General features: G+C 34.9%; 82 protein-coding genes and 1 pseudogene (1 of these 83 only partly in view). 35 read left to right on the top strand and 48 right to left on the bottom strand.

Translation table 11 applies throughout. From position 1 onward, the window contains the following. A protein-coding gene (locus KAOT1_RS11220) for a carboxypeptidase-like regulatory domain-containing protein (protein WP_007094927.1) crosses the window boundary here: on the top strand, positions 1 to 91 show its 3' portion. It extends 2,618 nt beyond the left edge of the window; the window shows 91 of its 2,709 coding nt (coding positions 2,619-2,709); the start codon falls outside the window, past its left edge; it ends in the stop codon at positions 89 to 91. Positions 92 to 267: 176 nt separating this feature from the next. On the opposite strand, the gene KAOT1_RS11210 is transcribed toward KAOT1_RS11220, so the two are convergent. The 7 genes from KAOT1_RS11210 to ffh form a co-directional block, all read right to left on the bottom strand. Beyond that, a complete protein-coding gene (locus KAOT1_RS11210) occupies positions 268 to 1,386 on the bottom strand; it encodes a DUF2914 domain-containing protein (protein WP_007094926.1) in 1,119 nt (372 codons plus the stop codon). An 88-nt stretch (positions 1,387 to 1,474) separates the two neighbouring features. Beyond that, entirely contained in the window at positions 1,475 to 2,326 is an 852-nt protein-coding gene (locus KAOT1_RS11205) for a hypothetical protein (RefSeq protein WP_007094925.1), read from the bottom strand. Then, positions 2,326 to 2,763, bottom strand: coding sequence for an SRPBCC family protein (locus KAOT1_RS11200; RefSeq protein ID WP_007094924.1), 438 nt, complete (start codon positions 2,761 to 2,763; stop codon positions 2,326 to 2,328). The genes KAOT1_RS11205 and KAOT1_RS11200 overlap by 1 nt, the downstream gene beginning before the upstream one ends. A 135-nt stretch (positions 2,764 to 2,898) precedes the next feature. Beyond that, positions 2,899 to 3,465 (bottom strand): hypothetical protein, encoded by a 567-nt coding sequence (locus KAOT1_RS11195; protein WP_007094923.1) that lies wholly within the window; start codon positions 3,463 to 3,465, stop codon positions 2,899 to 2,901. Positions 3,466 to 3,670: 205 nt separating this feature from the next. Beyond that, on the bottom strand, positions 3,671 to 4,549 hold the full coding sequence (locus KAOT1_RS11190) for a bifunctional 5,10-methylenetetrahydrofolate dehydrogenase/5,10-methenyltetrahydrofolate cyclohydrolase (protein ID WP_007094922.1): 879 nt from the start codon (positions 4,547 to 4,549) through the stop codon (positions 3,671 to 3,673). A gap of 57 nt (positions 4,550 to 4,606) precedes the next feature. Next, a complete protein-coding gene (locus KAOT1_RS11185) occupies positions 4,607 to 4,975 on the bottom strand; it encodes a four helix bundle protein (RefSeq protein ID WP_007094921.1) in 369 nt (122 codons plus the stop codon). Between the two features lie 79 nt (positions 4,976 to 5,054). Further along, complete coding sequence (gene ffh / locus KAOT1_RS11180) at positions 5,055 to 6,386, bottom strand: signal recognition particle protein (protein ID WP_007094920.1); 1,332 nt, start codon at positions 6,384 to 6,386, stop codon at positions 5,055 to 5,057. A gap of 473 nt (positions 6,387 to 6,859) precedes the next feature. Here ffh and KAOT1_RS11175 point away from each other — a divergent pair, with 473 nt between their 5' ends. From KAOT1_RS11175 to KAOT1_RS11145, 6 genes are all read left to right on the top strand, one after another. Beyond that, positions 6,860 to 11,872, top strand: coding sequence for a translocation/assembly module TamB domain-containing protein (locus tag KAOT1_RS11175; protein WP_007094919.1), 5,013 nt, complete (start codon positions 6,860 to 6,862; stop codon positions 11,870 to 11,872). Continuing rightward, entirely contained in the window at positions 11,869 to 14,124 is a 2,256-nt protein-coding gene (tamL, locus tag KAOT1_RS11170; RefSeq protein ID WP_007094918.1) for a translocation and assembly module lipoprotein TamL, read from the top strand. Before KAOT1_RS11175 ends, tamL begins: the two co-directional genes overlap by 4 nt. 246 nt (positions 14,125 to 14,370) lie before the next feature. Further along, entirely contained in the window at positions 14,371 to 17,259 is a 2,889-nt protein-coding gene (locus KAOT1_RS11165; protein ID WP_007094917.1) for a sensor histidine kinase, read from the top strand. Position 17,260: 1 nt separating this feature from the next. Then, on the top strand, positions 17,261 to 18,013 hold the full coding sequence (locus KAOT1_RS11160; RefSeq protein WP_007094916.1) for a LytR/AlgR family response regulator transcription factor: 753 nt from the start codon (positions 17,261 to 17,263) through the stop codon (positions 18,011 to 18,013). A 103-nt stretch (positions 18,014 to 18,116) separates the two neighbouring features. After that, entirely contained in the window at positions 18,117 to 20,894 is a 2,778-nt protein-coding gene (locus tag KAOT1_RS11155; protein WP_007094915.1) for a T9SS type A sorting domain-containing protein, read from the top strand. Between the two features lie 728 nt (positions 20,895 to 21,622). Next, on the top strand, positions 21,623 to 22,288 hold the full coding sequence (locus KAOT1_RS11145; RefSeq protein ID WP_007094913.1) for a hypothetical protein: 666 nt from the start codon (positions 21,623 to 21,625) through the stop codon (positions 22,286 to 22,288). A gap of 194 nt (positions 22,289 to 22,482) precedes the next feature. On the opposite strand, the gene KAOT1_RS11140 is transcribed toward KAOT1_RS11145, so the two are convergent. Further along, entirely contained in the window at positions 22,483 to 24,474 is a 1,992-nt protein-coding gene (locus tag KAOT1_RS11140; RefSeq protein WP_007094912.1) for a LamG domain-containing protein, read from the bottom strand. A 146-nt stretch (positions 24,475 to 24,620) separates the two neighbouring features. Between KAOT1_RS11140 and KAOT1_RS11135 the strand changes: the two genes are divergently transcribed. From KAOT1_RS11135 to KAOT1_RS11125, 3 genes are all read left to right on the top strand, one after another. Then, complete coding sequence (locus KAOT1_RS11135; RefSeq protein WP_007094911.1) at positions 24,621 to 25,136, top strand: RNA polymerase sigma factor; 516 nt, start codon at positions 24,621 to 24,623, stop codon at positions 25,134 to 25,136. Positions 25,137 to 25,439: 303 nt separating this feature from the next. Further along, positions 25,440 to 26,336, top strand: a complete 897-nt coding sequence (locus KAOT1_RS11130) for a FecR family protein (RefSeq protein ID WP_007094910.1) — start codon at positions 25,440 to 25,442, stop codon at positions 26,334 to 26,336. Positions 26,337 to 26,493: 157 nt separating this feature from the next. Beyond that, positions 26,494 to 28,635, top strand: a complete 2,142-nt coding sequence (locus KAOT1_RS11125; protein WP_238528699.1) for a TonB-dependent receptor plug domain-containing protein — start codon at positions 26,494 to 26,496, stop codon at positions 28,633 to 28,635. A gap of 88 nt (positions 28,636 to 28,723) precedes the next feature. Here the strand turns inward: KAOT1_RS11125 and KAOT1_RS11120 are convergent, their stop codons facing one another. From KAOT1_RS11120 to KAOT1_RS10990, 27 genes are all read right to left on the bottom strand, one after another. After that, positions 28,724 to 30,505 (bottom strand): FAD/NAD(P)-binding protein, encoded by a 1,782-nt coding sequence (locus tag KAOT1_RS11120; RefSeq protein ID WP_007094908.1) that lies wholly within the window; start codon positions 30,503 to 30,505, stop codon positions 28,724 to 28,726. 167 nt (positions 30,506 to 30,672) lie between these two features. Then, positions 30,673 to 31,251, bottom strand: coding sequence for a PhnA domain-containing protein (locus KAOT1_RS11115; RefSeq protein WP_007094907.1), 579 nt, complete (start codon positions 31,249 to 31,251; stop codon positions 30,673 to 30,675). Between the two features lie 66 nt (positions 31,252 to 31,317). Continuing rightward, positions 31,318 to 32,199: a hypothetical protein gene (locus KAOT1_RS11110; protein WP_157560112.1), complete on the bottom strand. Its 882-nt coding sequence runs from the start codon at positions 32,197 to 32,199 to the stop codon at positions 31,318 to 31,320. 9 nt (positions 32,200 to 32,208) lie between these two features. Next, positions 32,209 to 32,811: a short chain dehydrogenase gene (locus KAOT1_RS11105; protein WP_007094905.1), complete on the bottom strand. Its 603-nt coding sequence runs from the start codon at positions 32,809 to 32,811 to the stop codon at positions 32,209 to 32,211. Positions 32,812 to 32,835: 24 nt separating this feature from the next. Continuing rightward, on the bottom strand, positions 32,836 to 33,120 hold the full coding sequence (locus tag KAOT1_RS11100) for a DUF1456 family protein (protein WP_007094904.1): 285 nt from the start codon (positions 33,118 to 33,120) through the stop codon (positions 32,836 to 32,838). Positions 33,121 to 33,298: 178 nt separating this feature from the next. Next, positions 33,299 to 33,490: a cold-shock protein gene (locus KAOT1_RS11095; protein WP_007094903.1), complete on the bottom strand. Its 192-nt coding sequence runs from the start codon at positions 33,488 to 33,490 to the stop codon at positions 33,299 to 33,301. A 95-nt stretch (positions 33,491 to 33,585) separates the two neighbouring features. After that, positions 33,586 to 34,218, bottom strand: a complete 633-nt coding sequence (locus tag KAOT1_RS11090) for an ATP-binding cassette domain-containing protein (RefSeq protein ID WP_238528698.1) — start codon at positions 34,216 to 34,218, stop codon at positions 33,586 to 33,588. A 41-nt stretch (positions 34,219 to 34,259) separates the two neighbouring features. After that, positions 34,260 to 35,183, bottom strand: coding sequence for a hypothetical protein (locus tag KAOT1_RS11085; protein WP_050765249.1), 924 nt, complete (start codon positions 35,181 to 35,183; stop codon positions 34,260 to 34,262). 405 nt (positions 35,184 to 35,588) lie between these two features. Then, complete coding sequence (gene uvrB, locus KAOT1_RS11080) at positions 35,589 to 37,577, bottom strand: excinuclease ABC subunit UvrB (RefSeq protein ID WP_007094900.1); 1,989 nt, start codon at positions 37,575 to 37,577, stop codon at positions 35,589 to 35,591. A gap of 173 nt (positions 37,578 to 37,750) precedes the next feature. After that, positions 37,751 to 39,241 carry an Hsp70 family protein gene (locus KAOT1_RS11075; protein ID WP_007094899.1) on the bottom strand — a complete coding sequence of 497 codons (1,491 nt, stop codon included), beginning with the start codon at positions 39,239 to 39,241 and terminating at the stop codon, positions 37,751 to 37,753. Between the two features lie 84 nt (positions 39,242 to 39,325). Continuing rightward, positions 39,326 to 39,661, bottom strand: a complete 336-nt coding sequence (locus KAOT1_RS11070) for a hypothetical protein (protein WP_157560110.1) — start codon at positions 39,659 to 39,661, stop codon at positions 39,326 to 39,328. 11 nt (positions 39,662 to 39,672) lie between these two features. Next, complete coding sequence (locus tag KAOT1_RS11065; protein WP_007094897.1) at positions 39,673 to 40,260, bottom strand: hypothetical protein; 588 nt, start codon at positions 40,258 to 40,260, stop codon at positions 39,673 to 39,675. Between the two features lie 48 nt (positions 40,261 to 40,308). Next, positions 40,309 to 40,905: a hypothetical protein gene (locus KAOT1_RS11060; RefSeq protein WP_007094896.1), complete on the bottom strand. Its 597-nt coding sequence runs from the start codon at positions 40,903 to 40,905 to the stop codon at positions 40,309 to 40,311. A gap of 11 nt (positions 40,906 to 40,916) precedes the next feature. Continuing rightward, entirely contained in the window at positions 40,917 to 41,465 is a 549-nt protein-coding gene (locus KAOT1_RS11055) for a hypothetical protein (RefSeq protein WP_007094895.1), read from the bottom strand. A gap of 7 nt (positions 41,466 to 41,472) precedes the next feature. Next, positions 41,473 to 46,302 carry a T9SS type B sorting domain-containing protein gene (locus KAOT1_RS11050; RefSeq protein WP_007094894.1) on the bottom strand — a complete coding sequence of 1,610 codons (4,830 nt, stop codon included), beginning with the start codon at positions 46,300 to 46,302 and terminating at the stop codon, positions 41,473 to 41,475. 212 nt (positions 46,303 to 46,514) lie between these two features. Then, the gene (locus tag KAOT1_RS11045) at positions 46,515 to 48,611 is read right to left on the bottom strand and encodes a T9SS type B sorting domain-containing protein (RefSeq protein ID WP_007094893.1); all 2,097 of its coding nucleotides are present in this window, start codon (positions 48,609 to 48,611) and stop codon (positions 46,515 to 46,517) included. A gap of 100 nt (positions 48,612 to 48,711) precedes the next feature. Then, positions 48,712 to 55,041, bottom strand: coding sequence for a lectin-like domain-containing protein (locus tag KAOT1_RS11040; RefSeq protein ID WP_007094892.1), 6,330 nt, complete (start codon positions 55,039 to 55,041; stop codon positions 48,712 to 48,714). A 120-nt stretch (positions 55,042 to 55,161) separates the two neighbouring features. After that, complete coding sequence (locus KAOT1_RS11035; RefSeq protein ID WP_007094891.1) at positions 55,162 to 61,866, bottom strand: T9SS type B sorting domain-containing protein; 6,705 nt, start codon at positions 61,864 to 61,866, stop codon at positions 55,162 to 55,164. Positions 61,867 to 62,173: 307 nt separating this feature from the next. Beyond that, the gene (locus tag KAOT1_RS11030; RefSeq protein WP_040559495.1) at positions 62,174 to 63,004 is read right to left on the bottom strand and encodes an ABC transporter permease; all 831 of its coding nucleotides are present in this window, start codon (positions 63,002 to 63,004) and stop codon (positions 62,174 to 62,176) included. Positions 63,005 to 63,022: 18 nt separating this feature from the next. After that, positions 63,023 to 63,925: an ABC transporter ATP-binding protein gene (locus tag KAOT1_RS11025; protein ID WP_007094889.1), complete on the bottom strand. Its 903-nt coding sequence runs from the start codon at positions 63,923 to 63,925 to the stop codon at positions 63,023 to 63,025. 196 nt (positions 63,926 to 64,121) lie between these two features. Further along, positions 64,122 to 65,180, bottom strand: coding sequence for a nucleoid-associated protein (locus KAOT1_RS11020; protein WP_007094888.1), 1,059 nt, complete (start codon positions 65,178 to 65,180; stop codon positions 64,122 to 64,124). Between the two features lie 361 nt (positions 65,181 to 65,541). After that, positions 65,542 to 66,054: an IS1096 element passenger TnpR family protein gene (locus KAOT1_RS11015; RefSeq protein WP_007094887.1), complete on the bottom strand. Its 513-nt coding sequence runs from the start codon at positions 66,052 to 66,054 to the stop codon at positions 65,542 to 65,544. Positions 66,055 to 66,081: 27 nt separating this feature from the next. Further along, positions 66,082 to 67,116 (bottom strand): COX15/CtaA family protein, encoded by a 1,035-nt coding sequence (locus KAOT1_RS11010; protein WP_007094886.1) that lies wholly within the window; start codon positions 67,114 to 67,116, stop codon positions 66,082 to 66,084. Continuing rightward, positions 67,113 to 68,537 (bottom strand): CCA tRNA nucleotidyltransferase, encoded by a 1,425-nt coding sequence (locus tag KAOT1_RS11005; protein WP_007094885.1) that lies wholly within the window; start codon positions 68,535 to 68,537, stop codon positions 67,113 to 67,115. The genes KAOT1_RS11010 and KAOT1_RS11005 overlap by 4 nt, the downstream gene beginning before the upstream one ends. A gap of 521 nt (positions 68,538 to 69,058) precedes the next feature. After that, the gene (locus KAOT1_RS11000; protein WP_007094884.1) at positions 69,059 to 69,433 is read right to left on the bottom strand and encodes a GxxExxY protein; all 375 of its coding nucleotides are present in this window, start codon (positions 69,431 to 69,433) and stop codon (positions 69,059 to 69,061) included. Between the two features lie 419 nt (positions 69,434 to 69,852). Next, positions 69,853 to 70,413, bottom strand: coding sequence for an L-threonylcarbamoyladenylate synthase (locus KAOT1_RS10995; RefSeq protein WP_007094883.1), 561 nt, complete (start codon positions 70,411 to 70,413; stop codon positions 69,853 to 69,855). Next, on the bottom strand, positions 70,410 to 71,318 hold the full coding sequence (locus tag KAOT1_RS10990) for a glycosyltransferase family 2 protein (protein ID WP_007094882.1): 909 nt from the start codon (positions 71,316 to 71,318) through the stop codon (positions 70,410 to 70,412). Before KAOT1_RS10990 ends, KAOT1_RS10995 begins: the two co-directional genes overlap by 4 nt. A 74-nt stretch (positions 71,319 to 71,392) precedes the next feature. Between KAOT1_RS10990 and KAOT1_RS10985 the strand changes: the two genes are divergently transcribed. Together KAOT1_RS10985 and KAOT1_RS21995 are read left to right on the top strand one after the other, a co-directional pair. Next, positions 71,393 to 71,989: a class I SAM-dependent methyltransferase gene (locus KAOT1_RS10985; protein ID WP_007094881.1), complete on the top strand. Its 597-nt coding sequence runs from the start codon at positions 71,393 to 71,395 to the stop codon at positions 71,987 to 71,989. Between the two features lie 6 nt (positions 71,990 to 71,995). After that, positions 71,996 to 72,946, top strand: coding sequence for a hypothetical protein (locus KAOT1_RS21995; protein ID WP_007094880.1), 951 nt, complete (start codon positions 71,996 to 71,998; stop codon positions 72,944 to 72,946). 16 nt (positions 72,947 to 72,962) lie between these two features. On the opposite strand, the gene KAOT1_RS10975 is transcribed toward KAOT1_RS21995, so the two are convergent. The 3 genes from KAOT1_RS10975 to KAOT1_RS10965 form a co-directional block, all read right to left on the bottom strand. Further along, complete coding sequence (locus KAOT1_RS10975; RefSeq protein ID WP_007094879.1) at positions 72,963 to 73,349, bottom strand: hypothetical protein; 387 nt, start codon at positions 73,347 to 73,349, stop codon at positions 72,963 to 72,965. A 186-nt stretch (positions 73,350 to 73,535) separates the two neighbouring features. Next, on the bottom strand, positions 73,536 to 74,609 hold the full coding sequence (locus KAOT1_RS10970) for a glycosyltransferase family 4 protein (protein WP_007094878.1): 1,074 nt from the start codon (positions 74,607 to 74,609) through the stop codon (positions 73,536 to 73,538). 3 nt (positions 74,610 to 74,612) lie between these two features. Beyond that, entirely contained in the window at positions 74,613 to 75,368 is a 756-nt protein-coding gene (locus tag KAOT1_RS10965; protein WP_007094877.1) for a glycosyltransferase family 2 protein, read from the bottom strand. A gap of 132 nt (positions 75,369 to 75,500) precedes the next feature. Between KAOT1_RS10965 and KAOT1_RS10960 the strand changes: the two genes are divergently transcribed. Beyond that, a complete protein-coding gene (locus tag KAOT1_RS10960; RefSeq protein ID WP_007094876.1) occupies positions 75,501 to 76,250 on the top strand; it encodes a polysaccharide deacetylase family protein in 750 nt (249 codons plus the stop codon). Beyond that, positions 76,247 to 76,972: an acetolactate decarboxylase gene (locus tag KAOT1_RS10955; protein WP_007094875.1), complete on the top strand. Its 726-nt coding sequence runs from the start codon at positions 76,247 to 76,249 to the stop codon at positions 76,970 to 76,972. Before KAOT1_RS10960 ends, KAOT1_RS10955 begins: the two co-directional genes overlap by 4 nt. A 186-nt stretch (positions 76,973 to 77,158) precedes the next feature. Here KAOT1_RS10955 and KAOT1_RS10950 read toward each other — a convergent pair whose 3' ends face one another. Beyond that, positions 77,159 to 77,896 carry a glycosyltransferase family 2 protein gene (locus tag KAOT1_RS10950; RefSeq protein ID WP_007094874.1) on the bottom strand — a complete coding sequence of 246 codons (738 nt, stop codon included), beginning with the start codon at positions 77,894 to 77,896 and terminating at the stop codon, positions 77,159 to 77,161. Positions 77,897 to 77,946: 50 nt separating this feature from the next. Between KAOT1_RS10950 and KAOT1_RS10945 the strand changes: the two genes are divergently transcribed. Further along, the gene (locus KAOT1_RS10945) at positions 77,947 to 78,768 is read left to right on the top strand and encodes a glycosyltransferase family 2 protein (protein WP_007094873.1); all 822 of its coding nucleotides are present in this window, start codon (positions 77,947 to 77,949) and stop codon (positions 78,766 to 78,768) included. Between the two features lie 50 nt (positions 78,769 to 78,818). Here the strand turns inward: KAOT1_RS10945 and KAOT1_RS10940 are convergent, their stop codons facing one another. Further along, the gene (locus KAOT1_RS10940) at positions 78,819 to 79,523 is read right to left on the bottom strand and encodes a class I SAM-dependent methyltransferase (RefSeq protein WP_007094872.1); all 705 of its coding nucleotides are present in this window, start codon (positions 79,521 to 79,523) and stop codon (positions 78,819 to 78,821) included. Between the two features lie 296 nt (positions 79,524 to 79,819). On the opposite strand from KAOT1_RS10940, the gene KAOT1_RS10935 reads away from it, so the two are divergent. The 4 genes from KAOT1_RS10935 (at position 79,820) to KAOT1_RS10920 (ending at position 83,381) form a co-directional block, all read left to right on the top strand. Next, a complete protein-coding gene (locus KAOT1_RS10935; protein WP_007094871.1) occupies positions 79,820 to 80,326 on the top strand; it encodes a YkgJ family cysteine cluster protein in 507 nt (168 codons plus the stop codon). A 65-nt stretch (positions 80,327 to 80,391) separates the two neighbouring features. Then, positions 80,392 to 81,243, top strand: a complete 852-nt coding sequence (locus tag KAOT1_RS10930; RefSeq protein ID WP_007094870.1) for a sterol desaturase family protein — start codon at positions 80,392 to 80,394, stop codon at positions 81,241 to 81,243. Positions 81,244 to 81,300: 57 nt separating this feature from the next. After that, positions 81,301 to 82,134 (top strand): glycerophosphodiester phosphodiesterase family protein, encoded by an 834-nt coding sequence (locus tag KAOT1_RS10925; protein ID WP_007094869.1) that lies wholly within the window; start codon positions 81,301 to 81,303, stop codon positions 82,132 to 82,134. Next, complete coding sequence (locus KAOT1_RS10920; protein WP_007094868.1) at positions 82,134 to 83,381, top strand: glycosyltransferase; 1,248 nt, start codon at positions 82,134 to 82,136, stop codon at positions 83,379 to 83,381. The genes KAOT1_RS10925 and KAOT1_RS10920 overlap by 1 nt, the downstream gene beginning before the upstream one ends. Positions 83,382 to 83,434: 53 nt before the next feature. On the opposite strand, the gene KAOT1_RS10915 is transcribed toward KAOT1_RS10920, so the two are convergent. Beyond that, the gene (locus tag KAOT1_RS10915) at positions 83,435 to 84,709 is read right to left on the bottom strand and encodes an exo-beta-N-acetylmuramidase NamZ family protein (RefSeq protein ID WP_007094867.1); all 1,275 of its coding nucleotides are present in this window, start codon (positions 84,707 to 84,709) and stop codon (positions 83,435 to 83,437) included. An 8-nt stretch (positions 84,710 to 84,717) separates the two neighbouring features. Here KAOT1_RS10915 and KAOT1_RS10910 point away from each other — a divergent pair, with 8 nt between their 5' ends. After that, the gene (locus KAOT1_RS10910) at positions 84,718 to 85,959 is read left to right on the top strand and encodes an ABC transporter permease (protein ID WP_040560020.1); all 1,242 of its coding nucleotides are present in this window, start codon (positions 84,718 to 84,720) and stop codon (positions 85,957 to 85,959) included. A 229-nt stretch (positions 85,960 to 86,188) separates the two neighbouring features. Next, positions 86,189 to 87,550, top strand: coding sequence for a pyridoxal-phosphate dependent enzyme (locus KAOT1_RS10905; protein ID WP_007094865.1), 1,362 nt, complete (start codon positions 86,189 to 86,191; stop codon positions 87,548 to 87,550). Positions 87,551 to 87,626: 76 nt separating this feature from the next. Here the strand turns inward: KAOT1_RS10905 and KAOT1_RS10900 are convergent, their stop codons facing one another. Beyond that, positions 87,627 to 87,956: a hypothetical protein gene (locus KAOT1_RS10900; protein WP_007094864.1), complete on the bottom strand. Its 330-nt coding sequence runs from the start codon at positions 87,954 to 87,956 to the stop codon at positions 87,627 to 87,629. A gap of 619 nt (positions 87,957 to 88,575) precedes the next feature. On the opposite strand from KAOT1_RS10900, the gene KAOT1_RS10895 reads away from it, so the two are divergent. Together KAOT1_RS10895 and KAOT1_RS10890 are read left to right on the top strand one after the other, a co-directional pair. Continuing rightward, the gene (locus KAOT1_RS10895; protein ID WP_007094863.1) at positions 88,576 to 88,890 is read left to right on the top strand and encodes a peptidyl-tRNA hydrolase; all 315 of its coding nucleotides are present in this window, start codon (positions 88,576 to 88,578) and stop codon (positions 88,888 to 88,890) included. Positions 88,891 to 89,168: 278 nt separating this feature from the next. After that, entirely contained in the window at positions 89,169 to 90,305 is a 1,137-nt protein-coding gene (locus tag KAOT1_RS10890) for a M57 family metalloprotease (protein WP_007094862.1), read from the top strand. Positions 90,306 to 90,412: 107 nt separating this feature from the next. On the opposite strand, the gene KAOT1_RS22930 is transcribed toward KAOT1_RS10890, so the two are convergent. Both KAOT1_RS22930 and KAOT1_RS10885 read right to left on the bottom strand, forming a co-directional pair. Further along, positions 90,413 to 90,568 carry a hypothetical protein gene (locus tag KAOT1_RS22930; RefSeq protein ID WP_007094861.1) on the bottom strand — a complete coding sequence of 52 codons (156 nt, stop codon included), beginning with the start codon at positions 90,566 to 90,568 and terminating at the stop codon, positions 90,413 to 90,415. Positions 90,569 to 90,822: 254 nt separating this feature from the next. Further along, complete coding sequence (locus tag KAOT1_RS10885) at positions 90,823 to 91,020, bottom strand: hypothetical protein (protein WP_007094860.1); 198 nt, start codon at positions 91,018 to 91,020, stop codon at positions 90,823 to 90,825. A gap of 783 nt (positions 91,021 to 91,803) precedes the next feature. Here KAOT1_RS10885 and KAOT1_RS10875 point away from each other — a divergent pair. The 4 genes from KAOT1_RS10875 (at position 91,804) to KAOT1_RS10860 (ending at position 96,726) form a co-directional block, all read left to right on the top strand. Beyond that, on the top strand, positions 91,804 to 92,565 hold the full coding sequence (locus tag KAOT1_RS10875; protein WP_157560104.1) for a DUF6261 family protein: 762 nt from the start codon (positions 91,804 to 91,806) through the stop codon (positions 92,563 to 92,565). Positions 92,566 to 92,940: 375 nt separating this feature from the next. After that, positions 92,941 to 93,252 (top strand): GIY-YIG nuclease family protein, encoded by a 312-nt coding sequence (locus KAOT1_RS10870; protein WP_007094857.1) that lies wholly within the window; start codon positions 92,941 to 92,943, stop codon positions 93,250 to 93,252. Between the two features lie 737 nt (positions 93,253 to 93,989). Continuing rightward, positions 93,990 to 95,537 carry a reverse transcriptase domain-containing protein gene (locus KAOT1_RS10865; RefSeq protein ID WP_007094856.1) on the top strand — a complete coding sequence of 516 codons (1,548 nt, stop codon included), beginning with the start codon at positions 93,990 to 93,992 and terminating at the stop codon, positions 95,535 to 95,537. Positions 95,538 to 95,631: 94 nt separating this feature from the next. Further along, positions 95,632 to 96,726, top strand: a complete 1,095-nt coding sequence (locus KAOT1_RS10860) for a putative phage abortive infection protein (protein ID WP_007094855.1) — start codon at positions 95,632 to 95,634, stop codon at positions 96,724 to 96,726. A 17-nt stretch (positions 96,727 to 96,743) separates the two neighbouring features. Here the strand turns inward: KAOT1_RS10860 and KAOT1_RS10855 are convergent, their stop codons facing one another. Then, a complete protein-coding gene (locus KAOT1_RS10855; protein WP_007094854.1) occupies positions 96,744 to 97,364 on the bottom strand; it encodes a JAB domain-containing protein in 621 nt (206 codons plus the stop codon). A gap of 418 nt (positions 97,365 to 97,782) precedes the next feature. On the opposite strand from KAOT1_RS10855, the gene KAOT1_RS10850 reads away from it, so the two are divergent. The 5 genes from KAOT1_RS10850 (at position 97,783) to pdeM (ending at position 104,469) form a co-directional block, all read left to right on the top strand. Continuing rightward, on the top strand, positions 97,783 to 98,802 hold the full coding sequence (locus KAOT1_RS10850) for a ligase-associated DNA damage response exonuclease (protein ID WP_007094853.1): 1,020 nt from the start codon (positions 97,783 to 97,785) through the stop codon (positions 98,800 to 98,802). A 4-nt stretch (positions 98,803 to 98,806) separates the two neighbouring features. Then, positions 98,807 to 100,396 (top strand): ATP-dependent DNA ligase, encoded by a 1,590-nt coding sequence (locus KAOT1_RS10845; RefSeq protein WP_007094852.1) that lies wholly within the window; start codon positions 98,807 to 98,809, stop codon positions 100,394 to 100,396. A 570-nt stretch (positions 100,397 to 100,966) separates the two neighbouring features. After that, entirely contained in the window at positions 100,967 to 103,426 is a 2,460-nt protein-coding gene (locus KAOT1_RS10840) for a ligase-associated DNA damage response DEXH box helicase (RefSeq protein WP_007094851.1), read from the top strand. A gap of 133 nt (positions 103,427 to 103,559) precedes the next feature. Further along, positions 103,560 to 103,757, top strand: coding sequence for a hypothetical protein (locus tag KAOT1_RS10835; RefSeq protein ID WP_007094850.1), 198 nt, complete (start codon positions 103,560 to 103,562; stop codon positions 103,755 to 103,757). A gap of 64 nt (positions 103,758 to 103,821) precedes the next feature. Beyond that, on the top strand, positions 103,822 to 104,469 hold the full coding sequence (gene pdeM / locus KAOT1_RS10830) for a ligase-associated DNA damage response endonuclease PdeM (RefSeq protein WP_007094849.1): 648 nt from the start codon (positions 103,822 to 103,824) through the stop codon (positions 104,467 to 104,469). A gap of 359 nt (positions 104,470 to 104,828) precedes the next feature. On the opposite strand, the pseudogene KAOT1_RS10825 reads toward pdeM, so the two are convergent. The 3 genes and pseudogenes from KAOT1_RS10825 to KAOT1_RS22925 form a co-directional block, all read right to left on the bottom strand. Beyond that, positions 104,829 to 107,033: pseudogene (locus KAOT1_RS10825) on the bottom strand (glycoside hydrolase family 3 C-terminal domain-containing protein). 187 nt (positions 107,034 to 107,220) lie between these two features. Continuing rightward, complete coding sequence (locus tag KAOT1_RS10820) at positions 107,221 to 108,390, bottom strand: MFS transporter (RefSeq protein WP_007094845.1); 1,170 nt, start codon at positions 108,388 to 108,390, stop codon at positions 107,221 to 107,223. 223 nt (positions 108,391 to 108,613) lie between these two features. Next, positions 108,614 to 108,751, bottom strand: coding sequence for a hypothetical protein (locus KAOT1_RS22925; RefSeq protein WP_007094844.1), 138 nt, complete (start codon positions 108,749 to 108,751; stop codon positions 108,614 to 108,616). A 509-nt stretch (positions 108,752 to 109,260) separates the two neighbouring features. Here KAOT1_RS22925 and KAOT1_RS10815 point away from each other — a divergent pair. The 3 genes from KAOT1_RS10815 (at position 109,261) to KAOT1_RS10805 (ending at position 115,317) form a co-directional block, all read left to right on the top strand. Continuing rightward, on the top strand, positions 109,261 to 109,773 hold the full coding sequence (locus KAOT1_RS10815) for a UpxY family transcription antiterminator (RefSeq protein WP_007094843.1): 513 nt from the start codon (positions 109,261 to 109,263) through the stop codon (positions 109,771 to 109,773). 219 nt (positions 109,774 to 109,992) lie between these two features. Beyond that, positions 109,993 to 112,446 (top strand): ABC transporter permease, encoded by a 2,454-nt coding sequence (locus tag KAOT1_RS10810; RefSeq protein WP_007094842.1) that lies wholly within the window; start codon positions 109,993 to 109,995, stop codon positions 112,444 to 112,446. A 108-nt stretch (positions 112,447 to 112,554) separates the two neighbouring features. After that, the gene (locus KAOT1_RS10805; RefSeq protein ID WP_007094841.1) at positions 112,555 to 115,317 is read left to right on the top strand and encodes a condensation domain-containing protein; all 2,763 of its coding nucleotides are present in this window, start codon (positions 112,555 to 112,557) and stop codon (positions 115,315 to 115,317) included. The last annotated feature ends 26 nt before the right edge of the window (positions 115,318 to 115,343 follow it).

Raw genomic sequence — 115,343 nt, 5'->3', positions numbered from 1 at the left:
ACGAAACAGCGCCAATAACATTTCGGTGTTTAGTCAGGAAACGTTTATTCAACCACGATTTATTACTTTTAGATTTGTGTATACATTATAAAATTGATATAAACTTTAATTATAAAAGCCGAATAATAATCGAGAGAATATTGTTCGGCTTTTTTATTGTGTTTACTTCTTTTGAGTATTATGGAAGTTGTTTCTACTGTATTGATAAATTTTTCTAAGAAACTGGGTTTCATTCCTCTAATTTCAAAAATTAAAATAATATAAAATCTAGAATTTCTTAGTGACAAGTTTTGGTGGTTTTTTAGGAGCTTCAGAAATGATTTCAAATTCAATGACTCCAAGTAATAGTGATTCTTCTTTGGTAACGACATCAACTCTCCACTTTCCACTAATGATATTTTCTTTGTAGGTAAATCCGCGGTAACCTTCGTCACGTCCGCCAGTGATTTCATAACTCATTTCGTCTGTTACTTCCCAAATTTCTTCTTCAGGATTGTAATAACTCCAACGGTGCGAAACTTCTTTGTTTAAATCCGTTGGTGCAAATATGGAAGAATATACATATACTTTTTCGTTTACGTGATGGTAGAATTTTACTTTGTGCGTTCGCCAAAAAATATACCAAGCATCAGCTTCGTAAGTAACTATATAATTGCTATTTTGTTTGGTAATATTGTGGGCTACCATTCCTTCTGCCAACGCAAGCGGTACAGGCGGAATCATTCTGAAATAGTATAAAGTATTGATACAGATGTAAATTGCAGCAATAATACCAAATAGTTTTCCTAGTTGAACTTCGGCTCTTGTGGTTGGACTTGAAATATAAATCGTTAAGATTAGCGTTAGCGTTAGCACCGTACTTACAATTCCTGAAGCTATAAAGATAGAAGTATCCATTTCCTTGATAATCACGGGAATCATAAAGACAAAGAATATAAAACTGATAAAGTAATATGTTCCGAATTGTAGGTTTTTATTGGAAATTCTTTTCTTTAGAAATTCATTAGCAAGCAAAAGCAAGACCAGAATTATAAAAAAAGCAGCTGTTTTGGAAAGCGAAACACTTCTTGAAAAATAAATAACATAGGCGCTGGAAAGTCCGCCAAAAAAGAACTGAATTACGAGTGGAAAGTATTCTTCGTATCTTTCTAAAAAGGTGTTTTTCCATTTGCCATCATCTGCCAGATTAAAAAGATAAAGCGTGATTGTTAGTAAGGTCATGTGTGAAGTGAGTACGACTAAATCGTACATTCTGTCAATTCTGCCTAACGTTAAAGAATCAAAAATAAAACCACCGATAAAAAATAAAATCGGTGCATATTTTTCATGTCTTCTGATGAATCTTCTGAATTTACTATTTCGAAATTTGACTAGCGTTCTTTTCATATGAATTGATAGAGTTCAAAGATAGGATTTCAAAAAACTTCGATTCCTCTAAGTCAAAAATAGATTAAATCTAAAGAAAATCACCATATTATTTTTTGTTTTTGGTGTATCTAATTCTATACGTTCTTAAGATATTTTCTAACATTTGTGTATCTACATTTAGCTCGTTAATTTCTATTTTCTCATAAAAATAATCGTGTTCATTACCATGATGATAGCAATATCCTAAAAAGGATTTAGAAGTATTTCCATAACCTTCTTGCAGCACTTCTTCTTCTGAGATCACTGACCAGTCTTTAAAAGCTACATTTTTTGTTTGAATTCCATTAGCATCTATGATAATATGTGGTTTTGTATTGGAAACTTTTATCAAATACTTTACCAAACTGTACAAACCAAAAGCAAATAATGCGCCGCCATAAAAGGGACTATTTTCAGCGCTACCAAATAATAAAAAACTACCAACACCAATTAATAGAAGTGATACACTTAGTTCTACATAATTATGTGTTTTGGAATAGTAAATTTCTGTTTTGGGAGGCAAATTGTGATCTTCACGATATACATCTTCTTTTTCAAATTTCCTTTCAAGCTTTTTTAACTTTTGTTTGTCTTCCCAGTTTCTAATTTCAGTTTTTTCAAACATGCTTCCATCTTCCCAAATTAGTTTTTCTTGAACAGCTCTTTTCTTTAATTCATGTACATTTCGAACATTTTCAAATGCCCAAATTCTCCATTTGGTAATCATGTAACTCCAAATTAACCAAGCAACTAAGAATCCAATGACGAAACCAACAGCAATTCCCCAACTAGGAATTAAGTTTTGTTTGGAAAGGTAAAATGCAAGTGCAGGACAGCCAATAAGTGTAATCGTCACGGGAACATTTACCATTAAATGTCCTCTTTTAATTGCTTTATTTACAGATATTTCTTGTCTCATTACAAATTATTTAAAAACTCGAACAGTTGTTGTTTGATAAAATAATTCCAGCCAGCAACACAACTTTCTCGCTTAAACTCTGGAATTTCATCAGAAAAGTCTTCAATAACTTTTGTGGTTAATGTAAGTTGTGTTTCTCCATTTTGTGGAAGGAGTTGAAACGTAACAAATGAATCACCTACGTAATTTTCATATTTCCAGTTGAAAACAATTTTTTGTTGCGGAATGACTTCTGTGATTTCCCACAAATGCATAAAATCTCGTGAAGGCGCTTTGACATTAAACTGCGTCTGAAAACCAACTTCAGCTTTAAAATCGGGAATAGTATCAAAAAACCATTGGCGCATTTGTGAAACTTCTGTGATAGCATTCCATACCGTTTCAACAGATTGTGTAAAATTTTGTGAAACGATTACTGGTGGTTCAGAGGTTTTCATTTTTGGTGTTTTGTGTTGGGTGTTAGATTTTAGGTGTTTGGTAAAAGTAGTAAAATTATGTCTCATAAAAACGTAAACAAAAAAAGCTGAAAATCTACCGTAGATTTTCAGCTTTTAGAATTTGATTTTAGTCATTTATTTCTCGATTCCTGCCGTTGCTTGTAGTGTTTCTGTTTTTTCACATTTACCATCGGCTGCGTGGCAAGCTGTACAATATCCTGTACCATCAACAGCTCGTTTTGGATTACATCCTGTAGCACAACCTTTACAACTTACAGTAGTCGCTGTTGCGGAAACATCATATCCATTTGCTCTACGCTTCAATAAATAAGCAGTTTTTTCCGTTTTGTCTTTGCTTGATATAATGAGTTGCACAACTTCAATCTTTTCATTATCTGTAGCTTTGCTGACATCAATTTTCAAGGAACTCATATCCATTCTGGAAACTTGGTCAGCCGTCATTTTCTTTTCTAACATTGAGACAACTTCCTTTTTGTTTGTTAATACAATTTTGCCTTTATCCATCTTTGCGACAATCATTTCTTGTTCCTTTTTTGCACTTTTTTTAGTGTCCATTTCGGTGTCAGTTGATGATTCCGTTTTCGCTTTGTTGTCAGATTGCTTATTTTCTTTATTTTCACATGAATATAAAAATAAGAGACACAAGACGAGTAGTAAGCTAGCTTTTTTTGTTGTTTTCATTTGTAAAGTTTTTTGGTTAATTACTTACTTAAACATACATATTTTCTCGCTATTTATCTATTTTATTCTATTATCGCCCTGAATATTCGATGTTTTAACTCATTGTAAATCAGTTGATTTTGTAAAACGAGAGAAATCTGCTCACAAAAAAAAGCGATCTTATCCAAAGATCGCTTTTGTATATGATAAAGTCTATTTTCTATTTTTATACTCTGTGACGTTCTCTTGCCAATAAAGTGTTTTTTAGTAACATCGCAATAGTCATCGGTCCAACTCCACCAGGAACTGGTGTAATATGACTTGTTTTTTTACTTACATTTTCAAAGTCTACATCACCTGTAATGCGATATCCTCTTTTTCTAGTTTCATCGGGAACACGTGTGATTCCGACATCAATAACAACGGCATCATCTTTTACCATTTCTGCTTTTAAGAAATTTGGTTGTCCCAATGCGGTAATGATAATGTCTGCCTGACACGTAATTTGTGTAATGTTTTTGGTGTGACTGTGTGTTAGCGTAACAGTCGAGTTTCCAGGAAAACCACGTCTTCCCATTAAAATACTCATCGGTCTACCAACAATATGACTTCTTCCTATCACAACAGTGTGTTTACCTTTGGTTTCTACGTCATAACGTTCTAAGAGTTCTAAAATTCCAAAAGGTGTTGCTGGAATAAAAGTAGACATGTCTAATGCCATTTTTCCAAAGTTTTCAGGGTGGAAACCATCAACATCTTTGTCTGGATGCACAGCCATTAATACTTTTTGTGTATTAATTTGTGGTGGTAATGGTAATTGAATGATAAATCCGTCAATATCATCGTTATCATTCAACTCGTGAATTTTCTTTAAAAGTTCAAGCTCTGAAGTCGTATTTGACATACGCACCAATGTAGATTCAAACCCTACACGTTCGCAGGCGCGAACTTTACTTCCAACGTACGTTAAACTTGCACCATCATCTCCAACCAGAACGGCAGCCAAATGCGGAACTTTTTCTCCGCGATCTTTCATTTTTTGGACTTCCTGTGCTATTTCGTCCTTGATATCATTTGATACCTTTTTTCCATCTAATAAAATCATGTATAGTTGTGTTGTGTTGTTGCTTAGTATTCAGTTGCCTGTCGCCAGTTTTCAGTTTTAAATAACTACCCCAAACTTATCAGGATAACGCATCATATAATTAAGTAACTTTCCTACTTCTTCACTTAAAATCTTTAATTTTTCTGCTTCTGATGATGTAATGTATTCACAGGATAATGCAAAATTTAACCAAACAGTCGTTTCTGAATTTTCAGCGTCTGCATCGGTTAACTTACTTATAAAATGTTTTACATATTTACGTTTCCTGTAAGCTTCAGCAATATTTACAGTTATTGACCTTGATGATCGTCTTATTTGATCTGTCAATGAATACACTTCTTCTTTTGGAAACTTTTTGCTGATTTCAAAAATTTGCATTGCCAAATCATACGATTTTTGATATGCTAATAACTTTTGAAAATCCATTTTATTTCTAATATTTTATATTTTTCCAAAGAAGTAATATCGAAAACTGCCAACTGAAAAACTGAGACTATTAAGTAAACTAGCGTCCCATTCCTTTCATCATTTGCATCAGCTTTCTTCCGCCACCACCTTGCATCATTTTCATCATCTTGCTCATTTGGTTGAACTGCTTTAGCAATTGATTCATTTCTTGTACCGAACGTCCAGCACCTTTAGCAATACGCTTTTTACGACTGGCGTTTATCATTGATGGTTTTGAGCGTTCTGCAGGAGTCATAGAATGGATTAACGCTTCAATATGTTTAAAAGCGTCGTCTTCAATTTCCATTCCTTTCATGGCTTTGGAAGCTCCAGGAATCATGCCGACTAAGTCTTTCATGTTCCCCATTTTTTTCACTTGCTGTATTTGCTTTAAGAAATCGTCAAAACCAAACTGATTTTTTGCAATTTTCTTTTGTAACTTTCTTGCTTCTTCTTCATCAAATTGCTCTTGCGCTCTTTCTACTAACGAAACAACGTCTCCCATTCCTAGAATACGATCTGCCATACGTGAAGGATAAAAGACATCAATTGCTTCCATCTTTTCACCTGTACCAATAAATTTGATTGGTTTGTTTACAACCGATTTAATAGAAATCGCTGCTCCACCACGTGTATCACCATCCAACTTTGTTAAAATAACTCCGTCAAAATTTAAGATATCATTAAAGGCTTTTGCTGTATTCACGGCATCCTGACCAGTCATAGAATCTACCACAAATAAGGTTTCTTGTGGCTCAATAGCTTTATGAATATTTGCAATTTCAGTCATCATGGCTTCATCAACTGCCAAACGACCTGCGGTATCGATAATAACTACATTGTGTCCGTTTTGTTTTGCGTGTGCAATTCCTGCTTGAGCAATGGCAACAGGATCATTATTTCCTTTATCAGAATACACATCAACCTTAATCTGATCTCCAACAACATGTAATTGATCGATTGCCGCCGGACGATATACATCACAAGCAACTAATAAAGGTTTCTTTGTTTTTTTATTCTTCAAATAATTGGCAAGTTTTCCAGAAAAAGTTGTTTTACCAGAACCTTGCAAACCAGACATCAATATAATTGATGGTTTCCCTGACAAGTTGATTCCTGCGGCGTCACCACCCATTAAGTCGGTAAGTTCATCTTTTACGATTTTTACCATTAACTGTCCTGGCTGTAAAGTAGTAAGTACGTTTTGTCCTAAAGCTTTTTCTTTTACACGTTTTGTAAAATCTTTTGCAATTTTAAAGTTCACATCGGCATCAAGTAAGGCTCTACGGACTTCTTTTAAAGTCTCTGCAACATTTACTTCCGTTATACTTCCATGTCCTTTAAGAACATGCATCGCTTTATCTAGCTTTTCACTTAAATTATTAAACATACCTTCGTATTCTTTTTTTGAGAAGTGGCAAAGATAGTGGAAACTTCTAAATTTTAAAAGTTTATGCCTGCTCGTTTTGGACGTTGAGTAGCTTCTTTTTTTAGGATAGAATGTTTAATAACACTCCTTTTAACCATAATACTTCCCAAAGAAGCCAAAAAAATATAAACTTTGATATTCTTCGTAGATTGATATATCTAAAAACTGTATATAAGTAAAATTAAAACTAAATTTACAAACGGATTAAACTTTGGTGCATATCTCATATCTAAATACCTTTTAAAAATATCGAAAGGAAGTTTGTTGAAATATTTGTCAATTTGGAAACCGCTTGAATCTAATTTTATAATTTTTGTTGCAAATGGACACCTGTAACTCCTTTTTAACTTGTAATATTGAATTTTAATTCATCTTTTGATGAAATCTGACATCAAAACCCAATGATTTATTCTAGAAAAATCATCAAACAATAAATGGAAAAGAAGAAAAAAACGAAAAAATCTTTGTTTTGGAAAATTGTAAAAAGAAGCATTTTAGTTCTTTTTATACTATTTATTGCGCTTATTTTATTTATAAGAAGTTCTTGGGGACAAGATATTATTGTGAATCAAGTAACGAGTTATATCTCAGACAAAACCAACACGAAAGTAAGCATTGACAAACTTTACCTTTCTTTTTCTGGAAATTTACTCATGGAAGGTTTGTATATGGAAGACAAAGCCGGAGATACGCTTGTATATTCTAAAAACTTAGAAGCGTCGATTGCGATTTTACCGTTGATAAAAAGAGAAGAATTTCATCTGAAATATTTAGAATCTGACGGACTCAAAGCAAACATTCACAAAAAAGATAGCAGTTCAAAATTTAATTACGAATTTTTAATAGATGCTTTCGCTGCCGCAGATTCGACTGCGCAACAAACAACAGGAAGTCCGATGAAAATTAAACTCGGGCAACTCAATTTTTCAAATCTTGATGTTACGTATGCTGATGGAGAAATAGGAATTGAAAGTGCTGTAAAACTCAATACACTTAAAGCCAAAGCCAATAGCATAGATGTTGAAGAAATGCGTTTTGATGTAAATAATGTCGTGATTTCCGATGGTGCTATTACGTACAAACAAACCAAAGCTTTTGTTGATGATCCTGATGCTGAAACTGTCAAACTACCGTATATCATCATTCAAAATCTTGAAGCAAAACAAACAAATTTTTCTTATGCTTCAATTCCTGATAAGTTGGAAATGAATTTGTTTTTAGACGATTTTACAGTGCAAATGCCCGCGCTCGATCTGGAAAAACAAGTCATCGATCTGACAAATGTCACACTTAAAAATTCAACCACAACGATCGTTCAATCAAGTCCAACAACGATAACCACAACTGAAACCATTCAAATTCCGTGGCCAGAATGGAAAGTTACCGCTAAACAAATCAGCATTGAAAACAATCAAGTTTCTGTAAAAACGGGAAATACAAAATCTGTTGCCAATGTGTTCAATCCTGAAAATATTCAGTTTCGCAATTTTGATCTAAAAGCAACGAATGTTTCTTACGAGCCAGAAAATGTAAGTGCAACTTTAGAGCAGGTTTCTTTTATAGATCGCAGTGGTTTTCAATTGAAAAATTTGGTCACTCAATTAACATTGAATAATGCTGTCACAACGCTAAATAATCTTTCTATTCGTACAAATAACAATAAAATTGTGGGTAATGTTTCCATTCGTTACAATAATTTCAACGCATTTGTCAACGATCCGAGTTCCAGTAGATTATCCGCTAAAATTCCTAATTTGAATGTCAATCCGAAAGATGCATTTTTCTTCATGCCTTCACTCAAAGAGAATGAATACATTACTAAATTTTCCAAAAAACCACTTACAGGTTCTCTCACCGTAAACGGTACATTGAATGCTATTGAAATTTCCAATACGTCATTGGCTTGGGGAAGCGATACAAAAGCTACATTAGAAGGTAAAATTACAAACGCACTTGACATAAATACTGCTGCAATCGATTTTAAAAATTTCAATATCATCTCCAATAAAACAGATGCGTTTACTTTTGTTGATCCAGAACTACTCACTATTGATATTCCTGAAGAATTTCAGTTAATAGGAACTGCAGCTGGTAGTATGACCAATTTAAAAACCAACGCGCTATTAACAACTTCGGATGGTACAATTCGCGTTAAAGGAAATTTTCAAAATACGACAGCAATTGCCTTCAATGGGAACATTCAGGTTAATGAACTGGCACTCGGAAAACTATTGAAAAACGAGCAATTGGGTGTGTATTCGTTTAACTCCACAATCAATGGAAAAGGAACAAGCTTGAATACTTTAGATGCAACACTAACAACCGATTTTCAAAAACTATCGTACAATAACTACGACTTGTCAGATTTGCAACTTGAAGGAAAAATTACCAACGGAAATGGCGATCTGAATCTGAGTTTTAAAGACGAGAACTTAGATGTTGACATGGTAAATACGATTCAATTAGACACAATTGCCTCCAAAGTTCGTACAGTATTAAACGTAAATGGAGTTAATTTTCAAACGCTTGGACTCGCCAAAGAAGATGTTCGTGCAAAATTTACGCTAGAAGCAGATATTAAAGGAAATTCGACCGAAGATTTGGAAATCAAAGGAACGATCACTGACGGACTTTCCGTGTTAAATAATAGACCTTATTTATTGGGAGATATTCTGTTTTACGGGAAATTGACCGATAAAACAACCACTTTTGACATTGCAAGTAATCCAATTGATGCTTCATTAGTTTCCAACACAAGCGTTGCAAACTTATTTGCTGAGTTGCAAATGCAGTTTGACAATTATTTTAAAGAAAATACCACAACGCTTGAAGCGGAAACCACATCAAACACCACGATGAAACTTAAAGCCACGGTAAAGCAAGCTTCTATTCTTAAAGATTTGTTTTTACCCAAGCTAGAATCGTTAAGTCCAATGGCAATCACGGTAGATTTCAATGCAGAAAACCGTTCGCTCACAGCAATCGCAAATGCGCCACAAATACTTTATAATGGCAGTAGTGTAGACAGTCTTGACTTTTCATTAAACGCAGAAAAAGAAACTTTAGACTTTGATTTTAATCTTGGAGAACTAAAAACTGGCGCGCTCGCAGTTCAAAAAATACGTCTCAATGGAAATCTAAAAAATCAGGTGTTATTTACTGATTTTATAGCGATGGATGGTGATGAAAAACTAATTCAGATCGCTTCAGAAATTACTCGAAACCAAGATAGTACTTATGTACACATCAATCCTGAAGGCTTAATCATTAATAAAAAAAATTGGACGATTCTTCCTGATAATAAAGTTACGTATGCAACCAATTCACTGAGTTTTAACGATTTTAAACTTAGTCAAAACAATCAGCAAATCACCATTAGCAATTCGCTCGCCAAAGAAAAAGTAGCTCATGTCGGACTTAATTTTGAAAATTTTCAATTGAGAACTATTACAAGCATCTTCAATCAAGAAAAATTGTTGGCTTCTGGAAAACTCAACGGAGAATTTATTTTAGAAAATCCGTTTACAGATGTCGGAATCATCGCAGAAGCAAAAATTACCGATTTGCAAGTCATGGAAGTTCCTTTTGGTACACTCGATTTAAATGCAAAATCTGGAAATGCTTCCAACTACAATCTCAATTTGGCAGTTACAGGACAAAACCTAAACTTAACCATAATTGGCGATTATGTAGCGAATGAAAATGGCGCACCACTTGATTTTGATATCGATTTAAAAAACCTAGAATTAAAAGCTGTTGAACAATTTGCAAGTATGTACATCTCAAAAACTTCTGGAAATATTTCGGGAGATTTTAAACTCACAGGAACTACTGTAAAACCTTCCTTATTAGGAGCTTTGAACTTCAATAATGCAAATGTGACCATCAATGCATTCAATGCTGCTTTTGCGCTACCACAAGAATCGATTAAAGTAGATGAAGCTGGCATTTATTTCAATCAATTTAAAATGCTAGATGTAAATAAAAATCCGTTTGTGCTTGATGGAAAAATTACAACAGAAAATTTGATGAATCCTGCGTTCGATTTGACCATGAAAGCCAAAAATATTGAAGTACTCAATTCTACAAAAGAAGCACACGATTTATTTTATGGAAAAGTAAATTTGGATGCCGATGTTGCCGTAACAGGAACATTGCAACTTCCTGTAGTACGTGGAAGTATGGAAATAAATGATACTTCTGATTTTACGTACGTAATTCCTGAAGAAGAAGTAAACATTGTAGAAAAAGAAGGAGTTGTCATTTTTGTCAACAAAGAAAATCCTGATGACATTTTAACCAATCAAAATGATGTATCGTCTACAGCCATATTACGCGGTTATGATATTGATGCAGATTTGAGCATTTCTAAAAATGCTGTTTTTAATATTATTGTGGACGAACGTACTGGCGACAATTTGAAAGTATCTGGAGCAGGAGATTTTAAATTTGGAATATCTGAAAATGGCGACATGTCGCTCTCTGGAAAATATGAAGTTGATAGCGGACACTACGAGGTAAGTCTCTATAACTTGGTAAACAGACGTTTTGAAATTGCACAAGGGAGCAACATTATTTGGCGAGGAAATCCGTTTGAAGCAGACATGGATATTAAAGCTATTTATAGAGTGGAAACGGCTGCTTCTGGCTTAATGGCAAATCAGCTTACAGGCGAAAGTGCCAGTGTTGTGAGTAAATATCGTCAAAAGCTTCCATTTTTGGTGTATCTTAATTTGGAAGGACAACTTTTACAACCTGAAATATCTTTCAACTTAGACATTCCAAAAGATTCGCAAGGAGAACTTGGCGGCGCTGTATATGCAGAAGTACAACAACTCAACAATCGAGAAGACGAATTAAACAAACAGGTGTTTTCATTACTTGTATTAAATCAGTTTTTCCCTTCTGCGACAAATGATGGAAGTTCAGGAGGTTCACTTTCTATTGCACGTGACAATGCCAATAATGTACTTTCCAATCAATTGAACAATTTTTCAAACAAACTTTTAGGAAATTCTGGAATTGAACTGGATTTCGGATTGAGCAGTTATACCGATTATCAAGGAAATTCGCCAACCGACAGAACGCAACTCGATATCAATGCACGAAAACGCTTGTTTAATGATCGACTTATTGTGGAAGTTGGAAGCGGTTTAGATATTCAAGAAAACTCTCAAAACGCCGGACAAACCACGCCTTTGGTTGGAACTGTAAATATTCAATACTTATTCGATCAAAATGGCAGATGGCGCTTGAAAGCCTATCGTAAAAATGATTTTGAAAATGTGATTGATGGACAAATTATTCTCACAGGAATTTCATTAATCTTCAATCAAGAATTTAATAAATTTGAAGAACTTTTTGCGAAAACAGTCAAGGAAGAAGTTGAAAAAACAACGAAAGAAGAAAAGGAAAAAAAGACCACAAAAGACGAATCTAAACAATGAAATTAAACTATTTCTTGCTGTTACTTTTAGGAATTATGGTATGCTCATGCAGTGTAACACGTTTTATACCTGAAGATGAAACTTTGTATGAAGGTGCAACTTTTAATCTTGAAGCCAAAGAAGAACTTTCTGATTACAGTACCGTTGAACAAGAACTGCAAGCGGTGCTAAGACCGCAACCAAACTCCTCAAAAATAGGCTTATACGCACATTACAAAGTAACTAAAGATTCTGCTGGATTCTTTTACAAGTTTATTAATAAAAGAATAGGGCAAGAGCCTGTATATCAATCTGATGTAGATGTTAATCAAACGGAAGAACTTATCATCAACAGACTTGAAAATTTAGGGTTTTTCTACAGTACCGTAACTTCAGAAATCAAAGAAGAAGAAAAAACAAGTAAAGTTCACTACGATATAAAACTTGCCAAACCATACACAATGGAAACGTATCAATTGGACACTGATTCGCTTCCTATTTATAAAGATATCAAAGTGACTTTGCCCGAAGCATTCATAAAAAAAGGAGAGCGTTTCAATCTTTCCAAACTAAAAGTTGAACGCGAACGCATTGATGCCAAACTTAAAGCCATTGGATATTATAATTTTAATGCCGATTTTTTAATTTTTGAAATTGACACCAATCAATACAAAAACAAACGCTTCGATTTGTACTTACGTCTCAAAAAAAATACGCCAAAAAAAGCGTTGGTTCCATACAAATTAAGCACAGTAAATGTACATCCAAACACAAGTATTTCAAACAATTACAAATATACAGATACGACTACATTGGCAGGTGTGAATTTTGTGCAAGACACCGTTTTTTTCAAGCCAAAACGATTGCGTCCGTACATACAATTTCAAGAAGGACAATTGTACAATCCTCAGAAGTTTAAAGGAACTAGCAGACGATTATCATCTATCAGTACGTACAAATTTGTAAATGTTGAATTTAAGGAAAAACCACTTGGCAACAACGATTCCATTGGCTATTTAGACACGCGCGTGTATTTGTCACCTTTAAACAAACGTGCATTGAGTGCCGAATTGCAAGGAAATGCAAAATCTAATGGTTTTACAGGTCCGACGTTAGCATTGAGTTATACTAACAGAAATCTCTTTAAAGGCGGAGAAGTTCTTAAAATAACAGGAAAGTTTGGATATGAAGCGCAACTGCGTGGAAAATCAAACAATACCACAGGACTAAATAGTACACAATTGGGCTTGACGGCAGATTTGGTATTTCCAAGATTATTGTTTCCGATGGATATCAATCAACAATTTGAATACAACATCCCGAAAACAAAAATTAGCGCAGGGATAGAATATTTGAGCCGAAATAAATTGTACAGTCTTAGTAGTTTTAACACAAGTTTTGGTTACCAATGGCACGCCAATACATATGTATATCACTCTATCAATCCGATTAGTTCGAACTATATTCGATTGTCAAATAGTACGCCAGCATTTGAAGAAATTTTAGAAGAAAATCAATTTCTAAAAAATAGTTTTGAGCAACAGTTAATTTCTGGTCTTACGTATAATTTTACTTATAACGAATTGGGTGATGTCAACAGAGTACATCCTTTTTATTTTAGCACAAACGTTGATATTGCTGGAAATTCTCTAAGTCTTTTTGGTTCTAGAGATGAAACTACTGGTAAAAAAACAATTTTAGGAGTTGAGTTTGCTCAATATGCAAAGATAGATTTTGATACACGTTTTTACCTCAATTTAGGAAACCAACAATCGCTCATTACCCGATTGTACGGCGGTTTGGGATATGCGTATGGAAACTCAGATGTTTTACCGTTTTCACGACAATTTTTCTCTGGCGGTCCGTATAGTATTCGTGCGTTCAGAACACGTTCTATTGGACCTGGAACGTATTCGCCTGAAAATTCAAACATCAATTCGTTCTTTGATCGTTCTGGCGACATTAAATTAGAAGCCAATGTAGAATATCGTTTTCCATTATATACATATTTCAAAGGTGCGTTTTTTGTGGATGCTGGAAATGTTTGGCTACGTGATGAAAACACAGAATTGCCTGGTGGAAAGTTTACCTCAAACTTTATCAACGAATTGGCAATAGGAGCTGGTGTAGGGTTGCGTGTAGATATTCAAGGATTTGTATTACGACTAGATTGGGCAGCACCAATACATTCGCCTACACAAACCGAAATTTCAAAATATACGTTTGATGCCAGCAACGGAATCTTCAATTTTGCAATCGGTTATCCGTTTTAAAGATTATTCATAGTATTTAGCATTTAAAATTATAAAAAAAACGTATTCGTTAGTATATTCTTATTTTATTATTAATGCTTTTCAAAAATGTGAAATTACTACATTTTTTATAGCCATTTTATAATGGCATTATTTGCAATCACTTTTTTTGTTCACTTCTTTTTTTAGAAAAAAATACTTGAGTTACAGAAAAAAAGAAGCTGTTAATCCTAAGAAAATGATAAGTTTGTTCTTTTAATTTTTTATATGTTTCGCACTGTCAAACATACTTTCGTATTCTTATTAATTCTGATATACACACAAATTGTTTCTTCACAACATCCTGTGGCAAATAATTTATCAGACATTACAAACTTACCCTATAATGAATTTTATGATATTTTAGAAGATAGTAATAATTATATATGGCTTGCAGCTAATAGAGGTTTGCTACGTTATGATGGCTACAATTATACAAAGTTCACAAATCCTTCTCAGAAAGGAAAAGCTGTTTTTGGACTAAAAGAAGATCATACGGGTACAATATGGTGCAACAATTTATACGGTCAGTTGTTCTATGTGAAAAATGACAAACTTGAAGTTTTTTTAGATTTAAATCATATTACCGATGGACAGCTAGCAACTTTTGAAGTTTCTAAAGACCATATTATTATTTTTACCAGTGCGGGCGTCTTTAAAATTTCTAAAGTTACGAAAGAAATACAACAATTAACATCGAATCCTGTAATTACAAGTTGTCAGTTTCAAGATAACTTTTACTTTTTTCCAATTCACCAAATCCCAGCTTTGCAAACTATTGAAGGAACTAAAGAGCGGACAGTAGCAGAAATCACTTCAAAGTCTATTATAGAAACACCTAAAATATTTAAAGTTAATACAAAACAGCTTTTGTTAATCTACAAAAATGAACTGAACTATGTTTTAAATTTATTTGATGTTAAGAATGAGCAATTAATATCTATCAAAACGCCAACAGAATTACTTAAAACTACAATATATAACGTGCTTACCATTGACAAAAAGATATGGTTTTGTACTGTTTCTGGTGTGTTTGTATATGAACTTATTGAGGATCAACTTTTACTAAAAAATCATTTATTCAAAGAAGAATCGATTACAAATATCATTAAAGATTTTAATACTAATTATTGGCTAACTACTATTGATAACGGCGTGTTGGTTTCTCCCAACTTGTCTATCAAAACATTCGAGTTACCTTCTAAAGCTTCCAAAATAACGGCAAGTTGTTCGTTGGATAAAGATAGATTTGTTTTAGGCACCAATCAGGGAACACTACTTTTTTATGACAATTTTAAGCTAATCGATGAAGTCAGGCTTCCATCCAAAATCGTTATAAAATTGATACAGTTTGATAGTTTTAACGATCAACTTATAATCAGTACAAGTCATGCACAATCATACGAATACGATCTTAAAGATCAGTTCATACAAAATACACATCGCAAATTTGCAGTAGCAAAAAGTATTCAAATTTTAGATGCCAATCGAGTTTTCTACGGAAATTATAAAGAAGCTATCATTTACGAAAAAACACGACAACGACTTTTACGCGAAAAACGTGTCACAACTTCATATATATTACCTAATCAACAGTTACTTATTGCGTTCGTAGATGGTTTATTCCTATATGATAAAAATGATAATAGCACACCTATTTTATACAATGGCGAACCTGTTTTGGTAAGTGAAATTACTGCCACCAAGAGTCATGTTTGGATTTTAACACAGAATAATAAAGTATTACTTTATGATAATGGAATCATTAAAGACACCCAAAACTTTACAAATCTGGAAATCAGCACCATAAAAGCAGACCAAAACACTTTGTGGTTAGCTATTGACAAAGGTTTGGTTAAATTTAAAACAACAACCAATGCATTACACTTCTTAACAGGTCAAGACGGTTTAGATTTTAGCATAAAAAACATTGAATTACTTTCAGATCATGTTGTTTTGACTACGCCACAGTCCTTTTATACATTCCCTAAAAATGATCAATTAATCTTTAAAAAATATCGTACTGCCAAAGTGCATATCAATGGTGTAACCGTAAATAATATTGATACATTGGTTTGCGACCAATATACTTTTGAGTATGATACAAATAAGCTAAAATTTGATTTTCACTCAGTAGGATACCAAGCTAACAAACACATGACCTATCAATATCGCTTGAAGCCAATTGACACAGAATGGCAGGCTATTGAACGAGGAAATAGCTTCGTTACTTTTAACAACTTAGCCAGTAACGATTATACTTTTGAGATAAAAGCCAAGAATATGGCAGGCACTACTTTTTCTGAGGTTGCCACTATAAGTTTTACAATTACAAAACCTTTTTGGGAAACATTTTGGTTTTATGTACTTTGTAGTATAATATGTATTGGCATAATTTCGTTTTACTTTTTACAAAAATTTAGAAAAAAAGAACGAAAGCGAAATAGCGCTGTTCAGAAGATTCTTATGGAAAAGAAAATTGCAAATTTGCAGTTAGAAAATTTCCGTTCGCAGATGAATCCGCATTTTATTTTTAATGCGTTAAACTCTATTCAAGATTATATTATTTCTAATGAAAAAGAATTGGCAAGTTCGTATTTGGTGAAGTTTAGCCGATTGATTCGAATGTACTTAGAATATAGCCAGCAAAACGAAATTACTTTAGCCAAAGAAATACAGGCACTTGCATTATATTTGCAACTCGAAAAAGTGCGCTTTGAAGATGAATTGAATTACAAAATTAATGTTGAAAAAAATCTCAACACACAGCAAATCAAAGTACCTTCCTTATTCATTCAACCATATATTGAAAATGCGCTAAAACATGGTTTATTACATAAAAAAGGAGAACGAAATTTAACCATCTTGGTACAAAAAGAACATGAAAAACTTTTAATTATAGTTGAAGATAATGGCATTGGACGAGAAAAAGCTAAAGAAATTACCGCTCAGAAAAAAACGCACAAACCGTTTGCAACAAGAGCCAACGAAGAACGTGTACATATATATAATACCAACTTAAAATATGACATCAATGTAGTTGTAGAAGATGTTATTGAAAACAGTAAAACTACAGGAACAAAAGTCATCATTTACATTCCATTAAAATTTAAATAATATGAAAGCAGTAATTATTGACGATGAAAAACGCGCAAGACATTTATTATTGCAATTAATCACAGAATATTGTCCACAAATACATCAAATTCTAGAAGCTTCTGACTTAGCTTTAGGAGTTTCCATGATTAAAAAAGAACAACCAGAATTAGTTTTTTTAGATATTGAAATGCCCAACCAGTCAGGATTAGACATTTTAGATTATTTTGATGAGCCTATAAACTTTAAGATCATTTTTGTCACCGCGTATAATCAATATGCAATTGAAGCTTTTAAAATTGCTGCAATTGATTACCTTCTAAAACCAATTGATACGCAAGAATTAAAAAACTCAGTATTAAAAGCGCAAGGAGCTATTGAAACGAGTAACTTAACTCAGCAATTTGACAAACTTAGAACTTCTTTACAACAAATTTCAATTAATAAAATTGCTTTAGAAATTCCTAAAGGAATTATGTTTGCTTCTCATGAAGACATTATTTATTTTGAAGCTGATAGCATGTACACCAATGTGCAACTCAAAAGTGGAAAAACAAAAACTATTTGTAAACCATTGAAGCATTTTGTCTCACAATTAAAAGAAAATGCCATGTTTTTTAAATGTCACCGATCGTATTTAATCAATTTAAAATATGTAGATGAACTCATCAAAGAAGAAGGTGATTTTTTACTGATGAACAACCAAAAACGCATTCCTATTTCCAAATCTAAAAAGGAACAATTCATTACTATTGTAAAAGAAACATTCCTGTAAATTCATTTAGAAAAAAATTGAACGTATTTAGAAAAATGTAACTTGTAAACAGTGCTATCATTAGTTGTTTTGCTTTCAAATTAAATGAAGTAAAACAATTATTATGAAAAAAATACTATTATTATTTCTCCTTTTGGTATTTACTGTTTCGCAAGCACAAACAGTTGTCTATGTAGATATTGATGCTACAGGAAGTAACGACGGAACAAGTTGGACAAATGCCTACAACTCTTTACACAACGCACTGACCAATACAACAACTGCGGGTGCAGAAATCTGGATTGCAGAAGGAACGTACAAACCTATAAACGCATCAACACCATTTCTAAATCAATATGGCGTGAATATTTATGGAGGCTTTGATGGTACTGAAATTACAAGAGCAGACAGAAGTACTGATCCTTGGTTACATCCTGTGTATTTATCTGGTGACATCAATGGTGATGACCTCAATGAAGTTCCTAGCGCAACATCAGCAAATAAAACAGATAACGCAAATCGCATCTTACAAATTGAACCTACTACTGTAGGAGCAACCACACTAGATCACGTAAATGCAGAAATTATAATTGATAGAATCAACTTAATCCATTCGTATGGAGGAAGTGCTTTTCACAGTTTTCCACATCCACAAACAGGATATACACAAAAGAAGATCACCATTCAAAATTGTCGTTTTTCAAGAAACTATGCAGCTTCTCGTCCTGCATTAGACATGCGTTCCTTAGATAATTCGGGAACTTCTACAAATCCGACAAAGAATTTTTACTTACTAAATAGTATCATGGATGAAAACGTTTCGCAAGTAGGATATGCATTTGAATACCGAAACTTTAGTCAATTCACAGAAATTTATATTGTCAACAATTTATTCATTGCTAACAAAGTAACAGATGCTGGATATTCTGGAAGTGTTGCACGTTTTATTTCAAATGGCGCACAAGGATTAACGGTTAGGTTTTCCAATAACACACTTTCATTAAATCAAGAAGGAACAGGAGTTGCAGCTTCATTAGCAAGTTGTATTCGTTTAGAACGTACTTCGGGTACTGTTGATGGTTGGTGGTATAACAATATTTATTACAACAACACAGGAACCAACGAATTTGTAGGAACTGCTACAGCTAGCACCGCAAGTATTGATTTTGGAAGCACAAATGCGCTCGATTTCGCTCCAACGTATACGGTGCCAAATTCAATTGCATTAAATGAAAGTCCTTTTGAAGATATTTCTACAGGAAATTTTGCACCACTACCAGCGTACAGACAAACAGGAACCGCAAGTGGTAGTGCCTACAATACCAATGAACTACCATTTACAGACTGTTATCAAAATGCACGATTTTATTCTAGCGGAACCATTATTGGCTTAGGAGCTATTCAATATGCAAATACCGCAATGTTTACAGGGCCTGGAAATATTGCTAATTTATCATTACCAGCTCCGGCAGCAACTATTTATGTAGATGCTTCGGCTACAGGAAACAATGACGGAACGAGTTGGGCAGATGCGTACACTACAATTTATGATGCGGTAAACTCTACAAGTGTGAGTGCTGGCTCAAAAATATTTGTAAAAGCAGGCACATACAAGCCAACAACAGGCGCATACACAATTGCAGATGCTTCTGTGAAGCTTATTGGTGGTTTTAACGGAACAGAAACAGATGAAAATGACAGAGATTTTTCATTAATTCACACCACAAATGCTACAATTATTTCTGGTGATGTAAATGGTGACGATATATATGATGATCAATTTACAAACAGAACAGACAACTTAGCACAATTGGTATATATAGGCGCAAGTTTTGTAACTATAGATGGTTTCATTATTCAAAATGGACATTCAGGCAGTAAAAACCCTGCCATCGATTTTCAATCAAACACCACGAACAACTTTACCTTGAAAAACACCATCATTCAAGAACATTATTCTAGTGGTTTGGTAATGGATTACAGAAACTTTAATGGAACCATAAACTTTATCAATGTTTCTGTAAAAAATAATGCTACTAATGGAAATACAGGAATTTTATTGATGCAATCGTCAAACTCAAACAATATTACAGCAAACTTTGTCAACTTTGAATTTGTTGGAAATCAGTGCCCTTCAGACTTCGGTGCGATTTGGTTTAGAAGAACAGGCACATCAACAATGAACAGTACAATTGTCAATTCAACTTTTGTAGATAATATAAACTTTTTTCCTTCTACAACTTTAAAGCAACTTATTAACATTAGTGCAACAGGTTCTTTAAATAATATTGTAAACGTTCATAACTCTATCTTCCATAATAACTTGTACAATACGTCTTCGGTAAGTGATATTGTTTTTGACAATTCGAAAACAACTGAAGGAAATTTTGGAGATTTGAATATTGATAATTGCGTAATGCCGAGTATATATCCATACACTGCGAATGTTGATGCTGACGGTTTTAATATCAGCGTAGCAAATCCTAATTTGGATACAAACTACAAGCCTACAAGTGCTTCTACAGCAGTAATTGATCAGGGAACAAATTCCTTTTATGACGCAAATTTATTTGGAAATATAGATATATCAGGAAACGCTCGCTTTGCCAACACTACTGTAGATCTTGGAGCGTATGAATTCAACTCAACACCATTAAATGTCAACGAGCTAGAAGCTGCTACAGTTTCTGTTATAGCATATCCAAACCCAACTACTGGTTCAATATATTTAAAAACGGACGAAAATATTACAAATATTAAAGTACTAAACACTATAGGACAGGTTGTTTTACAAACACAAAATATAAATCAGGTTGCTATTGCTAGCTTTCCTGCCGGATTATATATTTTAAACATAGAAACAACAAAAGGAAATACTAGTATAAAAGTCTTAAAAAAGTAAGTTTATCGTCCAATTAAAACATCAAGAATTAAACATGATTCAATTCTTGATGTTTTATAATATTTTGTATTTAAATCTTACTTAGTATTGATCTGTTCAAAAAAACCGTTAATTTTTATAGAAAAAAATAATTAAAGAGACTGTCTTAAAAGTCTTCAAAGACGCCATCCTGAGCTTAATTCATAATCTCAATATGCTGATTTTTAAGTGTTATAAAGAAGCGAATCAAGTTCGGTTTGACGAAATCTGTACTTTTTAGACAGTCAGCTTTAGTTTTAAAACGATTTTCATCTTTGTAAATAGATGGCTGTCTATTTACCTTGTTCGTTTAACGTACAAACATTTGTTTAAATCTCTTAGTGCATCATAAATTTTCGATTCTGAATAATCTTTTCCTTTCAAACTGTATTCGATAACGTATTCGTTTTGTAAAATATCACTAAGCTTATACATAAAACTTGTATTTGTCAAAATAAGAAAAATACAGGTGAATACTGAGATTGAAGCCATTTTTGCATATTTAACTCAAAAAGTCAATAGGTATGGCTATCCGCGTTACATGGTAACTTTCAACTATCCTTAACGCAGGTATATATAACAAACACGTTACACAGAAAGAAGCTGAGATATTCTTGAAGTAAAGCCGAAATTTTATGAACTTAATAAAGTAAAAGCATTGCATGCCATAAAATTATCTATTACATTTAGGAAATAAAAACTGTATTCCCATGATTATTTTCAACTTAGATGCCATTCTTATTGCATTACTTTCTGCTTTATTGTCACTTCCGTTTTTAGGTATTTATTATTTTGGAGGAATGAACGATGATATACTAATCATCTGCATCAGTTGGATGATTCTTGTCGCTTCCTTCATCGGAAAAGCTTCAGGAACTGTAGGACGTCTGTTTTTTATACCAATGTGGTTGTTAAGCATTCCGTTGCCATTTATTGTGACTTATGGAAGATATGGATGGACAGGAATTGGCGTGACTTTCGGAATATTTATTGGGTTCGTTGGCTTGTTATTAGGGTTCATGTATTATGTAGAAAAGAAGCGTTTGAATAATTTACGTTCTGAAAAGATTGAGTTTCCAGATAGAGAAACCGATCCAGAAGCGTACTGGGAAGTTGTAAAAGAGAAATTCTTTTCGCCTACGTTTATCAAAATGACTCCTGAAATTGGACGCTTTAATATACGAGTTGCCGAAGCATTACAACGAGACAACGTAGAGCTTACCACACTTGAAGCTTACAAACAGGAAATGGCAAAAGCAGGTTCCAAACGAAAAAAGATAGATTCTAAAGCAGAAGACAATCTTATGGAAGAAATTGATCAAAAAATTATCGCTGTACAAGAAGCAAAAGAATTATTGGAAAAAGTTTCTGGATAAATGTTAAGATAAAATAATTTACCATTTCAGCAGATTCCGTTCTGCAACGAGATTAGTTCAACTAACAATTTTTAATGCGTCTTTCAGACTTTTCAAAGTTGAGTTTTACTAAAAAAAAGCTGCCCTAATTCAACAAAAGACAGCTTTTAACTAAGTCACTAAACTAACTTAAATAAACACTTAATTTTTATTTCTTATAAACAATTATTACAATCTGCTTCCAAATTGAATAAGGTTGTTACTTCGTTTGGATTCAATGCCGTTTTGTACACACGCAAATCATCTAAATGTCCTTGAAAACCATTTCCAAGAATGTAATTCGTTAATGATGTACTTCCAATATCAATATTGGCATTTATATCTTCGTTACGCTGCACACCATCACGGTATAAACGCACTGTATTATTTTCATCAACCGCAACTACCAAATGATGCCAATTGGTGGTATCTGTTGGTAAATTGGCGTCCATATTCCAAGGATCGTCCCATAAGCCGTAACCAGAATCTGCATCACTAAATACAGGCGTATTTAAATCGAACACACTGATTTGAAAACCTTCACTAACGGCACTTCCTTTTTGAAATAGAATTTCATAATTGGAAGGATTTGTATTTTGCATTTTAAACCAAAGACTTACCGAAAAAGCGTCACCTTGTACAATTTGATTGGAGTTTGTAATCGGAATTTCTATCGTTTCTGTTCCGTCAAAAGCAATGGCACAACTTTGATTTCCTGCTCTATCGGAAACATAATTGTAGTTTCCAGAAGCTTCCCAATTGCTTATTAAATCTTTTGTTTGATTGGCAAATGGCATGTACAAAATCATATCATTTGTGAGAACTGTATTGTTTGTACAGCAATCTTCTACCGAAATTGTAATGGAAAATACCTGATATTCGCCTGCCAAATCTTCAATACGTAAATACAATGTTTCTTGTGAAGCAGTATTCGTGTAAGCATTCGGAATTAAAGCAAATATATTTGCGTCTGCATCGGCTTGCGTAGTATGAAAAGAGTAGTTGTATTCTTGTGTACAGCTTATGTTTTCAATGAATAATTCCACTAAGTTCATTTCTACAAAACCATCAAAAGGATTTTCTTCATCACAAATAGTAGTTTGTATATTTTCAAAACACTCAAAAGGTGTATTGTTTACACAAGATTTCGTCAAAGTAATTTCTTGACTTCCAGCGTGTAATTGTAATTCATCTTCGGTACATTCATCAATAATCCACGAATTATTAAAAGCTGTAATTTCATTGGAAACATTCGTCACGACTAACACTAAATTCCCATCGGAAGTTGTTACTTCCCAGTTTCCTTCGTGCACAATACTACTTGTAGGTTCTGAAGAAAACGTAAACGAACCATCTTGATTGAAATAGAACTCATATTCCAATTGCGTATTTCCTGCAAAGTTTGTAATTCGCCAAAAACAATCTGTCAAACTCTCTGTGACTTGTGTTGCTGTACAATCGGCATCGTTATAATTGTTGTCATCATCTTCATCACAAGTATTTTCCGCCGCAGCGATCGCCGCTTCCAACTCCGCATTGCTAGTGACAGCAATTACAGTTCCATCAGCATTTACCAAACTTATCGGATAGTTGATACTTGCTACAACACCGCTTGAAAGCGTTTCCAAGAAATAAAACAACGATTCGTCATCTGTGATATTTTGTGTTTCAATCACTTCAAAATTTACATCAAAAACCGCAATGCTAAACGGATATTGAAAATCAATACATTCAATGTCGATGTCTGGCTGATTTGGTCCTGAACAGTTTGAAATTTGCGAAATAAGTACTTCCTCGTTTTCTATGATAATTTCTGAATAATCACTCAAAGTAATGGTAATTGGATATGAAATTGAAACCGCAGTATCGTTTGACTGATTTAGCAATCCTACAATTGTCGCATAATCATTTGTACTATTTACTTCAACTGTTGTTCCGTTTATAGAAACCGTAACGGGCAAATTGACCGTAAAACAATTCGCATTGTCAATCATGTTATCTATTGATCCGTCTAATAAAGTAATACGTTCCATCAATCGTGGTAACGTGGCATTATTTACTAAAGTTTCAGTAGTATCTGGCGAAGAAACATCGGTATTTTCTTCCTGACAAGCATAGAAAAAAAGTGTCATCACTAAAAGCAAAAACAATATTTTTAAAGGTTTCATTAAGACAATTTTATTCATAAACTTTGTAGATTTAGATACTCTATCTTTTTAGTATGCTATTAGTAAAACAACTTAAACGGTAAAATTCCCACCTTTATTTATAAAAAATTTATGTTTACATTTAGCCCACTATTTAATAAACTCCAATGCCAAAACCTTTGCAAGATAATATTTGTAACGAAGGAATGTTTTCTGCTTTTTTTAAAAAACATTACCAAAGCTTGTATTCGTATTTGTACTATAAGTTTGGTGATTATTTGAATCCTGAAGATAAGGCACAGGAAGCTTTTACAAAATTATGGCAAAATTGTAACAAAGTAACTCCTGGAAAAGCCAAAAGTTATGTGTTTACAATTGGGAATAATATGATGCTAAATGAAGTAAAACATCATAAAGTTGTATTGCAACATCAGAAGATAAAACCGAGATCACACACCAACGAGAATCCAGAATTTTTAATGCAAGAGCAAGAATATTTACAAAAATTACAACGTGCTATTGCAAATTTGACAGAATCGGAACGGACTGCTTTTTTGATGAATCGTGTGGAAGGAAAAAAACATAAGGAAATTGCTGCAATTTTAGACATTTCGACCAAAGCTGTTGAAAAACGTATTTATAGAGCGTTGAGCAAATTGCGACAGGATATTGAGGAGCTTTGATTTACGATTGTTGATTTTTGATTGAAAATAATTCAAAGTTTAGCATTCAAAATTCAACATTTGTAATTCACTAAACGTCTGATCGAGTGGAAAATGTGATAACATTTTTTGTATCGAGATCTACTTAGAAACTAAACGTATTAAAGTACTTCTCGATACAAAATTTTATACTAAAATTTTACTCGAAGCGACGATTGGATTTATGATTTACGATTTTTGATTGAAAAATAATTCAAAATTCAACATGTACAATTCCATAGGGGAATTTTAGACAATAAGTTGTTATATAGATAAGTAACGATTATGAAACGAGAAGAATTAATACAAAAATGGCTAGATCATGCGTTGACTCCACAGGAATTGGAAGCTTTTAAACAGCTTGACGATTATGAGGAATTGACAAAAATGAACAATGCCTTACAGTATTTTAAAGCGCCTGAGGTTGATGTTGAAGCAGCGTATAATACTGTAAAAACTACTGCAAAAAACACCTCTAAACCTACTTCGTGGTTCAAACCATTATTACGAATTGCTGCAATTTTGGTAATTGGATTGGGAACATATATGTACGCAACACTACCAACACTAACAACTTTCGAAACTGTTGCCGCAAATAAAAAATTAGTTGAATTACCAGACACTTCTGCAGTTACATTAAATGCTGTATCGAGTTTGTCATTTGATGAAGATTCTTGGAAAGAGAAACGCGAAGTAACTTTAGATGGTGAAGCGTATTTTAAAGTCGAAAAAGGAAACACCTTTAGCGTACTAACAGACGATGGAATTGTCACTGTTTTAGGAACACAATTTAATGTAAAACAACGTGACAATTTGTTTGAAGTATTTTGCTATGAAGGCGCCGTGCAAGTATCGCACAACAATACAACTCTTGTATTGAAGCCTGGAGAACGCTATTTGATACTGAATGGGAAAGAATTCCGCAATGAAAAAGAAAACCTAAAAGAACCTTCATGGATTCGTAATGAAAGTTCTTTTAAAAGTTTACCTTTACAAGAAGTTATTCAAGAATTTGAACGACAGTATAATGTAACGGTTGACGCCAAAAATGTAGATACTTCCATGATTTTTACTGGAAGTTTTACGCATACAGATATGGATATGGCATTGCAATCGATTACTTTACCATCACAATTGAAGTATCAAAAGAAACAAAACTCGATTATTCTAAAACGTGACTAAAAAACGCGTACTCACTTTTTTCACTTTTTTTTTCTTTTTTCTTAATTTTCAGTGTGTTATCGCACAAGGAAATCAAGAGGATAAAATTTTACTGTCTAAATTAGTACCAAAAATTCAAAAGCAGTTTGATGTCGTTTTTTCGTATGTTGATAATACATTGGACGCAATTTTAGTCACGCCTCCAACAGAAAACACTTCTTTAGAAAATTTACTTGACGGATTTGAATCGGAAACCAATCTTCGGTTTACGATTATCAACGGACGTTATATTGCCATTACTGTTTTTAAAGATCAAATTCAGGAATTAGATGAAGTATATTTGACCGAATATATTGCTTCTGGAATTTCTACCAACAGAACTGGACAAATTACCATAAAACCTAAAAATTTCAGCATTTTACCCGGCGTTACCGAACCTGATGTTTTACTTACCATTCAAGCATTACCGGGAATTTCTAGTATTAATGAAACCGTTTCTAACATAAACATTCGCGGTGGCACAAACGATCAGAATATTTTATTGTGGGACAATATTAAAATGTATCAATCGGGACATTTTTTTGGATTGATTTCTGCGTTTAATCCATATTTTTTAAAGAAAGTGACCGTGACCAAAAACGGTACAAGTGCGCAACATGGCGATGGCGTTTCTGGAATGATTCAGATGGAACTCGATGCACATCCAAACGATTCTTTGATTGCTGGTGCTGGAATGAATTTGATTCACATTGATGGTTTTGCCAAAGTACAATTAAACAAAAAAATGGAAGTACAAGTTTCGGCGCGACGTTCCATTACTGATTTGGTAGAAACACCAACATACGCAATTTATTTTGATCGAATTTTTCAAGATTCAGATATTACAAATAACAATCAAGCAACCAACAATACAACGACAACTAATAGAGATTTTTATTTCTATGACATGAGCACAAAATTCATTTATGATATTTCTAAAACAGACAATTTACAGTTTAGTTTTTTGAATATTTTTAATGATTTGAGTTATACGGAAGAAGCTACTTTAAACAATCAGCGGCAAGCTGTAAATAGTGGAATTACGCAACGAAATTTTGCGACAGGATTGACGTATACTCGTGAGTGGTCGCCTGCGTTTTCAACACAACTACAATTTTATACTTCCAATTACAATCTGGAAGCAACCAATTTTAATATTACGGACAATCAACGGTTATTTCAGGAAAATGATTTGGCAGACAGTGCTATTAAACTGCATACAAAATATCGCATCAATGAAAATTTTACGATCGAAAGTGGTTATCAATTTTCAGAAATTGGCATTACGAATATTCAAGATGTAAGCAATCCGCAATTTCGTAGCGACCGAAAAGAAGTGATGCGAAATCATGCCGTATATTCAGAAGTTCATTATTTTTCAGATAGTTACCGTACGATGTTGACGTTTGGAATTCGCGGAAATCGTTACGGTAAGATTGATACTTTTCGTTTTGAACCGCGTTTGAATTTTAGACAACAATTTTCCAATCATTTTAGTTTGCTCGTTTTGGGCGAATATAAAAGTCAGGCAATTTCTCAGGTAATTGATTTACAGAATGATTTTTTAGGAATAGAAAAACGTCGTTGGACGTTGGCAAACGGAACTTCTGTTCCACTAATTGAAAGCAAACAAGCTTCCGTTGGCGTACAATACAACAAAAATAACTTGTTGATTACCGCAGAAGCTTATGTAAAAGATGTAGATGGAATTACGACGCGAAGTCAAGGTTTTCAGAATCAGTTTCAGTTTGTAAATGCTGTGGGAAGTTATACAACACACGGAATTGATGTGTTATTCAATAAAAAATGGCACGATTTTAATACGTGGCTGAGTTATTCTTTGAGTAAAAATGATTACGAATTTACTTCATTAAATAATGGCGAACAGTTTCCAAATAATTTAGATATTACGCACAATTTGACACTTGGCGGAACCTATTCATGGAATGATTTTGAGTTTTCTTTGGGAACATATTTCCGCACAGGAAGACCCACAACTTCGGTTGGCGATCCTTCTGTAGTAAATGGAGAAATTAATTACAATTCGCCCAATGCTGAAAATCTAGAAGATTATTTTCGAACAGATTTTTCTACAACTTATCGTTTGACATTGTCTAAAAAAAAGAAAATTTATGCTAAAATCGGTTTGTCAGTTTGGAATATTTTCGATCAGCAGAATGTGTTGAATGAATATTACAATTTAGATAATCAAGTAGTTTCACAAATTCAGAATCGTGCGTTGGGCATTACTCCGAATTTGAGTTTTCGTGTTGATTTTTAAATTTGCTTCAAGCTTAAATTATTAGAATTTTAGCTTTTTTTAGGAAACAGAAAAAGTCAAGATGAGTTCGTTCATAAAAAAAATAAAATTAAGAAGAAATATCGCTTCCCGAAACCGATAATATGTGTCGATTACTTGCTTTTTTTGCCCAATTTTTTGGTCGTGAACCATAACATTCCAAAATAGCATCTACACCAATAATAGTTCCTTTTGCTAATCTTCCCAACAATGCAATGGGAATGTTGTGTTTTTTATCATCAGAAATCACATAAGCATTTTCGTCTGTCATAATTCCTAAATCGTCATGCACAATTTGAATCAAATCGGAAGAAAGTAAACTTTCAATTATGGAAGATTTTACAATTTTTATTTTTGGTGCATCAAGTACAGAATTTAGCATCACGGTTGCCGTTTCTGTATTGTTGTTGTTAGATAATTTCCAACCTTTATCAATCAATTCAAAATCGGGATCGCTTACAAAATTCATATCCAAAACATTGGCTTCAATCAACGCAATCATTTGTTGTATGCTTTCTACTGGCGGACCATACGAATAGCGTTTTGTAGATTCGTCCAAAGCAATAATTTCTGCAAAAACATCTTCATCACATTCGTTGAAAGATAATTTGGCATACATAGAAGGTTGACAATGACGCCACACTTGTCCGACACAAAAATCGAGACTAATTGGTTTTTTGCCAGTCGCCATTGCTACAAAATCTTGCATTATACTTTTTACGGATTGATCGGTTGACAAAATAGCATCGTGTTTATATTCAGGATCTTTCAACCATTTTATAATAATATTTTCAGTTTCTTTGAGTGATAATTTTTCTGTGTGGTATGTTGTTTCCAATTGCAAATACATCTTTGCCGCAATAGGCGCAAATGCTTTTAATAAAAAATCGACACCTGATGCTTTTTTCTGTGTTTCAGGGTTCCCAATTAACGATTCGTAGTCCGAAAGTTGCGTTTCCGTTGGTTTGAAAAGATCGTCAATACTTGCATTTAGTGGTTTTGGTACAGCGGGCAATCCGTCAAGCGAAAACGGAATCATTTTGCCTTTATAGTTTTCATTTGGCTTAAAAGTACATTTGCGTGTTTTTGTATCTTCAATATGAAATTTACCAAAACGCATTGCAATTGCTCTTGCGACATCAATCATTGCCAAACCAAAACCTCTAATTCCAACAATACTTTTAGTGGTTAATTTTTCGTGATTTAAAAAGTCGCTAATTGGATACGGACTCGTAAAAAGTGCCAAGTTTTCTTTGTTTGAAGCAAATTCTTTCCATTCTAAAAGTTGTTCTGATACTTCTGTTGGTTGATGTCCGATGGTGAGTAAAATTTCATCAAGATTGTGGTAATCTTCTGTTTTTGTTGCGATTGAAACTTTGTAATTTTCGGTTAATGATACTTTTTTAACGGTATCTTTTACAAGCGTGGCAATTTTATGTTCGTGAAGTGGCGTAATGATGGAAGCTAATCGTTCATTGAGATACTTTCCTATTTTCGCTCTTGGCGGATAATTGTCTACGGCTTCTTTAGAGCGTTCTTCAAAATCTTTTTCTGTCCATTCGTGATACGACGGAAACGATGGAATTTCTATTTCAGAAAACTTGATTGCTTCTCGTTTTTTTAAAAGTAGAATTCTCTCAGGAATATTAATCCAATTGCTTTCTATTTGATCGGTTTTATACACTTGTCCATTTCCAAAATTACCTGTTTGTTCAAAAAGATATACATGAATTTGAAGTTCATTTGTTTTTTTAGCTAATGATTCAAAAAAGTTTTCAAGTGCATAACCGCCTCTTGGACCAATTCCGATGATTGCTATTTTTCTATTTTTATGATTAGATGTAGTTTTCAATATAAAATATTTTCAGGTAAAAAGTCCATTGAGTTTTTAAATAATAAATACCAAATGAGCTTTCTGTTTGTTTAATTGATAGATTGTTACTGATGTTTTTAAAGGTACAAAAAACGGCGTATTCTCTATTGAAAATACGCCGTGTTGTTTTTTTGTATGAGGAAAAATTATGTTTTCTTCACATATTTGGTAATAATTACAATGTGTTGTCCGTTTACGCGTCCTTCTATATGTTCCGAATTGTCATGTGAAAGTGTAATGTTTCGTACAGGCGTTCCGCGTTTTGCTACAAATCCTGCGCCTTTTACATTTAAATCTTTAATTAAAACTACACTATCGCCAGCTTGTAATTGTACGCCGTTTACGTCTAAGTGTTTGATGGCATTTTCTTTGTCTTCTGCTTCACCTGTTGCGGCTGCCCATTCCAAATCGTCTTCATCCAAATACATCATATCAAGTAAATCTTGTGGCCAACCTTCTTTTTTAAGTCTGTGTAGCATGCGCCAAGATACGATTTGAACGGCTTTTACTTCGCTCCACATACTATCATTTAAACAACGCCAATGATTTACATCCATTGTTTCAGGATCTTCAATTTGAGAAAGACAAGTTTCGCAAACATATATAGATTTCTCTAGTTTGTTTTCGTGATTTGGCGGTACATGGTAGATCGCTAATTTTTCAGTTGCGCCACACAATTCACAGGCAGAACCACTGCGCTTTTGTATTTCTCTCTCAATACTCATTCGTAAAGTTGTTTAATTTTGAGCAAAAATATGGGTTTCGTTCAGAAATAAAAGCAGATTGTTTAATTATTTCAATTCTTCTACAGTAAGTTCAAATGTGGTTTTCATGCTGTTTCCAGTTTTATTGTCTTTTAGCGTCAATACATACGTAATTGGATTTTTGAGTGATGTTCCTGTCAGTTGAATGGAAGTGTACAATTGATCTTTTAAATCGGCAGCATTTACCAAATTTGGAAACAAATCATCATTTTTATTAATAACAATTCCGTTTGCGTCTATGAGACTTGCGGAAGCTTGGATGTTTGCTTGTCCGTAATCATCAACAGCATAACCTTCTAAGTTTTCTATGATTAGAAAAATATTTTCGTTGAGCTTGATAGCATTATCTACAATTGAAAGTTTTCGTGTGTTTGAATAGAGGTATTGAATATCAAATGTAAAACCATTGCTTTTGGTTTTAACATGCGGACTGTTGATTATAGAGAAGTTTTTGCGTAGCGTAAAATAGGCGTCGCTGTGTTTGTCACGAATATTAATATTTAGATTGTATTCATTATTGGGCATCATGGGTTTTGCAAAAATCAGTTCGCTGCGAAGCTTCAAATCTTTCTCAGGAAAACCTCTGCCATCATTTTTAAGTAAATTAGAATTCGCCATCACGGTATCACCTTTTTTATTCATGACAATAATGTCCATGTCTGGATATGCCAAACTATCTTTTAAGGTAAAACCAGTCATGTTTTCGTAGTTGAGTACGATACTTTCTCCGTATATAAACTCAGATTTATCAATAACGCCTTGGTAATTTGACATGACAATTCCATCGCAAGAAAGCTTATTGGCTTCAACTTGTATGTCTGAGACATAATTTTTTCCTTTTGACTCAGTTTGTATGCACGAAATAAAAAACAAAGATATACACAGTATAACGAGATATTGTAACTTCATAATATTGTATTAATTATAAATTCGGATGATTTCTCCTGTTTGTCGTCCTTCCACACTTTTACGATAACCATTGACCACTTTTTGCATCGGAATCGGATTGTGTCCTGGAAAATATGCATCGTATTTTTCGGCAGCATCAGCTACCATTCCAGCAGAAACGACATTGACACGGATGTTACCTTCTAGTTCTAAAATTACGGCTTTTACAAAACTATGAATCGCGCCATTTACCATGGCGGCACTTGCGGTCATTGGTACAGGATCGTCTGCAAGAATTCCAGTTGTTAACGTGATTGAACCACCTTTTGAAAGATAATGTTGTCCAATTCGAACTAAGTTCACTTGTCCCATCAATTTACTCTTAAATCCAATGTAATAATCTTCTTCGGTAAGTTCGTCAAACGGTTTCCATTTGGCTTCTCCTGCGGCACAAATAATTGCATCGACTGTACCAACTTTATCAAACATTTTTTGAACGCTTTCGCTGTTACTGATGTCAACCGTTACATCACCAGTTGTTCTTCCTGCAACGAGTACTTCGTGCTTTTGTTTAAAATATTCGGTGAGTTTTTTACCGATAGTTCCGTTTCCACCGATGATTAGGATTTTCATAGAGATGAATTTAAGAAGAAATTATTACTTCCGTTCCTTCCGTTTAGAAGTAGGTTGTGTAGATTTGGGCTTGCTTTCTTTTTTTGGCATCGGTCCACGTAAGTGAATGACCAAACCATTTAAGAAGTTACGTAAAATTTGATCGCCACAGTTTTTATATTTTGGGTGATCTTCATTTCGGAAAAATGCGCCCAATTCACTTTTGGAGATTCTGAAATCTACCAATTCTAAGATTTTTACAATATCGTCATCACGGAGCTTTAAAGCCACGCGAAGTTTTTTAAATACGTCGTTATTTGTTAATGCCATGCAACAAAGATAGTTTTTTTATTATAGTTATATAAAATGCGCTTTGCGTGTGAATATTTTTATTTTTTTATGAACATAATAGACATCTAATTCTTTACTCATTTTTCATTTATGGATATAAAAAAAGTCTATCAAACGATAGACTTTTTGCTTCATTAAAGAATAAAATATATATATATTAAATTACTTTTACGTTCACTGCATTAAGACCTTTACGACCTTCTGTTAATTCGAATTCTACCTCATCTCCTTGACGAACTTCGTCAATTAATCCAGAAATGTGTACAAAATGTTCTTTGTTTGAACCTTCTTCTACGATGAAACCAAATCCTTTGGTGTCGTTGAAGAATTTTACTGTTCCTCTACTCATTGTAATAAATTTAAATAATTGTTTTAATGATTACAAAGATAATACCAAATTAAATGCGCCCGACTTTTTGTGCGATTTTTTTGAATTGATTACAATTATTTAATATTGAATTCCTTCACTTTATCGCTCAAACCCGCATTTAGCATGAGTTTTTCTATTTTTTTGAAGTCTTCTCTTTTGACAGAGTGCTCTATTTTTCCCGCTTTTAAATAGTGCAAATGATCGCAGGTATCTTGTAATGTAGAAAATATATGGGAAGAAAGTAGTACGATTTTACCTTTTTCTTTAAGTGATTTGAGTAGTTCTTTAATAATCAGGTTGCTATGAATGTCAACACCGTTAAAAGGTTCATCCAAAATAAAAATGTCATTTTGTTGTAATAAAACTCCTGTGAGCGCCAATTTCTTTTTCATTCCTGTAGAATACGTTTCAGCATATTGTTGTAAAGGCAAATCGAAAATATTTTTTTCTTCAAAATGTACATTTTTAATGTTACGCGCATTGCAAAGTAGTTGAAGATATTCTTTTCCAGTAATTTTTGATAGAAATTCAGGATTCGTCTCTAAGAAACCCGACATGTTTTTTACATTTTTTAGTGGATGATGAATTTCTCCTTCGTGCGATTCTAAACCAGCAATACATTTGAATAATGTCGTTTTTCCAGCACCATTTTCACCCACAATTCCGCTAATTTCTCCAGGTTTGAATTGCAGTTCTATCTGATTCAAAACTTTCTTTTTGCCATATTTTTTGGACAGATTACGAATGCTTAACATGTTAAAAAGGAATTTAAGTTTTTAATAGCGCGTTTGTAGAATAACGGAAGAATAATAATTAATAACGGCGGAAATATAAGACAAACCAACGCTGCCAACATTTGCATAATTGGTACTTGAGAAGGATAGTTACTGTATTTTCCTAGAATGGTCAGGACAATCAACGCATATCCCAAAATGATAAACAAAAGGGTAATCTGTAATTCTTCAAAGGAAAAAAAGGCAGATAATCCAATAGCAATTGGCAGTACTAAAAAGCTACTGTATAACAACGCGGTTTTTATTTTATCGGCTAAAAACTCTTTTGGCGATTTGCTGTGTATCCATATGTAATACAAAGGTTCTGGTTTTGCATAAAACGACATGCAACAGATAAACAGAATGATTAAACTGAAAATTCCCAAATTATAATTTTTTACAGAAACGGAAATGCAGGTCAATCCGTAGAGTAGTGGCAACAACCAAAACGTATTGCGGAAACCTATGATAAACTCAAACGGGCGTTTTCCAAAAGGAGTCGGAATCGTGATACTTCGCACACTAAGATCATTCCAAAAAGAAAAAATAATTGCAAGTATATGAATGCTTATCGCTTCCCAAAAAGCTTGTTGGTAACATAGAAAGCTACTAAATGGAAGTATGAAAAGTGAATTTTCTATCATACGAACTTTCCAGAATGTTTCTAGTGGAAAACATTTTTTTAAAAACGTAGTTCGCTTTTTATAGCCTAGTTTCAAGCTTAAAAATAAACCAATTCCGCTATAAATATATGAAGCATACGATAGTTTGTCAAAAAGTGTTTCCGAAAGTCCAATAAAAAGTCCAATTATCAACAGAAATCCAAGAATTGGAATTACGCCAAATTCGTCAATATGGCGATACATGCGTTTTAATTGTAAAATAAAGTAGAAGTTCACGTTGCTGATTTAGATAGTGAGTTCATTCAAACCATAAAGAAATCACTGTAAATCGAATATACACATAAAATTGAATTTACAATTTGAGATTGCGCACGATTGCCAAATTTTAGCGAATTCTTAACGATTTTGACGAAAGTGAGATTTCAAAATGACCAAGTAGTTTCACTTGTTTTGCAATTTCCGAAATTATACGCTTCATGAAACGTGTTGATTATCTTACTTTTATGATAAATGTGCGTATGAATACTTCTGTATTCAGTCAACTGAAAAAAATGACGAGACAACATAGTGTATGACTTGTTGTTGCTGTCTCAAAACTATTTGTTTAGTATATATAATTGTTGTTAAAACGCAAGAGAAGAAGTACTATTTGCCGTTACCGATTTTCTTGCGTTTTTAATTTTACAACTTCTCCTGAAGCAACTTAATTTCATCACGATATTTTGCTGCATCCATAAAGTTCAGTTCTTTTGCGGCAGTTTCCATAGCTTTTCGTTTTTCGCGAATGAGTTTTTCAATTTGCGCTTTGCTCAAGTATTCCAAATCTGGTTCAGCCGCTTTTTTCGTTTCAATTTCATCTTCCCAAGCCAAACTTTCATCTTTGCTTAATGCATTGTTCAACGATTTGTTCAAGCCTTTTGGAGTAATGTTGTGTTGGGTATTGTATTCAATTTGTTTCTCTCTACGATAAGTTGTTTCGTCTATTGTCTTTTGCATACTTTTCGTAATTTTATCCGCATACATAATGGCTTTTCCGTTTACGTTTCTTGCGGCTCTACCAACGGTTTGTGTTAATGATCGGTTGCTACGTAAAAAACCTTCTTTATCTGCATCCAAAATGGCTACTAGGGAAACTTCGGGTAAATCCAATCCTTCACGAAGCAAGTTGACACCAATCAACACATCAAACAAACCTTTGCGTAAATCTTGCATAATTTGTACACGTTCTAACGTATCAACATCACTGTGAATGTAACGACAACGAATTTGAATTCGAGATAAATATTTTGTCAATTCTTCCGCCATTCGTTTGGTTAACGTAGTGACTAAAACTCGCTCGTCTTTTTCGGTTCGCTGATGAATTTCTTCTACCAAATCATCAATTTGATTTAAACTTGGACGTACTTCAATAATCGGATCGAGCAATCCCGTTGGGCGAATTACCTGTTCTACATACACACCATCCGTTTTATGCAGTTCATAGTCTGCGGGCGTTGCACTTACATAAATCACTTGATTCTGAATCATTTCAAATTCTTCAAACTTCAACGGTCGGTTGTCCATCGCGGCAGGTAAACGAAAACCATATTCTACCAAATTTTCCTTTCTGCTTCTATCGCCGCCATACATGGCATGTACTTGCGAAATGGTAACGTGACTTTCATCGACAACCATTAAATAATCATCTGGAAAATAATCTAACAAGCAAAACGGACGCGTTCCTGGCGCACGACCATCCAAGTATCTCGAATAGTTTTCAATTCCTGAGCAATAGCCTAATTCACGGATCATTTCTAAATCAAAATTGGTACGTTCTTCCAAACGTTTTGCTTCCAAATGTTTTCCTATTTCTTTAAAATAATCTACTTGTTTTACCATATCTTCCTGAATCTGATGAATGGCATTTTGCAATACTTCTGGAGAAGTCACAAACATATTTGCAGGATAAATATTGAGTTGCGTGTATTTTTCTAAAACGGTATTTGTGGCAGGATCAAAGGATTCTATTTCTTCAATTTCATCACCAAAAAAGTGAATTCTAAAGGCAAAATCAGCATATCCTGGATAGATATCTACGACGTCACCTTTTACACGAAACGAACCATGTAAAAAGTCAGCTTCCGTACGCGAATACAAACTTTGCACCAAACGATGCAATAATTTGGTGCGCGAAATCACTTGATCGCGTTGTAATTTGATAACATTTTTTTGAAATTCAATTGGGTTTCCAATACCATACAAACAGGAAACGGACGCAATTACAATGACATCACGGCGACCGGAAAGTAGGGAAGAAGTGGTGCTCAATCGCAGTTTTTCAATTTCTTCATTAATTGATAAATCTTTTTCTATGTACGTTCCCGACGTCGGAATGTAGGCTTCTGGTTGGTAATAATCATAGTAAGACACAAAATATTCTACTGCATTTTCAGGGAAAAACTGCTTAAATTCTGAGTATAATTGCGCAGCCAACGTTTTGTTGTGTGCCAAAATCAATGTAGGTTTTTCTACTTTTTCAATCACATTGGCAACCGTAAACGTTTTTCCTGAACCTGTAACTCCGAGTAAGGTTTGGTATTGTTCATTGGCTTTAATTCCTGAAACCAATTGTTCAATGGCTTGCGGTTGATCTCCCGTAGGAGAAAAATCAGATATAATTTTAAACTTCATACCGTGTTTTTGCTTTTTTGGGCGTTTCCCTTTGGGTCAGGCTTTCGGCAGTCGCTTTTTCCTTTGGCTTTCCTGCGTAAGCAGAAATCCAAATCAAAAGAGCTCCAACAATGCCTCAATCCTTAACGCAATTTCATACAAAAATAACGAAAAGAAGTGAGCATGTGTAGTGTTTAAGCATTGAAAAATTGATCGTTTACAAAGGTTTTGTAACTCTGTATTTCTTCTGGAGAAAGTCCGTTTTTAGATTTTATACGATATTTTTTATCAAATGCCCGAATGGTCAATTCCATATTAGCATCCATATCAAAAATAATCTTGATGTTTTCGGTTCCTTTTGGTGCTTTTCGTATGTTTGGAATTGTTACCGAATCCATGTAGGTATTATTTTTCGTAGTCGTACTAGAACCTTTGTAAAATTTTATTTCCAGACTCGTTTGGTTGTCTGCAACTGTAGTGAAATCGTGTGTTGCTTGCGTGGGAATAGTTCTTCCTTTTTGAAAAAATGGATGAAAAATACCTTTGTCCAATTCAATACCATAATGATCTTGTAACGCTTCTAGCACAAAATGATGGTCTCTGTTTTTGATTGCTCCATCCAAAATAGCAGCTTGTATAATTGCTCCTTTGGCAACACAAGTTTCAGGATCTGTGTTCGACAAGCATTTGGTGTTTATTTTTTCTTCAATGACAGATTTTAATCCGTACGTACGACTTGCACGCCCAACAAGTAATGTTTGAAACGAAGTGTTTTCAGGAATTTCTTTTAGGGAAGTTTCTATTAAAGCTAAAATTCTATCAAAAAGTGGTTTGGAGATTTCCAAGAATTCTTCACGTGTTAACGTTAGCGGTTCATAAATTTCCAAATCGTCTCGTAAAACACCAATTGGATAATGAGAAGTTGTTTTTTTATGAATACTCAAGTCATGTTTCATTTTCGTAATCTTCTGTTTGAATTCATCGGTTTTTTGTCGCGTAAGCTCTTTTGTATTTAATACATCTTTGGCTTTGTGTTCTTTTATCCAATTGAAAATAGCTTCATCAAAATCCAATCCGCCAAGGTTGGTATCACCTTCAATATTTTGAACATCGAGCAGAAAAAAATCACCCTGAGATTCTTGAGAAACATCGATTACAGAAATATCTAACGTTCCGCCACCAAGATCAATTACCATTAAATGATCTTTGATTTGATTGTGTGTAGTGTATTCTAATGCACAAGCCGTTGCTTCATTAATGAGTCTTCTTACGGGTAAATTGGCAATTTGAGCAGCTTCCATGGTTGCTCTGCGTTGATGAATGTCAAAGTGCGAAGGAATGGCAATGATTGCGCCATCAATTTTTCCTGGCAAACCAATGGATTTCATGTCTTCAATCGCCATTTTTTTTAGTTGACAGAGTAATAGTGCGGCAATACATTGTGGATGCACACTTTTATCTTTGGAAACTTTTACGGAAGATTTTCTACCTAAATGTCTTTTGATTCCACCAACATACACGGCTTCTTTTTCTTTAGAACGTTTTCCAACAGAAATAGTGTCATTCACAAACGAGACTTCTGAAGGCATACTATACAAACCATTAGTTTTTACAATGCGTGGTTTGCCTTCATGCCAATAACCGATAACAGATTTGGTAGTTCCTAAGTCTATTCCGACTAACATAATATTGTTTTTAGTGTTGGTAGCTGTTTTAGCTTAAGAAAGATACTACATTTTTTTAAAAAATAAAATGTCTTTGTTTTTCTGTTATTCTAGATTGGCATGTTTGTTTGGAGTAATTTCAATGATGTTTGTTAAATCGCCAAGTTCTAAATTTTCACCTTTACTTTCAGGTGTATAACCATTTTCTAAGGCATATAAAATAGTGTCTTTTACTAATTGAGAAGTCACAATAAAAGGAAATGCATATTTGTCTGCTTTTGCTCCATTGATGGATTGTTGAAAAATGGCAAACAGTTTTTGTCCGTTGTGTGTTTCAGACATTACAGACAGTCGCACCGTTTTGTAGTATGTTTTTACCATCCATCTATAGGAATGATCGTTCACAACAATACGTCTTGATTTGTTTTTTGGAAAAGCCATTTTTTTATTTTTTATTTCAACCAACTCATCGCACGTTCCAGATTTTTAGTGATATATTGCTCAAAATCTAACTGTTTTTTATGAGTCTTGTCTGTAAAGAACGGAATAATTTCTGAGTTTGACTGAATGTTTTGTGTCCAAACTGTTCCTGAAACTTCTCCGTTTACAATGATAAAGTCCTCAGACATACAACCTGTATCTTTTAAGAAAATAACACCGTTTGAGTGCTCATTATATACTTTACCTTCATAGCTAGATGGCAAGTATGTAGTTGCCATTGGAAAACCAAATTGAAAGTCTTCAGTTGCTGTACCTAGAAAGATTCTTTGTGTGTACGGAAAAGGTTTTGAGGGATTGTTTTTTATTGATTTTTTGTTGTATGACTTGAACGAAATTTTATCCAATACATGTCCCAATGCATAGGATTTATGATGAATTCCTCGTGCGTATGTTGTTATAAATGTTCGGAACGAAATTGGAAGTTTAATGCCAAATTCCTTCTCAAATGCAACTACTTCCTTTTCTTGGAAAGGTTTGTATATTTTGAATATTCTGTGAGTTTCGTTTTTAGCGATAAATTCTTTAAAGAGTTCTTCCATCAATTACCTTATGATTTCTTATGTGTAAAGTACAGATTTTGAATGAATTTAAAGGTCTTTTTTGATGTGAATTCCCTTGTCGGTAAGATATTTTTCAACAGTATTGTCCATTCCAAAAAAAGAATCGCCATTGTCTAAATTTGTAGTTCCGCCTGCAAAATCAGAAGCAAATAGGAAACCGTATAGTTTGGAGTTTGTGATTGTTTTTGCTTCTTGCCAACAGGCTAGTAAGAAATCATGGTTTAATGTAAATTGATCTTCCCAAACGTCATAATAATCAAGGTCTTCATGTTCAATATTGTGTTTTTTTAGAATGCGCATCACGAGTTCTTCCACATCGTAATCACCATACGATTCTGTGTGTAATTCAGGTCGGCTTATATCGTTATTTTGTTTGTAGTATTCAAGATCAGACATGGCAAAGATAAACGACAAAGTGCTTGGTGCATAATAGAATATAGAAACGATTTCAATTTTTTTAGATGGAATATCAGTTCTGTAACCGTCTTCAAAGTTTTGAATCTTCTTGAAGAAATTGATAAAAGCAGGTTTTATAGGAAGTAAAACTTCTTGTTGGTAAATGGCGTTGATTTCTTCTACAATTTTATCATATTCAGCATCTTTAATTTCGTCAATTTCTCTCATTAATGGTTTTGTTATTTTTTAGCAAGCTTTTTCCAAGTTGCATATAGAATCTTTTTGTTTACGGTGTAGGTTTCAGGAACGTTTTCTACAGGATTGTACGTAAACGAAAACGGCTTGTCTGCATCAAAATTCCAATAGTTTCCGTTGAGCGTTCCATCATTGGTTTTTAATACCCAATTTGGAAGATTGATGATGGAGAATTGTCCTTTGCGGTTTTTATCAATAGCAAATATTTTTAAATCTTCGTCAGAAGTGTATTGAAGTGTAATAGTTGCATCTAGCGTTTTATCATCACTTGTTGTATATACGATTGATTTTTCCGCGAAAGCGTTTAAATGTTTATTCCAATTGGTTTTGTAATAGTAAATCTTCGTGAATTCTTCCGCGGCAAATGAAGTGTCTTTTTCTTTGGGATAAATTGCCAAGAGATTTTTCTGCTGAATTACCATGGTTTTTTCCTTTGGATTGATCGTCACTTCTGTAGTTTCAGCAATGATTGTACTTGATTCTATTCCAAAAAATAAACCAATGACAAAGACAACAATTTTTATAACTTCCATGTGCGTTTTATCGTTTCAAAGTAAAATGCCCTTTTACATCAAAAGAGTCTGGTCCATCTTTTATTTCTGCCAAGAACCAATAATCACTAGATGGCATTTTGCGACCTCTGTACGTTCCATCCCAACCGCGATCGCTCGCACGTAAGGTTTTTAAGAGTTTTCCGTAACGATCAAAGATGTACACAACCGATTTTGGAAGCGTTTCTATACCAATAATATGCCAAGTATCGTTGAAACCATCATTGTTTGGTGTGACAAATTTGATGTAATCAATTACGACAACTTCTTCACTCACTTCACCACAACCATTTGTATCAATAACAGATACTATGTGGTAGCCTGGTCCTACAAATTCAAAGATATTTGATACTTGCGGCGTTCCGCCATCTAAGGCGTATAAATAATCACCATTTCCGCTTGCGGTTACGGTAATTGTATTGTTATCGGAGAAATTTACAACATCGACATCAACGATAGTTGCCAATTCAGATTCGCTCACCGTAAAACTGTCTGATTGTGAACAACCAAACGCACTTGTTACAGTTACGGAATAAGTTCCTATTGATGTAATGTCAATAGAAGCTGTTGTTTCTCCGGTAGACCATAAGTAGCTGTTGCCAACGGCTGTTCCTGCGGTAACTGTTAAAGGAAGATCATTAAGACATAGCGTAATATCTTCTGGAAGATCGACTTCTGGTAACGGGAAAATGATGGTGGAAAACGTAGTAGTTGCGTAACAACCTGTTGCATTGTTTTCAACACGAACATGAATATTTTGTCCATTAAATGCATTGTATAAAGTTGGCAATGGACTTACATCGTTTTGTGCATCTTCAATACTTACGTGGTAACTTACGGTAAATAGTGCTGGATTTTGTGTGCCAAGAATGGTTGCTGTTTGTTGTGATAGATTGAATGTTTGTGTCGTGTTTGAATTGTCTGAAATACATGCTTCCATATCGCTTACAGGATTTGCTGTAGGATTTGGATTGATGCGAACGTCAATACTTGTTACTATATGGCAAGTTGTATCATCATTTTCTGCTCGGACAAAAATTGTTTCAGGATTTGCTACATAGTTGTAAATATCTGGAAGCGGATTTGTGTCAGATTCTGCATCTGCGGCAGTGTTATGATAAGAAAAACTTACTCCTGTAGGATCATCAATTAACAGTCCATCTATTTGGCGAAGATCAACTGTTCCAGGTTGTTCTGCTTCACAGAAAGTAGCTTCGGTTACATTGTTTAATAATGGCGGAAGGTTTACGTTGAGTGTAAATGGAATGACTACATAACAGCCCGAAATGGTATTGATAAGACGTACAAAAATTGGTTGCGGATTGTTGGAGTTTGTATAATTTGTCGGATCAGGAATTGCATTTGCACCTGTATCAGCATCATTCGTTGTTTCATGGTATGTAATAACTACATTATCTTGTCGAACATTTAAAATAGAGAATTCGGCTTCTGTTAAGTCAAAAACAACTTGTCCATCATAATCGGTGTCACAAACAGTAACATCTGGTGCAGGGTTTGTTTCGGGTACTTGAATTACATTTACTTCAAAATCAGTTACCGTAAAACAGTCAGAATCATTCGTGATTCGTACATAGATTGCTTGCGGATTTACGGTGTTTGTCAGTGTATTTCCAATTGGATTTACATTATCAGAAGCATCTTCAAACGATAAATGGAACGATAATGTTAGATTTTGTGGAATTCCTGCACGAATTTCTGCGGCGGTTGCTGTAAAATCAAAAGTATCAACTCCATCATTGCTAACATCATCACAGACAAAAATATCTGTAGGTTCATTGAACATTGGTGCTGGACTTACTTGAATTACAAAATCGGAAACGGCAAAACAATCGGGATCAGTATCATTTTCAATACGTACGTGAATGGTTTGCGGATTTGTTTGATTTGCATACGGCGCTGTTTTGTCAATTTCGTTAGTTTTGTCTAAAGCATCTTGTGCAGTAGGATAGTAAAGCACTGTCATATCCGTTTGACCATTTAAGATTTCTTCATCTCTAGTTTCCATGATAAAGTTCTCCGTTTGATCGGTATCTGTTTCACACAGTTGGTAAATGTCTGTAGCAACAACTTCAGGAACAGTATTTACGATAATTGGCAATTCTACTACTGTAAAACAGTTGGTCGTAGCATTTTCTACACGTACAAACGCAGATGTGGTTGCCGTGTTATAAGCAGTCGGATCTGCTATAGGATTTGAATTTCCAAAGGCATCTCCTGCTACTGCATGATAGGAGATTGTAATGTTATTTAAATCGGTAATTATTTCCGGAAGGCTTGCAGCAATGTCAACATCGGAAATTCCATCAGTATCATCATCACAAATCAATATTGTATTTGGTTCGTTTACCGTTGGCGCAGGCAATACTTCTAGCATAAAGGATGAAATGTCTGTACAATTGGTGCCAGGATTGGTGTAACGATAGAATATTTCTTGCGGATTTGACGTATTGATAATCGGCTCTGTAATTGCGTTCGAAAAGGTATTGGCGTCGTTTACTGTTGCAAAATATACAATGTTATAAGTCGGATTTGGACCTTGTAAATCTGCTGTAAAAACATTTAAGTCAATTTGCGCAATCATATCATCATTTGTGTCACAGAACGTTAGTGTGCCTACTTCTGGCGCAGTTACGTTTGGATTCACGACTAAATCGAACGAACTTATTTCTTCACAACCTGTTTCCGTATCAATCAATCGGATGAATATTTCCTGAGGATTGGAGGTGTTTGAAAATGGAACAGTAATGTCTATTGGATTGGTACTATTGTCACGATCAGTTTCAGTCGTATAAAATTCAACAGCGACATATCCTAAACTGTTTTGAATAGAAGGTAGAATGGTGCCTTGAAAGTTAAATTCAAAAACTCCATCATTGCTTTCATCATCACAGCGATTTATATTTTGTATGTTGGTTGCTGTTAATAATGCATTGCTATGCACATTGAATTGTGTAGTGGAAAAACAGCCAGAATTGTTATCTTCTACACGTACAAATAAGGCTTGTTGTTCAGGATTTGTATTGTTGAACGCTGTAATATCCGCAATTGGATTTGCGCCAGTACTTGCATCATCAGCGGAAGTATGAACGGTTATTGTTACGCCAGTTAGACCATTGGTAATTTCATTGAGAATGTCTGTGAGGTCAAATGTTGCAAATCCATCAAGATCAGGGTCACAAGCATCTACTAAGTTTCTACTTGGTGCACTCAACATTGGACTGGTTGTAACATTTACATCTAGCGTTGTCGTGCTTACACAACCTGTTTGCGTATTTACTACACGTACAAATACAGTATCATTTGCTGAAACATTGGTGTATGTAGACACAATTGGGTTGATGTTGTTGTCAGCATCATTTAGTGAAAAGTGATACGTAACTCCTAAAACAGGATCCATTCCAGTAATTTCGTCATTGCGAATGGTAAGATCAACTTGTGCTACTCCATCATCATCACAAATATCAAATGGTGTCGGCTCTGTAATAGAAGGCAGTTCGTTTACGATTAAGTTGAAACTTGTCCAAGCCAAACAACCATTGTCTGTATCTAAGATACGTACAAAAATTTCTTGTGGTGAACTTGTATTTTGTATCGTTGTTGGAAGTTCATTTGTTTCATTATCGGCATCATTTTGTGTTGGATAATATGTGATGCTATAGTTTCCTGGTGGAACTGTGGTTAATATTTCAGGCTCTTTGATTGTTAAGTCGAAAGTTTCTACACCAACATCTCCTGTATTGTCACATAATTCATAATCTGTAATTGGCTCAACAGTTTGTGCAGCGTTTAGTGTAACATCAACAGTGTCTTCAATCGTACAAGTTTCTGTTCCTACGGGAATTGTAATTTCTACTCTGTATGTTCCTGTTAAAACAGCATCGTGTGTTGTGGCAACACTTCCAGGAATTGGCACACCATTTCGAAACCATTGATAGGTTGCTAATGGATTTCCAATATCTCCATTTAATAGGAATGAATTTGCACAAGTAGTTATGTCTGGACCTAAATCAACCGTAGCATTAAAACTATTTCCTTGAATAAAAATAGCAGAATCTGCATTTTGATCGGTTCCGTCAGCCAATACTAATTTGATATGATATTGTTGATTCGGAATTAGGTTTGCAGTTGCGGTTAATACAGTAGTTCGTCCGTTATAATTGGTATCTCCTAAGTTGTATCCTTCAAAAAATTCTTCATTTTCAGCAGGGCAGAAGCCAACAATTTCATCGTGAATAACACTGGTACTTACAGGAATATTTGTTCCAGGCACAACAGCAATGTTTGTGTAAGGTGCTGTACTTCCTGTAGGTCTTATTAAAAAAGCGAAACTATCAGAGAATCTACATGGAAAATCTGCAAAGTATTCTTCAGAAGCTAATAAGTAGTTAAAACTGATCTGATTGGTCACTGCGATAAAGTCAAATTCTATAGAAGTTGCATTTAAGGTATTGCTCACGCCCAAAGCAGCTTCGATATCAGGATCAGTTCCCCAAGCAGTTGTTCCACTATTTAAAGGCATTGTGTTTGTCGGACTTCCTACATCAGAAACACGCCCTGAAGTTAGTACCAAACCGTTTGCAAAAGGAAATCCAGAACCATTTTGATTAAATGATCCATAACTTGCAAAGCCATCAATATTTCCGTTTACGGAAGTACTTACATTAGAAATTTCTACACAACCTTGTACCAGTTGTTCAACGAGTTGTTGCAAATTGGTAGATTCGTTTGTGGTTACTTGCTGAGCGTAGATTGTTTGGTAGGCTAGAAGTGCAAAAAGTAGTAAGCAAACTTTTTTCATACGATTGGGGTTAAGCTGTATTTGTTATTGAACATAACTGTAGTTGGGCAGACTAAAATTATGCTGGCTTCAATTGCCATTATCAATAATAAGCAAATATATATATAATTTAACGCTTGTGAAACTATTTATAGTATATACGAGCTATTTTAAAATTAGGTTTTATGATGAACTAAAATACAGAAAATCAGGGATATTCGTATGAATAAAACTTAATTATTCTGTAAATAAACCCAGCCTGTATAGGTTTGCTCTAATAATAACGGACTTGCTAGCGTGTTTTCATCATTTAAGTAAAGTACATAGAAATAAGTTCCCGTTGGTAATTTATTTCCTTTTGGCGTGCCTCGATTTGCATAACCGTCCCAATGAGAAGTGATTCTATTACCTTCAAAAATAAGTGTTCCGTACCTGTTGTAGATATGAATTTTATGATTGGGATGCGCTTCTAAGTTTAAAATATTGAAAACATCATTTTTTCCATCATCATTAGGAGAAAAACCATTCGGGATGTAAATTTCACAATTATCTACGGTAACATTGAAAGAAGTTGCTTCAATACAACCTTCTGTATTTTCGGTAGTTACGTATATGGTTTGCGGATTGGAAATATTATTATAAGTAGTTGGCGATGTGATTTCATCTTGAAACGTTCCATCTGAATTTGCTGTTTCGTAATAGGTAAAAATGATATTTGAAGCTGAATTTATCGTGGTTTCGTTCACAGTTAAATCAAAAATTGCAGATTCAGTTTCGTCCAATTGACAAGCTTCCAAATCTTCTGCCTGATTTGCTTGCGGGCTTTCAAGTAAAAGCAGTTCGAAATCTCCAATACTCGTACATAATGTATTGCTATTGGTTACTTTGATAAAGACTTGCGTCGGATAGTTTACACTGCTATACGTAGTTGGATTTAAAATTACACTTGTATTGTTTGTCGCATCTTGAAATGTTTCGTAATACTCAAAAATAAACGCAGGATCGCTGAAGAATGTTTCCTGTATGGTAAGATCAAAAATGATGTCTTCAATATTATCACACAATTCTAAAGCTGGCAATGTCGGAATTACGGGCGATGTTGGCAATGTAATTATTTGAATTGCTGTATTATTATCTTCATTAATTTCATCTACGGTTCCTGTGCCAGTTCCGTCATCATCAACGACAATTAAAAAACTAAAAGTATTTGGAATTCCCGCAGGAATTGTAACTGTAATGTTCTGTTGAATGCTTTCGCCAATGGCAAGAGTTGTTTGTGTTACGGCAGTATCAATCAAAACGCCATCCACATAAAAAGCAATAGGCGTATTTTGTGGTAAGGCAGCAGTACTATTGGTATTGGAGATTGTATATGTAATGTCCAAATCGCGAGAATCACAACTATCCACAATTTGATCGATGGTTACCGTTGCATCAGGCAATTGACTGTTTAATACAGTAATAATATTGTTAATCATGACAAAATCTTGTCCAGAAGTCAATGAAATAGTTGCTTCCGTATCGCCAATACTTATGTTGTTTTGAATGTTGTAAAAGTCAATATCCATATTGTACAAGTCACTTGCACCTGTAAAACTATTTGTACCGTTAAAAGCGTTTGTTGGTGGATTTAGCGGTAAATTTCCAATAACAGAACCGTTGATTCGCAACGATTCGTTCACGCTAATTCCTTGATCTCCTTCCCAAGCGATAAAACCAATTTTTGCGCCCATATTGTCAAAAACGTTGAGGTTTTCTAGGGTGATTTCTAACTCGTCTGGCACACTTTCTAGACCATCATACACATTGAGTTGGTTTAGCGGAAGCGAAGGATTTTCATAAATAACCGTAATTGCCCAGCCACCAAAATTTGTTCCTGTCGGACAATACGGAGCAATAACCGATGACAAATCAAATTCACTTACGGTATACAAACCATTTCCTTCGGTTTGTACTATGGTAGTCACATCGGCAAATGCAGCAAAAAACGTTCTATCGCCTGTCAAATCATCACTAAAGGTACGTTGTGCTGTTACAGGAATTCCGTTTAGTTCAATGTCAAAATCACCATCGTCAGATCCTGCCCAATACAAATACGCAGCAACTAATGTTTGATTTGGGTTTAGTGTTAAGCTTGCGCTAGAACTTGTATTGATAATGCAAATACCATTGGCGCCATTTTCAACTGTATTGAGTGTATTTCCGAGTGCCGTATAATCGTAACGCCCGTTAAATTGTTGGAATAATGAAATGTCTTGGGCGATTGATGGTGACGTGTTTACAAAACAAGCTAGGAAGAATAGTAGACTTATGTAAGGTTGTTTTTTCACGAACAATTGATTATTGTTTGAAAGTAACAAATTCTTACTGTATAAAAAAACCGAAGAAAAATAATCTTCGGTTTTTATGATTTCTATATGGTTTGATAAATTATCTCTTTAACGTAAAATGATTGATAAATTCTTTTGGAGAACCGTCAAATGGATCTACGTATTCCACTCTAAACCAGTAATCATTTGATGGCATTGGCACTCCGTTAAAGGTTCCGTCCCAACCTTGTCCTGCCGGACTGATCTGTTTTAAGAGTTTTCCATATCTGTCAAAGATATAAATCTTTGCTCCTGGCTGATTTCTCAATCCGATGATGTTCCAAGTCGGATGGTATTCATCTCCGTTTGGTGTAAAGAATTTCATGTAATCAATCAGTTCAAAGGTTCTTACCAGCTCGCCACAACCGTTGTTGTCTCTTACCGTTACTGTGTGTTCGCCTGGTTGTAAGTCTAAGAATTCTCCTGATTCTTGCCACTCTCCATCATCTAGTTGGTATTCATACACGCCTGAGCCTCCTGATGCCGTTGCAATCACATTGTGCGTATCTGCAAAGGCTGGTGTAGTAATCTGGATATCCAACAAACTTGGTGCTGATGAGGCTTCATACGTCACACTATCACTGTAGCTACAGTTGGTTTCATTGTTGGCATCAATCACGGTCACACTGTAGGTTCCTGCGGTAGTTACTTCCACTGTCGCTGTCGTTGCTGTTCCATTTGGTGTAGTCCATGAGTAAGTGTAGCCTGCTCCAAAGTCTACGCCAATGGTTCTGGTCTCTAATGCCAAGCCTGTCTCTGCATCCACACATAAGATATCATCTTCCGGTAAGGTAAATACCGGTAATGGATTTACCTGCAAGTTCACTACAACTGGATCTGATAGACAACCTGTAATGGTTTGTCTCACTCTCGCGTAAAGCGTCTGCGGATTGGAAGTATTGGTATAATTTGTCGTATTTGTGATCGCGTTGCTATCCATATCAGCATCTGTAGCTGTTTCATAGTAGGATACTGCCATGTCTGTTTGTCCATTTATGATCTCCGCATCCAAGCTCGTTAGGTCAAATACTGCCGTGTCTTGAGCTGCTTCATCCGCTGCGCATAGTTCATAGGTGTCTGGCGCTGTTGCCGTTGGTATTGGCTCTACACTCAGTTCTAAACTAGCAATGTTGTTGGTATTTACACAACCTGTGGCATTGTTCTCCACACGGATAAATACCGTTTGTGGATCACTCGTGTTTTCAAACCCATTGGCAAGTGCATTGGTGTTTGCTAAGGCATCTGCTACTGTTGGATGATAGGTAACGGTAAAGTCTGCTACCATTTGTGGCGCTGTGAGTAAGTCTAAGGAACTTGTCACCACATCCCAATCAAATTGTCCTACATCATCATTGTCATATTCACAGAATACATAGTTAAAGGCGATGTCTGTAAGCTCAGGAAGTGGATGTACCACTACAGGTAGTTCAACTACTTTGTAACATGGAAGCATGTTGCTATCTATTTGAATGTCACTCTCTACACGTACATAGATGATTACTTGTCCGTTCATATTGGCATCTGCCATATCAACCGTGTGCATGGTTGGATCAGCTATTGGGTTAATGTCTCCATCAGCATCTTCTTGTGTGGTATGATAGCTTACCGTAACATTGCTTTCATTGTTTACAATCTCTGCCTCTGATTGGGTCAGATCAAAGATGAGCATTCCATTGGTGGCATCTCCATCGCTGTTGTCATCACATGCTTCTAAGACATCAGGAGATGTGTTTGGCGTTGGAATTGGAAGTACTCTTAAGGTCATGGTAATGTCAGTCGTACATCCTGCCGCATTGCTTGCTCGGATGTAGAGTACCTGCGGATTGCTGATGTTTTGGTAGGCTGTTGGATCAGCTATAGGCGTATCGTTGTCTAAGTCAGTTTGACTTGCATAATAGGTCAGGGTTAAACTCGTATCTCCACCTGTGATCTCAATGTATTTGTCGGTCAAATCAAAACTACTGATCTCATCACTCTCATCACCACTTTCTGCATCATCACAGAGAGAGAATGCTGTAGGTTGTACAAGTACTGGTGGCGCTACTACAATAATATCAAAGCTTTCAATGGCATAACATTCGGTAGTGTTGTCTTCTAATCGCACCCAAATGGTTTGTTGATTGATGGTGGTGTTGATATAATCAGTCACATTCACTATTGGAGATATATCATCGATTGCATCTTGTTCGCTCTCATGATAGGTCAGGGTAAAGTCACTTGGTGTTTGACTCCCGTAGATTTCTGTTTGTGTCTCAGATAGATCAAACATAGCAAAACCGTCTGATGGTTCTTCATCACATTCTTCCAAGTCGGTGAGATTGATTGGAATTTCAGGAATAGAGATGACATTCAGCATAAGCGGTGTTACGGTAAAACAACCTGTTACCGTATTGGTTGCCAAGACATAGATGGTCTGACTATCCATTACAATGTTGGTGTATGGACTAGGCAACGCATTTAGGTTGTTGTTCGCATCCGCTTGTGTTTCATGGAAACTATACACGACATCTGGTTCATTGTTGATAATGTCATTGGTCAGTGCATCTAAGTTAAAAGCGACAAAACCATCGTTGTCATCATCACAGGTATCTGAGCTAAGCATTCCGTTTGGATCTAGCGTTGGACTTGGCAATGGATTCACTCTGATGTCAAAGGTAATGGTGTTTTGACAACCTGTAGTATTATTGGTAGCTAAGACAAAGATGGTTTGTACGCCAATCTCTGCATTGCTATATGCCATAGGATCAGCTATGGGCGTATTATTGTCTAAGTCCGTTTGACTAGCAAAGTATTGCAAACTGATTCCAGGAACACTGTTTAGTAAGTCTTCTGCTAAAGATGTCAGATCAAAGACTTCAATTCCGTCATTGAGCGTGACTGCATCACAGGTTTCCAAACCTAGTAATTGTGTAAGTACGGGAAGCTCATCTACGATCAGCGTAAGATTCGTAATGCTAGCACAGCCTGTGTTTTGATCTTCTACACGCACCCAAATCACTTGTGGACTCGGTGGAATGTTGCTGTAGGCATTGACATTGTTGATTTCTCCTGTGGTGGTTCCTGCCGTAGCATTTGCCTGTGTGTTGTAGTAACGAACGGTGTGTGTGAGTGGATCTTCTCCGTTGAGTAAATCAGCCTCAGCTTCTGTCAAATCAAACTGTGCGATTTGATCCGCGCTTGCATCATCACATTCTGATAAGCTCGTGGCATCTAGCGCAGCAATCTCTGGAGAATCGTATACGATTAGATCTAAAGAAACCACATTGTAACAACCTGTCAGCACATTTTCAACACGTACGTAAATCGTTTGATTGTAAGCATTGATGTTGGTATAGGTATCTGGCAAACTGTTTACATTGTTATCAGCATCTTCTGGTGTTTCGTGGTAGGTGACAACAACATTCGTTTGTACTCCTCCGGTAATTTGATCTTCTGTGCTTCTAATGTCAAAAATTCCAAAACCGTCGTTATCTGTGTCGCAGTATTCTAAAGATGTTGCAGGAAATACTTGCGGTGCATCTTCAACCGAAAGCGTTAGTGTTGTTGTTACATAGCAGCCAGAGTTAGCAGTTTCAACCCTTACAAAAACCGTTTGTGGGTTGCTGATATTTGTGTATGGAATTGCCAATGCATTTGTATCGTTATCAGCATCCATTTGTGTTAGATAGTATCTCACAGATAATCCAGAAATTCCTCCTGAAATTTCGTCATTCTTTACATTTAAGTTGATTTCCGTAAAACCATCCGCAGTTTCATCATCGCAAACAATTAAATCTGTAGGCATATTTGCCGTAGGAAGCGCTTCAAAGAGAATTTCAAAACTTGTCGTTGCATGGCAATTGTTTTCGGGTTGTGTACTTTCTATTCTAACAAAAATTATTTCCCCATTTGTACCTGTATATGGAGTTGGTAGCGGATTCATATCATCATCAGCGTCTGTTTGATTTGCATGAAAAGAGATATTGAAATCGGCTGCATTTTGTGTTCCTAGAATTGCGGGTTCTTGTGTGGTAAAATCATAATCTTCGACACCATTATTGTCAGCATCACAAGCAATCATGTTTTCTGGCTGATTCGCTATTGGTTGTTCGTATACGCAGATTTCGAAATTAGTGGTATCAAAACAATTTGTATTCATGTTATTTTCAATACGTGCATATATTTGTTGACAGTCTGACGTATTTGTGAATGGAGAGGTTATTGCGTTTATATTATCATTTGCGTCTGTTTGACTTAAGTGATAGGTTATCGTAAACATTGAACCATCTTGAGTACCTAAAACAAAAGCATCTAATGTTGTAAAATCAAATTCTTCAAAACCATCATTTGAGTTATCGTCACACACGGCGATATCTGCCACAGGATTTGCTGTAGGGATTTCATTCAGGATTAAATTAAAAGAAGTTAGTGCAAAACAGTTATTTCCAGACTCAGTACTTTCTACTCTTACAGTAATAGTTTCTCCGTCACTTCCTGAATATGTTGTTGGCAATGGATTTATGTTATTGGTTGCATCAGTAGCATTTGCGTAATATGTTATGTTTACATCAGCAGCATTTTGAGCACCAAGTATATCTGTTTCTTGCATTGTAAAATCGAAAGTTTCTGTTCCGTCTCCATTTACATCACAGACAACCATATCGTTTGGCTGATTTGCAATTGGTTGATTGTTTACACAAATTTCAAAACTTGTAGTGTCAAAACATACTGCGTTTGCATTATTTTCTATGCGGACAAATATTTGCTCACATTGATTTGTGTTCGTGTATGGAAAGGTCAGTGCATTTGTATCACTATCAGCATCTATTTGACTTAAATGATAGCTTACTGTGTGTGTTGCTGCGTTTTGCGTTCCTAGTACTGTTGCATCTAGTGTCGTAAAGTCAAATTCTTCTACGCCATCATTTGAATCATCATCACAGACCGTAATATCGGCTACTGGATTTGCTATTGGAGAAGCTGCCAAGAATAGTTGGAATGATGTTGTTGCAAAACAATCGTTTCCAGGTTCTGTACTTTCTACCCTTACAAATATAATTTCTCCGTCAGTTCCTGTGTATGAGGTTGATAGTGGGTTTGCATCGTTGCTCGCATCTACAGAACTCGCATGAAATGTAATGTTTACGTCTGCTGTGTTTTGTGTTCCAAGAATGTCAGCAATTTGTGTAGTAAAATCATATACTTCTGAACCATCAGCATTTAAATCACATGCATTCATGTCGTCTGGCTGATTCGCTACAGGTTGCACATCTACACATATTTCAAAGTTTGTTGTCCCAAAACAATTAGTGTTTGCGTTATTTTCTACTCTAACAAAAATTTGTTCACATTGACTTGTATTTGTGTACGGAAATGTCAACGCATTCATATTTGTATCAGCATCTGCCTGACTTAGGTGATATGTAACTGTAAACATTGAAGGATCTTGAGTGCCGAGAATTGTAGCATCTAGCGTGGTAAAGTTAAATTCCTCAACTCCATCATTGGTAAGGTCATCACAAACAATTATGTCTGCTACAGGGTTTGCGGTTGGAGCAGGTTCTACAGTGATTGTAAAACTTTCTTGAATGATATCAGCGCAACTGTTGGAAATATCAACGGTATAAGTTGTTGTCATTGTTGGCGTGAATACTGGATTTGGAATGTTAGGATCACTCACACCCGTTGTTGGTGACCATGTGTATGATGTAGCGCCTGTTACTGTTGCATCTACTGATGCTAAAGATTGGCCCTCACAGATTACTTCATCGGCAAAAGCTAAAGAATTTGCAAATGATACGTAGTCAAAACATACACGTTGCAAGTTAGTTGCTCCTCCTGTAGAGCCTGTGAAACCAAAATATGCTTGTGAAACACCTCCAAAAAGATTGTTTACAACATCACCTGTATAGGAGAGTCTCAGGGAACAGTCAAAATACACATCTAGTGTAGTTGTTGTTGCTGTCCATTCGATTCGAATGATATGTTCAACACCGTTTTCAATATTTGTTGATGTTGGTGAAGCTTGTACAGGTCCGGCTAAATTTGCAGCGCCATTATGGTTGTTATTTCCTTGACTGACAATGGCAAGATGATCGAAAAAAGGATCTCCTAAGTCATTGTTCTGCCAAGTATCAAATTCAACGGCTAGTGAATTGTTGATACCTTCGTATCCCATTCCTCCTCCTGAATTACCAATTTCAGGAGTTTCTGTATTTTTTAAAATGAAGGTGATTCCGTCTGCACCGTTAGCATCATTTGTACCAAAAAAACCTCTGAATTCTACGACAAAGTCTTCTGTCATGTCGATTGCTGTTCCTGACCAAATAGCTCCAGATTGATTGTTTACGTTTTGGGTGATTTCAAAGCAATCTCCGCCAATATCTGTTGCGTCTCCAATTAACGAAGGCATTAATTGTGCATTTGCTTGAATGAAAAACAGGATAAAGAATATTGTTAAAATACCCTTTATCCTGTTTATATGTTTTATTAAAATCATTGTCCTACAATTATATAAGACAAATATGATGAATTATCTCTTTAAAGTAAAATGATTGATAAATTCTTTTGGAGAACCGTCAAATGGATCTACGTATTCCACTCTAAACCAGTAATCATTGGATGGCATTGGTACTCCGTTGAAGGTTCCGTCCCAACCTTGCCCTGCCGGACTGATCTGTTTTAAGAGTTTTCCATATCTGTCAAAGATATAAATCTTTGCTCCTGGCTGATTTCTCAATCCGATGATGTTCCACGTCGGATGGTATTCATCTCCGTTTGGTGTAAAGAATTTCATGTAATCAATCAGTTCAAAGGTTCTTACCAGCTCGCCACAACCGTTGTTGTCTCTTACTGTTACCGTGTGTTCGCCTGGTTGTAAGTCTAAGAACTCTCCTGATTCTTGCCACTCTCCATCATCTAGTTGGTATTCATACACACCTGATCCGCCTGATGCCGTTGCAATCACATTGTGCGTATCTGCAAAGGCTGGTGTAGTAATCTGGATATCTAACAAACTTGGTGCTGATGAGGCTTCATACGTCACACTATCACTGTAGCTACAGTTGGTTTCATTGTTAGCATCAATCACGGTCACACTGTAGGTTCCTGCAGTAGTTACCTCTACAGTCGCTGTTGTTGCTGTTCCATTTGGTGTGGTCCACGAGTAAGTGTAGCCTGCTCCAAAGTCTACGCCTATGGTTCTGGTCTCTAATGCCAAGCCTGTCTCTGCATCCACACATAAGATATCATCTTCCGGTAAGGTAAATACCGGTAATGGATTTACCTGTAAGTTCACTACAACTGGATCTGATAGACAACCTGTAATGGTTTGTCTCACTCTCGCGTAAAGCGTCTGCGGATTGGAAGTGTTGGTATAACTTGTCGTATTTGTGATCGCGTTGCTATCCATATCAGCATCTGTAGCCGTTTCATAGTAGGATACCGCCATGTCTGTTTGTCCATTTATGATCTCCGCATCCAAGCTCGTTAGATCAAATACTGCCGTGTCTTGAGCTGCTTCATCCGCTGCGCATAGTTCATAGGTGTCTGGCGCTGTTGCCGTTGGTGTTGGCTCTACACTCAGTTCTAAACTAGCAATGTTGTTGGTATTTACACAACCTGTGACATTGTTCTCCACACGGATAAATACCGTTTGTGGATCACTCGTGTTTTCAAACCCGTTAGCAAGTGCATTGGTGTTTGCTAAGGCATCTGCTACTGTTGGATGATAGGTAACGGTAAAGTCTGCTACCATTTGTGGCGCTGTGAGTAAGTCTAAGGAACTTGTCACCACATCCCAATCAAATTGTCCTACATCATCATTGTCATATTCACAGAATACATAGCTAAAGGCAATGTCTGTAAGTTCAGGTAATGGGTGTACCACTACAGGTAATTCGACTACTTTGTAACATGGAAGCATGTTGCTGTCTATTTGAATGTCGCTCTCTACACGTACATAAATAATTACTTGTCCGTTCATGTTTGCATTTGCCATGTCAACCGTATGCATGGTTGGATCAGCTATCGGGTTAATGTCTCCATCAGCATCTTCTTGTGTGGTATGATAGCTTACCGTAACATTGCTTTCATTGTTTACAATTTCTGCCTCTGATTGTGTCAGATCAAAGACGAGCATTCCATTGGTGGCATCTCCATCGCTGTTGTCATCACATGCTTCTAAGACATCAGGAGATGTGTTTGGCGTTGGAATTGGAAGTACTCTTAAGGTCATGGTAATGTCAGTCGTACAGCCTGCCGCATTGCTTGCTCGGATGTAGAGTACCTGCGGATTGCTGATGTTTTGGTAGGCTGTTGGATCAGCTATAGGCGTATCGTTGTCTAAGTCAGTTTGACTTGCATAATAAGTCAGGGTTAAACTCGTATCGCCACCTGTGATCTCAATGTATTTGTCGGTCAAATCAAAACTGCTGATCTCATCACTCTCATCACCACTTTCTGCATCATCACAGAGGGAGAATGCTGTAGGTTGTACAAGTACTGGTGGTGCTACCACGATAATATCAAAGCTTTCAATGGCATAACATTCGGTAGTGTTGTCTTCTAATCGCACCCAAATGGTTTGTTGATTGATGGTTGTGTTGATATAATCGGTCACATTGACTATTGGTGATACATCATCGATAGCATCTTGTTCACTCTCATGATAAGTCAGGGTAAAGTCACTTGGTGTTTGACTGCCATAGATTTCTGTTTGTGTCTCAGAGAGATCAAACATAGCAAAACCATCTGATGGTTCTTCATCACATTCTTCCAAGTCGGTGAGATTGATTGGAATTTCAGGAATAGAGATGACATTCAGCATAAGCGGCGTTACGGTAAAACAGCCTGTTACCGTATTGGTTGCCAAGACATAGATGGTTTGACTATCCATTACAATGTTGGTGTATGGACTAGGCAGTGCATTTAGGTTGTTGTTCGCATCTGCCTGTGTTTCATGGAAACTATACACGACATCTGGTTCATTGTTGATAATGTCATTGGTCAGTGCATCTAAGTTAAAAGCGACAAAACCATCGTTGTCATCATCACAGGTATCTGAGCTAAGCATTCCGTTTGGATCTAGCGTTGGACTTGGCAATGGATTCACTCTGATGTCAAAGGTAATGGTGTTTTGACAACCTGTAGTATCATTGGTAGCTAAGACAAAGATGGTCTGTACGCCAACCTCTGCATTGCTATATGCCATAGGATCAGCTATGGGCGTATTATTGTCTAAGTCCGTTTGACTAGCAAAGTATTGCAAATTGATTCCAGGAACACTGTTTAGTAAGTCTTCTGCTAAAGATGTCAGATCAAAGACTTCAATTCCGTCATTGAGCGTGACTGCATCACAGGTTTCCAAACCTGGTAATTGTGTAAGTACAGGAAGCTCATCTACGATCAGCGTAAGATTCGTAATGCTAGCACAGCCTGTGTTTTGATCTTCTACACGTACCCAAATTACTTGTGGACTCGGTGGAATGTTACTGTAAGCATTGACATTGTTGATTTCTCCTGTGGTAGTTCCTGCCGTAGCATTTGCCTGTGTGTTGTAGTAACGAACGGTGTGTGTGAGTGGATCTTCTCCGTTGAGTAAATCAGCCTCAGCTTCTGTCAAATCAAATTGGGCGATTTGATCGGCGCTCACATCATCACATTCTGATAAGCTGGTGGTATCTAGCGCAGCAATCTCTGGAGAATCGTATACGATCAGGTCTAAAGAAACCACATTGTAACAACCTGTCAGTACATTTTCAACACGTACGTAAATCGTTTGATTGTAAGCATTGATGTTGGTATAGGTATCTGGCAAACTGTTTACATTGTTATCAGCATCTTCTGGTGTTTCGTGGTAAGTGACTGTGACTTGTCCTGGTAATAATCCGCCTGTGATTTCGTTTTCTGTGCTTCTAATGTCGAAGATTCCAAAACCGTCGTTGTCCGTGTCACAGTATTCGAGTGGTGTAGGCGTGTTTGCTACAGGCGCTTCATTTACATCAATATTGAAACTTGTTGTGCTGAAACAACCTGTCGTACCATTTTCTACACGAACAAATATCGTTTGTGGATTGCTAGTGTTTGTGTATGGACTGGCAAGTGGGTTTGTATTGCTATTCGCATCAGCTTGACTGATATAATATTGAACAGCGACATCAGTTTGTGAGCCAATTATTTCAGCCGACTTTATATTTAGATCGACTGAGGTAGTGCCATCAAATGGTGTTTCATCACAAACAATTAAATCTGTTGGCATGTTTGCCGTAGGGTTTTCGTCGATGATTAATTCAAAGTTCATAGCTGTGTTTACACAACCTGTTACGGTATTTTCTGCACGAACATATATTGTTCTTGGAAATGTAGTGTAAGGACTTGCTATTGCATCTGTATTTGCATCTGCTTCCGCCTGAGTTTCATGATATGTGACGTCAATATTTGCTTGCCCATTGATTACTTCTGGATCTTTTGTAGTAAGATCGAATGTGAATTGATTGGCAGTATCACTACATACCACATAATCAGTGATTGTATTTTGATCTGGTAACGGATTTACTGTTAATGTGATGTGTTCGCCTAAACCTAAACATGCATTGTTTGCATCACTGTCTACACGAACAACAATGTTTTGAACATTTGGAGAAGCATCATTTCTATGGTTGCTGATGTCTGGAATTGCATTTTCTTCCGCTAATGCATCCGCAAAGTTTTCGTAATAAGTTATGGTTAGTGTTTGTCCAGTAGCTGTGAATAGTGCGTTGATTTGTGCATCCGCATCACTAAAGTCAAACGTAGCAATTCCGTTGGTATTGTCTCCATCAATTTCGTCATCATCACAGACTTCGTAGTCTAATTGAAATGTACTTGGAATTTGAGTTGCTGCCACTATTAGGTTTACTTCTCCTGTTCGGAAACATCCGTTTACGGTTACTATTCGTGCAAAGACTTGTCCGCCGTTTCCACTATTGTAGGCTGTATCATTTATTATTGGATTTGTTGCATTTTGTGCATCCGTTAAATTTGTGTAATACGTGAATGTTTCGTTATCGGAATCATTGGAAAGTAACGAGTTTGCTTCAGTTAGATTAAAATCTGATAAACCGTCTGTATCATCATCACATTGACTTAAAGCGACAGGTTGCATGATAATAGGAAGTGGATTTACCACTACATTAAATGTTACCAAACTGTAACAAGCTGGATTGTCAACATTTTCAATACGTGCTACGACAGGATTTCCGCCTGCGGTTGTGTTTGTGTACGTTGTTGATAATACATTCATGGAATCATTAGCATCCATTTCGTTGGCGTAATACATAATGTTGAATTGCATCATGTCTTGAGTGCCTAGTACTTCGGCATCAATTGTAGAAAGGTCGAAGGTTGTGAATCCATTTGTGTCGTCGCCATCTGCGTCATCATCACAAAGTTCATAGTCTAGAACAGCATTTGCCGTAGGTTGATCGAATACATCAAAGTCAAATGTAATTGTGTCAAAACAATCTGTATTGTCGTTATTTTCTATACGAACAAAAATAGTTTCTAATTGGTAAGCAACTTGGTTTGTGTATGGTGATGTTAATGGATTCATGTTCATGTCAGCATCATCTTGACTAGAATGATACGTAGTTGTAAACTGCATTCCATCTTGTGTTCCTAAAACAAGTGTTGTAATTGCATCTAGATCTAGTGTAGAGAAACCGTCATTGTTGTCATCGCAGATAAGTTGATCTTCAATAGGATTTGCTGTAGGTGTTGTAAATATAGAAACAGTAGCTTCACCCATTAATGGGCATTCACCATTGTTTTGTTCTATTTGTACTTCATACAATCCTGCATCTGCTAGTGTTACGTTGGTAAGGTTTAGCTGAAAACTGGTTTCGGCAAGTGGATTTCCTTCAAACGTCCATGTGTAAGTTGCGCCAGGAATATCATCCGCCATAAGCGTATAATTTTGTGTTGTACACAACGATAATTCTGTTGTAGAAACTCCGTTACGAATAATATCAATTGGTGTAGCAAATAAAGACTGAATAAACGGCGGAAGTCCAATTCTAGAAAGATTAGAGTTTGTGTTTGTAATGTCTAATAAGATTCCATTTTGATTGTAAATGACGGCTGCACCATCTGCTTCTGGATTTTCAATGACACCTAAAAAGCGTCCTGTGTTTGCTGTGTTACTAAAATCGAGTAGTGCACGGTATATTTTTCCGTCAATTCCTACTTGAACGGCTCCAGCTGAGAAAACAGATGAGTTGTTTATGGTAAATTGTGAAGCAGGAATATCTGCTGCTAATAAGTCGTATTGTAGTAGTAAACTATTTCCGCCACCGCTATCGCCTAAGCCAACAGTAGCATATAGTTTTGTTGCTTCTGGTGAAAATTCGACACCATATGGTGAATCGCCATCATACAATTCTAATTCATTGCTTACAATTCCAGTACTGTTGTCAAAGTCGTATAACATTATTTTTCCAGGACCGTTTCCACCTTCAACAGTTGTTAATCCTAAATGAGCTGCAGCTAATTTATCTCCTTGTGGAGAAGCTTTTAAGTAACCAAGTGCATTTCTACGATATCCTGAAATAGGAACTACAGTAGGCGTATTACTTATTACAGGCGTAGTATCAACACCTACAGCATCAATTTTGAAAGCATAGAAATTGTCAATAAAATGTGTTAAAACCCAAAAAGATTCACAGTCTGCACTTTTTACCGCAGAGATTTTTTCAGAACATTTAAAACGTGTTTCTTGCGTGTCAGTTGTATCGTATGTAATTAATGGAACATTTTTTTGCGCATTGTCTACAAAACCAATTCCATCAGTCATATCAACAACCGTATAATTTAGTCCATTATTGACACCACCATCGTTGTGATGTGGTTCGTCAACTGTGAAGATATAGTAAATGTTTGGGTCTTGCGGTTTTGGAACAATTAGCGCTGATGATGTACTTGAACTGTCTCCATTTAAACCAGTTCCGTTGGTCATAATTAAGTGGTTTCTATTCCAAACTGTAATTCCATCTGTATAGAACAATAAATCGCCATCTGTGTTTGAGATAGAAGCACAACCTTCTAAGGTGTTTAAACTTCCATTGGTAACGGCAGTTACATTTCCAGTATCGGGATCAAATTGTAATCCTGCATTTTGACCAAAATACCAGTTTGCAGCTTCGCCTTGTGCAAATAGTACTAATGGTAATACTGTAAAAATGAATAGTAAAAGTTTTTTCATCTGTAATTGATATTTTTCTAAAGCATAAAAAATGCTCAATAATCCACTGTAATAACTCTTTTATAGAATTATTATTTTATGATTTTGAGATTTGTTCTTTTTCTTAAAGTGAGTATGTTTTGAAATAACAATTTATAAAAGCTGCCAAAGTTGAATTGTTATTGAGGGATGATGGCATTTTTATAGCGAGATATTCCATAGCAATTTTAAACTACTCAACAGTTGGTAAAGATACTAATTACAACGAAAAAAAGAGCGAAATGCTTCGCTCTTTCTGTAAAATCTAGTGGTTTTATATACTATTTTGTTATAAATCTCGTCGTTTTAACAATCTGTAAGAGAAAAAGATGAATAAAAAGATCCATCCTGCGGCAATAGCAATTTCATGCCAATACAAAGTGTAATCGGTTACGATGGTATTTGTAGGTGCATGCAAACGTACAATTCTTGATGCTGGTTCTTCTATTAAATTATACATGGATGTAAATGGAAAAAACTGTGCAATACCATCTGCCGTTTGTTCATCAAAGAATTTGAATCGCAACAATAAATACGCAATCCATTCAATAATATTTACAATAAATAATACTGCTAATGCAAATACAGATCGTTTTGCTAATACAGCAGCAAATAAGCAGAAACTAAAGAATGCGAGTATTTTAAAGAAATAAGCAACAATAAATTCCGAACTGCTAAAAACAGTGTCAAAATAAATATCTTGCGAAGGTGTATTAAACATACCTATAATAAGTGTAATGATAAATACAACAAGTGTCATTAAAAGACAATATGAAATGATGAATGTGAATTTAGAAAGAACAAATTCTTTCTTACTCAGTCCGTCAATAAGATTCTGTTTTAGTGTTCTGTTGCTGTATTCATTTCCAATCATAAATACTACAATAATGGCAAAGAATATTTTAAAATAGGCAACAAAATAGGTTGTAATGTGCCAGATGTATGGAAATTCAAAGATTTTAGTTTCCGATAAATCTAAGGTGAAATACCCGAAAAAATTAATTTTCAATGAAGAAAGGATCAATATGGAAAATGGTAAAATAAAAGAGATGTAAATTAATACTTTACTCATTTTATTTTGCCATAGTTTTTGGAATTCTATTTGTAATAAACGGATCATAATCGTTGAAGGATAAAATTAATTAGATTGGTTTTCAGTAAGGATTAAGAATTGCTCTTCCAAGCTTTCTTTACGCTTTACTAAGTGCGATAAAACAATGCCTTGATTAAACATTTTTTGATTAAAATCAGCGGCACTCAATGGCGCTGTCAAAAAGGCAATAATTTTATCATCCTCTTTTTTAATGGTTCCAAAAGAAGCATCTTGTTCTAAAAACGAAATTAATTGATCTTCTTTTTCGGTTTGCAATTCAAAAAATCCTTGACTCGCAACCATTTCGTCTACACGACCCGAATAAATCTTTTGTCCTTTTCTTAAAATGACCACATGTGAACATACTTTTTCAACCTCATCCAAAAGGTGAGAAGCCAATAAAATTGTTGTTCCTTGTGCGGCAATTTCCTTAATAATCTCTCTAATTTGATGAATTCCTTGCGGATCTAATCCGTTGGTAGGTTCATCCAAAATTAAAATTTCAGGATCATTCAACAGGGCAGAAGCAATTGCCAAACGTTGTTTCATTCCTAAAGAATAAGTTCGGAATTTGCTGTTTTTACGCTCCAAAAGTCCTACAACTGCTAGTTTTTCATCAATTTTAGCTACAGATACATTCTTTATCTTACAAACAAGTTTCAAATTGTCGTAAGCAGACATATACGGATAAAAATTTGGACGTTCAATAATGGCACCTACTTTTTTCAAAGCATCGTGCACGGCTACGTTGCCATCGAACCAATGAAATTTTCCAGAAGTTTTATTTACCACATTCAAGACCATTCCTAACGTAGTAGATTTTCCACTTCCATTGGGTCCTAAAATACCATAAACATTTCCTTTTTCTATTGTGAACGATAAGTCTTGTACTGCTTTAACATACCCGTAATTTTTACTAAGGTTTTGCAGTGTGAGAATAGTTTTCAATATAATTTAGTTTTTTGATTGATTGTATATAGTTGACGACTCAAATTAAAAATTGTTACACAAGATAACGAAAGCTTTTTAAATTGGATTTTTTATAAAAACTGATTTTTGCGCAGTATTAACTAAATATTATTTCATAAAAAATCCCTTACTCAATATATAGAATAAGGGATTTTGTTATGATCGAATGAAAGCATTACGCTTTTTGCTCTTTATTGAAATATACCAAATAATAATACATCTGCTTTTCTTCATCCCAACCTTTTTCGACGAATTTCTCTGCCGATTCTGGGTTGATAAAGTCCATCTTTATCTGAATATTCGTATCCAAACTAATCGTGTTTTTGATACTTTTTCTAGCTGAAGAAACTGCTTTGTTGGCAATTGGAAATTCCGAAACGTCTTCAATGCTATATTTTGGACCTTTTTCTACTTTATAATGTTTAAACTCAGGAATCAAATCAGGATTTTCAATCACATCATTTAAAAATGCTGTTTCTTCAAAATCGTCATTCTTAGCAAAATGATTCACTGCTCTGTTCATAAACATTACTTCTTCCTTCTTATCTTCCGCAGGAAAAACAACATCTTTGGCAAAGTTTTGACAGAACTTTAAATACTTTTTGGTGTAAAAGTTTTCATCTTCAAAAACATCTACGCCCAAAAAATGATCTAACCAATATTTAGTGTCATATTTATTACTATCTACCGAGAGAATTTTGTAGCCTTCTTCTCTTTTAACATTAAATACAATACAACCTTTGTCCAATTTATTTAAAGAAACTCCTTGTTGTAGTAAAACATCTAAGTTGCTTCCTTTTTCCTCAAACTGAAGGAAATCGTTCTTAATCTCCGATTTAAAAATCCCGATGGCATCAACTTTTTCATTATCAATTACCACATTTTCAAAATGTCCTACATACACTTCACCACTTTTTATGTGTGGATGTTGCGATTGTTCAAATAACAAAGAAGCAATCTTTTTTGAATTTTCATGTACAGTAGCAGGATCGTTAAAAATCGCTGTAACAATTGCGTACAACTGATTGAATTCTAAATCGACTTCATTGGTAAACTGAAAGTAATTTTCCTCTTTTTCTCTAAAAGGTTTGAAAAAGTATTCTTTTAACAATGGCGTAATTTCATCCGTTAATTGATACGGTTCTGCCGAAAGAAATACATTCTCATTTCTGCTTTTATTTCCTACTTTATGAATAGATAAGGAATCTACTTGTGCACTATATAAATTAATCATTATAGGTGTATATTTTTTATTCTTTGTGTTTTTTTGTTGCCACTTTCGTGGGATGGTACTCGTTTCATTAAAATTCCGAATTTCTTAGGAACTCTGGCGTTAAGGATAGAGGCGACATCCTTTTTACTTTAATATGTCATTACGAGGAGTAAGCGACGAAGTAATCAGCTTCTTTTTAGCAACTTGTTACAACATTACTGTAATGTGTCTCACAATGACAAAATCAAAAAGATACAGCCGAAAGCCTGACTACTTTGTATTGCCTAAGCAAGATAAAGTAGGAACGCCCCAAATTTTTTACTAAACTACAGAAAACTGAGCAGCTGAGTTCGTCGAAACTGGGTAGCTGAGCTTGTCGAAGCTAGTTCCAGTTTTCATCAAAGTTTAAACTATCATAGTCATTAATGTCGAGATCGTCTTCATTGTCATTAAAGCCATACGGATCTTCGTCTGCTTCAAAATTCTTTTCTGGTGCACTATCTGGAAGAATTCCGTGAGAAAATAACAAGTTTGGATATGATTGTCCGTTAATAGGTGCTGCAATTTCAGCAAGTTCAACCAAAAACGTCCACATATTCAAGAAATCATACACGTAAATCAAGCGTGTTTGGTCTTCCGAGAGAACACCATCTAAGGTCGTTTCGTTCATCAATCGAACAGAATCTTGTCCTTCGCTCATATCAAATTGCGAAATTTCTTCTCCTTGATTCCATTCATCATCACTTACATAAAAAGACGCCATTTCCATTCCGTCAAACCCAAATGCTTGTGTAATGGCATTGTTGAAGTCTTCAAACGTTGCATCTTCCTGAATTTCAATGTCTCTAAAGATGTCTTCGGTTGCGTCTAGTATTACTCTGAATCTATAAATCATGCTCGTTAAAAAAATTGGATTGCAAATTTACAAACTTTCTGCATTGTTTCGTGCTTTATTTGCTTCTAAGATAAGATAAAATTGAATTCCGAATAATATTGTGGCTAAAACGATGTGTATGGTTTGTGTTCCAAACGGGAAATCGAAGTAATACATGGCAATTCCCGAAATGATTTCTAATACCAATAAAATCATTACCCAATTCACTTTTTTGAAACCTAATTGTAGTTTTTTGAAATGATAAAATAACCAAACATTAACCAACAAAACAACAACCGAAAATGATCGATGCACATAAAAATCCAACTCAGGAGTTGCCAACCATAAGGATTTGCTTTCTTCTCCAAGTGTGTGAATTTGCTCGTCTACAAACTGTCGTACTTGTGTTCCGAGTACAATTTGAATGAGCGTTAATACAATAGAAACGTATAGTAATTTTGTAAAGATTCCGTCTTTTTTGTGTGTCCTTACTTTTGTGGAAGTCGCATGTACAATGTACAATAAGGCGGCAACAATAACGAGTGCCATTATCATGTGAATGGTAATTTTAAACGGCGCCAAGTTTGAATCGACTACCGTTTTTCCCAACCAAGCTTGGAATCCCATACCTAAAACCGTAAATAACGAAAGTAGTGTGATGATTTTCTTTTCGCGCCAATACCAACATGAACCAATTAACAATACTAATGTTGCCAATCCCGCTAGTGCACCAAACAAGCGATTGATGTATTCTACCCACGTATGAAACGCGTTAAAAATAGCATAATCATGTTTGGTATACGGTTCCCAGTTTTCAGCGTTAAAACTTGTGGTTGTGGTAAAATCTTCTTTGGCAACTTGCAGAGCTTCATCGACAATAATGACCATTCCATCTTCATAAAAATGATTTGGGTGCCATTGTAGTTGTGCTTCTTCCGTTGGCGGAATGTAATATCCAAAACATTTTGGCCAATCTGGGCAACCCATTCCACTTCCTGTCATTCGAACCACTGCGCCCGCAATAATAACAAGGTATACAAGAATTAATGTGACTTTGGCAATGGTGTTGAAATGCTTTTTCATTTTTCGGTATTTTCTACTAATCCTAATTCTTTTCCTTTAACAATCATATACGCATGTGCCGCTTCGTATTCGTTCGGAATTTCGCCTTCTAAAATGGCTTCTTTGATTGCATCTTTAATAATTCCGATTTCTCGGGAAGGTTTCAAGTTGAACGTTTCCATAATTTCTTCCCCAGAAACTGGCGGCTGAAAATTACGCACTTGATCGCGTTCTTCAACTTCCACAATTTTTTCACGAACAATTTTAAAGTTGTTATGATATCTTTCAAACTTCCTTGGGTTTTTCGTGGTGATATCTGCTTCGCAAAGAGTCATTAAATCTTCTACATGATCGCTAGCATCAAATACCAAACGTCTTACAGCAGAATCGGTGACGCCATCTTGCGAAAGTACAATTGGTCGCGAACTCATCATGACTAATTTTTGCACATATTTTACTTTTTCATTCAGTGGCATGTGCAAACGCTTGAACAGTTTGTGTACCATTTTTCCACCAACAAATTCATGTCCGTGAAATGTCCAACCTACTTTTTTGCTAAAACGTTTTGTTGGTGCTTTTCCGATGTCGTGTAGCAATGCTGCCCAGCGCAACCAAACATTGTCGGTATGCGGACAGATATTGTCAACGACTTCCAATGTGTGATAAAAATTGTCTTTATGTTTTTGTCCTTCAATTTCATCAATTCCTTTTAAGGCTGATAATTCAGGCAAAATGTATGGTAGTAGTTTTGTTTTTTCTAATAGAATAAATCCAATAGAAGGTTTGTTGCTCATTAGAATTTTATTCAGCTCAACAACAATACGTTCTTTTGAAATAATTTTGATTCGATCTGAATTTCTAGTGATCGCTTCTAACGAAACTGGATCAATTTTAAAATCTAACTGTGTAGCAAAGCGTATGGCGCGCATCATTCGCAATGGATCATCTGAATAGGTAATATCTGGATCTAATGGTGTAACGATTCGCTTATTCTTTAAATCTTCTAAGCCACCAAACGGATCAAGCAAATCTCCAAAAGTTTTTTCGTTTAAACTCAACGCCATGGCATTGATAGAAAAGTCACGACGATTTTGGTCATCTTGCAATGTGCCATTTTCTACCGCAGGATTTCTACTGCCGCGTTCGTAACTTTCTTTTCGTGCACCGACAAATTCTACTTCAATTTCTTTGGTTTTTACCATGGCAGTTCCATAGTTTTTAAAAACCTGTACTTTGGGTTTGTTCGGTAGGAGTGAAGCTACTTTTTTGGCAAGCTCGATGCCACTTCCTACAGCTACAACGTCAATATCTTTAGCATCGCCACGTTTTAGGAGAAAATCACGTACAAAACCACCAATTACATAGGTTTCTAGTTGTAATTCTGTTGCTGCTTTGGAAATGGTTGAAAATATATCGAGTTGTAAAGCTTCTTTGTAATTCATGCGGTACTGTAATTGGACTGCAAATTTACGAATGTTTTCGATATTTTTTAGTCACGAATTCACGAATTGTTTTTTGTTTACTGTTGCGTTTGAATATTCACGAATTGATTTCGATTGCTGTTTTGTGTATGCTGAGTTTGGACTTTGGATAGAAGATTGACTTAGTTTCTTTTCTTTTAGTCACGAATTCACGAATTGATTTTTTGAGCTTACTGTTGTGTTTGAATGTTCACGAATTGTTTCGATTGCTGTCTTGTGCATGCTGAGTTTAGGCTTTGGAGTTAAGAGTATTTTAAGTTTTTTAGTTTGACTTGATGATTTTTTTAAGAGTAGAAACTAAAAATTAGTGAATTCGTGGTAAGAGTTTTGATTCACGATTTAAAAATCAATGCAAGAATTTATTTTGTTTCAACCATTTTTATTTTTAAGTTATTTTACAAATTCTCTAAGAGTTTTGGTAAATGTTCTTTGATAATCAATCAAAAATTCGTGAATTTATGGTAAGAGTTTTGTTTTAAATTTTACAAAACAACTCTACGATGATCTAGTAATTCTTCGTGAAAATTTGCTAAAATAGCAAGTTTACATTTTGAGACTTTTAAATAGTTGAGACATTGCCCAAAATGTTTTTCATGTAAGTTTGTTACTGTTTTTACTTCCAGAATTATTTTATTGAAAACGACAAAATCTGCATAAAATTTATGTTTTAGAATGATATCTCTATAGGCAACATCATATTGTTTTTCTCTTTCAAAAGGAATATCTAAAAGCTTGAATTCATACTCTAAAGCGTCTTTGTAAACTATTTCTGAAAAACCACTTCCTAAGTTGTTATAGACATTAAATAACGCACCAATAATTTGATAGCTTTCTTTTTTGTGAATAATATTTGCCATAATTTATAACCTTACAGTGTAACATTATAAATGTAATCAACTATTAGAATAATCTCTGAAAAAGTTTATAAGCGTATGTTATGATTCCTGGGTAACGAAGCTAAAATATCAAATTAGTAATGTTAAATTTTGAATTATTATTCAAAGTACGAAACAGGTTAAAAAGAAGCAGATTGCTTCACTGCGTTCGCAATGACGTTTTGAATCAGGTATTTGGTGTTAGGAATTAGTGTTGTAACAAGTACAGTTTAAAGTCATGATGAATGAATCCACAGAAAACGAAAAATCTAAGTTTAAGAGTTTATAAGTTTAATGGTTTATGTTTTGATTTATAAACTAACACAAACATTTTCCAAACAACTGTTACATCGAGTATAGCCGAGATGAAATAACAAAAAACAAACAACGAATAATAAAAACTAACTTCTAATGATCTTAATTTCTCCGTTTGATCGCAATTGAATGATCGTAGAAGGTTTTACCGCTTTTTTATCATCTTTTAAATTGACAATATAATCGACATTGGTTTTGATTTCATTGCTGATTTCATCAAAAGATTTCGGTGTCGGTTGTCCGCTAATATTCGCAGAAGTAGAAACAATTGGTCGTTTGAATTTACGAATGAGTTTTTGACAAAATTTATCATCAGGAATACGAATAGCAAGTGTATTATCGGCAGCGACTAAGTTTTTGGCAATTCCTACAGGATTATCGTAAATAATGGTCGTTGGTCTGTTGGCAGCTTCCAGCAAGTCGTATGTAACATCAGGAATGTTTTCTACATAACGTTCCAACATACGAATATCACTGACCAAACAAATTAACGCTTTGCTTTCTTCACGATTTTTGAGTTGGTAAATTTTAGCAACAGCTTCCGAATTTGTCGCATCGCAACCCAATCCCCAAACCGTATCCGTAGGATATAAAATGGTGTTTCCCAATTGCAGTTCGTCAAAAGTTTTTTGAATTTCTTCCGTCATGATTCAAATCGAATTTGCTGTTTTTGTTTCAATGATTCTGACAAATGCGCACCTTTCCACACCAATGAAAGCATAAACCATTTTTTGGGTTTGATGAGAAAACTCAAACAATAGTAGCTTCTGATGAACAAATATTTTGCATAGGAATAGTTTTTCTTAATGACATATAAATGCGAAATCATTCCTTCTTTGCTGATCGCTTTGGAAACGCCTGTACTCACACCTTGATAATGCAATATTTTTGCTTCGGGCACTAATACACTTGTGTAACCTTCTTTGCGTAAGCGAAAACAAATGTCCATTTCTTCAAAATAGAGAAAGATATTTGTGTCAAATCCGCCCACTTTTTCAAAAGCTTCACGTCTAAAAAACATAAAAGCGCCGTTGACAAAATTAACAGAAACGGGTTCGGTGTATTCCTTTTTTCGTTTTGGAAATTGCTTGCTCCAATTTTTCTCAAGAAAACTACGTCCTAAGAGTAATTTTCGAATGCCTTTGTCGTGATCGAACGAAATAACATGTTGGTGATGTTCATCAAAATTTTGCGCAGTCGTTACACCAACTTTCGGATTGTTTTCCATGTGCAAATGCAAAATAGACAAACAATCGTTGAGCAACATGGCGTCATTGTTTAGGAATAAAATATATTTCCCATTGGTAAATTGCGCACCAAACATATTTCCGCCTCCAAAACCAGTGTTAATCACGCTTTTGTGAAGTAAAACATGCTCGTGCGTTGGAAAGTTTTTTTCCAAATGTGAAACATCTTCAGGGTTGGAATTATTGTCCACAACTACAATTTCATACGACAGTGATTTGTCTGTAAATTTAATGACAGATTCCACACATTCTAGTGTGTACTTTGCCGTGTTGTAATTGATGATAACAATAGAAATATCCTTCATAAACGTAGTTGTTGCGCAAAATTACATAATTTTCTATTGAATTTTATACTTTTGCCAAAACACAAATCGTAATTATGGGAATTCGTTCAAAATTTAAAAAATACCTTTTACACAAAAGATTACCGATAGAAACCTACGAACCTATCAAAAAGTCAAAGCCAGAAAAAATCAAGGAAATGGTAACGGCTTGGGCAGGTTTGGAATTGATTATCGAAGATATTTTGGAGCGTTTTGACATTGGTCGTGATTCTTGTATTGAGTTTGGTGTGGAATTCGGCTATTCTGCGGTTGTTTTTTCTAACTTTTTTAAAGAAGTAAAAGGAATTGATATTTTCATCGGAGACGAACATACCGATCATAAAGGCGATCATTATGAAAAGACAAAAGCGTCTTTGGCTGAGTATGAAAATATTGAATTAATAAGGTCGGATTACCGCGATTGGATAAAGAAAGACACGAAACAATATAACTTCTCGCATGTAGATATTGTTCATAATTACAAAGAAACCTACGAATGCGGATTGTGGGCGGCACAACATAGCGAATGTACTATTTTTCACGACACGGAGAGTTTCCCAGAAGTGCGTCGCGCCGTGATTGATATTGCGAAGGCTACAGGAAAGCATGTATATAACTATCCACACTGCAACGGATTGGGAATTATAGTGTAATTTCAATTGAAACCTTCCAAGAAAATACTCATTATTGCACCTTTTGCGTTTGGATATACCGCGCATATTCAAAAGGCTTTGCAACAATATGCACACGTTGATGCACAGATTTTATATTTGGATAAACCTGCATTTCAATATAAAAATACACTTCATAAAGCACGAAATTTTTTTTCGAAATTGTTTTTAGGAAAGAATTTGAAAAAGACGTTTGTAACCGATCGTATCAAGGTATCACTGACGAAACTCGGCAAACAAGATGAAATTTTTATCATTCGTCCTGATATGTTGTCGGATGATTTGCTGAAATTCATCAAAAGCAAAACACAAAAAATTATTGCGTATTATTACGATAGTACACGTCGTTTTCCGCGAAAGGTAGACATTATTCCGATGTTTGATAAAGTCTATAGTTACGATCGTTTAGATGTTTCTAAATATAACTTATCATTTTTGACGAATTATATTTTTGAAGAAAGCAATCATGCCGAATTGGACTATCAATTTTTTAATATTTCTACGAATGATTACCGCTTTCCACTGATTGAAAATTTAGCAAAATACCTCAAAGAGAAAAATTGGTCATATAATATTCAGGTGTATAACGGAAGCGACATGCCTGCGGAATACGTGGAGATTATTACAACGCAAAAATCGATTCAAGAAGTTTCTGAATTGATACAAAAAGCCAAGATTATTGTGGAAATTCAACGAACCGAACAAGTTGGTTTGTCTTTCCGAATCTTTGAAGCTTTGGGACATCACAAAAAGCTCATCACTACAAATAAAGATATTGTGAATTATGATTTTTACGATCCGCAAAACATTTTGGTGGTTGATGAACATACTATTGAAATTCCGGCAGATTTCGTGACTTCACTGTATAAAAACATCGATGAGGCCATTCTTGCTAAATATAAAATTGAAAATTGGGTAAAACATATTTTTGAGTTGTAATGAAAGCTTTCAATAATCACGCAGCTGCTTTCTGAATTACGTTTTCCAATTCTTTAAATGCTTTCTCTTGCGATCCTTTTAGCAACGCTTGTTTGATAAAACCAGCAACGATTTCAATGATATTTCTTCGCGCTTTTACACTTTTTCCAAAATACGCATGCAACATTTTATTTGGAATGATGTGATTGATTTTTACTGTATTATCATTCACAAAAAATAATTTAATAGCATGCATTCCGCTTTTCTTTATAAGAATACATTCTGCTAATTGTCCTTTTGCATCTGTTCGTTGTTCCCAAATATCATACTCTTTTGTGCATTCAAAATCTGATTCCGATTCTAAAAAAAGATATAATTTGTCTAAAGAATTGTAGTTGTTTTTAATTGCAATTAAGTTTTCCATTTTAGTGATGTTTTAGGGTGTTTCGAATTCATTAATATGGAAGCAAATAAACTTGTTTCAATCCTGAAAAAAAACTGTTAATAGTGACGTTTTATAAAAACTCAGCGTAAAAGAATGAGCGTTATTGGTCTAAAATAGAAGAAGTTTGCTATGATAAAGTTGTTTTTTAAATCTTAAAAAATGAACTTAAAACCCAAGCAACCTACGATACACGTCTTCATATTGTTTGGCAGTTGCATTCCAATCAAAGCTTTGTGCACGTTTGATGTATGCGTTTTCGTAAGTTTCTCGGTTGGTTTCAAATGTGTGCATTCCGTTCTCTACAACTTGCGCCATATATTTTGGATCATAATGTTCCCAAAAAAAAGCATGTTCGCCACCAATTTCTGGTAATGAAGTATTGTGTGATAAAAATACGGGTTTTCCAAAACGCATGGCTTCAATTGGTGGAATTCCAAAACCTTCTCGTAAGGATGGAAATACAAAAGCAGCGCAATTTTGCAGATAATACTGTTTGTCTAAATCGCCAATTTTTCCTGTAATGATGACACGATCTTGTAAGTTGTGTTTTTGAATGGTTGCTGCGAGTTTTCCATCGGCATAAGCTGTATTGTTATTTCCCGAAAGAATTAAATTAAAGTCAGGCAATAAAGCTAACATTTCCACTAACGTGTGAAAGTTTTTCCGTGGTGTAAATTCGCCAATACTAAACAAATATGGTTTTTTTGAAATCTGTTTCGGCTGATGATTTTCAGGAAGCGTCACTTCACGAATTGGATTTCCGTTGTAAATCACGTATTCAGGAACGTTTGGCACGTCAAAATACTTGTGTGTTGAAGCTTTGGCAAAGTTTGAAATATACGTGATAGCGTGACTTCTTTCTAGTTTTTCACGAAAACGAACATTGCGTTCATGATCCATGTCGCTTGATTCTTCTTCTATAAAATTTACATCGTGAACTGTCAACAAATACGGGATGTTATGATAAGGTTCAATCTTAATATTTTGGTTCAGTGAATGCCACAAATCGTACTTTTTACGAATGCGCAATAGCGGATAGCGACGAAAAGATTGATACTTTTTATAATCAAAATAATTTCCAAATTCGTCTTTTAATTTGCTGAGGTTTTTCGCGTGAAGCGTCATTTTAAAATCGTCAATTTCTGCCTGATACAATCCTTTTATCAAATGATAATTGAATTGCCCAAAGCCAAAATGTAAATTTTTAATATTGTGTGATTCTAAAAAAACGTTCTTCATCTACTAATCTATTTTTCGGTACATTGTCCACAATTGTAAATAGCGTTTAAATACTGAAAATGCATGGACATAACATAAAATAAAACCTTCTTTTCCGTCTAAAATTCCCAAACGTAAAAAGTATTGATGTACAAAACGATACCACGGACGAAAAAAGAAATGATACGCATTTGGACGTACATTTTTTTTGTACAATGCTGCTGCTTGCAAACGACTATACTGACTCAATTTTTCGTTGTAATTGTCAAAACTTTTATACGTTTGATGTGCAACTGCATGTTGAAGTTTTCCAATCTTTTCGGTAGTTTCAATAGTTTCATGTACAGGTTTTCCGTTGTAACGACAGTATTTTTTGTGAAACAATCGTACGGAAATATCTGTTTGAAATCCACTGTATTTCATTCGTTTTCCCATAAAGTGGAAATCACGTTTTACATGATATGCTTTTTCAGAAGTAGAGGAATTTACAGTGGCTATAATTTCATCTGCCAACGCTTTTGGTACTTCTTCATCCAAATCAAAAAAAGTAATCCAATCGTGTGATGCTTGATCGATGGCAAAATTTTTCTGCGAAGAAAAATCGTCAAATTTTCGTTGAAGCAGTGTAACATTGTGCTTTTTGGCAAGTTCGACAGTGTTGTCCGTACTAAACGAATCTACAATAATAATTTCGTCCGCAAAGGAAAGTTGCGCAATATATTTTTCAATATTATCTTCTTCGTTATACGTAATCGCTAAAGCACTAATTTTGGTATTCATATAAAAATGAAGCTACTTTTTACTTTGAAAAGTCTGTTGTTGCGACAAAAGTAATGATTTTAGGATGAATAAAGGATTTAAGAATAATTTCAATAAAAGATTGTTATTTTTGAAGCATTCAATAAACAAGTCATGCCAAAACTTCCCATTTTAATGTATCACGCCGTTACGACTAAAGTTTCTGAAAGTATCGGATTGACGATTGCTACAGAAAATTTAGAAGCGCAATTCCGTTATTTAAAAGAAAACGGCTATACAAGTTTGCATTTTGGTGACTTGCAACAAATGAAATCTCCCTCAGATTTTCCTGAAAAAGCGGTCATCATTACGTTTGATGATGTGTATGTAAATCAATTAGAATTGGCGTATCCGTTATTGCAAAAATATGGTTTGAAAGCTTGTTTTTACATTCCGTTTCAATATGTTGATGGTGTTGATGAATGGAATACAGGCAAGATAAAACTCATGTCAGTTGACCAACTGAAAAGTATGGATGAAGCCACAATCGAACTTGGTTTGCATTCGTTCTCACATAAAAAATACGATGAACTTTCAGAAGCAACAATCAACGAAGATTTTGAAAAATGTAAAGCATTTATTGTTGAAAATCAATTGAATGTAAGTAATGTGTTGGCGTATCCGTATGGAAAATATCCTCGGAAAAATCCGGCGCAACAAACATTTTTTGAAACACTCCATAAACACAAAGTTGCTTTTGGATTGCGTATTGGAAATCGAGTGAATAAATATCCTTTTAAGAATAATTATGAAGTGCAACGATTGGACATCAAAGGAGAAGATTCTTTAAAGAAATTTAAATCTAAATTGCGTCGTGGGAAATCGTTTTTTTCTAACACGAAAAGTTTAAGAAATAACAGATGAACATATTCAAAAATATTTTAGGAGTTTTAGTTATTAGTTGTGTTATCGGTTGTAATTCCTCATCAAAAGAAAAAACAGCGACCATATATAAAGATGTAAAAATCGTTAGCGCGATGAAAAATGTGATGTGGAAAGGCGAGTTACAAGGAAAGATCAATTTAGATACGATTGCTGATAAAAACGGATTGTACGGAATTGGACCTGTGAGTTATCTTTCGGGCGAACTTTTAATTAATAATGGTAACAGTTATGTGTCTAAAGTAACTTCTGATACTACCATGATTGTTGAAAAGGATTTCAAAGTAACAGCACCTTTTTTCGTGTATGCAAACGTCACTGAATGGACTCAAATTGAATTGCCATCAAACATCAAAACGGTCAAAGATATTGAAGCTTTCGTCGATGAAAAAACGAAAACTTTTAAGCGTCCGTTTGCGTTCAAACTTGCAGGAACACTCAAAACGGCAACGATTCACATTCAAAATCTACCGAAAGGTACAAAAGTTAGCTCGCCAACAGAAGCACATCAAGGACAAGTAAACTATCAACTTGAAAATGAAGAAGTAGAAATTATCGGTTTCTTTTCTACCGAACACAAAGGAATTTTTACACATCACGATGCTAACATACATTTACACCTCATCACAAAAAACGAAGATAAAATGGGACATTTGGATGCTGTTACGATTGATAAAATGACGTTGTTTTTGCCAAAAAAGTAATATTTTTTCAAATTCAAGACAAAAGAGTTCTTAGGGAAGAACTCTTTTGGTAGTAATAAAAAAGGGGTAATGTATTTTCGAAAAATACACTACTCAAAACTACGACAAATCGTTGCTCAACTCTTTTTTTTTAGATAAATGAAAGGGATTTTGTAGACGAATAGTACGAAAATGACTGTGTCTATTTTATTTGATTCCTTTTTTAAGTAAGATCAATTTTACGTAACGCGAAAAAACGCCATACGCGTTAATACCAGCAACAGCCAAACCTGGAACGCCATCCATAAAACCGCGTTTTACAATATACTCATGGAAAAAACGGTACATCGGTTTAAAAGCCAAATGGAAATACGTCGCTTTTTTGCCTTTTTCTAACATGCGTTCTGCCTGAAACCACGCGTATTTATCTTTCTTGCTGATGTAATGCATCAAACCTTTGTACGTATAATGCAACACTTTATTTTTAAGCTTTCCAACAGTTCCATCTACAATCAATTTTTCGTGCACATTTCCTTCAAAATGACACTTTTCACGTACTACCAAACGCGTCACATCATTATTGTGATAATACAAAAAACGATTCATGTAAAAATGTGGGAAATTCAATTTATACGCCGTGTGTTTTCCAGAATTCATTGCGGTAATAATCTCTTTTTGAAGCTGATAGGTAATGCGTTCATCGCCATCTAAAAACAACACCCAATCGCACGTAGCAAATTGCAATGCATGATTTTTTTGATTGGAAAAATTATCAAACTTCCTCGAAATTACTTTGCAACCATGCGCTTCTGCAATGGCAACAGTTTCATCGCTACTCAGCGAATCAATCACAATAATTTCATCCGCAAATTGCACAGAATACAACGCATCTTTCAGATACAGCGCTTCGTTATACGTAGGAATAATGACTGATAATGTTGGCATGATAAATTTAAAACGCAAACTTACTAAAAAACTTTATCTTTGCAGTCTGTATGACAACAATAGACACTTCCATCATTATAAGCACGTACAACTCTCCTGAGTGGTTGGCGAAAGTTTTACACGGATACAACAATCAAACTTATCGCTTGTTTGAAATCGTCATTGCCGACGATGGTTCAAAGCAAGAAACCATTGATTTGATTGAAGAAATCAGCAAAGAAGTCTTTTATCCAATTGTGCATGTTTGGCATGAAGATAATGGCTTTCAGAAATCGCAAATTCTCAACAAAGCCATTGTAAAATGTAGCACGCCGTATATTATTATGTCGGATGGCGACTGTATTCCGCGAGCCGATTTTGTAGAACATCATGTAAAGCATCGTGAAGAAGGTTTTTTCCTTTCGGGAGGATACTTTATGCTTCCAATGAATATTTCCAAACTCATTACAAAAGAAGATATTTATGAAGGCAATTGTTTTGATGTTGCATGGTTGAAAAAACACGGTTTGAAAGCATCGTTTAAGAATAATAAACTGACTTCCGCAGGTTTGAAATCACGCTTTTTAAATGCAATCACACCTACAAATGCAAGTTGGAACGGACATAATGCTTCTGGTTGGAAAGAAGATATTGTTGCGATAAATGGTTTTGACGAACGCATGCAATATGGCGGACAAGATCGTGAACTCGGAGAACGTTTATTCAACTACGGATTAAAAAGTAAACAAATTCGCTACAGCGCCGTTTGTATACATTTAGATCATCCGAGAGGTTATAAAAATCAAGAATCGATTGATAAAAATCTTGCTATTAGAAAAACGACAAAAGACGAAAACAGAAAGTGGACAGATTTTGGAATCGTCAAATCTTAAATCTTGTTTGAAACGAATTAACACATTTTCAAATCCACAAATTATAAAAATCAAGTTGTCAATTTTGCGAGGTAATCGTAATGTGTTCCTTCAATAATCAATTCGCATTGTAAACCGCAAGCGTGTGCAGCATTTTGTAATGTGTTGTAATCAATATAAAGCCAATGAAAAGGCGCTTCGTGTTCGCCTTTGTAACTTACATAGTATAAGAGTTCACCGTAATAATCGGAATTTGATGGAATCCATTTTCCGCCATCTTCATCTTCATCAAACATATAAATAATATCAGATGAATCTACTAAAATTTGTCCATCTTCGGTCAACAATGTTTTCAAGTGATTCAAAAAGTCGCTAATGTATTTTAGCTTTCCACACATGCCAGCACCATTCATCAATAAGAGAATCGTATCAAATTTTCCAGAAAAATGTAACACATCAGCTACAGCTGTATTTTTAATTCCTCTTAGCTTACAAGCTTCAATAGCAGCTTCTGATACATCAATGGCGGTAACCTCTAAATTGCGGTCATTTTGTAAATACAAACTGTGACTTCCTGCGCCGCAACCAACATCAAGAACTTTTCCTTTGGCTAGTTGTAAAGCTGTTTGTTCTAAAACGGGCATTTCTTCATACGAACGAAACAAATAGGGAAGTGGCAACGTATCTTCTTCCGAAATTGATGTTGCCGTAACAATATCTTCGGTGTAATTTCCTTGTTGATAGTCTAAAATTGCTTTCCCAAATAAATCTTTCATCTGTATCTAAAATAGGAAACAAAAGTACGTTAAGTAATTGAACTTTTGAGATAAGTCATAAAAAAAGCAACGAATCCTACTTTCGTATTCATCGTTGCTTACTGTGTTAACTATAACCTAAATAATTAACCTAGATCCCTAAAATCCCCCAATTTTATGACTCTAGTTGTCATTGAACATACTTCAAAAAGCTTTTCTTCTTTTAGTATGTTTACTAATAAGTACGCAACAGATCGTTTTGTTACCCAACAAATCTGGAAAATATTCGATATTTTTGCTTTTTAAGACAAATACACATGGAAGAATTCATCAATGAACTGCCAAAATTGGCAAAAGAAGTAGAAAAAGAGAACCAGAAATTCTTCTATAAATTAAAGAAAAGAACTCCTAAAAATCTCGATTACATCATGCAGGAATTGCATGAAGATGAGTTTTCAAAAACAGATTGTTTGGCTTGTGCAAATTGTTGTAAAACGACAAGTCCGATATTTACAAACGCAGATATTGCGCGTATTTCTAAGCATTTTAGAATGAAAGAACATCAATTTATAAGCCAGTTTCTATACTTTGATGAAGACAATCATTATGTATTGCAATCGGCGCCATGTCACTTTTTGGGAGCCGACAATGAATGCATGATTTATGATGTACGTCCAAAAGCTTGTAGAGAATATCCGCATACCAATAGAAAAAAGTTTCATAAAATTTCAGAGATAACGATGAACAATATTTCTATTTGTCCTGCAACTTATAATATTGTAGAAAAGTTAAAGACGGTGATAGCATCAAAAGCAAAACGTTAGTTTGCGCTAAATTTCAGAAAAACGTATCTTTATAAACTCACAAAACCTACGAAACCTAAATTATTTTGGATACTATCTTATCATATTTTGAGTCGATTCCTTCTTCGCACAGAAGTGCTATTTTGGTTGGTGGAATTGCTTTTTTTTGGCTCATTGAATACATCATTCCTTTAATTCGATTCAACTACAAAAAAGTAAATCACGCCGGAATCAATATCTTTTTTACGTTGACCACGATTGTTGTGAACTTCGTTTTAGCATTCTTATTACTCAAAGCTTCCGATTGGGCAGTTGCCAATAATTTTGGAATTTTAGAATGGATTAAATTGCAGTTTCCCGAACTTTCTATTTGGTGGTACGCACTCATTGGAGTTGCCTTGTTAGACTTTTTTGGCGCTTGGTTGGCACATTATGTAGAGCACAGAGTTCCATTTTTATGGCGTTTTCATTTAGTACATCATACGGACACGCATGTAGACACAACGACAGCAAATCGTCATCATCCTGGCGAAAGTGTCATTCGTTTCATATTTACTTTAGCAGGAGTTGTTATTGTTGGTGCGCCTGTGGGAATTATTATGTTGTACCAATCAATGTCAGTCGTTTTATCACAATTTAATCATGCAAATATTAGCATTCCTAAAAACGTTGATAAGTGGCTTAGTTACATTATCGTTTCGCCAAACATGCACAAAGTACACCATCATCACGTGTTACCTTATACCGATACAAATTATGGAAACATCTTTTCTATTTGGGATCGAATCTTTCAAACATTCGCTACAAAAGACCCTGAAACTTTGGTGTATGGCGTAGATACATATCCAGATGCTTCTGAAAATGCAAACCTAAAAAGTCTGCTCAAAATTCCTTTTAACAAATATCGTCCGCCAACTACTTTAAATTCTGATGAATAATTTATGTCTCTAAAACTTCCTTTTCGCATATATGTATGTCTATGTCTATTAATTACCATGAGTTGTAAAAACCAATCACAAACAAGCGTTAAAACGACAAGCATTCAAGGACATCGTGGCTGTAGAGGTTTGTTTCCAGAAAATTCTATGATGGGTTTTGAAAAAGCCATTGAGCTCAATGTAAATGCTTTAGAGTTGGATGTTGTAGTTTCTAAAGATCATCAAGTTGTAGTTTCGCATGAACCTTTTATGAATCATGAAATTGCGCTAGACTTGCAAGGAAGTCCAATTTCTGAAGCTGATGAAAAAAAATACAATCTCTATCAAATGTCGTATGACAGCATTCGTCAATACGATTGCGGATCTAAAAAACATCCAAGATTTCCCAATCAAAAGAAAATAAAAGTTGTAAAACCATTATTGACCGATGTTATTCAAATGTCAGAACAGAAAACGAATAGCACTATTAATTACAACATAGAAATCAAAAGAAAACCTTCTTACGATGACGTATTTGCACCAAAAGTAGCTGTATTTGTCCGTTTGGTGCTCGAAGTTATTCATAAATATGATCTTGGAAATCGTGTCAATTTACAAGCGTTTGATTTGGAAACGCTAGAAGAAATCAAAAAGCAAGCGCCCAACATGAAATTGGCATTGTTAGTAGATGAAAACGAATCCATTGACAAAAAACTAAAACAACTCAGTTTTACTCCCGAAATCATCAGTCCGTACTACAAACTTTTAACGCGTAAAAATGTGCGCGATTATCAAAAAAATAACTTTCAGGTTATTCCGTGGACAGTAAATAAAGAAGCTGATATTCTACAATTAATCAATTGGAATGTTGATGCGATTATCACTGATTATCCAGATATACGTGCCAAATAATGCAACAATCACAGCAAAAAATCTTAGTCATTGGTTACGTTTGGCCAGAACCCAATTCGTCTGCCGCAGGAACACGCATGTTGCAACTATTACAGTTCTTTCGAATGCAAAAATGGGACGTCACTTTTGCTTGTCCAGCTGCAAAAACTGAATATTGTTATGACTTACGTCAGATGGGAATTGCGTCAAAAACTATTCAGATTAATGACAGCAGTTTTGACGATTTCATACAACAATTGCTTCCGTCTATCGTATTGTTTGATCGTTTTATGATGGAAGAACAATTCGGTTGGCGTGTTGCAGAATTGTGCCCGAACGCACTGCGAATTCTGGATACAGAAGACTTGCACAGTCTGCGAAAAGCACGACATCAAGCGTTAAAAGATGGAAAAGAATTTCATATCGATCAATTAAAAAGTTATCAATTGGCACAACGCGAGATTGCTAGTATTTTACGTTGTGATATTTCGTTGCTCATTTCAGAAGTAGAACGTGATCTTTTAATCCAACACTTTAAAATTGATACTTCTTTATTGTTGTACATTCCATTTATGTTGGAAGAACTTCACAAAAATCAAATAGAAGCATTGCCAACGTTTGAAGAACGACAACATTTCGTCACCATTGGAAACTTTTTACATGCGCCCAATCGTGATATGGTCATGTATCTTAAAAAAGAAATTTGGCCGTTATTGCGGAAAAAACTTCCGAAAGCTGAAATGCATGTGTACGGTTCGTATGCAAAAGAACACAGTTTACAACTGAATCAACCAAAAGAAAAATTCTTTGTATATGGCAGAGCAGAAAGTGCTGCTGAGGTAATTAAAAAAGCAAAAATTTTATTAGCGCCGTTGCGTTTTGGAGCTGGATTGAAAGGAAAATTTATTGATGGTAAGCAAAATGGAACGCCTTGTGTAACAACTAAAATAGGAGCAGAAGGTATGCATGGCGAATTGTCGTGGAACGGAGTTGTTTCAGACGATATCGAAACTTTGATAAACGAGACTGTCGAACTTTACACGAATAAAAATCGTTGGTTGAGTGCACAACAAAACGGGTTTGAAATTCTCAAAAATAGATATGCAGCAGTGAACTTTCAGCGACAGCTTTTAGAAAAAATAACAACGACGCAAAACGATTTGGAAAAGCACCGAGCGAACAATTTTTTGGGAAGTATGTTGCAATTGCATCACATGAAAAGTACCAAATACATGTCACTTTGGATTGAAACGAAGAATAAACTTTGAAATGTTAAATGCTAAATTTTAAATGAAAAACATAGTTTCTAAAACCCAAAACCCTAATACATCAAATATTTTGCACGAGTTTTCGAAAAAGCTTCCAAACCTTCTTGCCAAGTTGCTTTGATTTGGTCTTCGGTCATTCCTGCTTCAATTTGTTGCTGTAATTTTTCAGTTCCAGCGAGTTTTGTAAAGAATTTATTTTTGTTGAAAAACGGAGTTTCTATTTTTTCAATTTTATATCTATTATAAAACTCTAATAACCATGTAAGATTCAAAGATTCCAAGCGTTCATGTGTCGTCAAATCGTAACCGTTACACATTTTTCCATTGTGTTTTGGATTTTTAGCACCAAAATTGGGCTTTGGAGTAAAATGATCGAAATGTTTCATGTCAAATCGTGGCGTGCCTACAACTTGAAATTGTGTTTCTGTACCGCGACCAATACTAACATCTGTTCCTTCAAATAAGCACAAACTCGGATATAAGTTTATCGCTTGATCGTTCGGGAGATTCGGAGATGGTTTTATAGGCAAACTATACGGCGTTTGATGTGTGTAGTTTTCCACCGAAATCACTGTCAAATCACAAGTCACATTATTTTCTAACCATTTTTCACCGTTAATCATTTGTGCGTATTCGCCAATCGTCATTCCGTGAACTATTGGAATTGGATGCATTCCGATAAAACTTTTAAAAGCTTTTTCTAAAATTGGTCCATCAATATAATGCCCGTTTGGGTTAGGTCTGTCAAGCACAATCACAGGAATGTTCGATTCTGCACAAGCTTCCATCACATAATGAAGCGTAGAAATGTAGGTGTAAAAACGTACGCCAACATCTTGTACATCAAAAATGAGGATATCTAAATTTTCTAGCTGCTTTGGAAACGGTTTTTTGTTTTTTCCGTAGAGCGAAATAATTGGCAAACCAGTTTTAACATCTTTTCCATCTTTTACAATTTCGCCTGCATCTGCTTTTCCTCGAAAGCCATGTTCGGGAGAAAATACGGTTTTTACATCAACTTTTAGGGAAACTAAAGAATCGACCAAATGTGTGTAGCTTTTATCTGATTTGAAAATAACACTTGTTTGATTGGCAACAATTCCAACACGTTTGTTAGCGAGTTTCGGTAGCAATTCAGCAGTTTTATTTGCACCAACAATGGGTTCTTTATATGTCAATTCTGCGGAAGCGTTCACTTTTTTAGCGACAGAAGAAGTACCAGCATCAGCTATATTTAGAGTATTTTGTTGTTCTTTGGAGCCACATCTTGTGAAAAATCCAATTAATAACAACAATAAAAACGTATTTTTGAAAAATCTATAAACCATTCTTGAATTTGAATTACGAGTTTTTTATTGCCAAACGTATTATAAAGGCAAAACAGTATAAAAGTAGTGTATCGGCGACAATAATAAAAATTGCAATTGCTGCAATAGCTATTGGTATTGTGATGATGATGGTTGCGATTGCTACGGGAATGGGATTGCAAAAAACGATCCAAGAAAAAGTTGCAGCGTTTAATGGACATATTCAAATTTCGAATTTTGACAATAACGATTCGGAAGTTTCGTTGACGCCAGTCGATTCCAATCAGGAGTTTTACCCAGATTTCACGCAGGTTTCAGGTGTAAATCATATTCAAGCGGTTGCCACCAAAGCAGGCATTATTCGTACAGAAAAAACGTTTGAAGGTGTGTTGGCAAAAGGTGTTGGCACAGATTATCAATGGACAGCTTTTGAAGATTTTTTGAAAGAAGGTCGCTTTCCAAATGTTTCTGAAAAACGCGAAAATAGAGAAGTTTTGATCTCTGCGTATTTGGCAAGACGTTTGGAATTAAAGTTAGGCGACACGTTTAAAACGTTATTCCTTAAAGAAAATACAAGCGAAATTCCGAATGAACGAACTTTTGAAATCGTCGGTATTTACGATTCAGGATTTCAGAAATTTGACGCCAATGTATTGTTGGTCGATATTCGTCACATTCAGCGAATGAACAAATGGAAGAATGGCGAAGTTGGAAATTTTGAAGTTTTTATTGATGATTTTGACGCCATTCAAGCAAAAGACGACGAAATATACAACGTAATTCCACCAAATTTAGATACCCAAAGTATCATTAGTAAGTTTCCGTTTATTTTTGAATGGATTTCCCTGTTTGATGTCAATATCTTTCTAATTATCGGAATCATTATTATCGTTGGCGGTATTAATATGATTACGGCGTTATTGGTGTTAATTTTAGATAGAACACCGATGATTGGCATCTTAAAATCGCTTGGAAGTAGCAATTGGAGCATTCGTAAAGTTTTCTTGTACAATGCGGCTTATTTGATAGGAATTGGATTGCTTTGGGGAAATATTCTCGGCATCGGATTTATTTGGGCACAGCATACATTTGGCTTTTTAAAATTCCCAAACCCAGAGCAATATCATACGTCAATCATTCCAACGCATATTGAAGTTTGGCAAGTGTTGGCGCTCAATGTTGGAACGCTTGTTTTATGTGTGTTAATGTTGTTAATTCCTTCGTATATAATTACTAAAATTTCTCCTGTAAAGGCAATTAAGTTTCAGTAAAATATTTGATTTACATGAAATTTTATTCCTATAAAGAGTTTATATATTGTATATTATGGTTGATTTGGTATTACATCTTCAATAGTAGAAAAAACACAAGGTCACTTTTAGAATTAGAATAAGAAAAAGTTAAGCGAAGATTAAAAGTCTATTAATTTGATAGACTTTTAGGATTTAATATTATAAAATCTACAGAGACTTCGTATATTTGTCGCTTGAAAACTTAAAAATGGAATACGCAGAAAATATATTAGAAACTATTGGGAATACTCCGCTAGTTAAAATGAATGCTTTGGTAAAAGACATTGATGCTTTGGTGTTGGCTAAGTATGAGACCTTCAATCCTGGAAACTCCGTAAAAGATAGAATGGCATTGAAAATGATTGAAGATGCAGAAGCAGACGGTCGTTTAAAACCAGGCGGAACTATCATTGAAGGAACTTCTGGGAACACAGGAATGGGCTTGGCACTAGCAGCTATTGTAAAAGGCTACAAACTTATTTGTGTAATGGCAGACAAACAATCAAAAGAAAAGATTGATATTTTACGTGCTGTTGGTGCGGAAGTTGTAGTCTGTCCTACTGCGGTTGAGCCAGACGATCCACGTTCGTATTATTCTGTGTCCAAACGCTTGGGAGAAGAAACTCCAAATGCTTGGTACGTAAATCAGTACGACAATCCAAGCAATGCTACTGCGCATTACGAAAGTACAGGTCCTGAAATTTGGGAACAAACCAAAGGGAAAGTCACACACTTTATTGTAGGTGTGGGAACTGGAGGAACTATTTCTGGTGTTGGAAAATACCTAAAAGAACAAAATCCAAATGTAAAAGTTTGGGGAGTTGATACGTATGGTTCTGTATTTAAAAAATACCATGAAACAGGAATCTTTGATGAAAACGAAATCTATTCGTACATCACGGAAGGAATAGGAGAAGATATATTGCCTAAAAATGTAAATTTTGACATCATTGATGGCTTTACAAAAGTAACCGACAAAGATGCCGCAATATATACACAGCGTTTGGCAAAAGAAGAAGGTATGTTTTTAGGAAACTCAGCCGGATCTGCCATAAAAGGTGTATTGCAACTAAAAGAGCATTTTACAAAAGACGATGTTGTGGTGGTGTTGTTTCACGATCACGGAAGTAGGTATGTTGGAAAAATGTTTAATGACGATTGGATGCGTGAACGCGGATTCTTGGAGGAAGAAGCATCTTCTGCAGCCGATTTAATCAAAGAACATCACGACAAACCTTTAGTTACGGTAAAAACTGGCGAATTGGTGTCACATGCAATTGAGCGTATGCGCAAATTTAAAATCTCACAAATCCCTGTAGTTGATACGGAAGGTTTTGTAGGCTCTATTGATGAAACTTCACTATTTGCCAAATACATGGAAAACAAAGACATCGCAGATACGTATATTGCAGATATCATGCAAGATCCTTTTCCTATAGTACATAAAAATAGTTCTATTGACGAAATATCGAAGTTGATTACGAAAGATAATCAAGCGGTTTTGGTAGACTTGGGAGACGAAAAATATCACATCATTACAAAATACGATATCATCAAAGGAATTAGCTAAGCTTCTTTCATTATAAGACATAAAAAAAGTCGAATACTTTTTAAGGTATTCGACTTTTTTGTGTTTTATCGTTTCGTTACAAAAAGGGTTCTTTATTCTTAAAATCTGTTGCAAGCTTTTTATAACGTCTTTCTAAATTTCTATTGTCTATTAAAATGATAATTAATACAGAAAAGAAGATTAGTATAGAATATCCTAAAATTGAATTGATACTTTCTTTATCACTTGATAATCCGCCGCCACTACCTTCATCTGTAATATTTGATGGACTCATAGCTCCTGTATCATTTCCTTGTGCTACTACTGTAGTATTTAGATCGTCTGGAGTGTTAGCTTCTGCTAGACGATTTGCAAGTAGGTTACAAGTACATATGAAAAATAATAATATGGTAAATTGTATTTTCACAGCTTAAAAGTATAAAAAAAAACTCACAAAATTGATTTTTAATGCTTGATTTTAAATATTTTACGATTTTTTAAAGTTTAAAACTCTTACAAGAAAACTTGATTTGGGTAATTAATCTTGGTCAATAGATGCTATAAACTTTCCTTATATAAAAATCTGAATGATTAACTTTCTAGTAAACAAACTATATGTTTTTCTTGCTTGATAAAAAGATAATCGCTTTAAAATCAATAGTTACAGAGCTTTTTTTAGTTTTCTTATAGATTTGATTTTTTGTGTATTAACTAAAAATTACATATATATTCAATAAACATCTTCATCAAACAAGAAACATAAATTAGGGGAAGAAGTCACCTGTTTATCATAAGATTAGTATTGAAGCTAGAATTTAAAATTCTGACTATTTATTCAATAACAATAGCAAAATAACAACTTTTTTTTCGAAAAACTGCAAATAAATATCAGATTAACTGCAAAGAAAGAAGATAAACTGCATTTTTTTTGACATTTTCTCAGGATGAATCACAGATTTTAACAAGATCGTTAGTCATATAACATTTTTAAGTAAATAGACGAATTCGTATTTTTAGCAACGATACAAAATGAATCCTTGCGAACTATGAAAATGTATATTTTACTCAAAGAATCAGTGCCTGATCGCTTTGCGCCTGTAATTGCCGCACATGCTTCTCTTGCCTGTTATAGAAAATATGAAGATGATACTGACATGCAAAAATGGATGCAAGGTGTTTTTAAAAAAGTAGTATGTAAAGTCAATCACAGAGAGTTTGAAAATGCTAAAAAAGAAGCAAAACATATTGTATTGACAGAAGCTGCTTTAAATAATGAAGAAGTAGGTCTTGCCTTTTGTCCGCGTTCAGAATATTCCAAAGCATTTCGTTTTTATAAAATGTGGTCGCCAACGGTAGTTTAAACAATGTGAGTTGCGTAGAAGAAGTTTCAACACCATAAAATTTTTAATTGACGCGTATGAAATACATACTTGAAAAATGAACTCCAATCTCTTTAACTGATTCTTATAATTAAATTATCTTAACGTTAACAAAATCAAGGGTTCATAAGGTTTTTTTTGAGAAAAAAACATACGATACTTCATACCTTATTTATGGTGTTTCCGTAACCAATAACTTTTTATCCAATGTAGTTTTGTGGTATAAATAAATATTCAAAAACCAAAAATTACATTGAACTATGAAAAGAAATTTTAAAATCCAAATGCTGTATGTTTTGTTGACAATGCTCCTGCTTGCAGGTTGTCAAAACGATACGGAAGAAGAATTAGTAGAAGAAGCAACAACTGCTGTAGAACGTGTTGATGTAAAATGGCTTGCACCAGACGATCATCCTGTGGTACAATTATTATACAGCAGAGGTTATGAACGAGGAACAATCTATGAAACTGATGAGCATTTTTTAGCGCCACCAGATTTATTGTACAGTAAAGATATCAACGATTATGACCTATCTGACAATGGTAGCAATGCCGAACAAGCCTACAACACAGGGAAATTAGTATCTCTAAACAGAATGCGTATCAATGTGTTTTTAGACAACTCTATTGGGACAGATTTGCAAACACAATCCGTAAATGCAATGAATGAACTTAACGGAATCAACAATTGTGCTTTATTCTTTGTACGTGTTTTCAATGCCAATCAGGCACAAATTACGATACGAAGTGACTTTGGAGCAGAATCCAATAATGTTTTAGGTCGTGCAGGTTTTCCATCTAACGGACGTCCATTTGATACAGTGACCCTAAACGTTGATCGTTTGGATGACTTCGGAGCTGACATTCGTAGAAACACCATTATTCATGAACTTGGTCATTGTGTCGGATTGCGCCATACAGATTGGCAAGCCAACAGAGAACGTAGTGCTGTAAACATTCCTGGTACAAGTGCCAATGATACAGGATCAATCATGTGGCATACCATCAATGGAGGAACACCTTTTACAAACGGAGATTTAACTGCTTTTAGAGCCTTATTTCCACGAGCTTTGCGCATAGATGTTGTCAATGAAATTGACGATTATGATTACAGTGGTGAAATTTATGTTTTAGACAATGTATTTGTCGATGTCTTTACCGATGGAAGCTACAGTACGCAAACAACGCTTAACCGAAATGTAAACGTAAGTTACCGTATTAACGTACAAGAATACAATCACACCTCAGGAACTTATTATTACAGTCGAAATCGAACTTTAACGGCTGGTAATAATCGTTATTATATTGATGATGAGGAAGAAGAATGTTCGCCATACCAAGGAGAAACCTGTACACGACAAGACCTTGAAATCAGATTGGCAACTTCAATACTATAAAGTCAATTCCTTAAATAAAAACACTCGTTTTAAAATACAACAAAGCCCAACAATTTCAGTTGGGCTTTGTTCATACATGGGCGTATGCTCTGTTGTATTAAACATGTCTATTTCATGTGGCAACCCAATCCGCCTTCAGCTCTTGGTACAGAATTACACATTAAAGCTGTTGCTCCTTGCGTTCCGCCTTTAAGATTGCTCGTTTTTAAGTTAGATACTTGTTTCTTGTTTAACTGTAACGATTGTACGTTTCTTTTTTTCATGGTATGTAGTTTTTAATTATGATGGAAAAATAATAAATCTTCAATTCAATATAGTATGGGTTTTCCTTAACAATACACAGGTAAATTATTTTGAAAATTCAGATAAATATTTTTAGCCTAAAGAATCATTTCTACAAAGCAGCATATTTCTCAAGAACTATACAATCATGCTACATTTCCACATCAAAAAAAGTCCAACAGTTTTTGTTGGACTCCTTCTTTTTTTGAAAAAAATAATTAACCTTATTTACTTATTATCTCTTTCCAGGCAAATAGCAAGGTCCGTTATTAGGTGTACAATATGTGTAGCTTACAGGTTGTGGCGCTGGTGGCGCGCAAATAGCTGGCGACATACAATTGGTAGCTTCACTCTGTACACCTCCTTTTACAATTTGTGCATCGTTTAAAGAAGAAACTTGCTTTTTGTTAAGACGTAAAATCCTTTTTCTCATGGTTATAAATTTTAATATGAATATGCCGCAAAGTACCATAGCTACTAGAGAATTTAAAATGAAGTTATTCATCATTTATAAATCTTACATAGTAATTATTGTGATAATGAATTGATAGTGAGTAAGACATATTCCAATATGAAAAATAAACTCAATTGTTACTTCCGTTTCTAAAAACAGTCATTTCGTAAGAAAAATTATAATTCACGACGGATGTTTTTCCTGAATTTTCAAAGCTTAATCACTATTCGTAGTACTTCAATCAAAAAAAAATAAGAGATTCATCCTCGTAAAATACGACTGCGCAGTATTGTTTTTACAAAAATCGCTCTTTTAGGATTGCAAACCGTAACGCTTACGAACTATTTTTTACGCTTACACATTATCTGCTGTTCTTTTCAGGATTATTAACGAGATTCACACTAAGAAACAGTACTGTTTGATGCTTTACAAAGTAGAAGAAAGCTTGTTGCACGTCTGCGAGACCATTTCGGGTAATCCCGAAAGCCTGTTGCACGTCTGCGAGGACGTTTCGGGTTTCCCCGAAAGCTTGTTGCACGTCTGCGAGGACGTTTCGGGTTTCCCCGAAAGCTTGTTGCACGTCTGCGAGAACGTTTCGGGACTTCCCGAAAGCTTGTTGCATTGCTGCGAGAACGTTTCGGGACTTCCCGAAAGCTTGTTGCATTGCTGCGAGAACGTTTCGGGATCGTTTTTATTGCGAATAATGCAATGAAACACTCAAAAATTGTTAAAAAATTACGAATTATTAAAAATCGAGATGTTATGGAAAAACCAACATTAGATCGCTTTAGAAACAGCGAATTTTTACAATACATGAAAGATGTATTAGAATTAGTCAACGCAAACGATGTTGACGCATTACAACTAACCACGCAACGTGATGCGCTTGCCACACTTACCAATCAGATAGACAATCTGTTTCAGCAGGAGCAAAGCAGTGGCATTACGCAAGAATTAATCGATTTAGATAACAGACGCGACAAAGCTTTTATGGGCATCAAAGCATCGCTTGAAGCTTACGGCTATCATTATGATGAACGTATGCAATCGGCTTCCCGTAGTTTGTTGTACAATTTAAATAACTACGGCACCAACATTCCGCGAATGAATTACCAAGCAGAAACCGCCGTGATTGACAGTATGTTGTCCGATTGGGAAACAGAAACCGATTTAATCAATGCCATCACTACTGTTGGGCTTCCCGATTGGATGGCGGAGTTAAAAACGGCAAACGCAGCGTTTAACGATCGGTATTTGGCGCGTGTTTCCGAATCGGCAGCCAATCCTGCTACAAGTTTTACATCGGTACGCGAAGTTGCAACGGATGCCTATCGCGATTTGGTGGCGCATGTGGAAGCTCATGCTACCTTAGGAAGTAATGTGGTGCACCAAGAATTAGTCAACGAATTTGGCATATTGGCAAAGCAGTATAACCAAACGGTTAGCCTCCGATTGAGTTCGAGTGATACGGATGCTTCTTCGAGTACGTCAGATTCCACAGATGAGGAGAACGTGGAAGCGTAGTCTTCGAGTGCTCGATTAATTAAAAAAACACCATGCCAAAAGGATACATGTATATATTAACGTGAGTTAGAAGTAAGAATTTTAGTTTGAAACTTTTCTTTTCCGCAGTATAGCAGGAGTTTTTCGTTAAAAATTTTCGAAGCCTTGGAGAAATGTTAATTCATGAACTCCATAACTGAAAATAGAGCATGGTGAACTAAAATTTAGAAAAATTCATGCGGTTTTAGTTTTTTCCATAAAAGAAAAACTAAAAATACCTCTGGAAAAGTTCCCTTTCTTTTGTTTCTTTTCTTTGGGTAAGCAAAGAAAACGAAAATAAAACATTGATAATGAATTGTATAGCGGAATTATTTATAAAATTACTGTAAATATAAATTGAATGATTTATATCGAACTGACGTTGTATTAGAATGTGGTAACAGAAGTTACTATACGGGAAGTACCAAATACTTAGCCAAACGCTTTATGCAACATGCTAAAGGAGAAGGTGCCAATCACACAAAAAAGCATCAACCTGTAAAGCTGGTATATGTGGAAGAATACAATCGGATAGATACTGCTTTTTACAGAGAAAAGCAAGTACAAGGTTGGAGTCGTAAAAAGAAGGAAGCGTTGATTGCGGGAATGCCTGAAAAGTTACATGAATTGGCTAAATGTCTTAACGAAACGCATTCGAGTAATAAGTGAGTCTTCGGCTTCATTTCGACTCCGCTCAATGAGTACTCAGACTCTGATTCCGTGTAACTGAGCACTGAGTGAAATACTGACCCGAGCATTGAGCGGAGCCGAAATGCGAAATACATACAAAACCACCTGAATAGTTTTATGGACTGTTTGGGTGGTTTTTCGTGTTTTACGGGTTTCCGTAAAAGTAGTTCGCCAATAAATAATAGTATTGTATTATTCTTAGAAAAATCTTATCGATAATAAGATTTTTAACAATTAAAAAACTTTACATATCTAAATAAATTTATACTTTTAAGGAAGAAAAATATTACTTAGTTAATTAAGCATGCATAATTCTGTGTATGCCAATAAGAAATTCATTAACCATTTTAGGGATTTAAATATATAAATGAAATAATAAAATGGGTCAGAAGGTCGAAATGTTACGTTTTACTCAGATAAACCTTCTAAGATATACGTTAGTTGGGAAGGATGATACCATTTTCCAAATATTCACCTATAAAAGTGATATATGAGGAGATGGTTGACAACAGTGTCACAACTGTTGGCTTCTTGAAGTTGCATCTACGGATTAATTTTCTAAGCATTTTAACGATGTTTAAGAGGGTTATTACAAAGATACTAATTTCTATACCTGAAAAGAGTAGCGTCGCAATAGCTTGATAAAGTGAAAGCTTCGAAAGGCATGTACATTTTAAACCTGCTACTAATAAGTATCTGGCCCTATTTTTTAAATTATGGAAACAGAAGATTGGTTTAAATTGAAACGTTATCCTCACATTGGAGAACCTTTGTCTTTAAAAGATTATAAATGGATTAAGGATTACGTGGAAAACACAAAATGTATTAAAGAACATAGCTTTTTGCCTTTAATTCATAAGTGTATTATTAAACGCAAGTATAGAGCTGATAATAGCAACCTTATCAGAAATAAAAAGGGTGAGCGAATGCGGTTTATTGATCGTCCAAAAATCAGAAATATTTACTATGCATCACATATAGACTCTATAGTATTTTCGTACTACAATCATTTAATTAGTGAAGAGTATGAAAAACTTATAAAAACTAAAAATTTTAATGAGTCCATAGTAGCATATCGTAAAATACCTGTAACTATTGGCTCAGAAAAAAATAAATGCAATATTGATTTTGCAAAAAGCACATTTGAGTTTATTAAGAAAAATGAAAACAATAAACTTACAGCAATCGTTGCAGACATAACTGCTTTTTTTGATAATTTAGATCATAAGATATTAAAAAAGCAATGGTGTAAAGTTTTAAATACAAATACACTTCCTGAACATCATTACAACGTTTTTAAGGCATTAACTAATTTGCATTATGTAGAAGGTGATCAGCTATATAATAGTTATAATAGAACAATGCTTGTCGAAAAAGGAGTTCCAAATTCTTCAAGAGATAAAAAGATTAAAAGAATCGAAATAAAATCTAACAGTTATTTTAAAGAAAAAAATGCAGTTGCTTATTGTACAAAAGAAGAATTTTTAACGAATAATTTGAATTTAGTTATTTCTGCACGTAATAAAGTGGGTATTCCGCAAGGAAGTCCAATAAGTGCAACTTTAGCTAATGTATATATGTTAGATTTTGATCAAGAAGTTTATAATAAAGTTGAAGCTGTCGGAGGTTATTATCAAAGGTATAGTGATGATTTAATCATTGTATGTGATCAAAAGTATGAAGATGATATATTAATGTTTATAAGGGATAGAGTTAAAAACTTAACAAGATTAGATATTCACCCATCGAAAACCACAGTTTATAGATTTAAAAAAGTAAGTAGTGTCTTTAAAGGATTTGAAATAGATGAAGCCTCTAAGATACCTAATTATAATAAATGTCTTGAATATTTAGGCTTTTCATATGATGGACAAAGAGTCTTGATTAAGGATTCTGGATTTTCTAAATTTTACAGATCAATGAAACGATCATTTAAGAAGTCTACCTCACTAGCTATTTATAGTAAAAACCCTGATAAAAGTTTATTTAAACAAAGATTGTACAAAAGATTTACTCATAGAGGAGCCAAACGCAAATTGATTTATCATCCCTCTAAATTAGATCCAACCAAATATGAAAAAACTAAAAAATATTATTGGGGTAATTATTTAAGTTACATCTATAAAGCAAATGATAGTATGAGGCATTTAAATGGTGGGAAAGATATAATTAAAAGGCAAAGCAGAAGGTTTTGGAATAATTTTCACCAATTAATGAAAGATCATGAAAACAGAATAATTACAGCTAAAAAAAATAAAGCTTAATATAAAGTCAATCAAAGAAATCTATATAGAGTTTCAAGAATATTTGTGTCAAGATAGGATTATATAGGATTTTGTGACCATAAATAAAAAATAAATGAAAAATGAAGATCAAAAAGATATAATATTTTCGAGTACTAAAATAACTCTCTTCTATTTAATTTTAGCAATAATTGGTTTTTTGATTTTATTACTTCCAATACTCTCCAGTTGGTATGATTATAGTACTTTGGGAAGTGTTGGTGATACGGTCGGAGGATTACTAAATCCAATAGTGGGAATTGCAGCAGCTTTACTTACATTTTTAGCTTTTTACATTCAATACATAGCTAATCAGCAAGTTCAAAAACAATTTCGTATCCAACAGTTTGAATCACAATTCTATGAAATGCTTCGCTTACATAAAGAAAATGTAAATGAAATGAAAGTAATGGGATATGGATTAGTTAAACAAATTTCAAAAGAAACTGATAGTAAGGGGATTTCAAAAACTATAGAGACAGAAATACAGACAGTACGATTCACTGAGGACAGGAAAGTATTTGTAACGATGGCTACCGAATTGATAGCATGCTATGAGTTTTTAGAATTATATAATGAGCTAAGAGATAATGCTAGATATGAAAAAAAAGATTTATTAGAACTTACATACCGTATTTTCTTTTTTGGTACAGGGTCTGGGCTTATATCATCTGAAGCTATAGATACCAATTTCATAAATTTAATTATAAGAGAACTAAAGAATATTAGTTCAGAACATAAAAAATCATTTGCTAAAAAGAATAAATTCTTAGGTCATAAAGATAAATCAATAAGACTTTATGTTAAGTATAAACCATTCTCAGGTCATGAATCTCGTTTGGGGCATTATTACAGGCATTTGTATAGTACAGTAAAGTATGTAGTGAATCAAGATGGTAAATTGTTGACTTATAAAGAAGTTAGAAGGTATTTAAAAATACTTAGAGCGCAAATGTCAAATGATGAACAATTAATGTTGTATTACAATTACATCATTGGGTTTGGAAGAGATTGGGAAAAGAATGGTTTTTTAACTAAGTATAGAATGCTTCATAATTTACCAATAGATAAAGTTAGATATACGGAAAAACCAAGAGATCATTTCAAAGGATATATTAAAAATCACTGTACGAAAGATGATCCACTTTTTGAATGGGGAGATTATACTTAATTATATTTTTATTTAAATCAAGCCCCCTTAATATCCCTCACATACAATCCAGTCGCCTTCTTAATAAAATCAGTATCCATACCCATTTCCTTAAGACGTCGCGCCACTTCCAAAGCCTTAGCTTTCTCCGCATTCTTACGTTCATAACGCAACTGCATTTCCTTCATTTGGTCGCTTTCGCGGTCTTGTATTTCGTAGAGTCCGCTTTTGCGAAGTTCTTCCATAATGCCTTTATCTTTAAACGAAGTAAAGCCACTTTCGGTAATAATCAAATGATCTATCACATCAATATTAATCAGCTTTCCAACCTTCAAAAGTCGGTCAGTAATATCCTTATCTTGGGCAGAAGGTTTCAGGTTTCCACTAGGATGATTGTGTACTAAGATGACACGTACTGCCAATTTGTAAATTCCCATACGGAACACATCGGGCGGATTGGCATTCACACGGTTTTGCGCACCAATGGCAATCAGTTCTACAAACAAAATCGTATTATCGGCTTTCAGTCCTACTACCCAAAAATGTTCTTGCGCTCTACGAATCTTATTTTGGCGCAGTAAAATCTGTTGCATCACGCTATATACGTCGTGCGCATTCAATACGGTAATTTTCTGTGCTTCGGTCAGTCGTACGTTCATGTTGTAAATATACTACAAAAATATAAGTCCACAGCAAATGGAGCGAAGCCGAAATGCAGGTGTTTGAAATTGAGATGATTCAAAAAATATGCTCAAATCCGTAAAAAGCAAAAATTGATGTTTAAAGCTTATAAGTTTATAAGTTTATGAGTTTAGACCATGATTTAAAAAGTAGTAGAAACCACCCAAAACCTAAAACCCAAAACCTGTCACATCGAGCATTATTGAGATTAAAATATATTTTAATAGAAAATACCTAGCGAAGCTAATCGAGATGTTGTCACATCGAGCAAAGTCGAGATGCAACACAATATCAAAGAAAAGCCGTATTTTTATACAACGTAAATGCGTTCGTTTTTCTACGGATTGAGTCATCAGCAAAAAAATAAAAAACGGAACTTGCTAAAAAATATCGCTTTTGAAAATTGTAAAATTCACAAAAAAAGGAATCTACTGTATTCCTGGAAAATTCTATCTCGATCCTTGGTTACCTGTTGACTATGCCGTAATCTCACACGGACACGCCGATCATATGCGTTGGGGAATGAAACACTATCTCTGCCATACACACACCAAAAACATTATGAAACATCGCATTGGTGAAGATATCTCTGTAGAAACATTAAATTATAATGAGCCAAAAACCATCAACGGTGTAAAAGTCAGCTTTCATCCTGCGGGACACATCATTGGTTCAGCACAAATTCGGCTAGAATACAAAGGAAAAATAGTCGTATTTACGGGCGATTACAAAGTAAAGCACGACAATATTACCATTCCGTTTGAAACCGTAAAATGCCATGAATTCATTACAGAAAGTACCTTCGGATTGCCAATTTACAAATGGTTGCCCGAAGAAACCTTACAACAACAAATTCACAATTGGATTCTGCAAAATAAAGCAAACAATCGTACAAGTGTTCTCTTTGGATATTCGTTAGGAAAAGCACAACGCATTATGAAATTGGTAGAAGGTTTAGACGAAATTCACGTACACAACGCCATCTATCACATGAACAATGCAATTGAAGCCTCGGGAATCTCGTTGCCAAAAACCCAACGTTTAGACGGAAACTTTAACAAAGCCGATATTCAAAATAAAATCATCATCATGCCACCAGGTCTGCTCGGAAGCAAAATGCTCAAACGTGTGCCAAATGCAGCAACGGCAATCTGTTCTGGTTGGATGCAAATTCGTGGAAATCGTCGTTGGCGCGGTGTAGACGCAGGTTTCGCCGTTAGCGATCATGCCGATTGGGAAGGATTATTGCAAGCTGTAAAAGCATCGGAAGCCGAAAAAGTATATGTCACACATGGCTCGCAAGCAACATTTTCAAAATATTTGAATGAAATCGGAATCGAAGCGGCAGAAGTCATTACAGAATATGGCGACAACGAATTAGAAGCTTCAGAAGCGAAAAAAGAAGCAACAATATAACAATATGAAGCGATTCTCAGAACTCATCAGCGCGATAGAAATAACCAACAAAACGAATGCAAAAATTGCAGCATTGGTAGAATATTTTACAGTTGCAGAAGACAAAGACAAATTGTGGATGATCGCTTTATTCACAGGAAAACGTCCGCCACGACCTGTAAAATCATCACTCATGAAACAATGGTGCGCAGAAATTACCGAATTGCCCGAATGGTTATTCCTAGAAAGTTACAGCACCGTGGGCGATTTGGGCGAAACTATTGCGTTGCTTTTACCAGCGCCAACACATCACATCGAAAAATCTTTGGATGCCTGGATGCAAGAACTCATCAAACTAAAATCAAAAACCGACGAAGAAAAGAAAGCGTATGTTTTAAATGCTTGGAACGGACTAGAAGCACAGGAACGTTTAATTTTTAATAAACTCATCGGCGGAAGCTTTCGTATTGGTGTCTCTAAAAAAACATTGGTGAACGCTTTGGCGAAATTGACAAATATTGATGCCAATCAGTTGATGCATAGTATTATTGGAAACTGGGACATCAATTCCATTACCTTTGATGAATTGCTGTCGGGAAGCCACATTAACTATGACAATTCCAAACCTTATCCGTTTTGTTTGGCGTATGCGCTAGAAAAGGATTTGGACGAATTGGGAGATGTAAACGATTGGCAAGCAGAATACAAATGGGATGGCATTCGCGGACAAATAGTAAAGCGAAACGGCGAACTTTTTATTTGGAGTAGAGGCGAAGAACTTGTGACTCAACAATTTCCTGAACTTACGGAAGTATTTCAAAATTGGAAACATGATTTTGTGATAGATGGCGAAATTCTTGCGATAAAAGATAGCAGTGTATTACTCTTTAATGATTTGCAAAAACGATTGAACCGAAAAAATATCTCAAAAAAACTACTCGAAGAAGTTCCTGTTGGTTTCTATGCGTACGATATACTAGAATTTGAAAATGAAGACATTCGCGAGCAATCATTAGCAGAAAGAAGAAAAAAACTAGAACTCATATTTCAACAAAATACAGCCAAAAACATACAGCTATCGCAAGTGGTGGAAGTTGAAAACTGGAATGATTTACACGCTATTCGCGAAGATTCTCGTAGTGTCAACTCAGAAGGATTAATGCTAAAGCAAAAAGAATCACCCTATCACACAGGACGAAAAAAAGGCGATTGGTGGAAGTGGAAAGTAGAACCATTAACGATTGATGCTGTAATGATTTACGCCCAAAAAGGAAGCGGAAGAAGAAGCTCAAAATACACCGATTACACCTTTGCCGTGAAAAAAGATGATGGTTTGGTAACGGTTGCCAAAGCATATTCTGGCTTAACAAATGAAGAAATCACGGAAATAAGTCGTTGGGTAAACAAAAACGCTATTGAAAAATTTGGTCCTGTACGAACGGTGAAAGCCGAATTGGTTTTTGAAATCGCTTTTGAAGGCATTGCACTCAGCAAACGACACAAATCGGGCGTTGCGTTGCGTTTTCCAAGAATCAAACGCTGGCGAAAAGACAAAACTGTTGCCGAAATTGATACCATTGAAAGTGTAAAGGATTTGATTTTTGTGGGAACTTAGGTATTGGGTTTTGGGTGTTAGGTTGAGTCGCTAGCGCTCCTGTTGTGAGTTGTGGGAAGTGGAGTGCTAAGAACGTTTGAAACGTCATTCCGAACAAAGTGAAGGAATCTGTAAGTATCAAAACTCAATTTTACAATGAAACCAAAAGATTGCCACGAATTTTATAAATTCTCGCAAAGACGTTTTCAAGAAGGTAGTAATGCCATTTTAAGTATATAGTTTTACGTCATTACGAGGAAGCATGACGAAGTAATCTGTTAAAATTAGTATTGAGCTGTTAAAATTGAGTATTGAGAATGTTATCATATGTCATTCCTGCGAAGGCAGAAATCCACTTGTAAAGTTAGAAGGCATTAGTGGATTAAGCATTAGGAATTAGTGAAGTATCAAAACTCAATTTTACAATGAAACCAACAGATTGCCACGAATTTTATAAATTCTCGCAAAGACGTTTTCAAGGAAGTAGTAACGTCACTTCGAGTGCCAAATTTATAATTTGGTGTATCGAGAAGTACTACGAAACGAATAGTTTTAAACAAACAACAAACAACAAACAACAAACAACAAACAATGCCCAAACTAGAACAAACCGAAGGATATCGCATCATTCACAATTGGATGGCAGACAAAGGTTACGCGCCATTTGACTTCCAACTAAAATCGTGGAAAAAGTATGCGCAAAATTATCACGGATTGGTCGTTGCGCCAACAGGATTTGGAAAAACCTACGCAATGTTTCTAGCAGTATTGATCGACTATTTAAATCATCCAGAACAATATAAAAAAGGAATCAAATTACTTTGGATAAGTCCGTTGCGATCACTAGCAAAAGATTTACAAAAAGCCATGCAAACTGCCATTGACGAAATTGGGTTAGATTGGCAAGCGGCGGTTCGAAACGGAGACACTTCTACAGCAGTGCGAAGAAAACAAGAACGCAACATGCCCGACATTTTACTCACTACGCCAGAAACGATGCACTTGTTGTTCTCACAAAAGAAAAATTCGCGTTGGTTCAAAAATATTCGTTGTGTTGTGGTCGATGAATGGCACGAATTACTATCAACAAAACGTGGCGTACTTACCGAATTGGCAATCGCTCGTTTGCGTTCACTTTCGCCAAACATTCGCATTTGGGGAGTTTCGGCAACGATTGGAAATTTGGAAGAAGCCAAAAATGTATTAATTCCGTATAAAAACGTCAACACAACGATTGTCACTTCTAAAGAAAAGAAAAAACTAAAAATCATTTCACTATTACCCGATGAGGTCGAATTGTTGCCGTGGGCAGGACATTTGGGCGGAAAACTTGCTAAGAATGTTCTGAAAGTTATTTACGAAAATAATACAACGTTGGTGTTTACCAATACACGAAATCAGGCAGAAATGTGGTATCAGTTATTGCTGAATGAAGATGCCGATTTAGCAGGACAAATTGCCATTCATCATGGTTCAATAGATGCAAAATTGCGCAATTGGATTGAAGACGCCATCAACGAAGGTTTGCTGAAAGTTGTGGTGTGTACGTCGTCGCTAGATTTGGGTGTCGATTTTAAACCTGTAGACTGTGTCGTGCAAGTTGGTTCAGCCAAAGGAATTGCCCGTTTTATGCAGCGTGCAGGACGAAGCGGACATGCTCCAAACGAGATTTCCAAAGTCTATTTTGTACCTACACATGCGCTAGAACTCATTGAAGTTTCAGCGCTTAAAGAAGCCGTAAAAAAACGTGATGTTGAAGCACGAACGCCTATGGTTTTAACCTATGATGTGTTGGTTCAGTTCTTAGTCACATTAGCTGTCGGTGAAGGATTTGACAAAGAAAAAGCTTTCGAAATGATTCGTGAAACACACGCGTTTTCATATCTCACAAAAGACGATTTTACATGGGCAATGCAATTCATCACAAAAGGTGGTAAAACGTTGCATGCTTATGAGGAGTTTCATAAAGTCGTTTTTGATGACGAAAAAGAACTATTTGTCGTAAAAAGTAGAAGAATTAGCATGTTGCATCGAATGAATATTGGTGCCATTGTAAGTGATGCCATGTTGCGCGTAAAATTTATGAAAGGCGGTTATGTGGGAATGATTGAAGAATATTTTATTTCGAAATTAAAAGTAGGAATGCCGTTTGTCCTTGCGGGAAGAATCTTGGAAATAGTGCATATTAAAGATATGACTGTGATTGTGCGTCGGAGCAAAGCCAAAAAAGCCATCACGCCAAGTTGGAAAGGCGGACGATTGCCGTTAACGTCCTATTTGAGTCATTATTTACGCTTAAAGCTGAACGATGCATTGCAACCATCAATCCGTGAAAGAGAATTAAAATTTTTGAATCCGTTGTTAACGACACAAAATATACACTCACACATTCCGAAGTCAGACGAGTTTTTGGTAGAAAAAATACAGACGCGAGAAGGTTGTCATCTGTTCTTTTTTCCGTTTGAAGGTCGATTAGTCAATGAAATTATGGCGTCGTTGATTGCCTATCGCATTAGTAAAATACAACCGATTACGTTTTCCATTGCGATGAACGATTATGGTTTTGGATTGTTGAGCGATCAGGAAATTCCCGTAACGGAAGAAAATTTGAAAATAATTCTTTCCAAAGAAAATTTAATGGAAGATGTTATTGCAAGTATCAATGCTTCTGAAGTGGCAAGTAGAAAGTTTCGCGATATTGCTGTGATTGCAGGTTTGGTGGTACAATCGCATCCTGGCGCACGAAAAACAAATAAAAGTTTGCAATCTTCGTCAAGCTTAATTTTTAAAGTTTTGGAAGATTATGAGCCAAATAATTTACTTTTGCGTCAGGCGTATACCGAAGTGTTTAACGAGCAATTGGAAGAAGCGCGTTTGCACGAAGCATTTGATCGAATTTCGAAAAGCACCTTGATTTTAAAGGAAGCAAAAAGTTATACACCTTTGAGTTTTCCGATAAAAGTTGATAGCTTGCGAAATACGATGAGTAATGAAAAATTGAGCGATCGCATTGCGCGTTTGCAAAAGCAACAATATAAATTAATTACGTGAATATAGTACACTCCAAAAGAGATTATATCTGTTTTTATGGTTTTACAATTTATGAATCTGAAGAAGTACTATTTTTCCCTTTGACCGAATTTTTCTAGTTTTCTGTATTATTTAATTAAATCAATTTTTTATTATGAAGAAACAATTTAAATCATTAAAACTGAACAAGCAATTAATAACTAATTTTAGTTATACTATAACTGGTGGAGGTGAAATATCAGAAAAAAGAACAAATTGTGATTACTGTCCAAAAGAACCTCAAAAACCGATTGAAGAAACCTACCCAACAGATATACATTGTCAGTCACATGCGCCAGAGTGTTATGATTAAAATTTTTAGCGAACTTCGGTTCGCTTTTCTTTTTACTTTATATCTTTCGGCATAAATGAATGTTATGAATATAGTTACAAAAGACATACGTTTTGGTAATGAAATTTTAACATTGACAAATCAGCGAGTATTGTATTGGCAAGCACAAGAAATGCTAATTTTGTCTGACATTCATATTGGTAAAACAGCACATTTTCGACAACACGGAATCGCCATTCCTGATGCGGTTTTGTTGAAAGACTTGGAACGACTTAAATTTTTAATCGAGCATTTTCAGCCGAAACAATTAATGGTTGTGGGCGATTTATTCCATGCCGATTACAATCAGAATTTTGATGTTTTTATTCATTGGATGGAACAATTTCAGGACGTAACTAAAATTTTAATTCGTGGTAACCACGATCGTTTTAAAGTAGAATTCTACGAAAATTTAGGTTTTCAAACCCACATTCAAAAAACGATTAATACACTTACTTTTGTGCATGATGCGGTAAAGGTAGTGGCGAACTCATATTATATTTCTGGACATATGCATCCTGGCGTGCGTATTAAAATGAAAGGCAGACAGTATTTGAAACTTCCTTGTTTTCAAGTCAATTCACAACAATTGATATTGCCTGCGTTTAGTCTTTTTACAGGATTGAATACGCGTACTCATTTGGAAAATGTAGTTAATTATGCTTTTACGGAAGATGCGGTTTTGGAGTTGTAGTTTTTAGACTGCTTTGCTGTTAGACCGTGCTTATGCACTTTTAGACTACGCTTACGCGTTTTTAGATTTTTAGCTTTTGGAAGTTTCAAATCTACAAAAAAAACCAAAAACTTCTTTGAAAACGTCTTTGCGAGAATTTGATAAAATTCGTGGCAATCTGCTAGTTTCATAATTAATATTGAACTTTGATTGTAACAGATTACTTCGTCATACTTTCTCGCAAAGACGTAAAATAATATTTTCTATATTAATAGCTAAACATTTCATTTCTCACTACTAAAAACTCAAAACTGAACGCCTTGTGAGCGAATAAATTAATAAACTATATAAACTGAATCTTGTCGTGAAAAAAGAATCTTCTACTTTAAGGTAAATGTATCTTTAAGAATTGTATTAGAGCTTCCGCCAACAAAGACTTCAAAATCACCAGCTTCTACAATATATTTTCCTTGATTGTTAAAGAATCCAAGCTCTTTATTGGTGAGTGTGAACTCAATAGTTTTGGTTTCTCCTTTTTTGAAGTGAACCAATTCAAATCCTTTGAGTTCTCTTACAGGACGCGTAACGCTTCCAAATAAATCGCGAATGTACAGTTGAACTACTTCTTTTCCGTCATAATCTCCCGTATTCGTTACATCAACTGTGACTTTGATGTTGTTGCCAATGTTGAATTTGTCACCGTGGACTTTGAAGTTTTTGTATTCAAACGTTGTATAACTCAATCCATAACCAAATGGCCATAATGGTGTGTTTTTTTCGTCAATATAGTGCGACCAGAATACATTGTCGTTATCGTTGGTTGGTCGTCCAGTACTTTTATGGTTGTAATAAATAGGTACTTGTCCCACATTTCTAGGGAAGGTCATTGGAAGTTTCCCGCTAGGGTTATAATCACCATATAAAACTTGTGCAATTGCATTTCCAGATTGTGTTCCTAGTTGCCAACCTTCTACAATTGCAGGAATGTTTTCTGCTGCCCATTCAATAGCTAACGGACGTCCGTTATTCAGAACTAGCACCACATTTTTATTTACAGCGTATACAGCTTCTAATAATTCTTGTTGTAAGCCTGGTAAGTCTAAGTTGGTTCTACTTCTTCCTTCGCCACTTTGAAAACCGTGCTCACCTAATACCATAACAACTACGTCTGCCGTTTTTGCCGTTTGTACTGCGTCACTAATATCGTTACGATCGGTAGTATTGACTACAACTTCTTCAATGAATGCGGTATGTCCTTCTACTAAATTTACCCCTTTTTTATGTACTAGTGTATTGCCTGTGTATTTTTTCATTCCTTCTAAAACAGAAATTGCTGTATTGTCGTCGGAAGCAATTCTCCAGCTTCCTAACTAACTATTTTTATCGGCAGCAAGTGGTCCTATTAAAGCTATTTTTTGTCCTTCTTTTTTTAATGGAAGTAAGTTGCCTTCGTTTTTTAATAACACAATAGATTTTTTAGCAATATCAAGTACCGCTTCATGATGTGCTACATTTCCAATGTTTTTCTTTTCATTCTCTGGATCACAATATTTATAAGGATCGTCAAACAATCCTAATTCAAATTTTACTTTTAATATTCTGCGTACGGCGTCGTCAACAATACTTTCTTTAACGATGCCATCTTCAACCAGTTTTACAAGTTCATTCACATATACATAGCCTTCCATATCTAAATCAGAACCAGCACGTGATGCAATCATGGCAGCTTGACGTTTGTCTTTGGCGTGTCCCCAAAAAACGAGTTCATTAAAAGAGTTCATAAATGTTTTTACGCCACTGTCTGCCGCAGCTTTAAATGGTGGTAAAACGGTATTGTATAATGTTGAAGTTCCAATGTCTACGGTATTGTATTCTTTTCCTGCTTCTGCGAAACCGTATGCCGCAAAGTGTTTTGCACATGCTGCAATAGAGTGTTGATTGGTAAGATCGTCTCCTTGAAAACCATGTACACGGGCACTGGCAATTTTACTTCCTAAATACGGATCTTCTCCGCCACCTTCCATGACGCGTCCCCAACGCGGATCTCTAGAAATATCAACCATTGGTGCAAATGTCCAATTGATTCCTGCCGAAGAAGCTTCAATCGCTGCTACACGTGCTGAACTTTTAATAGCGTCTAAATCCCAACTAGAAGATTCCGCAAGCGGAATAGGACTTAAGGTTTTATATCCGTGAATGACGTCGAACCCAATTAATAGAGGAATTCCGAGTCTAGTTTCTTCAACAGCGATGCGTTGTACTTCATATACATTTTTTGTCCCGCGTACATTCAACATGGCACCAACCCAACCTTTTTTAAGATGATCGTATTTTAGTTTTGCATTTCCTTCTTTCGGAGTTGGTCCAGTCACATCCCAAAAACCGTTGTATAAATTCATTTGACCAACTTTTTCATCTAAGGTCATTTTTGCTAGTAATGAATCAACTCTTTTGTCAACAGGTGTTTTTTTTGATGTTTCTTTTACCACTTCCATTTGTGAACCATTTTTTTTATTTGTCACGCATCCCAAAAGGAAAATACCGATACTTGCTATTATGAATACTTTATGATATTTGCTGTTCATGGTGTTTATTTCATGGGATTAGTAATGTAAAAGTATGATATTATCATGGGAAGTGCTGTAAACCTTCTAATTTTCCCTTAAATTTTAAAAGAGTTCTATACCAAAACCAAGTAATTTTGACAAAACCATGATACTTCTTAACGAAAGCTTAGAAACTACTTGTGGCAATCTGTTCCTTTAGAAATTATCATTTTTCTTTCTTCATTAAAGCTATTAAACCAAAAATGGGTCCGATGGCTAAAATCATTAGGATTGCGGTTGAGGTAGTTATTGTTTTCAATAGATTGAGAAGCAGAATGCTAAAAATAGTGATGAAGAAGCCAATTGAATTTACAATTGTTAGTGCAGTTCCTTTTAGTTGCAGAGGTGCGTTTTGGGCAACTAAGGTGGAGAATAATGGTGAATCTGCAATGACAACTATTCCCCAAAATAGTAAAAACGAAACGAATACTATTGGTGAATTGACAGAAAATAATATTGGCGCAATAAGACAGCAAATACAAGATAGCAACAACGATAGCAACGCAATTCTTTTTACGCCAAATTTTTCTGCAAGATAGCCACCGAAGACGCAGCCAATTCCGCCAATTGCTATGATGCTAAATGATACTAACGGAATGTTAAACGAATTTTCGGAGTGTATGTTTGTATACATTTGAAGCATTACAGGAACAAATGCCCAAAAAGTGTACAATTCCCACATGTGACCAAAGTAGCCAAAAGCTGCGGTTTTGAATTTTTGTTTTTTGAATATCTTCGGAATTGCTGAAAGATTTATTTTCTGCATGGGTTTTCTAAAAGGGCCATCGGGAATAAAAGTTATCATTAAAATTCCGCCTAAGGTTGCTAATAACGAAGTTGCGATCAATACAAATTCCCAAGAGAGTTCGCCTTTTAGTTCTTTTAATAGATGTGGAAACGCAGTTCCGATCACGAGTGCACCAACTAAAAAACCGAGTGACTTTCCGAGACCTTTCTGGTAGTAATCGGATGCGATTTTCATTCCAACAGGGTAAATTCCCGCAAGGAAAAAACCAGTTAAAAAACGAAAGGTTAAAATACTTGTATATGTGTTGCTTTTCCAAATTAAAACCAAGTTACAGATGGCGCCAAATAGTGCACAAAAAAAGAATACTTTTGATGGCGCGTACCGATCGGCAATGGAGAGTATGGCAAAGATGAGTGTTCCTGTGATAAACCCGAATTGAAGCAAGGAAGTGATGTACCCTAAAGAACTTTCTTCCAATAGAAAAGTAGTTTTTAGTTCCGACATCACACCATTTCCCGCAAACCAAAGCGATGTACATAGAAATTGCGAAATCACGATGATAGTCAGCATGTATTTTGGTGGCTTCATTTACGATTGCTTTCCTCGCTTATTTGTTGTGCGTTTTCTGTTCTTTGTTTGCGCTGCCGCTTGTTAAAGTTTTGAATTAAATTTCTATTTTACTGAGTTTACACTTTAACACGTCTCAATACTCTATACTAATTTCTCAAAACTTTGGCAGTGTTTTTTCAAAAGTATAGATCGTTGCGAATAGAAGCAAAAAAAAGCGAACCTAAGTTCGCTTATTATACTATTATATTTCGCGTTGTGCACAGCATTCTGACAAATCTGTCCAATCGCTTTCGCGTAATCCTCCTCTGAGAACTTCAGGATTCATATCAGATACATTTAATTTGTTGATTTTTAAATTTTTGATTTCCTTTTTTTTCATGGTTTTAAAAATTTATGGTTTATAATTGAGTAATATAACAAAAAATAGAACGATTATTTCTGTTGAAAATGTTAAAAGACGTACAAAAAATTCTGTATGCTCATACATAATACGTTTCTTATTGTAAATTCCTGTGATTAAGTTATTGGTAACATTAGTTTAAACCAATGAAAATTAAACGTGTCTTCCTTAATTAGAGATTTAAAAGTACACTTTAAATTGATATGTAATAAATTTCTACTTCTTATACGCGAAGAATTCACAATACGCCTTTTAATATTTATGGTAAAACCGTAATTATTAAAAGGGGCAACCCTTTTTCTGAAAATGGAGGTTATTTGGAAGAAAAAAAATCCTATACTTGTATCGAAGAAATGATACTTTGTTTCTATAAACCTTTACAGAAAGAAACAATTTATTCAGAAATAAATTCCCCCAAATTTTTACTATTAAGAGCAACTCCTGTGACTGAGGAAAGCGAAGCTTTACTTTAAAATGAACTACAAATTATGAAATTTAACTTAGGTTGGCATGTCCTATATGTAAAATCTCGTTGGGAAAAAAAAGTACATAATTCTCTAGAAAACATATCGATTAAATCTTTTCTACCAAAAACAAAAACCGTCCAACAATGGAGTGATCGTAAAAAAACGATTCTAACCCCATTATTTCCTTCTTACGTTTTTGTTTACATTGAATCTCCTTTAGATTTTCATAAAGCATTATCTGTTGATGGAGCTTGTTGTTATATTCGATTTGGCAAAGAATACGCACGTGTAACAGAAAAAGAGATCAATCAAATCAAGTTATTAGTTGATAGTAAAGAAATAGAAGAAATAGAATTAAACCCTACATTCCCGAAAATAGGGGAAATGAAAAAAATTGAACAAGGTCCATTAAGTGGATTAGATTGTGAAATTATAGAAGCAGAAAATTACAATAAAATTATTGTTAGAATAAGTTCTTTACGTCAAAATATTTTGGCAACGATCCCATTAAACTCCTTTAAAAAAGCAGTATAGTTTATTGTAATTAAAAAAAGCTTTACAAAAAAAATACTCTGTCTTATCAAACTCACCAAATTATATTAGAAAATAGATGCAAAATGTGATTCAATTATTTCATAGTGCCTATTAGTTTGTGAGAAGATTCGTAAATAAAAACAAAAATAAGCATGTTATATATCTTATTTTTTATAATTTAAAAACCTGAAAAATTACTCATTTTAAAAGACCCAAAAAATGTTAAAAAATTATCTTAAAGTTGCTTGGAGAACCCTGTTCAAGAACAAATATTTTGCGCTAATCAATATGATTGGATTAGGTATTGGTATTGCTGCATGTTTGTTTATTGTACAATATGTGTTTTTCGAGTCTGATTTTGATACATTTCACAAGGAATCTGAAACTATTTATCGCGTAACGCAGAGTCGTCAGGAAAATAATGTGCTTGTTGAAAATTCAGCAATGAATTTTTCAGCTATTGGTCCTACTATAAAACAAGATTTCCCAGAGATAGATGCTGCGACAAGTATAGAAAAGCAAGATTGTATTATTTCTGCGGAAAATTCATTTGGAGATATTACTTCATATAAAGAAAGTGAAGTTTATTTTGTGGATAAAAACTTTTTAGATGTTTTTAATTTTTCTTTCATAAATGGTGGAAAAGAAGCTTTAGCGCAACCAAACTCTATTTTATTGACAGAAAGTTTGGCTAAAAAGCTTTTTGGGGAAGAAGATCCGATAGGGAAAACCATGAAAGTGGTAAATTTCAACCAAGGAACCAATCTCGAATTAGTGATTCGTGCAGTGCTTGAAGATATACCTGAAAATTCGCATTTAAAATTTACTTGTTTAGTAACTACGAAAGATGTTCCTGGTTCTTGGCGCTTTATTGATAAATATGTGTATGTGAAGTTTTTTCCTGGAACTAATGTGAAAAATGCTACTTCAAAATTACCAGGATATGTAAACAAATACTTAGGAGATTATGCTGATGGTGTTACAAATATTCAATTGGCGTTTCAACCTTTGGAGTCTATACACTTATCTTCAGATCTTACCAAAGAAATTTCAGTAAATGGAAATGGTAAATTTGTGTGGTTTATGTTACTTATTGCTGCATTGATATTGATAATTGCCTATGTAAATTATATTAATCTATCTACCATAAAATCAATGGATAGAGCAAAAGAAGTAGGGCTGCGTAGAACGTTTGGTTCTCAAAAAGGTGCGCTTATCATGCAATTCTTTTTTGAATCACTCATCTTAAGTTTTATAGGAATCATTATTGCAATCATTCTTGTATTACTCTTTAGAAGTGGCTTTGAAGGATTAACAGGAATTTCAGTTGGAAGTTTCTTCTGGACAGACTATAAAATATGGTTGCCATTATTAGCCTTGTTAATTATTGGTAGCTTCCTATCTAGTTTATATCCAGCATATCTCTTATCATCCTACAATCCTGTGCAAATTCTAAAAGGGAAATTACCTATAGGAAGTTCAGGTGTTTTTGTTAGAAAATGCTTAGTTGTATTGCAATTTATTATTTCAATTTCTCTAATCATAGGAACTTTTACTATATACAAACAGCTTAAATTCATGCAGGAAAAAGATATAGGAATCAATATGGAAAGAAATATTGTAGTTCCTGCGCCGTCAAATAACTTTGAATCGCAAATGGGCGGACGAAACTTTTATCAAAAAATGCAATCCTTTAGAGCAAGTTTGATGGAATATCCTGATATTGAAGGTGTCGTGTCAGCATCTTCCATTCCTGGGCTCGACTTAAATTGGACACGACCTTACAAAAGGAAAAATGCAGTTAACAAAAATAATATGTATGCAACGTTTTCTATCGGTCCTGAATTCATAGATCAATTTGAGATAGAAACAGTTGCAGGAAAAGTATTCAATCGAAATATGATTTCTGTAAATCAAATGCCAACAGGGAATACGCCCATTTTATTAAATGAAGCAGCTGTAAATGCATTTGGGTTTGAAAATGCAGAAAAAGCAGTTGGAGAATTCCTAACAGATACCAATGGAAATGGAGTAGAGTTTGAATATGAAATCATTGGTGTTATTAAGGACTTTAACCAAAAATCATTAAAAGAAACTGTGACTCCAATTGTATTCAGATTGGAAGATGGTTCAAGTATTGAATACTACGCAATCAAAGTAGCTTCGCAAAATTTACCAGCATCTATTGCAAGAATAGAAGAATCGTTCAAGCAAAACTTCCCAGTAAGCCCATTTGAATATTTCTTCCTAGATGAATTCTTTAATAAGCAATATAAAGTAGATCAGCAATTCGGTAAAATATTTACTGTATTTGCAGGTTTAGCGATTTTCATTACTTGTTTAGGACTTTTTGGATTAACACTATTTACAAGTTTCCAAAAAGCAAAAGAAATTGCTATCCGTAAAGTGCTGGGTGCGTCTGTATTTAGTTTATTAGCACTATTAATAAAAGATTTTGTGAAACTCATTGTACTAGCAAGTGCAATTGCTTGGGTGCTCTCTTGGTGGGGATTAGAGCAATGGCTTCAAGGATACTCCACAAGAATCGGAATCAACTTTTTATTCTTCGGATTAGCAACTGTAATCGTACTTTTTATTGCGTTTCTTATTATCGGGGCACAGTCCTGGAAAATCAACAAAAACGATCCTTTAATTGCCATAAAGCAAGAATAAAATCATATACGATACAAAGCTAAAGTAGTTTAATTTCTATAAGTTAGGCTGTACTGTCTGTGCTTTTTTATCATCTCTTTTTTAGAAATTACCAAAACATTTTTCATTGTGAAAAGAAAATTCCTATACGAATCATTTGAGGATATTGTCTCGTTATATCCTAAAAATACCGCTTTGACGGAAACAAATGGAGACACGAGTTATAGAGACTTAAACGAATTTGCCAATCAACTTGGAAATCTAATGACGGACATTGCTATTTCGTCGGAAGATGCAGTTGGAGTTTTATTACCTAGCGGGAAAGAACTTTTGGGAAGTTTACTAGCATGTTTCAAAACAGGCGCAACGTATGTTCCATTATCAAATAGTTTTTCGCTTTCGCGGATGGAACAAGCGGTTAGTGAAACGGGAATGAAAGTCTTAATCACAGATGATAGCTCTTGGGAAGCATTCAAATCACTAAAGCTATCGCATAGCTTTACGCATGTATTGGTGTTTAAAGCATCAGGTTCTTCACTATTAGGAGATTTAGGATTGGGTGATTTAGATTTAATCACGTTAGATCAGTCAAGTTTGGAAGTATACGAAGTAAATGAAGCTGGCGAATACAAAGAAACAAATCTAGATATAAACAATTACAGCAAAGAAAATCTTTCAATCGAATACGCTGTAGACAACAGTAGTTACATTTTCTACAGTTCAGGAACCACAGGAAAATCCAAGGCGATTGTTGGAAGTCAAAAAGGAATAGCACATTATGTAAACTGGCATAAAGAAACCTTCAACTTTACCACAGAAACACGTGTGAGTCAAATTGCTTCTGTCACCTTTGACGCAAGTTTAAAAGACATTCTTACGAGTTTAACTTCAGGAAGTTGTTTATGTATTCCAAGTGAAAAGACCAAACAAAACATGGTATTACTTGGAAGCTGGCTAGCAGAAGAAAAGGTAACAGTTTTACAAACAGTTCCATCACTTTTTAGATTGCTAACCAACAATCTAAAAGAGCAAAACATTGCTTTAACTGACATAGAAGAAGTTGTTTTAGCAGGAGAAAAATTATATGGACGTGATGTTGCCTTATGGCGATCCATTGAAGGACACTCGGCAAGAATGAGCAATCTTTATGGACTTACGGAAACTACAGTTTTAAAAAGTTGTTACCATATTCCAGAAACGGAATTAGAATCGGGAACAGTATTGCCAGTTGGAAAAGCAATTAGAAATACATTAATTGCTATTATAAATGGTGATGAAATCTGTAATGAAGAAGAAATCGGAGAAGTTTACATCAAAAGTCCGTTCATTACCAAAGGCTATTTAGACGCTGAACTAACCAAAAATCTATTTGTTCAAAACCCATTAGTAACCGACAGAGAAGACCTAGTTTGCAAAACAGGCGACATTGGACGTTACGATGCGGAAGGAAACCTAGAAATTCTAGGAAGAATAGACGATCAAATCAAACTTCATGGAGTTCGAGTAGAGTTAGACGGTATTCGCAGTGCACTACTCAATCTAGAAAACATTGGTCAAGTAGAACTGATTGTTCACAATGATAACACGGTAGATTCTCTGCTATGCTATTACAGCGGAACGGAATATGACAAAAGTGAATTACGTGAGACTTTAGGAAAAACGTTAGACAGAAACAGCATTCCAGATTACTTCATGTATCTAGAAGAATTTCCACTAACGTTAAACGGAAAAGTAGACAAACGCGCTTTACCAAAGCCATCAGAATTACTCAAAGGAAGCAACTACGAAGCGCCAAAAGGAGCCGTAGAAGAATCGTTGAGCGCAATTTGGGCAGCATTACTAAGTATTCCACAAACAAGTATTGGTAGAAATGATTCGTTCTTTGATTTGGGAGGTTCTTCATTAAAAGCAATTCAATTAATCTCCCGCGTTTACAAACAACACGAAGTACAACTAAGCATTGGAGAAATTTTCAATCATGCCACACTCAAAGAACAATCGGCGTTAATAGCAAATTCAAAAGGAGATACAACATACAATTCCATTCCAAAAATTGCGGAACAGGACGATTACGCACTTTCACACGCACAACGTAGATTGTGGGTTTTAGATCAATTACAAGAAGATTTTACCGCGTACAGTCGTCCAATAAGTTATGACATTCAAGGAGCATTAAATATTGCGGCATTCACAGAAGCATTTACCAAGCTGATTGAGCGTCACGAGAGCTTACGTACCATATTCATTCTAAAAGATAGTGAGCCACGTCAGGTTATTCAATCTGTAGAAGACATCGATTTTAGCATACCAATCACAGATGTTTCAGATGCAGAAAATACCGAAGAAGCCATTGCAACTGTTTTAGACACACTAGCAGCTTCTGCGTATGATTTATCAAGCGGACCATTATTTAGAGTGGAATTATTAAAAGTAGCGACGAATCATCACCGCTTGTTATTTTCAATTCATCACATCATCTCAGATGAATGGTCTATGCAAGTATTGGTAGGTGATTTAATCACATATTACAACAATAGTGTTCAAGAAACGACCACGAGAATTACACCATTGCCAATACAGTATAAAGATTATGCGGCTTGGCAATTGAAGGAATTATCAGAAGGCGAATTGGCAACAGCTCGCGAGTATTGGTTGTCAAAACTATCAGGAGACTTACCTGTCTTAGACATGCCTTCAGATTATGTGCGTCCGCCAGTACAGACTTACAACGGAGCCCAGAGCTATGTTGCGTTTTCAACAGAAGTGAGTCATGCTTTTAGAGATTATTTGAAGGAGGAAGAAAGCACATTATTTATCGGATTAACCACTTTGGTAAAAGCTTTATTATACAGATATAGTGGACAAGAAGATATCATTGTAGAACACCTATAGCAGACGAGAACATGCAGATTTAGAAA

This window comes from Kordia algicida OT-1, assembly GCF_000154725.1.
GTDB classification, from domain to species: domain Bacteria; phylum Bacteroidota; class Bacteroidia; order Flavobacteriales; family Flavobacteriaceae; genus Kordia; species Kordia algicida.
This window is presented reverse-complemented; position numbering and strand designations above follow the sequence as displayed.

Bases quoted from the DNA above. Each gene is read 5' to 3' on its own strand.
- KAOT1_RS11210 (WP_007094926.1), bottom strand. From the start codon at position 1,386: ATGAAAAGAACGCTAGTCAAATTTCGAAATAGTAAATTCAGAAGATTC.
- KAOT1_RS11205 (WP_007094925.1), bottom strand. From the start codon at position 2,326: ATGAGACAAGAAATATCTGTAAATAAAGCAATTAAAAGAGGACATTTA.
- KAOT1_RS11200 (WP_007094924.1), bottom strand. From the start codon at position 2,763: ATGAAAACCTCTGAACCACCAGTAATCGTTTCACAAAATTTTACACAA.
- KAOT1_RS11195 (WP_007094923.1), bottom strand. From the start codon at position 3,465: ATGAAAACAACAAAAAAAGCTAGCTTACTACTCGTCTTGTGTCTCTTA.
- KAOT1_RS11190 (WP_007094922.1), bottom strand. From the start codon at position 4,549: ATGATTTTATTAGATGGAAAAAAGGTATCAAATGATATCAAGGACGAA.
- KAOT1_RS11185 (WP_007094921.1), bottom strand. From the start codon at position 4,975: ATGGATTTTCAAAAGTTATTAGCATATCAAAAATCGTATGATTTGGCA.
- ffh (WP_007094920.1), bottom strand. From the start codon at position 6,386: ATGTTTAATAATTTAAGTGAAAAGCTAGATAAAGCGATGCATGTTCTT.
- KAOT1_RS11175 (WP_007094919.1), top strand. From the start codon at position 6,860: ATGGAAAAGAAGAAAAAAACGAAAAAATCTTTGTTTTGGAAAATTGTA.
- tamL (WP_007094918.1), top strand. From the start codon at position 11,869: ATGAAATTAAACTATTTCTTGCTGTTACTTTTAGGAATTATGGTATGC.
- KAOT1_RS11165 (WP_007094917.1), top strand. From the start codon at position 14,371: ATGTTTCGCACTGTCAAACATACTTTCGTATTCTTATTAATTCTGATA.
- KAOT1_RS11160 (WP_007094916.1), top strand. From the start codon at position 17,261: ATGAAAGCAGTAATTATTGACGATGAAAAACGCGCAAGACATTTATTA.
- KAOT1_RS11155 (WP_007094915.1), top strand. From the start codon at position 18,117: ATGAAAAAAATACTATTATTATTTCTCCTTTTGGTATTTACTGTTTCG.
- KAOT1_RS11145 (WP_007094913.1), top strand. From the start codon at position 21,623: ATGATTATTTTCAACTTAGATGCCATTCTTATTGCATTACTTTCTGCT.
- KAOT1_RS11140 (WP_007094912.1), bottom strand. From the start codon at position 24,474: ATGAAACCTTTAAAAATATTGTTTTTGCTTTTAGTGATGACACTTTTT.
- KAOT1_RS11135 (WP_007094911.1), top strand. From the start codon at position 24,621: ATGCCAAAACCTTTGCAAGATAATATTTGTAACGAAGGAATGTTTTCT.
- KAOT1_RS11130 (WP_007094910.1), top strand. From the start codon at position 25,440: ATGAAACGAGAAGAATTAATACAAAAATGGCTAGATCATGCGTTGACT.
- KAOT1_RS11115 (WP_007094907.1), bottom strand. From the start codon at position 31,251: ATGAGTATTGAGAGAGAAATACAAAAGCGCAGTGGTTCTGCCTGTGAA.
- KAOT1_RS11110 (WP_157560112.1), bottom strand. From the start codon at position 32,199: ATGAAGTTACAATATCTCGTTATACTGTGTATATCTTTGTTTTTTATT.
- KAOT1_RS11105 (WP_007094905.1), bottom strand. From the start codon at position 32,811: ATGAAAATCCTAATCATCGGTGGAAACGGAACTATCGGTAAAAAACTC.
- KAOT1_RS11100 (WP_007094904.1), bottom strand. From the start codon at position 33,120: ATGGCATTAACAAATAACGACGTATTTAAAAAACTTCGCGTGGCTTTA.
- KAOT1_RS11095 (WP_007094903.1), bottom strand. From the start codon at position 33,490: ATGAGTAGAGGAACAGTAAAATTCTTCAACGACACCAAAGGATTTGGT.
- uvrB (WP_007094900.1), bottom strand. From the start codon at position 37,577: ATGAAGTTTAAAATTATATCTGATTTTTCTCCTACGGGAGATCAACCG.
- KAOT1_RS11075 (WP_007094899.1), bottom strand. From the start codon at position 39,241: ATGTTAGTCGGAATAGACTTAGGAACTACCAAATCTGTTATCGGTTAT.
- KAOT1_RS11070 (WP_157560110.1), bottom strand. From the start codon at position 39,661: ATGGCTTTTCCAAAAAACAAATCAAGACGTATTGTTGTGAACGATCAT.
- KAOT1_RS11065 (WP_007094897.1), bottom strand. From the start codon at position 40,260: ATGGAAGAACTCTTTAAAGAATTTATCGCTAAAAACGAAACTCACAGA.
- KAOT1_RS11060 (WP_007094896.1), bottom strand. From the start codon at position 40,905: ATGAGAGAAATTGACGAAATTAAAGATGCTGAATATGATAAAATTGTA.
- KAOT1_RS11055 (WP_007094895.1), bottom strand. From the start codon at position 41,465: ATGGAAGTTATAAAAATTGTTGTCTTTGTCATTGGTTTATTTTTTGGA.
- KAOT1_RS11050 (WP_007094894.1), bottom strand. From the start codon at position 46,302: ATGAAAAAAGTTTGCTTACTACTTTTTGCACTTCTAGCCTACCAAACA.
- KAOT1_RS11040 (WP_007094892.1), bottom strand. From the start codon at position 55,041: ATGCCTTCGTTAATTGGAGACGCAACAGATATTGGCGGAGATTGCTTT.
- KAOT1_RS11035 (WP_007094891.1), bottom strand. From the start codon at position 61,866: ATGAAAAAACTTTTACTATTCATTTTTACAGTATTACCATTAGTACTA.
- KAOT1_RS11030 (WP_040559495.1), bottom strand. From the start codon at position 63,004: ATGATCCGTTTATTACAAATAGAATTCCAAAAACTATGGCAAAATAAA.
- KAOT1_RS11020 (WP_007094888.1), bottom strand. From the start codon at position 65,180: ATGATTAATTTATATAGTGCACAAGTAGATTCCTTATCTATTCATAAA.
- KAOT1_RS11015 (WP_007094887.1), bottom strand. From the start codon at position 66,054: ATGATTTATAGATTCAGAGTAATACTAGACGCAACCGAAGACATCTTT.
- KAOT1_RS11010 (WP_007094886.1), bottom strand. From the start codon at position 67,116: ATGAAAAAGCATTTCAACACCATTGCCAAAGTCACATTAATTCTTGTA.
- KAOT1_RS11005 (WP_007094885.1), bottom strand. From the start codon at position 68,537: ATGAATTACAAAGAAGCTTTACAACTCGATATATTTTCAACCATTTCC.
- KAOT1_RS11000 (WP_007094884.1), bottom strand. From the start codon at position 69,433: ATGGCAAATATTATTCACAAAAAAGAAAGCTATCAAATTATTGGTGCG.
- KAOT1_RS10995 (WP_007094883.1), bottom strand. From the start codon at position 70,413: ATGACGGAAGAAATTCAAAAAACTTTTGACGAACTGCAATTGGGAAAC.
- KAOT1_RS10990 (WP_007094882.1), bottom strand. From the start codon at position 71,318: ATGAAGGATATTTCTATTGTTATCATCAATTACAACACGGCAAAGTAC.
- KAOT1_RS10985 (WP_007094881.1), top strand. From the start codon at position 71,393: ATGGGAATTCGTTCAAAATTTAAAAAATACCTTTTACACAAAAGATTA.
- KAOT1_RS10975 (WP_007094879.1), bottom strand. From the start codon at position 73,349: ATGGAAAACTTAATTGCAATTAAAAACAACTACAATTCTTTAGACAAA.
- KAOT1_RS10970 (WP_007094878.1), bottom strand. From the start codon at position 74,609: ATGAAGAACGTTTTTTTAGAATCACACAATATTAAAAATTTACATTTT.
- KAOT1_RS10965 (WP_007094877.1), bottom strand. From the start codon at position 75,368: ATGAATACCAAAATTAGTGCTTTAGCGATTACGTATAACGAAGAAGAT.
- KAOT1_RS10960 (WP_007094876.1), top strand. From the start codon at position 75,501: ATGCCAAAACTTCCCATTTTAATGTATCACGCCGTTACGACTAAAGTT.
- KAOT1_RS10955 (WP_007094875.1), top strand. From the start codon at position 76,247: ATGAACATATTCAAAAATATTTTAGGAGTTTTAGTTATTAGTTGTGTT.
- KAOT1_RS10950 (WP_007094874.1), bottom strand. From the start codon at position 77,896: ATGCCAACATTATCAGTCATTATTCCTACGTATAACGAAGCGCTGTAT.
- KAOT1_RS10945 (WP_007094873.1), top strand. From the start codon at position 77,947: ATGACAACAATAGACACTTCCATCATTATAAGCACGTACAACTCTCCT.
- KAOT1_RS10940 (WP_007094872.1), bottom strand. From the start codon at position 79,523: ATGAAAGATTTATTTGGGAAAGCAATTTTAGACTATCAACAAGGAAAT.
- KAOT1_RS10935 (WP_007094871.1), top strand. From the start codon at position 79,820: ATGGAAGAATTCATCAATGAACTGCCAAAATTGGCAAAAGAAGTAGAA.
- KAOT1_RS10925 (WP_007094869.1), top strand. From the start codon at position 81,301: ATGAGTTGTAAAAACCAATCACAAACAAGCGTTAAAACGACAAGCATT.
- KAOT1_RS10920 (WP_007094868.1), top strand. From the start codon at position 82,134: ATGCAACAATCACAGCAAAAAATCTTAGTCATTGGTTACGTTTGGCCA.
- KAOT1_RS10915 (WP_007094867.1), bottom strand. From the start codon at position 84,709: ATGGTTTATAGATTTTTCAAAAATACGTTTTTATTGTTGTTATTAATT.
- KAOT1_RS10905 (WP_007094865.1), top strand. From the start codon at position 86,189: ATGGAATACGCAGAAAATATATTAGAAACTATTGGGAATACTCCGCTA.
- KAOT1_RS10895 (WP_007094863.1), top strand. From the start codon at position 88,576: ATGAAAATGTATATTTTACTCAAAGAATCAGTGCCTGATCGCTTTGCG.
- KAOT1_RS10890 (WP_007094862.1), top strand. From the start codon at position 89,169: ATGAAAAGAAATTTTAAAATCCAAATGCTGTATGTTTTGTTGACAATG.
- KAOT1_RS22930 (WP_007094861.1), bottom strand. From the start codon at position 90,568: ATGAAAAAAAGAAACGTACAATCGTTACAGTTAAACAAGAAACAAGTA.
- KAOT1_RS10885 (WP_007094860.1), bottom strand. From the start codon at position 91,020: ATGAGAAAAAGGATTTTACGTCTTAACAAAAAGCAAGTTTCTTCTTTA.
- KAOT1_RS10875 (WP_157560104.1), top strand. From the start codon at position 91,804: ATGGAAAAACCAACATTAGATCGCTTTAGAAACAGCGAATTTTTACAA.
- KAOT1_RS10865 (WP_007094856.1), top strand. From the start codon at position 93,990: ATGGAAACAGAAGATTGGTTTAAATTGAAACGTTATCCTCACATTGGA.
- KAOT1_RS10860 (WP_007094855.1), top strand. From the start codon at position 95,632: ATGAAAAATGAAGATCAAAAAGATATAATATTTTCGAGTACTAAAATA.
- KAOT1_RS10855 (WP_007094854.1), bottom strand. From the start codon at position 97,364: ATGAACGTACGACTGACCGAAGCACAGAAAATTACCGTATTGAATGCG.
- KAOT1_RS10845 (WP_007094852.1), top strand. From the start codon at position 98,807: ATGAAGCGATTCTCAGAACTCATCAGCGCGATAGAAATAACCAACAAA.
- KAOT1_RS10840 (WP_007094851.1), top strand. From the start codon at position 100,967: ATGCCCAAACTAGAACAAACCGAAGGATATCGCATCATTCACAATTGG.
- KAOT1_RS10835 (WP_007094850.1), top strand. From the start codon at position 103,560: ATGAAGAAACAATTTAAATCATTAAAACTGAACAAGCAATTAATAACT.
- pdeM (WP_007094849.1), top strand. From the start codon at position 103,822: ATGAATATAGTTACAAAAGACATACGTTTTGGTAATGAAATTTTAACA.
- KAOT1_RS10820 (WP_007094845.1), bottom strand. From the start codon at position 108,390: ATGAAGCCACCAAAATACATGCTGACTATCATCGTGATTTCGCAATTT.
- KAOT1_RS22925 (WP_007094844.1), bottom strand. From the start codon at position 108,751: ATGAAAAAAAAGGAAATCAAAAATTTAAAAATCAACAAATTAAATGTA.
- KAOT1_RS10815 (WP_007094843.1), top strand. From the start codon at position 109,261: ATGAAATTTAACTTAGGTTGGCATGTCCTATATGTAAAATCTCGTTGG.
- KAOT1_RS10810 (WP_007094842.1), top strand. From the start codon at position 109,993: ATGTTAAAAAATTATCTTAAAGTTGCTTGGAGAACCCTGTTCAAGAAC.